At 68.6% G+C, this 114313-nt stretch carries 104 protein-coding genes, 1 pseudogene and 1 riboswitch (1 of these 106 cut by a window edge); of the genes and pseudogenes, 66 read left to right on the top strand and 39 right to left on the bottom strand.

Features of this window, described 5'->3' with window-relative positions; all coding sequences use genetic code 11:
• On the top strand, window positions 1-209 hold the 3' portion of the coding sequence (locus tag ACWDV4_RS08365; protein ID WP_449975850.1) for a hypothetical protein. Its footprint begins 163 nt before the window's first position; 209 of the gene's 372 nt are visible here — the last part of the coding sequence; its start codon lies off the left edge, out of view; it ends in the stop codon at window positions 207-209.
• On the opposite strand, the gene ACWDV4_RS08360 is transcribed toward ACWDV4_RS08365, so the two are convergent.
• The gene (locus ACWDV4_RS08360) at window positions 181-1407 is read right to left on the bottom strand and encodes a benzoate/H(+) symporter BenE family transporter (RefSeq protein WP_449975849.1); all 1227 of its coding nucleotides are present in this window, start codon (window positions 1405-1407) and stop codon (window positions 181-183) included. The genes ACWDV4_RS08365 and ACWDV4_RS08360 overlap by 29 nt on opposite strands.
• Window positions 1408-1580: 173 nt before the next feature.
• Here ACWDV4_RS08360 and ACWDV4_RS08355 point away from each other — a divergent pair, with 173 nt between their 5' ends.
• The gene (locus ACWDV4_RS08355; RefSeq protein WP_449975848.1) at window positions 1581-2186 is read left to right on the top strand and encodes a helix-turn-helix domain-containing protein; all 606 of its coding nucleotides are present in this window, start codon (window positions 1581-1583) and stop codon (window positions 2184-2186) included.
• 52 nt (window positions 2187-2238) lie between these two features.
• Here ACWDV4_RS08355 and ACWDV4_RS08350 read toward each other — a convergent pair whose 3' ends face one another.
• Window positions 2239-3171: an SCO2521 family protein gene (locus ACWDV4_RS08350; protein WP_449975847.1), complete on the bottom strand. Its 933-nt coding sequence runs from the start codon at window positions 3169-3171 to the stop codon at window positions 2239-2241.
• A gap of 348 nt (window positions 3172-3519) precedes the next feature.
• Here ACWDV4_RS08350 and ACWDV4_RS08345 point away from each other — a divergent pair, with 348 nt between their 5' ends.
• A complete protein-coding gene (locus ACWDV4_RS08345) occupies window positions 3520-7875 on the top strand; it encodes a HEAT repeat domain-containing protein (RefSeq protein ID WP_449975846.1) in 4356 nt (1451 codons plus the stop codon).
• 76 nt (window positions 7876-7951) lie between these two features.
• Here ACWDV4_RS08345 and ACWDV4_RS08340 read toward each other — a convergent pair whose 3' ends face one another.
• From ACWDV4_RS08340 to ACWDV4_RS08325, 4 genes are all read right to left on the bottom strand, one after another.
• Complete coding sequence (locus tag ACWDV4_RS08340; protein ID WP_449975845.1) at window positions 7952-8899, bottom strand: SCO2522 family protein; 948 nt, start codon at window positions 8897-8899, stop codon at window positions 7952-7954.
• 11 nt (window positions 8900-8910) lie between these two features.
• Window positions 8911-9828: an SCO2523 family variant P-loop protein gene (locus ACWDV4_RS08335; RefSeq protein ID WP_449975844.1), complete on the bottom strand. Its 918-nt coding sequence runs from the start codon at window positions 9826-9828 to the stop codon at window positions 8911-8913.
• 1 nt (window position 9829) lies between these two features.
• Window positions 9830-11668, bottom strand: coding sequence for an SCO2524 family protein (locus tag ACWDV4_RS08330; protein WP_449975843.1), 1839 nt, complete (start codon window positions 11666-11668; stop codon window positions 9830-9832).
• Between the two features lie 184 nt (window positions 11669-11852).
• Window positions 11853-12920 carry a LuxR C-terminal-related transcriptional regulator gene (locus tag ACWDV4_RS08325; protein WP_449975842.1) on the bottom strand — a complete coding sequence of 356 codons (1068 nt, stop codon included), beginning with the start codon at window positions 12918-12920 and terminating at the stop codon, window positions 11853-11855.
• A 62-nt stretch (window positions 12921-12982) separates the two neighbouring features.
• On the opposite strand from ACWDV4_RS08325, the gene ACWDV4_RS08320 reads away from it, so the two are divergent.
• From ACWDV4_RS08320 to ACWDV4_RS08305, 4 genes are all read left to right on the top strand, one after another.
• The gene (locus tag ACWDV4_RS08320; RefSeq protein WP_449975841.1) at window positions 12983-13705 is read left to right on the top strand and encodes a PP2C family protein-serine/threonine phosphatase; all 723 of its coding nucleotides are present in this window, start codon (window positions 12983-12985) and stop codon (window positions 13703-13705) included.
• A gap of 252 nt (window positions 13706-13957) precedes the next feature.
• On the top strand, window positions 13958-14929 hold the full coding sequence (locus ACWDV4_RS08315; protein WP_449975839.1) for a Bug family tripartite tricarboxylate transporter substrate binding protein: 972 nt from the start codon (window positions 13958-13960) through the stop codon (window positions 14927-14929).
• A complete protein-coding gene (locus ACWDV4_RS08310) occupies window positions 14930-15574 on the top strand; it encodes a tripartite tricarboxylate transporter TctB family protein (RefSeq protein ID WP_449975838.1) in 645 nt (214 codons plus the stop codon).
• Window positions 15571-17100, top strand: coding sequence for a tripartite tricarboxylate transporter permease (locus tag ACWDV4_RS08305; RefSeq protein WP_449975837.1), 1530 nt, complete (start codon window positions 15571-15573; stop codon window positions 17098-17100). Before ACWDV4_RS08310 ends, ACWDV4_RS08305 begins: the two co-directional genes overlap by 4 nt.
• Before the next feature lie 22 nt (window positions 17101-17122).
• On the opposite strand, the gene ACWDV4_RS08300 is transcribed toward ACWDV4_RS08305, so the two are convergent.
• Both ACWDV4_RS08300 and ACWDV4_RS08295 read right to left on the bottom strand, forming a co-directional pair.
• The gene (locus ACWDV4_RS08300) at window positions 17123-17800 is read right to left on the bottom strand and encodes a response regulator (protein WP_449975835.1); all 678 of its coding nucleotides are present in this window, start codon (window positions 17798-17800) and stop codon (window positions 17123-17125) included.
• The gene (locus ACWDV4_RS08295; RefSeq protein ID WP_449975833.1) at window positions 17797-19353 is read right to left on the bottom strand and encodes an ATP-binding protein; all 1557 of its coding nucleotides are present in this window, start codon (window positions 19351-19353) and stop codon (window positions 17797-17799) included. Before ACWDV4_RS08295 ends, ACWDV4_RS08300 begins: the two co-directional genes overlap by 4 nt.
• Window positions 19354-19556: 203 nt before the next feature.
• On the opposite strand from ACWDV4_RS08295, the gene ACWDV4_RS08290 reads away from it, so the two are divergent.
• Together ACWDV4_RS08290 and ACWDV4_RS08285 are read left to right on the top strand one after the other, a co-directional pair.
• On the top strand, window positions 19557-20537 hold the full coding sequence (locus ACWDV4_RS08290) for a tripartite tricarboxylate transporter substrate binding protein (RefSeq protein WP_449975832.1): 981 nt from the start codon (window positions 19557-19559) through the stop codon (window positions 20535-20537).
• A gap of 64 nt (window positions 20538-20601) precedes the next feature.
• Window positions 20602-21792 carry a GNAT family N-acetyltransferase gene (locus ACWDV4_RS08285; protein WP_449975831.1) on the top strand — a complete coding sequence of 397 codons (1191 nt, stop codon included), beginning with the start codon at window positions 20602-20604 and terminating at the stop codon, window positions 21790-21792.
• A 136-nt stretch (window positions 21793-21928) separates the two neighbouring features.
• Here ACWDV4_RS08285 and ACWDV4_RS08280 read toward each other — a convergent pair whose 3' ends face one another.
• Window positions 21929-23722, bottom strand: coding sequence for an acyltransferase family protein (locus ACWDV4_RS08280; RefSeq protein WP_449975829.1), 1794 nt, complete (start codon window positions 23720-23722; stop codon window positions 21929-21931).
• A gap of 100 nt (window positions 23723-23822) precedes the next feature.
• Window positions 23823-25913, bottom strand: coding sequence for a SpoIIE family protein phosphatase (locus ACWDV4_RS08275; protein WP_449975828.1), 2091 nt, complete (start codon window positions 25911-25913; stop codon window positions 23823-23825).
• A gap of 178 nt (window positions 25914-26091) precedes the next feature.
• On the opposite strand from ACWDV4_RS08275, the gene ACWDV4_RS08270 reads away from it, so the two are divergent.
• A complete protein-coding gene (locus tag ACWDV4_RS08270) occupies window positions 26092-30465 on the top strand; it encodes a HAMP domain-containing protein (RefSeq protein WP_449975827.1) in 4374 nt (1457 codons plus the stop codon).
• A 90-nt stretch (window positions 30466-30555) separates the two neighbouring features.
• Window positions 30556-31110 carry a response regulator gene (locus tag ACWDV4_RS08265; protein ID WP_449975825.1) on the top strand — a complete coding sequence of 185 codons (555 nt, stop codon included), beginning with the start codon at window positions 30556-30558 and terminating at the stop codon, window positions 31108-31110.
• A 65-nt stretch (window positions 31111-31175) separates the two neighbouring features.
• On the opposite strand, the gene ACWDV4_RS08260 is transcribed toward ACWDV4_RS08265, so the two are convergent.
• Window positions 31176-31685: a GbsR/MarR family transcriptional regulator gene (locus ACWDV4_RS08260; RefSeq protein ID WP_449975823.1), complete on the bottom strand. Its 510-nt coding sequence runs from the start codon at window positions 31683-31685 to the stop codon at window positions 31176-31178.
• A gap of 91 nt (window positions 31686-31776) precedes the next feature.
• On the opposite strand from ACWDV4_RS08260, the gene ACWDV4_RS08255 reads away from it, so the two are divergent.
• Window positions 31777-32694, top strand: coding sequence for an ABC transporter ATP-binding protein (locus tag ACWDV4_RS08255; protein WP_449975822.1), 918 nt, complete (start codon window positions 31777-31779; stop codon window positions 32692-32694).
• On the top strand, window positions 32691-34295 hold the full coding sequence (locus ACWDV4_RS08250) for an ABC transporter permease (protein ID WP_449975821.1): 1605 nt from the start codon (window positions 32691-32693) through the stop codon (window positions 34293-34295). The genes ACWDV4_RS08255 and ACWDV4_RS08250 overlap by 4 nt, the downstream gene beginning before the upstream one ends.
• Before the next feature lie 78 nt (window positions 34296-34373).
• On the opposite strand, the gene ACWDV4_RS08245 is transcribed toward ACWDV4_RS08250, so the two are convergent.
• A complete protein-coding gene (locus ACWDV4_RS08245) occupies window positions 34374-34709 on the bottom strand; it encodes an STAS domain-containing protein (RefSeq protein ID WP_184534696.1) in 336 nt (111 codons plus the stop codon).
• A 125-nt stretch (window positions 34710-34834) separates the two neighbouring features.
• On the opposite strand from ACWDV4_RS08245, the gene hemL reads away from it, so the two are divergent.
• The 8 genes from hemL to mqnP all read left to right on the top strand — a co-directional run bounded on the left by hemL (window position 34835) and on the right by mqnP (window position 43546).
• Entirely contained in the window at window positions 34835-36169 is a 1335-nt protein-coding gene (gene hemL / locus ACWDV4_RS08240) for a glutamate-1-semialdehyde 2,1-aminomutase (protein ID WP_449975819.1), read from the top strand.
• A gap of 67 nt (window positions 36170-36236) precedes the next feature.
• On the top strand, window positions 36237-36884 hold the full coding sequence (locus ACWDV4_RS08235; protein WP_449975817.1) for a histidine phosphatase family protein: 648 nt from the start codon (window positions 36237-36239) through the stop codon (window positions 36882-36884).
• Between the two features lies 1 nt (window position 36885).
• Window positions 36886-37467 carry a TlpA disulfide reductase family protein gene (locus ACWDV4_RS08230; protein ID WP_449975815.1) on the top strand — a complete coding sequence of 194 codons (582 nt, stop codon included), beginning with the start codon at window positions 36886-36888 and terminating at the stop codon, window positions 37465-37467.
• Entirely contained in the window at window positions 37467-38321 is an 855-nt protein-coding gene (locus ACWDV4_RS08225) for a cytochrome c biogenesis CcdA family protein (RefSeq protein ID WP_449975814.1), read from the top strand. The genes ACWDV4_RS08230 and ACWDV4_RS08225 overlap by 1 nt, the downstream gene beginning before the upstream one ends.
• Window positions 38321-40003, top strand: coding sequence for a cytochrome c biogenesis protein ResB (resB, locus tag ACWDV4_RS08220; RefSeq protein WP_449975812.1), 1683 nt, complete (start codon window positions 38321-38323; stop codon window positions 40001-40003). Before ACWDV4_RS08225 ends, resB begins: the two co-directional genes overlap by 1 nt.
• A 20-nt stretch (window positions 40004-40023) precedes the next feature.
• Complete coding sequence (gene ccsB, locus ACWDV4_RS08215; RefSeq protein ID WP_449975922.1) at window positions 40024-41055, top strand: c-type cytochrome biogenesis protein CcsB; 1032 nt, start codon at window positions 40024-40026, stop codon at window positions 41053-41055.
• Window positions 41056-41177: 122 nt separating this feature from the next.
• Window positions 41178-42638: a menaquinone biosynthesis decarboxylase gene (locus ACWDV4_RS08210; RefSeq protein WP_449975811.1), complete on the top strand. Its 1461-nt coding sequence runs from the start codon at window positions 41178-41180 to the stop codon at window positions 42636-42638.
• Window positions 42638-43546 carry a menaquinone biosynthesis prenyltransferase MqnP gene (mqnP, locus tag ACWDV4_RS08205; RefSeq protein ID WP_449975809.1) on the top strand — a complete coding sequence of 303 codons (909 nt, stop codon included), beginning with the start codon at window positions 42638-42640 and terminating at the stop codon, window positions 43544-43546. The genes ACWDV4_RS08210 and mqnP overlap by 1 nt, the downstream gene beginning before the upstream one ends.
• A gap of 171 nt (window positions 43547-43717) precedes the next feature.
• On the opposite strand, the gene ACWDV4_RS08200 is transcribed toward mqnP, so the two are convergent.
• The gene (locus ACWDV4_RS08200; RefSeq protein WP_449975808.1) at window positions 43718-44218 is read right to left on the bottom strand and encodes a winged helix-turn-helix transcriptional regulator; all 501 of its coding nucleotides are present in this window, start codon (window positions 44216-44218) and stop codon (window positions 43718-43720) included.
• A gap of 72 nt (window positions 44219-44290) precedes the next feature.
• Here ACWDV4_RS08200 and ACWDV4_RS08195 point away from each other — a divergent pair, with 72 nt between their 5' ends.
• Both ACWDV4_RS08195 and ACWDV4_RS08190 read left to right on the top strand, forming a co-directional pair.
• Window positions 44291-44878: a dihydrofolate reductase family protein gene (locus ACWDV4_RS08195; protein ID WP_449975807.1), complete on the top strand. Its 588-nt coding sequence runs from the start codon at window positions 44291-44293 to the stop codon at window positions 44876-44878.
• On the top strand, window positions 44872-45690 hold the full coding sequence (locus ACWDV4_RS08190; protein ID WP_449975806.1) for an MBL fold metallo-hydrolase: 819 nt from the start codon (window positions 44872-44874) through the stop codon (window positions 45688-45690). Before ACWDV4_RS08195 ends, ACWDV4_RS08190 begins: the two co-directional genes overlap by 7 nt.
• Window positions 45691-45748: 58 nt before the next feature.
• On the opposite strand, the gene ACWDV4_RS08185 is transcribed toward ACWDV4_RS08190, so the two are convergent.
• Complete coding sequence (locus ACWDV4_RS08185; protein WP_449975804.1) at window positions 45749-46723, bottom strand: terpene synthase family protein; 975 nt, start codon at window positions 46721-46723, stop codon at window positions 45749-45751.
• Window positions 46724-46815: 92 nt separating this feature from the next.
• Here ACWDV4_RS08185 and ACWDV4_RS08180 point away from each other — a divergent pair, with 92 nt between their 5' ends.
• A complete protein-coding gene (locus ACWDV4_RS08180; protein WP_449975802.1) occupies window positions 46816-47469 on the top strand; it encodes a UbiX family flavin prenyltransferase in 654 nt (217 codons plus the stop codon).
• 24 nt (window positions 47470-47493) lie between these two features.
• Here the strand turns inward: ACWDV4_RS08180 and ACWDV4_RS08175 are convergent, their stop codons facing one another.
• Window positions 47494-47811: a BldC family transcriptional regulator gene (locus ACWDV4_RS08175; RefSeq protein ID WP_449975801.1), complete on the bottom strand. Its 318-nt coding sequence runs from the start codon at window positions 47809-47811 to the stop codon at window positions 47494-47496.
• 249 nt (window positions 47812-48060) lie between these two features.
• On the opposite strand from ACWDV4_RS08175, the gene ACWDV4_RS08170 reads away from it, so the two are divergent.
• Both ACWDV4_RS08170 and ACWDV4_RS08165 read left to right on the top strand, forming a co-directional pair.
• A complete protein-coding gene (locus ACWDV4_RS08170; protein WP_449975799.1) occupies window positions 48061-48513 on the top strand; it encodes an Lrp/AsnC family transcriptional regulator in 453 nt (150 codons plus the stop codon).
• A 129-nt stretch (window positions 48514-48642) separates the two neighbouring features.
• Complete coding sequence (locus ACWDV4_RS08165; protein WP_449975797.1) at window positions 48643-49734, top strand: PLP-dependent cysteine synthase family protein; 1092 nt, start codon at window positions 48643-48645, stop codon at window positions 49732-49734.
• 71 nt (window positions 49735-49805) lie between these two features.
• Here the strand turns inward: ACWDV4_RS08165 and ACWDV4_RS08160 are convergent, their stop codons facing one another.
• The 3 genes from ACWDV4_RS08160 to ACWDV4_RS08150 form a co-directional block, all read right to left on the bottom strand.
• A complete protein-coding gene (locus ACWDV4_RS08160) occupies window positions 49806-50441 on the bottom strand; it encodes a putative glycolipid-binding domain-containing protein (RefSeq protein WP_449975795.1) in 636 nt (211 codons plus the stop codon).
• Between the two features lie 140 nt (window positions 50442-50581).
• On the bottom strand, window positions 50582-52411 hold the full coding sequence (locus tag ACWDV4_RS08155; RefSeq protein WP_449975794.1) for a DEAD/DEAH box helicase: 1830 nt from the start codon (window positions 52409-52411) through the stop codon (window positions 50582-50584).
• Between the two features lie 218 nt (window positions 52412-52629).
• A complete protein-coding gene (locus tag ACWDV4_RS08150; protein ID WP_449975792.1) occupies window positions 52630-52920 on the bottom strand; it encodes a hypothetical protein in 291 nt (96 codons plus the stop codon).
• A gap of 7 nt (window positions 52921-52927) precedes the next feature.
• Between ACWDV4_RS08150 and ACWDV4_RS08145 the strand changes: the two genes are divergently transcribed.
• The 3 genes from ACWDV4_RS08145 (at window position 52928) to ACWDV4_RS08135 (ending at window position 53591) form a co-directional block, all read left to right on the top strand.
• The gene (locus ACWDV4_RS08145) at window positions 52928-53149 is read left to right on the top strand and encodes a hypothetical protein (RefSeq protein WP_449975791.1); all 222 of its coding nucleotides are present in this window, start codon (window positions 52928-52930) and stop codon (window positions 53147-53149) included.
• Window positions 53150-53240: 91 nt separating this feature from the next.
• Complete coding sequence (locus ACWDV4_RS08140; RefSeq protein WP_449975790.1) at window positions 53241-53420, top strand: hypothetical protein; 180 nt, start codon at window positions 53241-53243, stop codon at window positions 53418-53420.
• 6 nt (window positions 53421-53426) lie between these two features.
• On the top strand, window positions 53427-53591 hold the full coding sequence (locus tag ACWDV4_RS08135) for a hypothetical protein (RefSeq protein ID WP_449975789.1): 165 nt from the start codon (window positions 53427-53429) through the stop codon (window positions 53589-53591).
• A gap of 1086 nt (window positions 53592-54677) precedes the next feature.
• Here the strand turns inward: ACWDV4_RS08135 and ACWDV4_RS08130 are convergent.
• The gene (locus ACWDV4_RS08130) at window positions 54678-56084 is read right to left on the bottom strand and encodes a C40 family peptidase (protein WP_449975788.1); all 1407 of its coding nucleotides are present in this window, start codon (window positions 56082-56084) and stop codon (window positions 54678-54680) included.
• A 311-nt stretch (window positions 56085-56395) separates the two neighbouring features.
• On the opposite strand from ACWDV4_RS08130, the gene mqnE reads away from it, so the two are divergent.
• The 3 genes and pseudogenes from mqnE to ACWDV4_RS08115 form a co-directional block, all read left to right on the top strand.
• Window positions 56396-57565: an aminofutalosine synthase MqnE gene (gene mqnE / locus ACWDV4_RS08125; RefSeq protein WP_449975786.1), complete on the top strand. Its 1170-nt coding sequence runs from the start codon at window positions 56396-56398 to the stop codon at window positions 57563-57565.
• 70 nt (window positions 57566-57635) lie between these two features.
• Window positions 57636-58061 (top strand): hypothetical protein, encoded by a 426-nt coding sequence (locus ACWDV4_RS08120; protein ID WP_449975785.1) that lies wholly within the window; start codon window positions 57636-57638, stop codon window positions 58059-58061.
• Between the two features lie 16 nt (window positions 58062-58077).
• A pseudogene (locus tag ACWDV4_RS08115) lies at window positions 58078-58356 on the top strand (DUF4229 domain-containing protein); the annotation flags it as partial.
• Between the two features lie 108 nt (window positions 58357-58464).
• Here ACWDV4_RS08115 and ACWDV4_RS08110 read toward each other — a convergent pair.
• Together ACWDV4_RS08110 and ACWDV4_RS08105 are read right to left on the bottom strand one after the other, a co-directional pair.
• On the bottom strand, window positions 58465-59211 hold the full coding sequence (locus tag ACWDV4_RS08110) for an ABC transporter ATP-binding protein (RefSeq protein ID WP_449975783.1): 747 nt from the start codon (window positions 59209-59211) through the stop codon (window positions 58465-58467).
• Between the two features lie 2 nt (window positions 59212-59213).
• Window positions 59214-62051, bottom strand: coding sequence for an FtsX-like permease family protein (locus ACWDV4_RS08105; RefSeq protein ID WP_449975782.1), 2838 nt, complete (start codon window positions 62049-62051; stop codon window positions 59214-59216).
• A gap of 76 nt (window positions 62052-62127) precedes the next feature.
• Here ACWDV4_RS08105 and ACWDV4_RS08100 point away from each other — a divergent pair, with 76 nt between their 5' ends.
• On the top strand, window positions 62128-62757 hold the full coding sequence (locus tag ACWDV4_RS08100; protein WP_449975780.1) for a helix-turn-helix transcriptional regulator: 630 nt from the start codon (window positions 62128-62130) through the stop codon (window positions 62755-62757).
• 101 nt (window positions 62758-62858) lie between these two features.
• Window positions 62859-63242, top strand: coding sequence for a hypothetical protein (locus ACWDV4_RS08095; RefSeq protein WP_449975778.1), 384 nt, complete (start codon window positions 62859-62861; stop codon window positions 63240-63242).
• Between the two features lie 110 nt (window positions 63243-63352).
• Here the strand turns inward: ACWDV4_RS08095 and ACWDV4_RS08090 are convergent, their stop codons facing one another.
• A complete protein-coding gene (locus ACWDV4_RS08090; protein ID WP_449975777.1) occupies window positions 63353-64726 on the bottom strand; it encodes a C39 family peptidase in 1374 nt (457 codons plus the stop codon).
• Window positions 64727-64965: 239 nt separating this feature from the next.
• On the opposite strand from ACWDV4_RS08090, the gene ACWDV4_RS08085 reads away from it, so the two are divergent.
• Window positions 64966-66858 carry a M14 family zinc carboxypeptidase gene (locus ACWDV4_RS08085; protein ID WP_449975775.1) on the top strand — a complete coding sequence of 631 codons (1893 nt, stop codon included), beginning with the start codon at window positions 64966-64968 and terminating at the stop codon, window positions 66856-66858.
• A gap of 64 nt (window positions 66859-66922) precedes the next feature.
• On the opposite strand, the gene ACWDV4_RS08080 is transcribed toward ACWDV4_RS08085, so the two are convergent.
• A complete protein-coding gene (locus ACWDV4_RS08080; RefSeq protein WP_449975774.1) occupies window positions 66923-67651 on the bottom strand; it encodes a FadR/GntR family transcriptional regulator in 729 nt (242 codons plus the stop codon).
• A 219-nt stretch (window positions 67652-67870) separates the two neighbouring features.
• On the opposite strand from ACWDV4_RS08080, the gene ACWDV4_RS08075 reads away from it, so the two are divergent.
• From ACWDV4_RS08075 to ACWDV4_RS08025, 11 genes are all read left to right on the top strand, one after another.
• Window positions 67871-69118 (top strand): ABC transporter substrate-binding protein, encoded by a 1248-nt coding sequence (locus tag ACWDV4_RS08075; protein WP_449975773.1) that lies wholly within the window; start codon window positions 67871-67873, stop codon window positions 69116-69118.
• A 72-nt stretch (window positions 69119-69190) separates the two neighbouring features.
• Window positions 69191-70135 carry a carbohydrate ABC transporter permease gene (locus tag ACWDV4_RS08070; RefSeq protein ID WP_449975772.1) on the top strand — a complete coding sequence of 315 codons (945 nt, stop codon included), beginning with the start codon at window positions 69191-69193 and terminating at the stop codon, window positions 70133-70135.
• Window positions 70135-70950, top strand: a complete 816-nt coding sequence (locus ACWDV4_RS08065; RefSeq protein ID WP_449975770.1) for a carbohydrate ABC transporter permease — start codon at window positions 70135-70137, stop codon at window positions 70948-70950. The genes ACWDV4_RS08070 and ACWDV4_RS08065 overlap by 1 nt, the downstream gene beginning before the upstream one ends.
• A 7-nt stretch (window positions 70951-70957) precedes the next feature.
• Window positions 70958-72106 (top strand): galactonate dehydratase, encoded by a 1149-nt coding sequence (dgoD, locus tag ACWDV4_RS08060; protein ID WP_449975769.1) that lies wholly within the window; start codon window positions 70958-70960, stop codon window positions 72104-72106.
• A 20-nt stretch (window positions 72107-72126) separates the two neighbouring features.
• Complete coding sequence (locus tag ACWDV4_RS08055; RefSeq protein ID WP_449975767.1) at window positions 72127-72762, top strand: bifunctional 4-hydroxy-2-oxoglutarate aldolase/2-dehydro-3-deoxy-phosphogluconate aldolase; 636 nt, start codon at window positions 72127-72129, stop codon at window positions 72760-72762.
• On the top strand, window positions 72759-73715 hold the full coding sequence (locus ACWDV4_RS08050) for a sugar kinase (protein ID WP_449975766.1): 957 nt from the start codon (window positions 72759-72761) through the stop codon (window positions 73713-73715). The genes ACWDV4_RS08055 and ACWDV4_RS08050 overlap by 4 nt, the downstream gene beginning before the upstream one ends.
• A 41-nt stretch (window positions 73716-73756) precedes the next feature.
• Entirely contained in the window at window positions 73757-74986 is a 1230-nt protein-coding gene (gene manD / locus ACWDV4_RS08045; RefSeq protein WP_449975764.1) for a D-mannonate dehydratase ManD, read from the top strand.
• Complete coding sequence (locus tag ACWDV4_RS08040; RefSeq protein ID WP_449975763.1) at window positions 74976-75539, top strand: gluconokinase; 564 nt, start codon at window positions 74976-74978, stop codon at window positions 75537-75539. The genes manD and ACWDV4_RS08040 overlap by 11 nt, the downstream gene beginning before the upstream one ends.
• A gap of 71 nt (window positions 75540-75610) precedes the next feature.
• Window positions 75611-75718: riboswitch (cobalamin riboswitch) on the top strand.
• 115 nt (window positions 75719-75833) lie between these two features.
• The gene (locus tag ACWDV4_RS08035; RefSeq protein WP_449975762.1) at window positions 75834-76763 is read left to right on the top strand and encodes an ABC transporter substrate-binding protein; all 930 of its coding nucleotides are present in this window, start codon (window positions 75834-75836) and stop codon (window positions 76761-76763) included.
• Window positions 76764-76801: 38 nt separating this feature from the next.
• Window positions 76802-77893 (top strand): FecCD family ABC transporter permease, encoded by a 1092-nt coding sequence (locus ACWDV4_RS08030; RefSeq protein WP_449975920.1) that lies wholly within the window; start codon window positions 76802-76804, stop codon window positions 77891-77893.
• Window positions 77894-77952: 59 nt separating this feature from the next.
• Window positions 77953-78732 (top strand): ABC transporter ATP-binding protein, encoded by a 780-nt coding sequence (locus tag ACWDV4_RS08025; protein ID WP_449975919.1) that lies wholly within the window; start codon window positions 77953-77955, stop codon window positions 78730-78732.
• A gap of 45 nt (window positions 78733-78777) precedes the next feature.
• Here ACWDV4_RS08025 and ACWDV4_RS08020 read toward each other — a convergent pair whose 3' ends face one another.
• The 9 genes from ACWDV4_RS08020 to ACWDV4_RS07980 all read right to left on the bottom strand — a co-directional run bounded on the left by ACWDV4_RS08020 (window position 78778) and on the right by ACWDV4_RS07980 (window position 86541).
• On the bottom strand, window positions 78778-79407 hold the full coding sequence (locus ACWDV4_RS08020) for a response regulator (protein WP_449975761.1): 630 nt from the start codon (window positions 79405-79407) through the stop codon (window positions 78778-78780).
• Window positions 79404-80765, bottom strand: coding sequence for a sensor histidine kinase (locus tag ACWDV4_RS08015; protein WP_449975760.1), 1362 nt, complete (start codon window positions 80763-80765; stop codon window positions 79404-79406). Before ACWDV4_RS08015 ends, ACWDV4_RS08020 begins: the two co-directional genes overlap by 4 nt.
• 3 nt (window positions 80766-80768) lie before the next feature.
• Window positions 80769-81503: an ABC transporter permease gene (locus ACWDV4_RS08010; RefSeq protein WP_449975759.1), complete on the bottom strand. Its 735-nt coding sequence runs from the start codon at window positions 81501-81503 to the stop codon at window positions 80769-80771.
• Window positions 81504-81513: 10 nt separating this feature from the next.
• Window positions 81514-82422 carry an ABC transporter ATP-binding protein gene (locus ACWDV4_RS08005; RefSeq protein ID WP_449975758.1) on the bottom strand — a complete coding sequence of 303 codons (909 nt, stop codon included), beginning with the start codon at window positions 82420-82422 and terminating at the stop codon, window positions 81514-81516.
• A gap of 104 nt (window positions 82423-82526) precedes the next feature.
• Entirely contained in the window at window positions 82527-83264 is a 738-nt protein-coding gene (locus ACWDV4_RS08000) for an ABC transporter permease (RefSeq protein WP_449975757.1), read from the bottom strand.
• Between the two features lie 14 nt (window positions 83265-83278).
• The gene (locus ACWDV4_RS07995) at window positions 83279-84166 is read right to left on the bottom strand and encodes an ABC transporter ATP-binding protein (RefSeq protein WP_449975756.1); all 888 of its coding nucleotides are present in this window, start codon (window positions 84164-84166) and stop codon (window positions 83279-83281) included.
• Window positions 84147-84485: a transcriptional regulator gene (locus ACWDV4_RS07990; protein WP_449975755.1), complete on the bottom strand. Its 339-nt coding sequence runs from the start codon at window positions 84483-84485 to the stop codon at window positions 84147-84149. Before ACWDV4_RS07990 ends, ACWDV4_RS07995 begins: the two co-directional genes overlap by 20 nt.
• Complete coding sequence (locus ACWDV4_RS07985) at window positions 84482-85117, bottom strand: transporter (protein ID WP_449975753.1); 636 nt, start codon at window positions 85115-85117, stop codon at window positions 84482-84484. The genes ACWDV4_RS07990 and ACWDV4_RS07985 overlap by 4 nt, the downstream gene beginning before the upstream one ends.
• A gap of 116 nt (window positions 85118-85233) precedes the next feature.
• Window positions 85234-86541 carry a serine hydrolase domain-containing protein gene (locus ACWDV4_RS07980; RefSeq protein WP_449975751.1) on the bottom strand — a complete coding sequence of 436 codons (1308 nt, stop codon included), beginning with the start codon at window positions 86539-86541 and terminating at the stop codon, window positions 85234-85236.
• Between the two features lie 244 nt (window positions 86542-86785).
• Here ACWDV4_RS07980 and ACWDV4_RS07975 point away from each other — a divergent pair, with 244 nt between their 5' ends.
• The 4 genes from ACWDV4_RS07975 (at window position 86786) to ACWDV4_RS07960 (ending at window position 91737) form a co-directional block, all read left to right on the top strand.
• On the top strand, window positions 86786-87400 hold the full coding sequence (locus tag ACWDV4_RS07975; protein WP_449975749.1) for an RNA polymerase sigma factor: 615 nt from the start codon (window positions 86786-86788) through the stop codon (window positions 87398-87400).
• Window positions 87393-88316: a CU044_5270 family protein gene (locus ACWDV4_RS07970; RefSeq protein WP_449975748.1), complete on the top strand. Its 924-nt coding sequence runs from the start codon at window positions 87393-87395 to the stop codon at window positions 88314-88316. Before ACWDV4_RS07975 ends, ACWDV4_RS07970 begins: the two co-directional genes overlap by 8 nt.
• 191 nt (window positions 88317-88507) lie before the next feature.
• The gene (pta, locus tag ACWDV4_RS07965; protein ID WP_449975746.1) at window positions 88508-90577 is read left to right on the top strand and encodes a phosphate acetyltransferase; all 2070 of its coding nucleotides are present in this window, start codon (window positions 88508-88510) and stop codon (window positions 90575-90577) included.
• Window positions 90574-91737, top strand: a complete 1164-nt coding sequence (locus tag ACWDV4_RS07960; RefSeq protein ID WP_449975744.1) for an acetate/propionate family kinase — start codon at window positions 90574-90576, stop codon at window positions 91735-91737. Before pta ends, ACWDV4_RS07960 begins: the two co-directional genes overlap by 4 nt.
• Window positions 91738-91903: 166 nt before the next feature.
• On the opposite strand, the gene ACWDV4_RS07955 is transcribed toward ACWDV4_RS07960, so the two are convergent.
• Window positions 91904-92497: a hypothetical protein gene (locus ACWDV4_RS07955; protein ID WP_449975743.1), complete on the bottom strand. Its 594-nt coding sequence runs from the start codon at window positions 92495-92497 to the stop codon at window positions 91904-91906.
• Window positions 92498-92599: 102 nt separating this feature from the next.
• On the opposite strand from ACWDV4_RS07955, the gene ACWDV4_RS07950 reads away from it, so the two are divergent.
• Complete coding sequence (locus ACWDV4_RS07950) at window positions 92600-92773, top strand: hypothetical protein (RefSeq protein ID WP_449975741.1); 174 nt, start codon at window positions 92600-92602, stop codon at window positions 92771-92773.
• Between the two features lie 149 nt (window positions 92774-92922).
• Here ACWDV4_RS07950 and ACWDV4_RS07945 read toward each other — a convergent pair whose 3' ends face one another.
• From ACWDV4_RS07945 to ACWDV4_RS07935, 3 genes are all read right to left on the bottom strand, one after another.
• On the bottom strand, window positions 92923-93831 hold the full coding sequence (locus ACWDV4_RS07945) for a hypothetical protein (protein WP_449975739.1): 909 nt from the start codon (window positions 93829-93831) through the stop codon (window positions 92923-92925).
• Entirely contained in the window at window positions 93795-94844 is a 1050-nt protein-coding gene (locus ACWDV4_RS07940) for a hypothetical protein (protein WP_449975737.1), read from the bottom strand. Before ACWDV4_RS07940 ends, ACWDV4_RS07945 begins: the two co-directional genes overlap by 37 nt.
• 303 nt (window positions 94845-95147) lie before the next feature.
• The gene (locus ACWDV4_RS07935) at window positions 95148-95351 is read right to left on the bottom strand and encodes a DUF397 domain-containing protein (protein ID WP_449975735.1); all 204 of its coding nucleotides are present in this window, start codon (window positions 95349-95351) and stop codon (window positions 95148-95150) included.
• Between the two features lie 476 nt (window positions 95352-95827).
• Between ACWDV4_RS07935 and ACWDV4_RS07930 the strand changes: the two genes are divergently transcribed.
• From ACWDV4_RS07930 to ACWDV4_RS07880, 11 genes are all read left to right on the top strand, one after another.
• On the top strand, window positions 95828-96709 hold the full coding sequence (locus ACWDV4_RS07930) for a helix-turn-helix domain-containing protein (protein WP_449975733.1): 882 nt from the start codon (window positions 95828-95830) through the stop codon (window positions 96707-96709).
• Window positions 96706-96906 carry a DUF397 domain-containing protein gene (locus ACWDV4_RS07925; RefSeq protein ID WP_449975732.1) on the top strand — a complete coding sequence of 67 codons (201 nt, stop codon included), beginning with the start codon at window positions 96706-96708 and terminating at the stop codon, window positions 96904-96906. The genes ACWDV4_RS07930 and ACWDV4_RS07925 overlap by 4 nt, the downstream gene beginning before the upstream one ends.
• 321 nt (window positions 96907-97227) lie before the next feature.
• Window positions 97228-97515 carry a DivIVA domain-containing protein gene (locus tag ACWDV4_RS07920; RefSeq protein ID WP_449975731.1) on the top strand — a complete coding sequence of 96 codons (288 nt, stop codon included), beginning with the start codon at window positions 97228-97230 and terminating at the stop codon, window positions 97513-97515.
• Entirely contained in the window at window positions 97512-97769 is a 258-nt protein-coding gene (locus ACWDV4_RS07915; RefSeq protein WP_449975730.1) for a hypothetical protein, read from the top strand. The genes ACWDV4_RS07920 and ACWDV4_RS07915 overlap by 4 nt, the downstream gene beginning before the upstream one ends.
• Complete coding sequence (locus ACWDV4_RS07910) at window positions 97766-99856, top strand: hypothetical protein (RefSeq protein ID WP_449975729.1); 2091 nt, start codon at window positions 97766-97768, stop codon at window positions 99854-99856. Before ACWDV4_RS07915 ends, ACWDV4_RS07910 begins: the two co-directional genes overlap by 4 nt.
• Window positions 99857-99881: 25 nt before the next feature.
• Window positions 99882-100523 carry a response regulator transcription factor gene (locus ACWDV4_RS07905; RefSeq protein WP_449975727.1) on the top strand — a complete coding sequence of 214 codons (642 nt, stop codon included), beginning with the start codon at window positions 99882-99884 and terminating at the stop codon, window positions 100521-100523.
• 137 nt (window positions 100524-100660) lie between these two features.
• The gene (locus tag ACWDV4_RS07900; protein ID WP_449975725.1) at window positions 100661-101569 is read left to right on the top strand and encodes an ABC transporter ATP-binding protein; all 909 of its coding nucleotides are present in this window, start codon (window positions 100661-100663) and stop codon (window positions 101567-101569) included.
• A gap of 54 nt (window positions 101570-101623) precedes the next feature.
• Window positions 101624-102370, top strand: a complete 747-nt coding sequence (locus ACWDV4_RS07895; protein ID WP_449975724.1) for an ABC transporter permease — start codon at window positions 101624-101626, stop codon at window positions 102368-102370.
• A 71-nt stretch (window positions 102371-102441) separates the two neighbouring features.
• Entirely contained in the window at window positions 102442-103665 is a 1224-nt protein-coding gene (locus tag ACWDV4_RS07890; RefSeq protein ID WP_449975723.1) for a sensor histidine kinase, read from the top strand.
• Between the two features lie 78 nt (window positions 103666-103743).
• A complete protein-coding gene (locus ACWDV4_RS07885) occupies window positions 103744-104805 on the top strand; it encodes a WD40/YVTN/BNR-like repeat-containing protein (RefSeq protein ID WP_449975722.1) in 1062 nt (353 codons plus the stop codon).
• Window positions 104806-104839: 34 nt separating this feature from the next.
• Window positions 104840-106405 carry an FG-GAP-like repeat-containing protein gene (locus tag ACWDV4_RS07880; protein WP_449975721.1) on the top strand — a complete coding sequence of 522 codons (1566 nt, stop codon included), beginning with the start codon at window positions 104840-104842 and terminating at the stop codon, window positions 106403-106405.
• Between the two features lie 76 nt (window positions 106406-106481).
• Here the strand turns inward: ACWDV4_RS07880 and ACWDV4_RS07875 are convergent, their stop codons facing one another.
• A complete protein-coding gene (locus ACWDV4_RS07875; RefSeq protein ID WP_449975720.1) occupies window positions 106482-108611 on the bottom strand; it encodes a HelD family protein in 2130 nt (709 codons plus the stop codon).
• 234 nt (window positions 108612-108845) lie between these two features.
• On the opposite strand from ACWDV4_RS07875, the gene ACWDV4_RS07870 reads away from it, so the two are divergent.
• Window positions 108846-109694, top strand: coding sequence for a menaquinone biosynthetic enzyme MqnA/MqnD family protein (locus tag ACWDV4_RS07870; RefSeq protein WP_449975718.1), 849 nt, complete (start codon window positions 108846-108848; stop codon window positions 109692-109694).
• 22 nt (window positions 109695-109716) lie between these two features.
• Here the strand turns inward: ACWDV4_RS07870 and ACWDV4_RS07865 are convergent, their stop codons facing one another.
• On the bottom strand, window positions 109717-110694 hold the full coding sequence (locus ACWDV4_RS07865) for a hypothetical protein (protein WP_449975717.1): 978 nt from the start codon (window positions 110692-110694) through the stop codon (window positions 109717-109719).
• Window positions 110695-110750: 56 nt separating this feature from the next.
• Entirely contained in the window at window positions 110751-111671 is a 921-nt protein-coding gene (locus ACWDV4_RS07860) for a serine hydrolase (protein WP_449975716.1), read from the bottom strand.
• Window positions 111672-112140: 469 nt separating this feature from the next.
• On the opposite strand from ACWDV4_RS07860, the gene paaA reads away from it, so the two are divergent.
• From paaA to paaC, 3 genes are read left to right on the top strand one after another with little or no spacing between them, the layout of a single operon-like run.
• Window positions 112141-113223 carry a 1,2-phenylacetyl-CoA epoxidase subunit PaaA gene (gene paaA, locus ACWDV4_RS07855; RefSeq protein WP_449975715.1) on the top strand — a complete coding sequence of 361 codons (1083 nt, stop codon included), beginning with the start codon at window positions 112141-112143 and terminating at the stop codon, window positions 113221-113223.
• Window positions 113220-113507, top strand: coding sequence for a 1,2-phenylacetyl-CoA epoxidase subunit PaaB (paaB, locus tag ACWDV4_RS07850; protein WP_184534634.1), 288 nt, complete (start codon window positions 113220-113222; stop codon window positions 113505-113507). Before paaA ends, paaB begins: the two co-directional genes overlap by 4 nt.
• Window positions 113504-114289, top strand: a complete 786-nt coding sequence (gene paaC, locus ACWDV4_RS07845) for a 1,2-phenylacetyl-CoA epoxidase subunit PaaC (protein WP_449975714.1) — start codon at window positions 113504-113506, stop codon at window positions 114287-114289. Before paaB ends, paaC begins: the two co-directional genes overlap by 4 nt.
• The last annotated feature ends 24 nt before the right edge of the window (window positions 114290-114313 follow it).

Here is a 114313-nt window from a genome sequence, read left to right as displayed (position 1 = left end):
GTCTCGACGATCTGATCCGGGCCGGGGCCGAGGAACCGGAGGTGCCGGCCGACACGGCCGCACGACTGCTCCGGGAGGGCTTCCTCAAGGTCGACGCCCGTCGGCCGCTCGACGGTGCGGTGTATGTCGAGGCGGACCAGATCGGCGCGGTGGGTGCCAGCGAGGTACGCCTGAACGTGCTCACCGCTGAACTCGTACCGGAGGAGTGACCGGAGCCGTCGCTCCCTCCTCCTTCGTTGGCTCGGAGGCCGTTGCCTTGCGGCGGCGGTGTACGAGCAGCAGCAAGCCGCCGGCCAGCAGGCCCCAGAAGGCGGCACCCACGCCCAGCAGGGTCACCCCGGAGGCGGTCACCAGGAAGGTGACGATCGCCGCCTCTCGGCCGGACGGCTCCTCGACCGCGGTGGTGACCGCTCCGGCGAGTGCGCCGAGCAGGGCGAGCCCGGCCACCGCCTCGATCAGCACCGGGGGCGAGAGCAGGACGAGTGCGGTCGCCAGACCGGCCCCGAGACCGAGGACGATCATTCCCGCCCCCGCCGTGACCGAGGCGACCCAGCGCCGCCCGGGATCGGGGTCGGCGTCCGGGCTGGCGGCGAGGGCGGCGGTGATCGCGGCCAGGTTGATCATGTGCCCGCCGAAGGGCGCGGCGACGGCACTGGCCAGACCGGTGCGGAGCAGGATGCCTCGTAGTGGCGGCCGATAGCCGTACTCGGCCAGCACTGCCATCCCCGGCACGTTCTGCGAGGCCATGGTGACCAGGAACAGTGGCAGGGCGAGCCCGATCAACGCCGCGGTGTTCCAGTCGGGGGTCTGAAGCTCGACCACCGGCCGGAGGTCGACGCCGGCCAGCCCGTCCGCCGGACTGGTCACGGCGATCCCCACTATCGCCACCACCAGTGCGGCCGGCACCGCCCACCGTCGGGCGAGACGGCTCAACAGCAGCCAGGTGGCGACCGCCGGTCCGGCCAGCAACGGGACCTCGACGAGGGCGCGTACCGGTGCGAGGCACAGGTCGAACAGGACACCGGCGAGCATGGCCGCCGCGAGCGGTTTCGGGATCGCCGTGATCCAGCGACCGAGGGGCGGAAACAGGCCAGCCGCGATGATCAGCAGTGCGGCGACGAGGAACGCGCCGATCGCCGTACCGAAGCCGCCGGGTAGCGGTCCGGTGGCGACCAGCAGCGCCGCGCCCGGGGTCGACCACACGATGCTGATCGGCATCCGGTGGCGTAGCGAGAGCCAGATCGCGGTCAGGCCCATGACCACGCAGAGCGCGAGCAGACCGGAGGCGGCCTGCCGCTCGGTGGCCCCAACGGCACGTAGTCCGGCGAGCACGATCGTGAACGAACTGGCGAAGCCGACCAGCGCGGTCACTATTCCGGCCAGGATGGGTTGCGTCAGCCGGGTCATCAGGTCCCTCTCGGCAGGCGGTCCGTACGGCGACGGTCGGTGGGGTACTGGTCCGCGCGAAGGCGGTCGTTTCCACGCGCGGAAGGCGGTCGTTTCCGCGCGAAGGCTGTTGTTTCCGTGAGAAAGGCTGGCGTTCCGTAAACGGAACGATCCAATGCTGCACCATAGCCCTCATGGATTCGGGTGCACCAGACCACCATCGGGCGGTACCAGCTGACCGGACGGCCCCACCCCGGCGGCCCGCCCTGGATGCCGGTGCTGGCGACATCGGCGTACGGCTTCGCCGCCTACGCCAGGAGCGGGGCATTTCCCTGTCCGAACTGGCCCGCCGGGCCGGAGTCGGCAAGGCGACGCTCTCCGGTCTGGAGAACGGCACCCGGAACCCGACCCTGGAAACGCTTCAGGCGGTGACCGCCGAACTCGGTGTGCCGCTGGCCGCCGTACTGGCCCAGCCGCCGGAGGGGGAACCGGCCGTACTGCGCGGAGCCGCCGTCGAAGTCACCCTGCTGGAGATCTTCGACGATCCGGCGGTCACCGCCGAGCTGTACCGGATGTGGGTCCCGCCCGGACCGGTGCAGACCTCGCCCGCGCACCAGACGGGGGTGACCGAGCACATCACCGTCTTCGCGGGAGTGCTACAGGCCGGTCCGGTGGACGCGCCACTGTTGGCCGGTCCCGGGGAGTACATCCGCTGGCAGTCCGATGTCCCACATATCTACCGGGCGTACGGCGACGAGGAGGTCGTGGCCAGCCTGCTCATCCGGTACCCGCGTGGGTAGGCCGGCCGGCGGTGGTCGTACCTGCGTCGGCCGGCGTGGGGGCGTCCGGTTCTCAGCTCGCCGACGCCTCCAGCAGGGCGATGGTGCTCAGGGTGACCTGGTCCCGGATGCGGTCGACCGAGGACTGCCACTGCCGGGTGAAGCCGGGACGTCGTTCCAGGGCCTGCCAGACCGGTAGGACCGCTTCGTCCAGGCGGGCGGCGGGCATCCAGAGGTGCAGTAGGCAGTCGATCGCCGGTCGGAGTCGGTCGATCTTCTGCGCCCGGGTGCCGGGGCTGGTGAGGCTGGCCTCGATGAGAGACAGCAGTGTGGTCAGGAGCCAGTCGTGCAGGGCAAGGTCCTCGCAGAGGGCGACGACCGCGTGTACGTCGTCGTGCCCGACGGTCAGTTCCAGGGTGCGTAGGGTGGCGGACTCGACCCGGAACGTTCCCCGTGGTTCGGCGCTCGGATCCTCGGCCGGTATGACCGCCCAGCGCAGTCGGGTCCGCCGGGTCCGGAACGGTGGCCGTCGGTCCAGGCGTGACGACAGCTGTACGGCGTCCATGGTGCGGGCGCTCACTGCCCCGATGTCCAGCACCTGCGGCTGGTAGACGGTGCCCAGGAAGCCCCCGCAGACGTCTCGGGCGTCGACCTTGCCGATCGTCTCGACGTGACCGGGGCGGGACAGATAGTGCGACCAGACCAGTCGGCGGTTTGCGGCGGCCCGACCGACCCGGGTGTAGGTGGAGCCCTGCACCACGTGGCCACCGGTGACGGCAGCGTGCGACACGACGGTGCCGACCCCTCGGGACCGACTGCCGGATCGGGTCGGCAGTTGGCAGTCGATGCCGGTCAGCTGATCGGCGGAGACGGCATAGGAGATCGGCCGTTCCGACCGGCGGACCCGCTCGCCGACGAGCCGGTCGAGGAGCTGGGCGGTGTGCTCCAGGGAGAGCGAGGTCGAGTTCTGGAGAAGCCCGGTGTGGACCTCACCCAAGGTCAGCATGGAACCTCCGCAATGTCATGCCCGGCCACTGACGACCGTGCCGCACGACGGGCGGCGGCACCGATCGGCTGATTGCCATCCATCATATTTCCCGGCGCACCACTGGTCGGCCGACTGTCCGCGTCCGTGGCCACAAAATCGTTTGCCCGACTCATTGTGACTTATGTCGATATTTGGCGGTAGTGGCTGCCCGGGCCAGGTCGGTCAGCTCTGGGGAATACAAAATTCGCCGTCCCGGATGTTCGACAGCGGTTTCTAGCCGGCTGCCAACTCTCGTCGAGAAAACATTTTCTTGCGTCCTATTGGTACGGTTGCGCCACGTGCCGCTCACGCCGCGAGGGAGCCGCCGTGACCAAGGTCTACGTTTCAGCCACCTTCCGGGACCTGCAGGATTGCCGTGCTGCGGTCCAGCTCGCCCTGCGCCGGCTGCGGGTCGAGGACATGGCGATGGAGTCCTACGTTGCCGAGGATCGGCGGCCACTGGAGAAATGCTTGGCCGACGTCGCTGAATGCGAGGTTTACGTCGGGATATTCGCCTGGCGCTACGGTTTCGTGCCCGCCGGCTACGACAAGTCGATCACCGAGTTGGAATACCGGGAAGCCATGGCGACCGGTAAGCCCTGCCTGATATTCCTGCTCGACGAGGACGCGCCGTGGCCCCGTACCTCGATCGACCGGGGCGCGGACGCCGACAAGATCGAGGCGTTACGCGCCGAGTTGGCGGCCCGGCACACCTGCAGCATCTTCACCAACCCGCCCGAGCTGGCCGCTCTGGTGACCGCCGCGGTGGCCAACTGCCTGGCCGAGTTCGGTGTGCCGGCGCATGGCGCGCACGCGTTGAGCGAAGACACGGTCCGACGTTACTTCGATCGGCTGCGTCAGCACTACGGCGTACTCGACCTGGACGCGCTGACTCCGGCACAGACCGAGGACTACCTGCGGATCCAGTTGACCAGCGTCTTCGTGGAGCAGTCCGTACGCGAGGATCCACCCCCGGCCGAACTGCCCCGCGAGTGGCTGCAACGGATGCAGGCCGAGCGGCACATCGGCACCGAGGACGTGCCCGAGGAGGTGGACCCGGCCGAACTGGTGCACCTGCACGAGGCGTACCGGGCGAAACCGTTGCGGCGACTGTTCGACGTGCTTGGCGCACCCGATCAGCGCACGGTCGTACTGCTCGGTGACCCCGGCGCGGGAAAGTCCACAGTGGCGCGATACCTCGCGCTTTCGCTGGCCGAGAGTCGGACCGACGAGCGGCTGGCCGTACTCGCCAACCACCTGCCGTTGCTCATCGAACTCCGCTCGTTCGTGACCCTGGTCGCCGAGGGGCGGTGCCAGAGTTTCCTCGACTACCTCGACCATCGCGCCGCCGTCGATGGGCTCGGCATCGACCGTGCCGCCCTTCAGCAGCACCTCAGCCGGGGTCATCGGGTGGTGGCCATCTTCGACGGACTCGACGAGGTCTTCGACCGCCGTCGGCGGGAGGAGGTGGCCAGCCAGATCGCCAGCTTTGCGGCCGACCATCCCCAGGCGCGGGTGATCGTGACCTCCCGGATCATCGGCTACTCCCGGCGGATCCTCACCGATGTCGGGTTCACCCACTTCACCCTCCAGGATCTTGACGACCGGCAGATCGACGAGTTCCTCGCCATCTGGTACCGGTTGGCCATCCACGACCGGCCGGAGGACGCGCGCGCTCGCCGGGCCCGACTGCTCGACGCGATGCGGCACTCGCACGCGATCCGGGAACTGGCCGGCAGCCCGCTGCTGCTCACCATCCTGGCCATCATCGGCAAACACCAGACGTTGCCCCGGGAACGCTGGCGGCTCTACGACCACGCGGCAACCGTGCTGGTCGAGCAGTGGGACGTCAACCGTCACCTGCACAACCGATCCATGGTCCTGGGCTTTATCGACGCTGAGGACAAGAAGGAGCTGCTCCGTCGGCTCGCCTATCGGATGCAGGCGGCGGAGCGGGGGCTGGCGGTCAACTACATCGCCGCCGAGCAACTGAGTGAGGTCTTCGAGCGATACCTGATCGAGCGATACCAGCGCGATCCGGCGACCGCCCGGTTGGCTGCCCGCCAGATGATCGCCCAGTTTCGGGAGCGGAACTTCATCCTCAGCCGGTACGGCCCCCGGCTGTACGGCTTCGTGCACCGTACCTTCCTGGAGTTCTTCTGCGCCGATGCGCTGCTGGTCCGGTTCCAGCACGACCAGGAACTCACCTTCGACGAGCTGAAGGACCTGTTCCGTCAGCACTGGGCGGACCTCTCCTGGCGGGAGGTGTTGCGGCTGCTCGCCGGGGCGGTGCACGAGAAGCACAGCGCCCAGCTGATCCAGCTACTGGCCCAGGAGGTAAACCAACCCTGGCCGCCAGCCGGGTTCGCGCCGCCGCCGTGGAACCTCGCCCTCGCCGCGCAGTGCCTCGCCGAGGTCCGCAATCTCTACTCCGACGTCGCCGCACCGGCCGAGGCGTTACTCCGGAAGATCATTCTGCTGCTGGAGCACTGCGTCGCCATCGACGACCGGGAGACCGCCGGGCTGATCGAGGAGGAGATCCTGCCGGCGGCCAAGGCGATCGGCCCCAACTGGCCCGGGCGGGAGGTCTATCTGTCCTGGTACCGCCGCCGAGGCGTACGGGTGGTCTGGAGTTCGGTCTCGGCCCACGCGGCCCGGCTCGCCGCCATGCTCTCCACCCCCGCCGAACGCATCGACGACCTCTTCGACCAGGTGCTCGGCGCAATGGACGAAAGCCCGGCGTCGTACGCCTCGGTCGCCGGGCTGGCCGAGGTGGCGCAGTTGGCCAACGCCGCTGTGGACAGCCCGGCCCATCAGGCCGCCGCCGCGCGAGCCCAGACCAGTCTGGTGAAGCGCGCTCGCGACGACGGTCATGCCAGCGTCCGACTGGCTGCGGTGCAGGCCATCGGTGAGCGGTTCGGCACCGACCAGCGGGCGTTGGAGCTGCTGGTCGAGCGGGCCAGGGCGGACGGCTACGCCGGGGTACGGCTGGCCGCGGTGCAGGCCCTCGGTGAGCGCTTCCACGGTCAGCCCGGCGTGCGGGAGCTGCTGCGGGAACGGGCATCGGCCGACGAGCGGCCCAGTGTGCGCCGAGCTGCGGTCCAGGCGCTCGGCGACTACTACGGCGGCACCGTCGAGTTGCGGGCCGAGCTGCTGGAGTGCCTGCGGGGCGACCGGGATGCCGAGGTGGTCCAGACCGCCGCGCTGGTACTGATGGAGCGCTTCGGCGCGACCCGGCCGGTCCGCGAGATCCTGATGACGCGGGCCAACGAGGACCGGGATCCGGTGCTGCGGCGCACCACGGTCCGGGTGCTCGGCGAGCGACTGAACGCCGACCCGCAGGTCCGCACACTGCTGCTGGAGCGGGTGGGCACCGACCGGGAGGCCGGGGTGCTCTGGGCGGCCGGGCAGGCCCTGGTGCAACGTTCCGGCAGCGACACCCGGCTCTGCGATTTGTTGGGCGAACGGGTCCGTACCGACGCCGACGAGGCGATCCGCCGGGCTGCGCTGCGGCTGCTGGTGGAGTGCTTCCGGCAGCACCAGTCGCTGGGGGAGCTGCTGGTCACGTGCGCCCGTCGAGACCGGGACGCCGACGTACGCCTGCTGGCGGGCCGGGCCTTGGCCGACCGGCTCGGGGTCGACCCGGTGGTGGCACCCACATTGGGTGAAATGGCGCGCGGGGACGGCGATTCCCGGGTCCGGCTGGTGGCCGTCCAGTCCCTGGTCGATCGGGTCGGAATGGATCCGACCGTGTCTGACCTGCTCGCCGGACTGGCCCGGGACGATGAGAACGCGGCGGTACGACTCGCGTCGGTTTCCGCGCTGGCCGACCTGGTGGGTAGCGACGCCCGGGTGCGACTGCTGTTGATCGAATGCGCCCGCGACGAGAACGACCCGGAGGTACGACTCGCCGCGACGCGCGCCATCGCCCGGGAGGCGCAGGCACACGCGGACGTCTACGGCGTACTGGTGGACCGGGCCCGCCGGGATCCGGACGCGGCGGTGTTCACCGAGGCGGTGACGGCCATGCTGCATTCGGGCGGCCGGGACACCCGCGCTTTCCGGCTCCTGCACAAGCGGGTGCGGGACGACAGCAACGCCCGGATCCGGCTGGCCGCCGTGCAACTGCTGGTGGAGCGCTTTGGTGCCGAGCCGGAGGTGCGCGGGATCCTGCTCGACCGGGTCCGCAGCGACCGGGATGCGGACCTGGTCCAAGCGGCGGCGGTGGCGCTCGCCAAGCACCTCGGGACTGACGGGGAACAGTGTGAGGTGCTGGTCAAGCGGGCGAACAGCGACGATGCCCTGATCCGGGTGGCGGCCGTGCGGACCTTGGGCGAGCATTTCGGGGCGGACGGAGTGGTGCGTGAGCTGCTGATCGAGAAAGCCCGGCACGATTCCGACCTGGAGGTACGCCGGGAGGCGCTCCGGGTGCTGGGCGAACACCTCGCCGAGCTACCCGAGGTGCGGGAGCTCTTCGTCGAGCGGGTGAGCGACCACGACTGGTCGGTACGCGCAGCGGCGGTGAAGGTGTTGGGGAAACGGTTCGGCATCGACCAGCAGATCCGGGCGCTTCTGATCGACCTGGCCCGGGACGATCCGGATCCTGGCTTCCGCCGGCTGGCCGGGCAGGCGCTGACCTGGCTGCCCGGGGCCGACCCGGATCACCTGCCGGACCTGGCGTGACCGCCAGCTCGTATCACCTGCCGGACTTGGCGTGACCCGCCAGGCATGCCCCGCCCGGCGGTCCCGGGCGGCGGCACTACTCCCCGATGAACGCGTATTCGACTCGCTCGATCAGATCCTTGGGCAGGTCGACGCGTTCGGCGCGGCTGCGGGTGTGGATCTGGTCCAGTACGGCGAGGCTGACCGAGACCTGGCTGAGGATCGTCCGTACGGCGTGCTCGATCGGCAGGAAGCGGGACCCGAGGACGGAGAAGGTCCGGTACGCGCTGAATGGTGCGGCGTGCGGGTTGAGCTTGACGACGGCCGGCAGTTCGTCCCAGTCGTCCGGCCAGTCGTCGAGTTGGTAGGGGTTGGTGACGCCTTCCCCCTCGTAGCGCAGCAGGCCCAGCCGCATGAGTTGCCAGACGGCCGCCAGGAAGGGGCAGGACCAGCGTCGATCGCCGTTCTCGTCGTAGTCCCACAGCTCGACGTCGAGGAAGATCGAGTGCCGGTTGGCGGCGTTCTGGACGGGGGGCATCCAGCCCAGGTTTCCGCTCATCGCCTGCGCCGGCCCCTGGACCGGCGACCGTTTCCCGTTACACAGCCAACCGGTCTCGGTGGTCGGTGGTCGGTCGCCGGTGGTCTGCGGCACGGGGTCGGAGACGAGCTGCGTCAGCACCAGGTCGGCGAGGGGTACGTCATCGGCGCGGGCACAGCCCGATTCGCGGGCGAAGTAGTCGATGACCAGGCCGGTGCCTCGGGTGGCCTCCTCCAGTTGCCGGACCACCTCACGCGGGGTGCTGAACCGGGTGAAGTAGTCGTCGATGAGGAAACAGGTGCTGATCCGGGCCCGGCCGGCTGGCGTACGGGCGACGCAGGCCTGTTTGGCGGCGGCCACCCAGGGCGCGATCCGGTTGAAGTGTCGCCGGAGCTGTTCCACGCCGCCGGCGAACTCCTCGATGTATAGATGACCGAGTTCCAGCGAGACATGTGACAGCGGGACCGACTCGATGCTGCGTCTGGCCGCGGTCTCTTCGAAAGCCACATCCGGTGTCGTCAAAGCGTCTCCCAGGCTGAGTCGTCCACGATCCGTTTAGCCAGGGTGTCGAACGCCTCGACGGTTTCGCGGTTGGCGATCCGGCGGGCCCACACGTCGTTGTCGGAGATCAGTTGCTCGCGCCACTGCAGCACCGGGTCGAGTGGCACGGACCCGATCAGCATGGTCCGGCCGACCCGGTTGTTGCTGGCCAGTTCCAGCAGGTCCCGGTTGCATTCGCGCAGCCAGGCCACTTGCGCTGGTTGGAGTCCTTCGAGTTCGGGAGAGTCGGGGTCGACCACGGCGGTGCGCACGAAGCGCAGGGTTTCGACGAGGTCGTCGTGGTTGTGCCCGTTCCGGACGCCGGTATCCAGAATGCCCCGAGAGCCGTAGACCAGGCCGGAGGCGGCGAGCACGTGTTGCCGGGTCCACCGGTGGAATACCAGCCACCGGGACCGGACCGAGCGCAGCTCGGGCATGGCGGTGGCGGCGAGCACCATCTCGGTGGCGTACGACCGGCCGGCGCTCAGGTCGATCAGGCTGAGGTCGAACTCCTCCTCCATGCGGAGGAAGAGCCGGCTGCAGCGTTCGATGCGTTCCCGGGTCGTGGGGAACTCCCCGCCCCCGCTGTCGCCGGGGAGCAGGACCAGCCGGCCCGCGCCGGGCGGCCGGTTGCGCAGACTCGTCCGGTCTGACTCGGACCAGACGTCGAACCGGGTCGGCTCGATCAGTGCACCATCCAAATAGGAGTGCAGGCCGCCCCGGGTGGTGCCGTGTACCGCCGACTCGATGTTGAAGATGGCACCCGAGGTGGGGGAGCCGAAGTCGAAGTCGAGATAGCAGACGTCCGCCCCTTGCAACGCGCTGCGGTAGAGGACGTTGCTACTGGTGACCGAGCGGCCGGTGCCGCCCTTGTCGGACACCGCGAAAATCAACATGTCAGCCCGCCTCCGCGACGTCGCGGCGAGCCGCGGCGAACTCGTCGAGTACCCGTAGCACTTCGGTGGCGAGTGCCGCAGCGGTCGCCGGCCGGTCCTGGAGGATCTCTCGGGCCCGCCGAAGGTTTACCCGGACGATGTGCAGGGTCTGCTGGATCTTTGGGCCGGCTTCTGCGGCGCCGCTGAGCAGTTCGATGTCGTAGAGGTGTTCGGCCTCGTTGAGCAGGTCCCGGGCGAAGACCGCCAACCGGTCACTGCGCAGGGGCGGCCGGCTGAGGATGTTGGCGGTGGTGACGAGCCCTTGCACCACCCGTTCGGTGTGGTACCAGGAGGGTTCGTCGTAGTTGACCGGTAACTGTTGGAAGACCTTGGCCGGCTGGTCCCACAGACTGCGTGCGGCCCCTCGGTCGAGTCGCCGGTCGAGCAGGTGGTCCCAGGTCCGGTCGGCCAGTTCCAGCAGCCGGGCCCGCTGGTCGGCCTCGCTCAACAGCCCGGCGATCACGGAGGAACGCTGCAACAGCAGGGCGGAGAACTCGCTGACCACCCAACGTAGCTGGGGGCCGCCGAGTTGCTCGCTGCCGACCAACGACAGGCGTACCCCCGGTGAGTGGAGGGATACCGCCGCGTCCTGGTCGAGTGCCCGTCGGGTGATGCGGGACCGATTGGCCAGCTCTTCGAGGACCAGACCCACCCGGCCCAGCTCGGCATCCGAGCCGCGCTCGCGGACCAGGCCCTTGACGGCCAACGAGGTCACCAGCAGCGTGTAGTAGTCGGAGGACTCTTCGTCAGTGGTGCGCCAGGGGATGTCTTCCAGCGGCCACCGATGGCCGTCACCGAATGTGGCCACCGCCGCCCAGTAGGTGCGGGTCAGTTCCCAGCGCAACTGTAGGGCTCGGGACAGTCGCTGCTGCTCGTCGTTGAGCAGACCAAGGATTCGCGTCCGTTCGGAGAGCAGGTCCTCGATGGCGTCCAGGGCGATGACCGTGAAGTAGAGGTAGGGCGCTTCCAGCGCCACACCCCTGGGTTGATCTCCCACCGGTTCCTCGGTCTTGATCGTCGGAGCGTCCTTGACGACGCCCCAGGACCAGCCACACTCGAAGAGTCGGTTGGGGCTCTCCAGGTCAGCGACCTGACCAGAACCGATCAGAATCTCTCGGAAGCTCGCCATCGTCTGGCGTAGCTCGCGGCGGAGCTGGGCGACGATCTGCCGTTGTGGCAGGCCGCCCTGGTTGACCATCCGGCAGAGGGCCTGGCCTTCCGGGGAGTCCACGTCGAAGACGTTGACCGAGAAGCTGCGGAGCAGTCCGACCATGGCGGCGCTCAGCCGAACGCTGGCCATGGCCTCCAGGGTTTCGATCTCCCGCAGGATCTCGTCCCGGCTGACGGATTGGCGGAAGACGCGGAGGAAACCGATCGTGGACAGGGACAGCGTCACCGACATGGCGTACGAGTCGACGATGTCCAGTTGTAGCTGCTCCGGTTTGGCCTCGGGCGCGCCGCCTATGTCGAAATAGGTGCTGCCTGAGAAAACGGGCGTACCGGACCCGTCGGTATACCTGGTGTAGTAGTCCCGAAGTACCTGCATGAGCACCCGGGGAATCTGCGTGGCATTGCCAAGGGGGCGCAATGCCTTGATCATGTCGTCGGCGGTCTCATCCGGACGGTCGATCTTGAATGTGCCGACCTTTGTCGCGGGGAGCAGGATGCAGAGCAGCTGTTCGGCATCGCTGATCGAATTCGCGCCGTCGCGCCCGCCCCACACCCACTCGCCGTCCCGCCAGGACGACCGTACGGCCGCGCTCCAAACCTCCAGAAGTTGCTGCCGAGGCTGGATCCTCATCCCAGTGCACCACCATCCGCCAATGCGCCGCCCGTACGGTCGGCGGCAATCGTGTTATGGGGCTCGGGACGCCGGAGGCTCCCGGAAGCAAGTAGATGATAGGGAAGTGCCCGGCAAGATTCCGACAACGCGAGGCTAGCGAGATCGAAAATTCCCAGCCGTACAGTCAATGATGGACTACGCGTCAAGCGCGGGGAAATGCCGAGTTCGTCGGTGGTGCCGCCCCGGCGTGTCGATGGCGTACGGCCCAGAGGGCCGCCTCGGTCCGCGAAGCCGAACCGGTCTTACGCAGCAAATTCGACACGTGCACGGTCACCGTTCGGACCGAGATCCCCAATGATCGGGCAACCTGCTTGTTGGACATTCCGGCGGCCAGGCAGGCGAGCACGTCGGCTTCCCGTCCGGTGAGTTCCGCCCCAGCGAGTTCCGTCCGGTTGAACTCCGTCTGGGCGAGCCCCGCCCCGGTGGGTTCCATCCCGGCGGGCTCGCGGATCAACGCCTGCGGGCCGCCACCACCCCGGGCCACCAGAAGCTCGGTGAGCCGGTACGGGTTACCCCCGGTCCGTTCCCAGGCAGCCTCGACGACCGCCGCCGGTACGGCGTGTCCGGGATAGGCCTTGGTCAGAATGTCGGCCACCTCGGACCGGCCCAGGGTGTCAAGGTGCTGGCGGACCGCGCCGGCCGTTCCGGCGAGCCGGGCCATCGTACGGGCGGTGAGGGCGGGGGAGACGGCCACTTCCGGCGGCTGGCTGGTGACGATGAGCAGGATCGGGAAGTCCGGCACGGTGGCGAGTTCGCCGATCAGGTTGAGGCTGGCCGGGTCGAGGGCGTGCAGATCCTCGACGACCAGTACCGCCGGCCCCGCGCCGACCAGCTCCCGGACCGTACGCACCGCGAGCCGGAGCAGTGCCTCCGGGGCGTACCGCTCGCGGGGCGGGTCGGGGTGCTGGGCCAGCCAGGCCAGCGCGTCGACCGGTAACGGCAGGGCGGTGGTGTCCCGTCCGGTCAGCACGGCGGCCAGCCAGTCGTAGGGGGCCGGACTGTGCAGCCGGGCCGCACCGGAGAGCACCGTACGTGGACAGGGCTCGAACGCGTCGAGTGCCGTGGCGGTCAGCAGGCTCTTTCCGACGCCGGCCGGACCGGTGATCACCGCCGTCCGCCCCGCCGGCCGGGTCGCCGTCGCCAACCCGGACCAGGTGTCGACGAGCTCGGCCAGTTCGCCCGCGCGACCGACCATGGGGACCGGCATCATGCCCTAACCCTACGTAGTAGTGCGTAGAGACGTGGCGACGGTCTTCTTGGCATGCTGCTTACATGACCTTGATCCTGCGTACGGCGATGGTCAGCGACCCCGGGCTGGTCCGCGACAACAACGAGGACGCCGCCTATGCCGGCGAGCGACTGGTGGCGGTCGCCGATGGCATCGGCGGACTACCCGCCGGCGAGGTCGCCAGCGCGCTCGTCATTCGAGAGTTGACCCCGCTGGACCGGCCGCTCACGGCCGAGGAGACGGCGGGGGCGGTGGTGTCCCGGGCGATCGGCGCGGCCAACCATCGAATCCGGGAGACGGCCGATGCGGACCCGGCCAACGACGGCATGGGCACCACGGTGACCGCAGCCTTGTTGGCTGGTGCGGAACTCACCCTTGCGCACGTCGGTGACTCGCGAGGCTATCTGCTGCGGCGGACCGGCCTGCGGCAGCTGACCCGGGATGACACGCTGGTCCAAGCGCTGGTCGATCAGGGGGTGCTGAGCCCGGAGGAGGCTCGCCGGCATCCGCAGCGTTCCCTGGTGACCCGGGCACTTCAGGGCCAGGACGTCGCCCCGACGATCATGGTGCTGGCCGTCGAAGCGGGTGATCGGCTGCTGCTGTGTAGCGACGGACTCTCCGACGTCGTCGACGACCATGTCCTCGCCCAGGTGTTGGGCAGCGCGACTGACCTGCGGGAACGGGCGGAATACCTGGTCAAGCTGGCGCATCAGGGGGGTGCGCCGGACAACGTCACCATCGTGCTGGCCGACGTACTTGCCGGGTAGGCGGCACGGCGCGGCACCCGGGGCGCGACGAGGGCGGGCCGCGACCACAACGACCAAAACGAACTCCACGACCGCAAGGGTGACCCGGGGCGGCCGGCCGGACAGCATCGACGAAACGCAGCCGAAACACGGCGGCAAGACGCAGCCGAAGTACGGCGGCAATAGTCGATCCCGGTCAGTGGAGATGAGATGACAGACCTTCGGGGTGCTCCCGCAGTGCGCCGCCGTACCCTTCTGGCAGCCTGCCTTCCGGTGTTGGTCCTCGCAGGAGCGGGGTGCAACAAGGCCAGCGACGCGGGTGACGGCGGAGCGACCAAGTATCCAACCCGGACCGTGCAGCTGATGGCCCCGGCCGCACCGGGTGGCGGCTGGGACATCACCGCTCGCTCGATGCAGAAGGCCATCACCGACGGCAAGCTGATCGACAAGTCGGTCGAGGTCTACAACGTGCCCGGGGCTGCCGGCACGCTCGGCCTGTCGCAGTTGGTGACCAAGAACCGGGGCGACGCGCACCAGCTGATGGTCATGGGCCTGGTCATGGTCGGCGGCGTGGTGACGAACAAGTCCCCGGTGGGACTCAACCAGGTCACCCCGATCGCGACGCTCACCGCCGAGCAGGAGGTGATCGTGGTTCCGGCATCGTCCAAGTACACGACGCTCAAGCAGCTGATGGACGACGCGAAGACCAACCCCTCCTCGATCAACTGGGGTGGCGGTTCCGCCGGTGGCACCGACCAGATCCTGGTCGGCCTGCTCGCCAAGGCCGCCGGAGCGGACCCGAAGGCGATGAAGTACGTGGCCTACTCCGGGGGCGGCGAGTCCAAGGCCGCCCTGCTCGCCGGTGACCTGACCGCCGCCGTCTCCGGCGCGAGCGAGTTCAAGGACCTGGTCGCGGCCGGCAAGGTCCGCGCGCTGGCGGTCTCCGGCAGCGCGGGTGTGGACGTGGGCGCCGGCAAGCCGGCACCCACGATCAAGGAATCCGGGTACGACGTGGAGCTGATGAACTGGCGCGGTGTGGTGGCCCCGCCGGGAATCAAGGACGGCGAACGGGCCGCGCTGATCGCCATGATGGACAAGCTGCACGCCTCCGAGCAGTGGAAGAAGACCCTCACCGAGCAGAAGTGGGACGACTTCTACCGCAGCGGTGACGAGGCGGCGGCGTACTTCGCCAGTGAGAGCGCCCGGATCACCGCCGTACTCACCGAGATCGGGTTGGCCAGCTAGATGACGCCACCCACCACTGCGGCACCGGGAACGGAGCGGGCCGCCGCCCGTTCCCGGCGGCCGCTGGGACCCCTGGTGCTGGGCGCTGTGATGCTGGCGACGGGGGCCTTTCTGTTCTGGTACGCGTACCACGCGGCCGGCGGTGACTTCGCTCCCGCCGGGCCGTGGCTGGCCCCCGTCGTGGTCTCCGGTGGCTGGCTGCTCCTGGCTCTGTGGTACCTGATCCAACAATTCGTGTCGCCGGACCACGCCACCCCACCAGCCGATTCGGCCACCGTCGAAGACTCGGTGCCGAACGCGGCGGCGGACGCTGACGATTCGGCGCCGGCAGCGACTACGAGTGACGACCCGGCATCGGAGGCGACGGCGGACGCTGATGATTCGTCCGACCCGTCGGAACCGGAGCGTATCCAGTGGCTCCAGCCCGTCCTGCTGGCCGTCGCACTCTGCGGTTACGTCTTCGCGCTGGAGCCGGTCGGATTCGTGCTCGCCTCAGCGGTGTTCTTCGTGGCGACCGCCCGAATCCTGGGTAGCCGGCAGCTGCTTCGGGACGTCGTGATCGGCGTACCGCTCGCGCTGGTTATCTACCTCGCCTTCACCTACCTTCTCGCCATCCAGTTGCCCAGCGGAGTCCTGCCGTTATGACCGATCTGTTGGCGGGATTCGGGACCGTACTGAGCCCGCAATACCTGCTCTACGCGGCGATTGGCGTCACCCTCGGCACGTTCGTCGGGGTGCTCCCCGGCATCGGGCCGGCGCTGACCATCGCCCTGCTGCTTCCGGTGACGTTCAGCCTGGACGACCCGATCGGCACCTTCATCATGTTCGCCGGCATCTACTACGGGGCGATGTACGGCGGATCCACCACCTCCATCCTGCTCAACACCCCGGGCGAGTCCGCCTCGGTGGCCACCGCGATCGAGGGCTACCAGATGGCGCGGCGAGGCCGCGCCAGGGCCGCCCTCGCCACTGCGGCGATCGGCTCCTTCGTCGCCGGCACGATCTCGACGTTGCTGCTGACCCTGTTCGCGAAACCCTTTGCCGAGCTGGCCGTCAACTTCCGGGCGGCGGACTACTTCGCCCTGGCACTGCTGGCCATGGTCGCGGTCACCGCGTTGGTCGGCCGATCCCTCGTACGCGGGTTGATGTCGCTCAGCCTCGGCCTCTTCCTCGGTCTGGTCGGCCTGGACGGGCTGACCGGGCAGGCCCGGTTCACCTTCGGCAGCCTGCAACTGCTCGAAGGCGTCGACGTCGTGGTGATCATCGTCGGCCTGTTCGCCATCGGGGAGACGCTCTACGTCGCCAGCCGGCTGCGGCACCTGCCCGAGCACGTGACGCCGCTCGAACCGGTCGGCGGAGCCCGGTGGATGAGCCGGCAGGACTGGGCTCGGTCCTGGCGGCCGTGGCTGCGCGGCACCGCCCTCGGATTCCCCTTCGGCGCACTGCCCTCCGGCGGAGCCGATGTGCCGACCTTCCTGTCGTACACCTTCGAGAAGCGTCGCTCCAAGCACAAGGAGCAGTTCGGCAAGGGGGCGATCGAAGGAGTCGCCGGGCCGGAGGCGGCCAACAACGCGGCCTTCTCCGGCGTACTGGTGCCGCTGTTGACCCTGGGTATCCCCACCTCGGCGACCGCAGCGGTGATGCTGGCCGCGTTCCAGATCTTCAACCTGCAACCGGGGCCGCAGCTGTTCGAGAAGTCACCGGAGCTGGTGTGGGCGCTGATCGCCTCGCTCTACGTCGGCAACGTCCTGCTGCTGGCGTTGAACCTGCCGTTGATCCGGGTCTGGGTGAAGGTGCTCCAGATTCCCCGGCCAGTCCTGTACGCGGGCATCCTGGTCTTCGCCACGCTCGGCGTGTACGTCGCCTCGAACAGCGTGGTCCAGGTGCTGATCGCGTACGGCATCGGGGTGATCGGGTTCTTCATGCGGCACTTCGACTTCCCGATCGCGCCGGTGATCCTGGGCGCCATCCTCGGCCCGATGATGGAGTTGCAGTTCCGGCGGACCCTGGTGCTCGCCAACAACGACCTGACCGTGTTCGTCAGTCGACCGTTGACCGCAGTGCTGCTCGGGCTGGTGGTGCTCGCCGTGCTGGTGCCGTACCTGCCACGGATCGTGGCCAAGCTACGGGGCCGGTCGGCACAGCGGCTGGTCTTCGGCGAGGACGACTGACGATCCCCGCCGGTCCAGTTCGTCAGCCGGCTCCGCCGGTCCATCGGAACCGCCGTTCCGGTCGACCGGCGGAGCCGTACCGCAGGGTGACCTTCGCCTTGCCCGCACCGACGAAATGTTCCAGGTAGCGGCGAGTGCTCACCCGGGACAGCCCGACCCGATCGGCACACTCACTCGCCGACAGGTCCCCGTCCGCGTCACGCAGTGCCCGGGACACCAACTCCGCCGTTGGCTGCGTCAACCCCTTCGGCAGGTCGATCGGGCCGGGTCGCATCGCCATCAGCAGCCGGTCCACCTCGTCCTGCGCCACCTCGCCGGAGCCGGACAGCCGGTGGTGGGCCTCCGCATACCGTTCCAGCCGATCCCGCAGCACGTCGAAGGTGAACGGCTTGATCAGGTAATGCACGACGCCGTGCCGCAGGGCGGTACGGATCGTGTCCACGTCCCGGGCGGCGGTGACCACCAGGGCATCCACCCCGGCCGCGTCCTCCCGGAGCCGGCGCAACACCTCCAGCCCGGAGAAGTCCGGCAGGTAGATGTCGAGTATCAGCAGGTCGGGACAGCTCTGTTCGATCTCGGCAAGTGCCTGGGCCCCGGTGTGTGCCACCCCAGCGACAGTGAACCCCGGCACCCGGGCCACAAATCCACTGTGCACCTTGGCGACCATGAAGTCGTCGTCGACGACCAACACCCGGATCACGATGCCGCTCCGACCACTAGCGGAAGGCGGGCGTGGAACGCCGACCCGGAGACCTCGATGCTGCCGCCCCGATGCAGACAGATCAGCCGAGTCAGGGCCAGCCCGAGCCCATGATGGCCCAACGCCTCCTCCTTGGTGCTGTAGCCCTGCCGGAAGACCTCCTCGACCAACTCCGGGGGCACCCCGGGGCCCGAGTCGGTGACCGTCACCCGCACCGCGTCGCCGGTCGTACGGACGCTCACCGTCACCTCGCCGCCGGAACTGATCGCGTCCAGCGCGTTGTCGACCAGGTTTCCCACCACGGTGACCAGGTCACCGGCCATCCGGTCGTCGACCGGGGGCAGATCCGAGTCCGGCGAGACGTGCAACTGGGCTCCCTGTTCAGCGGCGAGACTGGCCTTGGCGATCAGCAGCGCGGCGAGCGCCGGATCTCGGATCAGCGTGGTCACATCACGGTTGAGCGCCTCATGCACCTGACTGGCCCGGGTGATGTAGCGCACCACCTCGTCGTGTTCGCCCAACTCCACCAGACCGGCGATGATGTGCAGCCGGTTGGAGAATTCATGCGCTTGGGCACGCAGTGTGTCGGTGGTGTGCCGGCTGACGTCGAGTTCCCGGCGTAGCGCGGTCAGCTCGGTCCGGTCCCGCAGGGTGGTCACCGAGCCCACCTGGCGACCCCGCACCATCACCGGCTGGCGGTTGAGCACCAGCACCCGGTCGTCGCTGAGCACGATCTGGTCCACCCCGGTGACCCGGCCGGTCAGTACGTCCCGCAGGCGCGGTTCCATCGGGTGACTGTGCAGGGATTGGCCGACCGGTGATTCTGGGAGCCCGAGCAGTCGTACCGCCTCGTCGTTGACCAGGGTGACCCGATCGGCGACGTCCGTACCCACGACGCCCTCCTTGATGCCCTGCAACATCGCCTCCCGGTGCTCGACGAGTCCGGCGATCTCCCCCGGCTCCAGCCCCAGCGTCTGCAACTTGACCCGACGGGCCAGCAGCAGCGAGCCGGCCACCCCGAGCGCCCCGCCGAGCAGCAGGTAGGTGAGCAGGTTGGGGAACGCGGTGGCCAACTGCTCGGGCAGGGTCGGATAGGTGCGGCCTACCACGATCAGGCCGAGGAAGCGGCCGTCCCGCTCGTCCAGTACCGGCACGTGTGCGACCAGCGCCGGGCTGCCGTCGTCGACCACCCCGACCCAGGAGCGGCCGGAGAGCCCGTCGCTGGCCCCGAGGACGGCCGGCGCGCCCGCGTCCGGCCCGGTGAGCAGCTTGCCCGTCGCGTCGGTGATCAGCACGTACGACGCACCGGAGACCGCGCGAGCACTCTCCGCCACCGTGGCCAGCGCCTCTCGGTCGCCCGGTTCGCCGATGCCCAACCGTACGGTCCGGTTGATGGCGGCATTCTCGCCGACTGACCGGAGGCGCGCGCCTTCCTCGCGACGAAACTCCACATCGGACTCGGTGATCGATACCGCCGCCACGACACTCACCACCAACAGCACGATGCCGAGCTGGAACAGCAAAAACTGCCCAGCCAAGGACAACCGCTGCATCCCACCCTCCCCTCTCCGGTGAAAGGAAGGGCCCCTTCTTATCGCTTTTTGCATAGGAAGGGGCCCTTCCTAACACCACAAGCAGGAAAGTGCGTTGAGCGGGGCAGCGCAACCATCACGCCGTAACTATCGGGGACGGACTCGTGACAACGGGCCGTTGGGCGAGCAGGATCTGCACGTACCGGATTCTCGAAGGAGCCGTGATGGGCCAGCTGATCCGCGTGCTGGCGGCCGGCCTCGTGGTCCTGCTCGCCGGCGGGGCCTGCGTGCCCGGCTCGGACCCGGATACCCGAACCGAATTGCGGATCATGGTGCCCAATCCGCCGGGCAGCGGTTACGACGTCACCGCGCGCACCATGGCAAAGGCCCTGGCAGATGGTGGCATCACCCGGAACGTGGAGGTGTTCAACCTGCCCGGCGGTGGTGGCGTGGTCGGGTTACGGCGGCTGGGCTACGAGCGGGGCAACGGCCAGTTGCTGATGTTGATGGGGCTGGGCGTGGTCGGTAGCCAGCACACCGGTAACGCACCGGTCACCCTGCAGGACACCACACCGATCGCCCGCCTGATCGAGGAGCCGGCCATCATCGTGGTCACCCGGGACTCGCCGTACCGGGAACTGGCCGACCTGGTCACCGCGTGGCGGGCCCAGCCCGCCGCCGTACCGGTGGGTGGCGGCTCCACGGCCGGCGGGCCCGACCACCTCGCGCCGATGCTGCTCGCCGAGGCCGTCGGCATCCGACCACGCCAGGTCGCCTACCACCGGTACGACGGGGGTGGCGACCTGCTCGCGGCGATCCTCGGCAAGCAGGTCGCCTTCGGGGTCTCCGGGGTCAGCGAGTACGCCGACCAGATCGCCTCCGGGCAGCTTCGGGTGCTCGCGGTCACCAGCGAACGCCGGATCCCCGGCATCCACGCCCCCACCCTGCGGGAGAACGGTGTCAACGTGGTGTTCGCCAACTGGCGGGGTGTCGTCGCCCCGCCGGGCCTCGCCGAGCGGGACGTCACGGCGATGCGGGCAGCCGTGTCCCGACTACGTGGCAGCGCATCGTGGCAGGCGGCCCTGGCCCGGTACGGCTGGACCGACGCCTATCTCGACGGCGAGGAGTTCGGCGCGTTCCTGTGTGCCGAGAACGACCGACTGGCCCGGGTACTGGGGGAACTCGGTCTGGTCGGCGCGGCATGACCGGGCTGGATGGGGGCGGAGTAATCCGGTTGAAGATCGTTACCGACCGCGCTGGGATGAGCGGATGGACATCCGACGGGTCACCGGCGAAGAACGGCTCACCACCTCCCTGCCCCTCCAGGCGTACGCCTTCGAGCAGTCCCCGAGTGGCCCTGACCGGGCGGAGGAGTTCCGCCGTTATCTGCCGTACGTCGACGGGAACGTCACGCTCGTCGCGGCGGACGGGGATCGGGCCGTGGCCACCGCGTCGGCCATCCCGATGCGACAGAACCTGCGAGGCTCGGTCCAGCCCATGGCCGGCGTCGCCGGGGTCGCCACCCACCCGTTGAGCCGTCGTCAGGGCCACGTCCGGGCACTGCTGCACCGACTGCTCGGTGAGATGCGGGACGCTGGCCATTCGATCAGCGCGCTCTACCCGTTCCGCGCCTCCTTCTACGAGCGGTTCGGCTATGTCGGGCTGCCAGCGGCCCGGACCGTCACCTTCGCTCCGGCCAACCTCGGGTCGCTGCTGCGGGTTCAGCTGCCCGGTGAGGTCACCCTGCACCGGATCAAGGAGGGCTACGACAGCTATCGCGACCTGACCCACCGGCTGTTGGCTGACCGGCACGGGTTCGCCGTTGCGCCGGAGTTCCGTGCGGTACGTCAGCGTGACGACGACAAGGACTGGTTGGCCGTCGCCGAGGTCGACGGTGCGGTTGTCGGGGCGGTGCACTACCGGATCGACGACTTCGGCGGGAAGATGAGCGCGGGCGACCTGCTCACCACCGGGCCGCTGGGTCGCGCGTTGCTGCTGCGGTTCTTCGCCCACCACGTCGACCAGGTCGCGGAGATCAGCGTACGGGTGGCGGCCGACGAGACCCCCGAGCTGTGGGCCACCGACTTCGCCGTCCACGTCCAGAGTCGGGTGGTCTATCCGACCGGTGGCGCACCGATGGCCCGGGTGCTGTCGCTGGAGGCGTTGGCCGGACTGGCGGTCGGTTCCGGCCGGCTGACCGTCGAGGTCGTTGACGATCGGTTCATCGGCGGCAGCTATCTCCTGGATGGCACCGATGGGAAGCTGGAGGTCGTACGCGGGTCGGAGTCGTTGCTGCCCAGCGCGACGTTGACCGGTGCGGGGCTCTCCGGGCTGGTCTACGGCGTCCTCGATCCCGCCGACGTGGCCATCCGAGGCTTCGGCACCCTGGACCGGGACGCCGAAGCGGAGCTACGGACCCTGTTTCCGCGCTGTACGCCGTACCTGTTCGCCGAATTCTGATCGGTGGCGGCCGGCCACCCCATGTCGGCCACCCCATGTCGGCCACCCCACGCCGGGCCACCATGCCAGCCAGCGAGGCAGCCACCATGCCGGCCTGCGGCCAGCCAGCCAGCGGGCAGGCTGGTCAGGAGGCTGCTCAGGAGGCGCAGACGAAGCGACCGTCGGCCCAGATTGTGGACGCCCGACCGGCCGAACTGGTGGCGACCAGGTCGACGAAGGTCGCCTGGGTCACGTCGACGTCGATCTCCTCGGCGAGGTCACCTCGGCCACGGGCGCTCGACTCGTAGACCGTGACCCCATCGGTACGGACGGCGAAGGTCACCTGGACGCCGTCGTTGTCGGTGTCGACCACCTCAACGATGGCCCGGAGGCGTTCACAGCCCGGTGGGGGATGCACCCGGAGTCGGCTGGGGGCCTGAGTGACGACCCCGCGTGGGCGGGCATCGTCCACGTTCGTCGGTGTCGGCGGCAGCGGGATCGACTGGGCCGCCGGCTCGGGTGCGGACGGGTCCTCCAGCACCAGCAGCAAATCAGATAGATAGTGCATGGTCTCGTGTCGGGGCTGCCGGTCCTGGCTCTGGGTCGGCGTACCCGGTAGGACGTTGAGCGCGGTGAAGGCCAGGCAGACGGCGAGGGTTGCCACGGTCGCGACCATCCCCCGGTGCCAACGGCTACCCGGGATGATCCGGCGCGGGACAGGGCCGGCCAGCGCGCTGCTGGCGACCGAAGTTGTCGCCGGGGCGGCAGCGGGCGTCGTCACCAGGTCGGCAGCGGACGGTGCCGCCCCGGGCCGAGCGGCGCGCTGCGGCGCGGTGCCGGTACGCGGGATCAGGGCGGGCGACCGGCGGGCGGCGAGATCCTCGACCCAACCGAGCAGGACCACCGCCACCGCCGTGATCAGCCACACTGCGGTCAACCGGAGTACGACGTTGCCGGCCCAGCCGGAGAACGCGATCGAGCTGAGTCCGATGGCGGCGAGCAGTCCGGCCGGCATGTGCCACAGGTAGATGGTGACCGCTCGGGCGTTCAGCAGGTCGATGGCCCGGTTCAGCGGCCGGAGTTGGGTCAGCCAGTCGAGTCGGGGCTGGAACCGCAGCACCGTGGCGACGAAGGCGATCGACCAGAGGGTGTTGCCACCGGGGATGCGGTTGAGGTCGAAACTGCCGCTCGACCAGGCGGCGACGAGCACCCAGGTGGCACCCGCGAGTGCGATCGTGGCGACCGCGATGGCGTACCGGCGGGCCGGTAGTCGTTTGAGTAGCCCGTCGTGGTGGGCGAAGCCGAGCAGCCAGCAGGCCACGTAGGTGCCGACGTTGGTGGCCTGCTCGTTGAAGTAGCCGCCGATCTGCACTACGCCGAAGAGGGACGCCACGGGTACGGCGACCGCTACCGCGATGGTGCGCCATGGCCAGCGGCGGAAGGCAGCCAGCAGGGCCGGCGAGAGCAGCACCAGCCACAGGTACGTGACGATGTACCAGAGCACCGCGTTGAACGCCCAGGCCCAGGATTGGCTCCCGGTCGGCGGCGTACGCGCCGGGAAGATCCACCAGAGCAGCTCGCCCCAGCCGAGCTGGGCAGCTGGCGCGGCCCCCCACCCGGTGAACAGCATGAGCGGTACGGCCACCGCCGCGAACGCCCACAGCGGCGGCAGCAGTCGGCGGAGCCGACGGGTGATCGCCTTCGGTCCACTGCGGTCCAGCGAGCTGGCCATCAGGGAGCCGGCCAGGGCGAACATCAGCCCCATCGCGGGAAAGAGGACGGTGAGCCAGACCCAGCCGAAGACGTGGTACACGACCACTCGTACCAGTGCGGCTGCGCGCCACAGGTCCAGGTAGCGGTCCCGGGTTCGCGGGCCGGGGCGCGGGCGGAGGTCCTGGCCCGCGCTCGGTGCCGCGCTGGTGGCGCGACGCCCGAGGAGCATGCGGACCATGGGCAGGACCTTTCCCCCAGATAAGGCCGACACCCTCGTCCGTAAGGCGTTTCAGGTCGCCGTACCGGACATGTCCATTCGACGATACGTCGATGTCGACTCAGCTGATCATGTCATTTCGCAGCACCAGAATAGCGATATCGTCGCGCGGCGACTCGGCGGAGAAGCCGATCGCGGTGGAACGGAGCCGAGCAGCCATCACCTCGGCCGAATATCCAGCCAGCGGCACGGTGGCGTCGCGGAGCCGATCGGTACCGAACAGTTCCCGCCCGCGCCGCCGCTCGGTCACGCCGTCGGTGTAGAAGACCAGCGCGTCACCCGGGCCGAGCAACACGTCCGTAGCGGGGGTGGCGATGGTGTCCAGCAGCCCCAGCGCGGTGCCGCCGGTCCCGACGAAGGACGCCTGACCGTTGCCCCGGACCAGCACCGGCCGGTCGTGGCCGGCGAGGTGCAGCGACACGTCGAGCTGTCCGTCCGGACCTCGTCCCACGGCGGCCAGCGCCAGCGTGCAGTAGCGGCCGGCGCCACGTTCGAGCAGTGTCTCGTTGAGCCGGGAGAGCGCCTCCGGTAGCGGCTTACCGTCCCTGATCAGCACCCGGATCACGTCGCGGACCAGCCCGGTGACGGTGGCAGCCTGCACTCCCTTGCCGGAGACGTCACCGACGGCCACCAGCCATCGGCCGTCCGGCAACGGCAGTACGTCGTAGAAGTCGCCACCCACCTCGGCGTCGTCACCGGTGGGCACGTATTCGGCGGCGAACCCGATACCGTCCACCACCGGCAGTACCGGCGGCAGGAGGGACTGTTGCAGGGTCTGTGCGATCCGCCGCCGCTCCGCGTGGATCCGCGCGTTCTCGATCGCCAGCGCCGCCCGGCGGGCCACGTCCTCCAGCACGCCGATTTCGTCGGGATCGTGCCGATGGCGTTGGTGGCGACCGACCGTCAGCGTGCCGAGCCGCTGCCCCCGCGCCACCAGCGGCAGCGCGATGCCGTCCATCGGCCCGCCGATCGGCACCTGGGAGCCGATCCGGGAGGCTTCCCGAATTCGGGCCTGCACCGAATCAGGGCCGCTCTCGTCGAGCACCTCGTGCAGTTGCGGCAACATCGACTCGTCGGCGTGGCTCGCTGCCGCGAGTTGGAGTCGCCCCCACTCGTCGGTGATGTGTACCGCAGACCACTGACCGAGGCGGGGCACCACGAGCTGCGGGATCAACGCCATGGTCAATTTGACGTCGAGGGACTGGGCGAGCAGTTCGCTCGCCTCGGCGAGGAAGGTCAACCAGGTCTGGCGGCGTACGTCCGCCCGGCGAAGCCGGTCGTTCTCCAGGTGCAGGGAGAGCCGTTCCGCCATCAGGGCGGCCAGCGGTCGGGCGTACGCCGAGGGGGCCGCGTCGAGTTCCAGTTCCCCGGAGTAGGGCCGGTTGACCGCCAGCGGCACCCGGACCAGGGCGTCACCGGGCCGGGGCTGGCGGCCGTAGCGGGCGAGGAGTTGCTCGCCCGCCCCGTCACCCCGATCAAGGCGTACGGACCCGCCGGCCGCCCCGAGCATCTCGCCGATCCGGGCCAGCAGGTTGCCGGCGAACTCCGGCAGGGGATCGTCGGATGAGGGATCCGGTGCCGTCTGCATCAACGCGCTCAGTGCCCCGGCGCTTGGTGCGGCCTGCTCCGGAGCTGGGCTGGACGCACCGGTCAGTGGCCCAGTGGCGACGGTTGTCGGATCTGACTGACCGGGATCTGCCCCGGGAGCGGGGTGCTTGCGATCGAGCCGGAACCAGACACCCTTGCCGGTCGGCTGGTGGCTGGTGCCCCAGCGGCTGGCGAAGTGGTCGACAAGCAACAGGCCACGACCTCGCTCCGAGACTTCGGCGATGTCGGTGGCGTCGATCCGAGGCCGGGCGATCACGTCGTTGATCCGCCCGGGGGCGAAGTCCGATACCGTCACCGTCAAGCCGTGTCCGTCCGCAACGACCTCAATGTCCAGTTCAGTGCCGGCGTGCTCGACCGCGTTCGTGGACAGCTCGGTGGTCAGCAGCAGCGCTTCGTCGAGCAGTTCGTCGAGATCCGCCTCCGCCAGCACCGACCGGACGATGGCCCGGGCAGTGGCGGGGGTACGCCGGTCGGCGGGGAGCCGTACCCGGCGAACGTGCTCGTCTGCACCGCTGGTGAATGCGGGCCCCGCCTCCGCTGACACCCTTCGTATCCTCCACCCAGCCGGCCATAGTTCCAAGCCAGGCCCCAATCAGGCCTCGGTAGCGCAGGTCAGCACCGGTCGATTCCGGCGGGCAGGGGCACAATGATGGGGATGCCGATCGTTCCCGGAGCCTGGTCGGTGTCGCGTACTGCCATCTCCCCGAGCTGAGCGAGGAATGATGACCACGGCGAAATGGAACTCTGCCGCGGACCACACCGGCGCCGAGGACACGGTCCTGCTCGGCGAGCTCGCCGAGGCCCTGCGGCGGGTCCGGCGCGGCGACCTCAAGGTACGACTGCCGCGCCGCTCCGGTGCCGCAGGCGAGGTCGCCGACGCCTTCAACGAGGTTGTCTCGCTCCAGGAGCGGCAGCATCTCGACCTGCGCCGGATTAGCCGCCTCGTCGGCCGGGATGGCCGGCTCGACGAGCGTCTTGACGAGGAGGGCCTGGACGGATCCTGGGTTGCGTCCCAGCAGGCGATCAACTCGCTCATCGACGATCTGGGGCGGCCCACCACGGAGATCGGCCGGGTCATTGTGGCTGTGGCGAACGGGGACCTGTCCCAGCACATGGCGCTGGAGATCGACGGCCGGCCGCTACAGGGTGAGTACCTGCGGATCGGTCGGACCGTCAACACCATGGTCGATCAGCTGTCGTCCTTCTCGAACGAGGTGACCCGGGTGGCCCGGGAGGTGGGCACCGAGGGTGAACTGGGTGGTCAGGCGGACGTACGGGGCGTCGCCGGCACCTGGAAGGACCTCACCGACTCGGTCAACACCATGGCGTCGAACCTGACCTACCAGGTGCGGTCGATCTCACAGGTGGCCACAGCGGTAGCCAAGGGAGATTTGTCGCAGAAGATCACCGTCTCGGCCAAGGGTGAGGTTGCCGAGCTGGCACACACCTTCAATTCGCTCACCGACACGCTGCGGCTCTTCGCTGAGCAGGTGACCCGGGTGGCCCGGGAGGTCGGCACCGAGGGCAAGCTGGGCGGCCAGGCCGAGGTGCCGAATGTGGCCGGCACCTGGAAGGACCTCACCGACAGCGTCAACTCGATGGCGTCGAACCTGACCTCGCAGGTGCGCAACATCGCCCAGGTGTCCACGGCGGTGGCCCGGGGCGACCTGAGCCAGAAGATCACGGTGGCGGCGCAGGGCGAGATCCTCGAACTGAAGGACACCGTCAACACGATGGTGGATCAGTTGTCGTCGTTTGCCGATGAGGTGACCCGGGTGGCCCGGGAGGTGGGTACCGAGGGCAAGCTGGGTGGCCAGGCCCAGGTACGCGGAGTCTCCGGGACCTGGCGGGATCTGACCGAGAACGTCAACCAGCTCGCCGGCAACCTGACCTCGCAGGTGCGCAACATCGCCCAGGTGTCGACGGCGGTCGCGAAGGGTGACCTGAGCCAGAAGATCACCGTCGACGCTCGGGGGGAGATCCTCGAACTGAAGGACACCGTCAACACGATGGTGGATCAGTTGTCGTCGTTTGCCGATGAGGTGACCCGGGTGGCCCGGGAGGTGGGTACCGAGGGCAAGTTGGGCGGTCAGGCGCAGGTGAAGGGGGTTTCCGGCACCTGGCGGGATTTGACGGACAACGTGAACTCGATGGCGTCGAACCTGACGTCGCAGGTACGGAACATCGCCTCGGTCACCACGGCAGTGGCGAAGGGTGACCTGAGCCAGAAGATCACCGTCGACGCCCAGGGCGAGTTCCTGGAGTTGAAGTCGACGGTGAACACGATGGTGGATCAGTTGTCGTCGTTTGCCGATGAGGTGACCCGGGTGGCCCGGGAGGTGGGCATCGAGGGCAAGCTGGGTGGCCAGGCCCAGGTACGCGGGGTCGCCGGGACCTGGCGGGATTTGACCGACAACGTGAACTCGATGGCCTCCAACCTCACCGCCCAGGTGCGCAACATCGCCCAGGTGTCGACCGCGGTGGCCCGGGGTGACCTGAGCCAGAAGATCACCGTTGACGCCCGGGGCGAGATCCTGGAGTTGAAGTCGACGGTGAACACGATGGTGGATCAGTTGTCGTCGTTCGCTGACGAGGTGACCCGGGTGGCCCGGGAGGTGGGTACCGAGGGCAAGCTGGGTGGCCAGGCGCAGGTGAAGGGGGTTTCCGGCACCTGGCGGGATTTGACGGACAACGTGAACTCGATGGCGTCGAACCTGACGTCGCAGGTACGGAACATCGCCTCGGTCACCACGGCAGTGGCGAAGGGCGACCTGAGCCAGAAGATCACCGTCGACGCCCAGGGCGAGATCCTGGAGTTGAAGTCGACGGTGAACACGATGGTGGATCAGCTGTCGTCGTTTGCCGACGAGGTGACCCGGGTGGCCCGGGAGGTGGGTACCGAGGGCAAGCTCGGCGGCCAGGCCCAGGTGAAGGGCGTCTCCGGCACCTGGCGGGACCTGACCGAGAACGTCAACCAGCTCGCCTCCACCCTCACCACCCAGCTACGGGCCATCGCCCGGGTCTCCACCGCCGTCGCCAAGGGCGACCTGACCCAGCGGGTCGCGGTCAAGGCACAGGGCGAGATCGCCGAGCTGAAGGACAACATCAACCAGATGATCGTCACCCTGCGGGAGACGACGAAGAAGAACGCGGAGCAGGGCTGGCTGGACTCCAACCTGGCCCGGATCGGCGGTCTGCTCCAGGGGCAGCGGGACCTCGTCGAGGTCTGCCGGATGATCATGATGGAGGTCACGCCGCTGGTGGACGCGCAGCTCGGCGCGTTCTTCGTGGCCGACCATGACGAGGCAGTGCTCCGGCTGCGGCTGATCGCGTCGTACGGCTATGTGGCCCGCCACCAGGAGGTCATCTTCGGGCCGGGTGAGGGATTGGTCGGTCAGGCCGCACTCTCCCGGCGGACCATCCGGGTCGGTGCCGTGCCGGACGGCAAGCTCACCATCCGCTCCGGCATCGCCGAAACGCCCCCGGCCGACCTGGTGGTGTTGCCGGTGCTCTTCGAGGGCGAACTGCTCGGCATCATCGAGTTCGCCAGCATCGCCGCCTTCTCCGAACTGCACCTGGCCTTCCTCGAACGGCTGGTCGGCACCATCGGCGTCGCCGTCAACACCATCCAGGCCAACCGGCGTACGGAGGAACTGCTCGCCCAGTCGCAGCGCCTCGCCCACGAGCTGCAGGAGCAGTCGGCGGAGTTGCAGCGCACCAACGCCGAGTTGGAAGACAAGGCGAAGCTGCTGTCGGAGCAGAAGGGCAACATCGAGACCAAGAACAAGGAAATCGAGATGGCCCGGATCGGGCTGGAGGAGAAGGCGCACCAGCTCACCCGGGCGTCGGCGTACAAGTCGGAGTTCCTGGCCAACATGAGCCACGAACTGCGTACGCCGCTGAACTCGTTGCTGCTGCTTGCCCGGTTGCTGGCGGACAACTCCGAGGAGAACCTGACCGTCAAGCAGATCGAGTTCGCCAGGACGATCCACAGCGCCGGGTCGGACCTGCTCCGGCTGATCGACGACATCCTCGACCTGTCGAAGATCGAGGCGGGACGGATGGACGTCGAGCCGACCGAGGTGCGGTTCTCCGAGATCCGCGGCTATGTCGAGCAGGCATTTGCCCCGCAGGCCGAAGAGAAGAAACTGGACTTCCAGGTACGGATCTCCAAGGAACTGCCGCCGGCCGTCATCACCGACGCCCAGCGCCTGCAACAGATCCTGCGGAACCTGCTCTCCAACGCCATGAAGTTCACCGACAACGGTGCGGTGACGCTACGGATCGCACCGGCACCGGACAACGCCTTCTTCGACGTACCGGCGTTGGCCACCGCCCGGCAGGTGGTGGCGTTCACCGTCATCGACACCGGGATCGGTATCCCCGACGAGAAGCTGTCGCTGATCTTCGAGGCGTTCCAGCAGGCCGATGGCACCACCAGCCGGCGGTACGGCGGCACCGGTCTCGGGCTGTCGATCAGCCGGGACCTGGCCCGCCTGATCGGCGGCACGATAACCGTGTCGTCGGCTCCCGGGCAGGGGTCGACCTTCACCCTGTTCATTCCGGACGTGTTGGCTCCGGACACGGTGGTGGCGCCGATGCCGCTGCCTGCGGCACCCATGCCGGCCCGGGCTGGGCTCCCGGCACTGCTGCTCCCAGCCACCGACCAGGGACCGGTTGTCACCACGCCCGCCACCCAGCAGCTCGACGGAGCCACGGTCCTGATCATCGATGACGATGTTCGGAACGTCTTCGCGCTGACCAGTGCGCTGGAGTTGCACGGCATGACGGTGCTCTACTCGGACAACGGCGCGGATGGAGTTCGGCTACTTGCCGAGCACCCAGAGGTGGACATCGTGCTGATGGATGCGATGATGCCTGATCAGGACGGTTACGAGACGACACGAGCGATTCGTCGCAATCACCGGTTCACTGATCTGCCGGTGGTGTTCCTCACCGCCAAGGCGATGCCGGGCGATCGGGAGTCGGCGTTGACCGCCGGTGCCAGCGACTACATCACCAAGCCGGTGGATCTGGATGAGTTGATCGAGCTGATGGCCTCCTGGGTCAATGGCGAAGGGCGGGAGGTCGGATGATCAACGAGCGAAGCGGGGCGGCGACATGAGCGAGCGAATCGGCTGGCTCAGGTTGAGGCATGACGGCGACGAGCGAAGCGAGGCGGTGACATGAGCGAGATGGCCAAGGCGCTGCTGGTGGACGATCGGCGGGAGAACCTGCTGGCGCTGGAGGCGATCCTCCAGGGGCTGCCGGTGCAGTCGGTCGCGGTGGAGAGTGGCGAGGCGGCGCTCAAGCAGCTGCTGGTGGACGACTTCGCGGTCATCCTGCTGGACGCACAGATGCCGGACATGGACGGCTTCGAGACCGCCAGCCACATCAAACGGCGGGAACGGACCCGACATGTCCCGATCATCTTTCTTACTGCGGCGGACCGGGATGCCCAGCTTGCGTTGCGGGGCTACGCGGTCGGCGCGGTGGACTATCTGACCAAGCCCTTTGACCCGTGGGTGCTGCGGGCCAAGGTGTCGGTATTCGTCGACTTGTGGGCCAAGACCCGCCAGCTTGCCGCCCATGCCCAGGCGGTACGCGAGCGCGAGGCGCAGTGGCGGGCGTTGACCGAGTCGATCGACGAGGCGGCCGCGTTGCTGCGCTCGGACGCCCCGGACGCCCGGGACCGGGCGGTGGAACTGTTGGAACAGGCGCGTTGGGGATCGACCGCCTGATCGGGCCTGAGTAGCTCGTGGTGGCCAGGCTTGTGTCGGCCGCCTTGATGAGAGGTGGTCGCCGATCACTCGCCAGGTGAGGGCGACCGGCTTGCCGCCCGGTGGGCTCGCCATCGCTCGTTGATCGAGTCGACCTCGTCCTGCGCGAAGATGAGGTAATCCCGCATCTCCGCGAGTCGTTCTCCAGACGGTGTCTCGTCTCCGCCCACGGCCTTGGCCCCTTCGCTGGTCAGATCGGCCATCACTGTGAGGGCTGACCGTTTGACGACGGCAGCCTCGAACCAGGGGTCGTCGGGCATGCGGTAGTGGTCTCGTCGGGATCGGGGCACCGGTTCCCGGACCAGCAATCCACGGTGGGTCAGGTAGCGCACCGCGCCGGAGATCGCCGCCGGGCTGACCCCCAGGCGCTCGCCGATCTCGGCAGCGGTCAGCGCCTCCTCGTCGGCGGACATCACGGCGAAGAGCACCCGTGCGGCCATCCGCGGGAAACCCCAGTTGGCGAAGAGCATCGCCATTCGTTCGACGAACCGGTCGACTGCCTCGTCGTCGCGGCGCGGTGGGCTCGGATCAGACATGCGTGTCTCCTCGAATCAGCTCGGCCTGACCCTGATCTTCGCAGATATCAGACGCTTCACAAATTTGTGAAGCAAGCGTAGCTTTCGATATATGGAAAACTCTATTGATGTAGAGGGGCTGATCAAGACCTTCGGGTCGACCCGCGCCCTCGACGGACTCGACCTGAGCGTCCGTACCGGCGAGGTGCACGGGTTCCTCGGCCCCAACGGCGCGGGCAAATCGACCACGATCCGGGTGCTGCTCGGCCTGCTCCGCGCGGACGGCGGCACGGTGCGACTGCTCGGCGGCGACCCGTGGCGGGACGCCGTCACCCTGCACCGTCGCCTCGCGTACGTACCCGGTGATGTCACCCTCTGGCCCAACCTCTCCGGCGGCGAGGTGATCGACCTGCTCGGTCGGCTGCGCGGTGGCCTCGACCAGCGGCGTCGAGCGGAGCTGCTGGACGCGTTCGAGCTGGACCCGCGCAAGAAGGGGCGGGCCTACTCCAAGGGCAACCGGCAGAAGGTCGGCCTGGTCGCCGCCCTCGCCTCCAACGTCGAACTGCTCATCCTGGACGAGCCGACCTCCGGCCTCGACCCACTGATGGAGGAGGTCTTCCAGCGCTTCATCGCCGAGGATGCCCGCAACGGCCGTACGGTGCTGCTGTGCAGCCACATCCTGGCCGAGGTGGAGGCGCTCTGCGACCGGGTCACCATCATCCGGGACGGCCGTAACGTCGAGACCGGCACGCTGACCGAGTTACGGCACCTGCACCGTACGTCGATCGACGCCGAACTCGTCGGCCCGCCGAACGGGCTGGCGGAACTGCCCGGCGTGCACGGCGTACGCATCGACGGCAACCGGGTCCGGTTCACCGTCGACGGCGACGCGCTCGACGTCGCGCTGCGTCAGCTCACCACGATCGGCGTACGCGGTCTGGTCAGCCAGCCGCCGACGCTGGAGGAACTCTTCCTGCGGCACTACGAGGCGCAGTCGGATGGTGCCCCGCACGCGGCGGTGACCCGATGACCGGGACCACCGGCACCGGCCAACTCGTCCGGCTGATCCTGCGCCGTGACCGGTGGCTCCTGCTGCTCTGGATCCTGATCCTGGCCGTCCTACCGATGAGCTACTCGTCGGCCATCGCCGAGCTGTATCCCACTGAGGCGGCGCGACAGGCGTACGCGTCCGGACTGGCCCGCAACCCGTCCATCGTGTCGCTGCTCGGTCCGGCCTTCGGAGCCAGCCTCGGCGCGCTCACCGCGCAGCGGTCCAGCATGATCATGTTGGTTGCCGGACTGATCAGCCTGCTCACCGTCATCCGGCACACCCGCACCGAGGAGGAGACCGGTCGGCGGGAACTGCTCGGCTCGACCGTCCTCGGGCGGCATGCGGGGCTCACCGCCGCGTTGATCGCCACCTTCGCCGCCGACGTCGTGTTGGGCGGGGTCATCACGCTCGGTCTGGTCAGCCAGGGTCTGCCCGCCGTCGGTGCGGTGGCGTTCGGGCTCGCGGTGACCACCACCGGCTGGGTGTTCGCGGCGGTCGGCGGTGTCGTCGCCCAGTTGACCGAGGGGTCGGGTGCCGCTCGGGCCATCGGCCTGGGCACCCTCGGGCTGGCGCTGCTACTGCGGATGGCTGGCGACGCGACTGGCTCGGGCGGCGATTTGTCCTGGTTGAGCTGGCTGTCGCCGCTCGGTTGGGGGCAGCGGGTGCAGGCGTTCGCCGACGAACGCTGGTGGGTATTCGCCCTTCTCGTCAGCCTCGTCGCCGTACTGATCGCTGCGGCGTATCCGCTGTCGGCCCGCCGTGACGTCGCTGCCGGCATCCTGCCGCCCCGGTTGGGGCCGCCGCTGGCCGCCCCCACGTTGCGTAGCCCGCTGGCCCTGGCCTGGCGGCTGCATCGGGGACTGCTCCTCGGCTGGACTGTCGGCTTGGTGGCGCTCGGTGCGGTGGTGGGCAGCTCCGCCGACGCGATCGAGGAAGCGATACGGGACAGCGCGCAGGTCGGTGACATCATCGTCCGACTGGGCGGGACCAGCGCCTTCACCGACGCGTACCTCGCCGGCACCATGGGGCTGGTCGCGCTGGTCGCCGCCGGCTACGGCATCCAGGCCGCGTTGCGGATGCGTGCCGAGGAGACCGCCCTACGCAGTGAGCCGGTCTTGGGTGCGTCGGTCGGCCGGCTCCGGTGGATGGCCAGCCACCTCATCTTCGCCCTGCTCGGCCCGGCGGTCGCGCTCGTGGTCGCTGGCTTGACCAGCGGGCTCATCTACGGGCAGGCCAGCGGAGACATCGCCGGTCAGGTGCCCCGGGTGCTGGCCGCCGCCGCGGTGCAGTTGCCCGCGGTCTGGGTGCTGGCCGCCGTCACCGTGCTGCTCTTCGGGCTGCTGCCGAGGCTGGTCATGGTGAGTTGGGCAGTGCTGGGGGTCTGCGTGCTCCTCGGCCAGGTGGGCGCGATCATGCAACTCGACCAGTGGGCGCTTGACGTCTCACCATTCACCCACATCCCCCGGATTCCCGGTGGGGAGCTGACCGTCACGCCGCTGCTCTGGTTGACCGGCATCGCCGTTCTGCTGGCCGGTCTCGGCCTGCTCGGCTTCCGGCGTCGGGACGTACCGGTGGTCTGAAGAACCTGGGCGGCCGGAGTCGGACGCGGTGCGGTCCGGCTTCGGCCGCCGGCCGAGTCAACCGGTCCGCCGGTCGAGTCAACCCGTGGACTGCTCGTTACGGATCATCAGCGCCGAGCGCAGCCCGGTGATGTCGAGCACCCGTAACAGGAACCCGCCGACATTGGTCAGGATCAGCAGGCTCTGGGCGTGACTGGCCTTGCGGCTGAGCACGACCAGGGTGCCCAGCCCCTGCGAATCGCAGAAGGTGACCCCGGCCAGGTCCAGCACGATACGCGGGGGCGGCTCGGCCAGTACCTCGTTGACGGCGCTGGAGAGCCGGGTGGCGGTAAGCATGTCGATCTCGCCGACGAGGTTGAGAGTCACCTCATCGGCGGCCCGCTGCACCGTGATGGACAGCTCCGCACGCTCCACGCCCGTCAGCCTATCGCGATCTATGCACTCCGGCGCGCCGAGGCGGGTGCCGAGGGTGAGCCGAACAACCCCTGGCCAGGGGTGGCTGCCGCGCAGCGCAGCGGCGCTGACACAATGGCGGCACCGTGACCACTACACACTCCGCCGGCCCGGAGCGTTACCCAGCCGAAGCGCCGGCCTCCGAAGCTCTGTTCGACCGGGCCCGCGCCATCGTGCCGGGCGGGGTCAACTCACCCGTACGCGCCTTTGGCGCAGTCGGCGGCACGCCCCGGTTCATGGTGCGTGGTGCCGGCCCGTGGCTCTTCGATGCCGACGGTCGGCGCTACGTCGACCTGGTCTGCTCGTGGGGCCCACTGATCCTCGGCCACGCCCATCCGGAGGTCGTCGCCGCCGTCCAGGCCGCCGCCGCCGATGGCACCAGCTTCGGCACTCCCACCCCAGGTGAGGTGGAGCTGGCCACCGAGATCGTCGACCGGACCCCGGTCGAGCAGGTCCGGCTGGTCAACTCCGGCACCGAGGCCACCATGTCGGCGATCCGGTTGGCCCGTGGGTTCACCGGCCGCTCCAAGATCGTCAAGTTCGCCGGGTGCTACCACGGACACGTCGACGCGCTGCTCGCTGCCGCCGGCTCCGGGGTCGCCACCCTCGGTCTGCCTGATTCGCCCGGGGTCACCGGCGCGGCAGCCAGCGAGACCATCGTGCTGCCGTACAACGACGTAGCCGCCGTCGAGGCCGCCTTCGCCGCCGAGGGCGAGCACATCGCCGCGATCATCACCGAGGCCGCCGCCGGCAACATGGGCGTGGTGGCCCCCCGCGACGGCTTCAACCAGCGCCTGGCCAGCATCGCCCACGCCTACGGTGCGCTGCTCGTCGTCGACGAGGTGATGACCGGCTTCCGGGTCTCCCGGGGCGGCTGGGCCGGAGTCGATCCGGTCGACGCCGACCTCTACACCTTCGGCAAGGTGATGGGCGGCGGGCTGCCGGCCGCGGCGTTCGGTGGTCGCGCCGAGATCATGGCCCGACTGGCCCCCGCCGGCCCGGTCTACCAGGCGGGCACGCTCTCCGGAAACCCACTGGCCTGCGCCGCCGGGCTGGCCACGCTCCGGCTCGCCGACGCCGCGCTCTACCAGAAGCTCGACGCCACCGCCGCCACCGTGGGCAAGCTCGCCAGCGACGCGCTGGCCGCCGCCGGGGTGCCGCACCGGCTCTCGTACGCGGGAAGCATGTTCTCGGTCTTCTTCACCAACGCCGACGTGCGGGACTACGACGGTGCGCGGACCCAGAACGTGGCCGCCTTCAAGGCGTTCTTCCACGCGATGCTGGCCGGCGGGGTCTACCTGCCGCCGAGCGCGTTCGAGTCGTGGTTCGTGTCGACGGCGCTGGACGACGCCGCGCTGGAGCAGCTCGCCTCGGCGCTGCCCGCAGCAGCAGCCGCCGCCGCAGCGGGCAACGAGAGGTAGTAGTACGGGTGGGTGCTGGGATCAGGCTGACCGACGGTCGCCGGGCCGGTGGTGGGAGGCCGACACGATGAGCAACACGGTGGTGCACGTACTGCGGCACGGCGAGGTGTACAACCCGGACAAGATCCTGTACGGCCGACTGCCCGGGTTCCGCCTTTCCGAGCTGGGCATCCAGATGGCCAAGGCGGCGGCCCAGGCGCTCGCCGACCGGGACATCGTGCACGTGGTGGCCAGCCCGCTGGAGCGTGCCCAGCAGACGGCCGAGCCGATCGCCGCGCAGTTCAGCCTCCCGACCGGAGTCGACGAGCGGCTGATCGAGAGCGCCAACTGGTTCGAGGGCAAGCGGGTGTCGCCAGGCGACGGATCGTTCCGCGACCCCCGCAACTGGTGGGTGCTGCGCGACCCGGTCACCCCGTCCTGGGGCGAGGCGTACCAGGTGATCGCCGAGCGGATGTTCGCCGCGTTGCAGGCCGCCCGGGTGGCCGCCGAGGGGCACGAGGCGGTCTGCGTGTCGCACCAGCTGCCGATCTGGACGCTGCGCCGGCACGTCGAACGCAAGCGACTCTGGCACGACCCGCGCCGCCGGGAGTGTGGCCTGGCCAGCCTGACCTCGTTCCACTTCGAAGGTGCCAAGATCGTCGGGATCGGCTACTCCGAGCCGGCCGCACACCTGATCGCCACCTCGCCGACCGCGCGGACGGCCAAGGGGGCATGAGATGAGACGCCCGGCCCGCACCTGGCTCGGCACGCTACTCGCGGCCAGCACCCTGGTGGCGATGGCCGGCTGCTCCGACGGTGCTCGGGAAGACACCTGCGACACCACGACGGCCAACGTGATCGAGTGCGCCCCGGAGCAGCGAGGTGACCCGATCAAGGCCGCCGGGGAGTTGCTCGACGGCAGCCGCTACGACCTCAACCAGGATCGGGGCCAGGTCGTCGTGGTCAACTTCTGGGGCTCCTGGTGCGCACCCTGTGTGGCCGAGGCCAAGGACCTGGAGGCGACCTACCAGGCGACCAAGGCCGACGGGGTCCGGTTCATCGGCGTCAACGTCCAGGACATGCGGGACAAGGCGATGGCCTTCGAGCGCGGTCGGGTGACGTACCCGAGCCTGTTCGACCCGGCCAGCCGGTTGGCTCTGGCCTTCGACCCGCCACCGAACGTCACCCCGGCGACGATCATCCTCGACCGGGAGGGGCGGATCGCGGTGGTGCTGCGTAAGCCGGTCCGGCAGGACGGGCTGCAACCCCTGGTCGAACGGGTCGCCGCCGAGCAAGCCCCGGTAGCCGGGCCGCGCTGATGGGCGCGACCTTCGAGGAGTTGGCCCGTAACGGCCCACTACTGCTGGCGGTCGGCGGGGCGATGCTCGCCGGTCTGGTGAGCTTCCTGTCTCCCTGCATCCTGCCGCTGGTGCCCGGCTACCTGTCGTACGTCACCGGCCTGGCCGGCAGCGACCTCGACGCGGCAAGCACCCGCCCTGGCGTTAGGAAGGGCCCCCTTTTATCGGATTCGGTAGAGGAAGGGCCCCCTCCTAACACCTCAGGCGTCGCGACCGTCACCCGCAGCGCCCGCGCGATCAAAGGCCGGGTCCTGGCCGGGACACTGCTGTTCATCGGCGGCTTCACCGTCGTGTTCACCACCACCGCCGTCCTGGCTGCCGGCATCGGCCGGGTGTTCCTGGAGCACAAGCGGACCGTGGAGATCGTTGTCGGGGTCCTGATCATCCTGCTCGGGTTGGCCTTCCTCGGGCTGGTTCCCGGCATGCAGCGCGAGCTGCGCATCCACCGGCTGCCCGCCGCCGGCCTGCTCGGCGCCCCGGTCTTCGGAGCGGTCTTCGCGCTCTCCTGGATCCCCTGCGTCGGCCCGACCCTGACGGCGGTGCTCGGACTCGCCGCCACCAGCGGAAAGACCGACCGGGCTGTGGTACTCGCCGTGGCGTACTGCCTCGGTCTCGGGCTGCCCTTCGTTATCTTCGGACTGGGCTTCCGGCGACTACTCGGACTGTTCAAGGCGATCCGGCGCAACAGCCGGTGGGTCACCCGGGCCGGCGGCGCACTGCTGATCCTCGTCGGGCTCGCCCTGGTCACCGGTGCCTGGTTGGACTTCGTCATCTGGCTACAGACCAGATTCGGCGTCGGAGAGGTAAGCATCTGATGACTGCCGTCGCGGACCGGGCTGCGGATCCGAAACCGTCGCCCTCTCGCCGGCCGAACCGGCTACTGGCCCTGCTGCGCAACTCGTGGCGGCAGCTCACCAGCATGCGTACCGCGCTGGTGCTGCTCTTCCTGCTCGCCGTCGCCGCCATCCCCGGCTCGGTGTTGCCGCAGCGGGGCGTCAACCGGGAAAGCGTCGACGCCTACTTCGTCGAGCACCCGAAACTCGCCCCGGTGCTGGACCGGATCGGGGCGTTCGAGGTGTACGCCTCGATCTGGTTCTCCGCGATCTACCTGCTGCTGTTCACCTCGCTGGTCGGCTGCATCCTGCCCCGGTTGCGTGACCACATCCGGGCCATCCGGACCGCACCGCCCGCCGCGCCCAAGCGGCTGGACCGGCTACCGCAGCACACCGTTCTGACCACTGAAGACAACGCCAGCGACGCACGCACCGCGCAGGCCGGTACCGCCGAGGCGATCGCCGCCATCCTGCGCAAACGACGCTGGCGGGTGGTGGTACGAGACGACACGGTCTCCGCCGAGAAGGGACACCTCAAGGAGACCGGCAACCTGCTCTTCCACCTGTCGTTGGTGGTCGTCCTGGTCGGGGTGGGTTACGGATCCTGGTACGGCTGGCATGGCAACCGGCTCCTCGTCGCCGGCCCGGACAAGACCTTCTGCAACACCCTTCAGCAGTACGCGGAGACCGGGCTCGGACCGCAAGTGGATGCGGCGGACCTGCCCCCGTTCTGCCTGGAGTTGACCGACTTCCAGGCGACGTTCCTGGAGAGCGGGCAGCCGGAGTCCTACCAGGCGACGGTGAACGTGGACGAGGGCGGGGCGACCCGCCGCGAGACCTTCTCGGTGAACTCGCCGCTGCGCCTCGACGGTGCCAACGCCTACCTGTTGGGCCACGGCTACGCCCCGATCATTCGGTATACCGACCGGAACGGGCAGTCCCAGACCCATATCGATCCGTTCCTCAACATCGACGGGAACATGACCAGCGAAGGGGTGGCCGCCTTCCCGGACGTCAACCTGACGCCGACGGGCGAGCGGAACCTCGATTTGCAGGTCGCCTTCGAGGGGCTGTACCTGCCGACCGCGCCGGACTCTGCGCCGTTCACCCGTTCACAGCATCCGGCCGAGCGTTCGCCCGCGCTGATGCTGTTCGCCTACCGGGGCAACCTGGGCATGGAGGCGGGTATCCCCAACTCGGTCTTCAAGCTGGACCAGCGGCAGGTACGGACCGGCAAGCTCAAGCAGGTGGGCGAGGCCAAGCTGCTGCGGGTCGGCGAGAAGTGGACGCTCGACGACGGTACGACCGTCGAGTTCCTGGGCACCCGACAGTTCGTGACGATCTCCATACGGCACGACCCGGGCGAGATGATCGTGCTGGTGAGTTCCGGGCTGATGCTCGTCGGTCTGATGCTGTCGCTCACCGGTCGACGGCGGCGGGTCTGGTTCCGGGTGACGCCAACTGCCGCAATGGCCGGTTTGCCCCCGGACGGGGGACCGAAGGTCCCGATCTCGGCCCCCACGGACGGAACCACGACGAGCGGTAGTAGCTTGATTGAGGCAGGTGGGCTGCCGCGCACCGACTACTCCGGTTTCGCCGAGGAGTTCGAGCAACTCGTCGCTGAGGTGGAACGCGGTGTCCGGGTACGAGAAGGGACCGAGTGATGGCGGCACTCTCCGACCAGATGGCGGCACTCTCCGACCAGTTGTTGGTGGTCGCGATCATGGCTTATCTGATTGCCATGATCTGCCATGCCGCCGAGTACGCCTTCGGCACCCGTAGCGTCCTGGGTCGGGCCGCTATCCGGCCGGCCCGGGAACTGGTCGGGGTCGGTGCCCGTACTGCCGGCGGTGCCGTGACGGCCGGCGACGGTGGCCCGAAGACCGCCGACGGTGTCGTGAAGAGCACCGACGAACCGGCCACCGGTACGGATTCCCCACCGACGAAGAAGGGCCGGGACGTACTCCTGGGCCGGGCAGCGGTAGTGATCACCGCAGTCGCGGCCGTGGTGCACCTGGCGGTGCTCATCACCCGGGGGATCGCCGCGGACCGGATGCCCTGGGGCAACATGTACGAGTTCGTGCTGACCGGCACCTTCGTCGGTGTGGTCGCGTGGCTGTTCATGCTGTACCGCTATCCGACGATCCGGCATCTGGGGCTGTTCGTCGCGTTGGTCATGGTCCTGCTGCTCGGCCTGGCCGGCCTGGTGCTCTACACCCCGGTCGTGCCGCTGGTCCCGGCGCTCAACTCGTACTGGTTCATCATCCACATCTCGACCATCACGATCTCGTCCGGGCTCTTCGTGTTGGGTGCCGTACCGGCCACGATGTATTTGATCCGGTCCGGCTACGAACAGGGCAAGCGCAGCTTCCCGTACACCCTCGGGCGTCGGGTGCCGGCGGCCGCGGAGTTGGAGCGACTGACCTTCCGGCTGCACGCCTTCTCGTTCCCGATCTGGACCTTCGCGGTGATTGCCGGGGCCATCTGGGCAGAGGCGGCCTGGGGTCGCTACTGGGGTTGGGACCCGAAGGAGGTCTGGGCCTTCATCTCCTGGGTGGTCTACGCCGGCTACCTGCACGCTCGGGCCACGCCGAGCGTCAAGCGGTCGGTGGCGACCTGGATCGCGATCATCGGCTTCCTGACCATGCTGGTCAACCTCTTCGGCGTGAACTTCTTCGCCAGCGACAGCCTGCACTCCTACGCCAGCGTCGAGTAGCCGCAGCTGACACCTGACGACCGGCCCTTGGCGCATAGCCAGCGTGACGTAACGCACGTGGTGCCGCCAACATCACCCACCCGGCCGGCTGGGCCGCCTTTCGGGTGGGGGAGACTGGCAGCATGGCGGCACGTGGCTTTCCGTACACCGATCTGAAGGACTTCCTCGCGGCGCTGGAGCGTGCGGGCGAACTGCGGCGCGTCAGCGTGCCGGTCGACCCGACGTTGGAGATCAGTGAGATCGTCACCCGTACGGTCCGGGCGGACGGGCCAGCATTGCTCTTCGAGCGGCCCACCCGGGGCGAGATGCCGGTGGCGATCAACCTGTTCGGCACCGAGAAGCGGATGGCGATGGCCCTCGGGGTCGAGTCGCTGGACGAGATCGGCGCGCGGATCGGCAACATGCTCAAGCCGGAGCTGCCGGTGGGGCTCTCCGGGATGATGGACGGCCTTGGCAAGGTCAAGCAGCTCACGTCGATGCCGCCGAAGAAGGTCAAGACCGCGCCCTGCCAGCAGGTGGTCTACCGGGGCGACGAGGTGGACCTGAACCGGCTGCCCGGGCTCCAGGTCTGGCCCGGTGACGGCGGGATCTTCCACAACTTCGGGCTGACCCATACGAAGCACCCGGAGACCGGCAAGCGCAACCTGGGGCTCTACCGGTTGCAGCAGCACTCGCACAACACCCTCGGGATGCACTGGCAGATCCACAAGAACTCCACCGCGCACCACGCGGTCGCCGAACGGCTCGGCCAGCGCCTGCCGGTGGCGATCGCGATCGGCTGCGACCCGGCGGTCACCTACGCGGCGAGCGCGCCACTACCGGCCGACATCGACGAATACCTTTTCGCTGGGTTCCTGGCCGGCGAACGGGTGGAGCTGGTCGACTGCCTGACCGTGCCGTTGCAGGTGCCGGCGAACGCGCAGATCGTGCTGGAGGGCTACCTGGAACCGGGCGAGCGGATGCCGGAGGGACCCTTCGGCGACCACACCGGCTTCTACACCCCGGTCGAGCCGTTCCCGGTGCTGCACATCGAATGCATGACCATGCAGCGTGACCCGGTCTACCACTCGATCGTCACCTCGCAGCCGCCGCAGGAGGACCACGGCCTGGGCAAGGCCACCGAGCGGATCTTCGCGCCGCTGCTGCGCTTCCTGATCCCCGACATCGTCGACTACGACCTGCCGGCGGCCGGGGTCTTCCACAACTGCGCGATCGTCTCGATCCGTAAGCGCTACCCGAAGCACGCGCAGAAGGTGATGAACGCGATCTGGGGCGCGCACATGATGTCGCTGACCAAGCTGATCGTGATCGTCGACGAGGACTGCGACGTGCACGACTACAACGAGGTGGCCTTCCGCGCCTTCGGCAACGTCGACTACAGCCGGGACATCCTGGTCACCGAAGGGCCGGTCGACCACCTGGATCACGCGTCGTACCAGCAGTTCTGGGGCGGCAAGCTGGGGGTGGACGCGACCCGCAAACTGCCCACCGAGGGCTACACCCGGGGCTGGCCGGAGGAGATGAAGATGTCGCCGGAGGTCACCAGCCTGGTGGACAAGCGCTGGAAGGAGTACGGGATCTGATGGTCGCGGTCGAGCCGGAACAGCAGTCGGGCCGGGTGAAGGCGTTCCTGCGTCTGGTCGCCATCGAGCACTCGGTGTTCGCGCTGCCGTTCGCCTACCTGTCGGCGTTGACCGCGATGCAGGTGAACGGTGGGCGGGTGCGCTGGCTCGACCTGCTGCTCATCACCGTCGCGATGGTCGGTGCGCGTACCTTCGCCATGGCGGCGAACCGGATCATCGACCGCGAGATCGACGCGCGCAATCCGCGTACGGCCAACCGGGAGTTGGTCACCGGGGCGGTGAGTGTCCGTACCGCCTGGACTGGCGCGGGCGTCGCGTTGGTGGTCTTCCTCGGCGCGGCGGCGCTGCTCAACCCGCTCTGCCTGGTGCTCGCCCCGCTGGCGGTGGTGCCGCTGGTGCTCTACCCGTACGGCAAGCGGTTCACCAACTGGCCACACGCGATCCTGGGGGTGGCGCAGGCGGTCGGTCCGGTCGGCGCGTGGCTGGCGGTCACCGGCACGCTCGCCGGTTCCGGCCCGGCCTGGCTGCTGGGTGTGGCGGTCGGGCTGTGGATCGGCGGTTTCGACCTGATCTACGCCTGTCAGGATGTCGAGGTCGACCGGAAGATCGGGGTGCACAGTGTCCCGGCCCGGTACGGCTTGCGCTTCGCCCTGCACGCCTCGACCGTGGCGCACGTGGTGACCTTCGCCCTGTTCATCTGGTTCGGTCAGCTGGTCGGTTACGGCTGGCCGTGGTGGATCGGCCTGGTGCTGACCGCGGTCGCCTTCGGTTACCAGCACGTGGTGGTGAGTCCGACCGACCTGTCCCGGGTCAACCGGGCGTTCTTCACCGCCAACGGGTTCGTCGGCATCGCGCTGTTCGTCTTCGCCCTGCTCGACCTGGTGTTCCGGCTGGGCTTGCGCGCCTGACTGCTGGGCCACTCCGTGCCCCCCCACCGTGTCGGCGCGGCCGCACCGTCCGGGGTGCATAGCGATCGGGACGGTGGTGCTGACCGATGCCCGGCCTTGGTTGCCAAAGTCCGGGTGCCGCTGGCCATTCCCGTCTTGGTGCTCGCCTAGTCCCTAGTCGTGGCGTTCCTGTTAGTCGTGGCGTTCCTGCTCGGCGGCGTAGGCGGCGTAGGCGGTGTTCAGGCGTTCGAGGGGCCCCGGGCCATCGTGGGGCTTCGGCGGGGTGTCGAGGTGGCGCACTCGGAGTTCGTCCATGAGTTCCTCGATGAACGCCGGGCCCGCGTCGCGCATGATCCGCTGCCGGATCTGGAGTTCCTCGGTGCCCGGGCGCCAGTCGAGGCCCCAGTTGCCGAGCGCGTAGAGGACCGGAAGGGTTTGGATGCCGGCCTCCGTGAGGCTGTAACGGGCGCGCTGTCCTCGCGCTGCCGTGCCGCGGGTGAGGATCCCCGCCTCGACGAGTCGCACGAGGCGGTCGGCGAGGATGTTCGAGGCGATGCCCTCGATCGACCCGGTGAGCAGCGCCCGGAAATAGCGGCGGTCGCCGAAGATGACGTCGCGGAGCACGAGCAACGCCCAGCGGTCTCCGAGCACCTCGACGGCCGCGTTGATCGGACACCCGGACCGTGGCTCCACGACTCCTCCTTGACAGGCACTTGGCCCTCAATATAGTGATTGCAAATCGCAACCACTAGGGGAGGAGGGGGTGTGGGCCGTTTCCTGTACTGGATGAACGTGTCCCTCGACCTGCGGATCGAGCAGGTTCCCGGGGATAACGGCGCCGGTGAGTGGCTGCGCATCGACGAGGAACTGCACTGGGAGTTCAACGCGCGGGCGCGAGCGCTCGCGGGCATGGTCCAGGGCCGGATCATCTACGAGACGATGGAGGAGTACTGGCCACGGGCGCGCGAGGACGCGTCGCTGCCGGACTTCATGCGTGAGTACGGCGAGATCTGGACCTCCGCGCCCAAGGTGCTCGTCTCCCGCACCCGCCACAGCGCCGAACACGGCACCCGGATCATCGGCGGGGACGACGCGATCGAGCAACTGGCCGCCCTCAGGGCTGAGACCGATGGCACCGTCGGTGTGGGCGGCGCGGCGCTCGCCACGCAGTTGCTCCGGGCGGGGCTTCTCGACGAACTGCTGCTCTTCACCCACCCGGCGATCCTCGGCTTCGGCCGGCCGCTCTTCGATGACTGGGACCTACCGATCGAGCTCGACCTGCTCGAACAGCGATCGTTCAAGCAGGGCGTCACGATGCATCACTACGCCATCCGGGAGGCGAGCTCGTGCTGAGGCCGGTCGCGGACGGCGTGCTGGTTCACGAAAGCGAATTCCTCCAGAGCAACACCATCGTCGTGCAGGGCCGCGCCGGCGTGCTGCTCATCGATCCCGGGTTGCAGAACCACGAACTGGCCTGCCTCGCGAACGACCTTTCCGCATCGGGCCGGACCGTCGTGGCCGGCTTTTCGACGCATCCGGATTGGGACCACCTGCTCTGGCACACGCAACTCGGCGGAGCGCCCCGTTACGGCACGGCCCGCTGCGCGGCCACTGTCCAGGAACAGCTGTCTGATCCGGACACCAAGGCCCAGATCGCCGAACACCTGGCCGAGACGGAAATCGCCGGGCAGGTCCCGTTGGACCTGTACGGCCTTATCGCCGCCCTGCCCGCCGGGACGGCGCGGATTCCCTGGGACGGCCCCGGAGTCCGGATCACCGAGCATCAGGCACATGCGCCGGGCCACGCGGCGCTGCTCGTCGAGGAGCGCGGAGTTCTCATTGCCGGCGACATGCTCTCCGACGTCCTGGTCCCGATGCTCGACCTGGACAGTGCCGCCGACCCGATCGAGGACTACCTCGCGGCGTTGCGGCTGCTGGAGAGCGTGGCGGCCGATGTCGACGTTGTGATCCCAGGCCACGGGTCGGTCGGCGGAGCCGGTCAGGTGCACGAGCGGATCGAGCGGGACCGGGCGTACGTGCTGGCCTTGCGGGATGGCCGCGAGCCCGGTGACTCGCGGATCGGCCCCTCGGCCCAGCCCGGCTGGGAATGGGTGAGCGATGTGCACCACGGGCAGGTCCAGGCCCTGGCCGAGCGGAGCCGCTGACAGCGAGTGGGGTTCGGCCGGCGTACGGGATCAGGTGCCGGGCTGGCGTACCGGGGGATCAGGTACCGGGGCTGGCGTACCGGGGACTCTCCAGCGACCAGTCGATCGTGCCGCGGATCGAACCGGCCACCGAGTCGAGGTAGTGGCGCAACGGCCGGTCGATCTTCGGGCCGAAGGGGGGTACGGCTGCCTGCAGCTTGGTGAACCGGTCCATGGTCTGCTGCCATCGACGGACCACCATCGAGGAGGCCACCTCGACCGGTACCTGACTCTCGCGGGCGACCGCCAGCACCAGGTTGTGTCCGCCCGAGGTGACCGTGTCCCGGTCCACCGACAACAGGTCGTTGAACCAGGAGAGCAGGTCGTTGCCGGTGGCGGTGATTTCCATGATCAGCGGATGTTGATGGATTGTCGCTGGTAGCGGGGTGCCGGTGGTGAATTCGACCAGGGTGTACGACACGTACGCCGCGGACGTCGCCCGACGCAGGTGGATGTACTCGGTCACGGTCGGGCGTCGGTTCTTCGCCTTGTTGTCCGCCTCCACGAGGATTCCGTCGAGGTGGTGCCGGACCGCGTCGAGAAAACGTGACCGCCACGCGGGCCCCATCCGTTCCCGCGGTGTCCGCCACGCCCGTACCAACATCTGGCGCAGTAACCCGCTGAACGCCGGGTACTGGCGGCGTGGGCCATGCCGCAACATGTGCAGAACCCCGGTGCACAGCCCCCGTACGTCCGGCGCGGTCTCCCCGGGCGGACCGTCGCAGGCGTCGTCGAGCAGGAAGAACCAGGTGAAAAGCGCGGCGATGGTACGAAGATCGGCCGGCGTGGCCTCCGGGTAGAGGCGGCTCGCATAGTGTGCGAAGTTGGCGCGCCGGAGCCGGTCGAGGCGGAGGTCGAGGTCCGGGTTACCGGTCAGCTCGTCGAAGCTGCCCAGCCAGTCGTCGAGCCAGCCCTGTACGGCTGCGGCGTGGGGCGAGATGCGCGACGGTATCGGGCAGTGCGATCGCACCGCCATCAGCCCGGCACGGTCCACGCCGATCGCCTCCACCGGGGAGTTGCAAGGGAAGTTGACAGTATCCCAGGGGCGGCTGGGCGATCACCCCTGGGACAGGGGAAGCTTGGAGCATGCGAAGGCCGTGGGTGGTCGGGGTTTCCGGCGCGTCAGGTACGCCGTACGCGGCGGCAACGATCAATGCGCTGCTCGACGCGGGTGAGGCGGTCGATCTGGTGGTGTCCCGGGCGGCCCGGCTGACGATCCTGGACGAGACGGGCGGGATGTTCCGTGACGGGCACTGGAAGGACGACCTAACCGCCTGGCTGGGGCGGGATCTCGGCGACGCCGACGTGACGTACTGGCCGGCCGGTGATCTGGCCGCCGGGCCGAGCAGCGGATCGTATCCGGTCAAGGGGATGGCGGTCGTGCCGGCGAGTACGGCGGCCTGCGCCGGTATCGCCATCGGCCTGTCCAAGGATCTGTTGCAGCGCGCGGCCGAGGTCAACCTGAAGGAACGTCGCCCGGTGGTGGTGGTGCCAAGGGAGACCCCGGTGACCCGCAGCCACCTGGAACACCTGCTCACTCTGCACGATGCGGGAGCGGTCGTCCTGCCCGCCAGCCCCGGCTTCTACGGTGCGGGGGCCAGCGCCTCGGCTCAACAGTTGGTCGACTTCGTCGCGGGTAAGGTGCTCGACGCGCTCGGCGTACCTCATTCGCTCTTTCGTCGCTGGTCGGGCGCGTTGGGCGCGGCCCGCGAGTCTGGTGCGGTCCGCGCCCGGCCGTGATTGCTGGCCGTACTGCGGTTGGGATCAGTACATTCCGGCAGGGCTGGCGGTGCCGGCACCGGGCGTGTAGCCAGGGCCGGCTGGCGTGGCCGGACCGGGACCGGCCGGGGTGGCCGGACTGGTGCCGGTAGGACGTTGGACGGCGCTCTCATCGATCTCGTCGAGCATGCCCTCGCCTTCCAGCAGGGCGCGTACCTCTGACTCGCGGAACCGACGGTGGCCACCGGGAGTGCGGATACTGCCGATACGACCGGCGGCGGCCCACCGTGTCACGGTCTTCGGGTCGACCCGGAACAGGGCAGCAACTTCGCCCGGTGTCAGTAGACGATCTCCAGTGTCCACAGCCCCCTCCTCGCGTCGCCGAAGCCTCCGGACTGGTAGGTAGGAACCGTCCCCCGGACAGGTGGCTGCCAGAGACCTCGTAAGGGACGTATGGCAATTACAGCATCGTGAGAGTGGCGTGTCCGGCAAACGCGAAAACGCACTTTTTGGGAGGTTGGGCTGCTACGATTTGCGTTATTTAATCTCTTTGTCGCTCATCAAGGTTACCGCCCGCAGGACGGCTCACCCGCCCGGTTAGGGTCACACTCCGTGGATGCCATCGATCTGAGGCTGGTGGAGTTGCTGCGTGGCAACGCCCGGCTCTCCTACGCCGAGCTGGCCCGACAGGTCAGCCTCTCCGCCCCGGCCGTACACGAGCGGGTCGGCAAATTGGAAGCCGGCGGCGTGATCCGTGGCTATCGGGCCGACGTGGAGCCAGAAGCGGTCGGACTGGGCGTGACCGCCCTGATCGGCATCGTCCAGGACTCCGGTGGCGACACCGACGACGTACTCGAAACCATCCGAGCCATGCCCGAGATCGAGTCCTGCTACTTCATGGCCGGCGTGGAATCCTTCCTACTCAAGGCCAGGGTCGGCACCATCGCCGAGTTGGAACTGCTGATCGTACGGCTGAACCGGACCGCCGGCGTGGCGTCGACGCGTACCACGATCGCGCTTTCCACCAAGTGGGAGAACCGGCCACAGCCCATCACCCCCACCTGACCCAGAGCCGGTACGCGCGGCAGGGTTGTTGCCCGACGCGTTCCGCTGGGTTGGCGGGGTCGGTATAAGCGGGTCGCCGGCCAGCGGCCGGGCTGCTGTGGCGGCGCGGAAACTTGTTACGGTCGCGACATGAAACCTCTGGACCGGTGTAACGATGCTGACCGCGCCTGGACGATCGATGCGATCGCCCAGGTGGAGGCGGACGCCAACCGGTCGGCCGACACCCACCTGCTGCCCTTCCCCCTGCCCCGCGACTGGGGAGTCGACCTCTACCTCAAGGACGAGTCGGTGCACCCGACCGGCTCCCTCAAGCACCGCCTGGCCCGGTCCCTGTTCCTGTACGGCCTCTGCAACGGCTGGATCGGCCCCCGAACCACGATCGTGGAGGCGTCGTCCGGGTCCACAGCGGTATCCGAGGCGTACTTCGCCCGGATGCTCGGGCTCCCGTTCATCGCCGTCATGCCCGCCTCCACATCCGGGGAGAAGATCGCCCTGATCGAGTTCCAGGGCGGCCAGTGCCACCTGGTCGACGACCCCGCCAAGGTCGTGATCGAGGCCCGCTGGCTTGCCGAGGACCGGGGTGGGCACTTCATGGACCAGTTCACCTACGCCGAGCGGGCCACCGACTGGCGGGGCAACAACAACATCGCCGAGTCGATCTACACGCAGATGGCGCTCGAACGGCACCCCATCCCGTCCTGGATCGTGGTCGGCGCGGGTACCGGCGGCACCAGCGCCACCATCGGCCGGTACGCCCGTTACCAGCGGCTGCCGACGAAGCTGTGCGTGGTCGACCCGGAGAACTCGGCCTTCTATCCGGCCTGGCGGGACGGCGACTGGTCCATGTCGACCGGCCAGGGCTCGCGGATCGAGGGCATTGGCCGGCCCACGGTCGAACCGTCCTTCCAGCCGGCCGTGGTGGACCGGATGTACCAGGTCCCGGATGCGGCGTCCCTGGCCGCCATGCGGGCGGCCTCCGCCGTACTGGGCCGACGGGTGGGGGGTTCGACCGGCACCAACCTGTGGGGTGCCTTCGGCATCATCGCCCAGATGCGGGCCGCCGGGGAGACCGGCTCGGTGGTGACCCTGCTCTGCGACGGCGGCGAGCGCTACACCGACACCTACTACTCCGACGGGTGGGTAGCCGCTCAAAGCCTCGACCTGGCCCCACACCTGGCCACCGTCGAGCGGTTCCTGGCCACCGGCACCTGGCCATACTGAGATGTTAGGAAGGGCCCCTTCCTATCGCTTTTTGTATAGGAAGGGGCCCTTCCTAACATCAAAGCGGGGGGCTAGCGTGCTGGCGGCTCGCGGCGCTCGGCCAGCCCGGGATAGTGCTCGACGTAGCCGTTGGCATCGAGTTGCAGGTCTGCGGTGAAGCCCTCGCTGGCGAACCGTACGCGGCCCGATCCGAGGGCTGTGTAGACCTGCTCGGCCGGGATCACCACCAGGCTCGGCACCTGCACCCAGACGACGGTGAGCCGGTACGACGTACCCGGCTCGGCGTCGAGCAGGCCGAGTCGGCGTACCGGCAGGGTGTTGAACAGCGGGGCATTGCCAAGGTCGACGTCGATCGCGTTACCGAGTTGGTCGGGGTCCTCGGTGCCCGGCAGCCCGGCGTCCGGGCGTCCGATCGCGCGGAGCGCGGCGGCCAGGTCGCCCTGTTCTGCGGTGTTTGCCCGCCACCGGCCGGCGGCTCGCTCCAGCCGGAGCGTACGCAGCCAGCCGGCGCCCTCGACGCTCACCTCCAGCCGGGCGGCCCCCCAGGTCTCGTCGGTGATCACCTCGTACCGGCAGGTGTAGGGCAGTGGTTCGACGGACAACCCCACGCCCCGAGCGCTGAGGCCGCGCCGGTCATCGAACAATGCCTGGTCGCTGCCGGCGGTGTCGATCCGGGACCAGAAGACTGACTTCGGCATGGTCGGCATGAGCGGAGGTTACCCTCCGTGCGCCTCGCTGGTTTGCCATCTGTACGACGAAGCGCCGTTGCCGGAGATCGGCGGACCATTCCGCTCTCGCTCCGCCGGCAACGGCGCTCGTGTGGTGCTAGGGATCAGTGGGCTAAAAATCAGTGGGTACGCGTCGGGCGGCGCCCGGAGAATCGCCGATCGCCGGTGGTGGCCCGCTCGTCACGGGGCCGGTCGGCCCAGGAACGATCATCGCGTGGGCGCTCGTCCCGGTGGCCGCCCTGAGCACGACCCTCGTGCCGGTACCCGCCCTGGCGATCTCCCGAGTGCCAGCCACCGCCCGACCGGCTGCCTCGCCGCTCGCCGGAGTTTCCGTCACCGAACCGGCGCTCACCCCGGTCGGCCCGGTCCCGGTCACCGGACTGGCGTTCCCCCTGCGGCCGGTCACCGAAGCGGCGTTCCCCCTGCGGCCGGTCTTCGAAGCGACGCTCGCCACGCGGGCGGTCGCCGAAGCGGCGTTCCCCCTGCGGCCGGTCGCCGAACTGACGTTCCCCCTGCGGCCGGTCGCCGAAGCGACGCTCACCCCGGGGGCGGTCCTCGAAGCGACGGTCACCGCCGGGCCGGTCGCCGAAGCGACGCTCGCCACGCGGGCGGTCGCCGTACCGGCGCTCCCCACGGCGCGGCGGTGCCGGTTCGTCGACCACCGGGATGCCGCTGGGTTCCTGGGCCCCGGTCAGCTCGGTCAGGGCGGCGTCACCAGACCGGACCCGGGTCTGCGCCGGCTCGACACCGGCCTTCTCCAGCATCGCCAGCGTCGTACGGCGCTGCTTGGGCAGAACCAGGGTGGCTACCGCGCCGGACTCCCCAGCCCGGGCGGTACGACCCGCGCGGTGCAGGTAGTCCTTCGGGTCCTTCGGCGGGTCGACGTGCACCACGAGGGACACCCCGTCGACGTGAATGCCCCGGGCGGCCACGTCCGTGGCGACCAGGACGTTCATCCGACCCTCTTTGAACTCGGCGAGGGTACGGGTGCGTACCCGCTGGGTCTTGCCGCCGTGCAACGCGCCGGCGCGTACGCCGACCGCCGCGAACTGTTCGACCAGCCGGTCGACGCCCATCTGGGTGCGGGCGAACATCATGGTGCGGCCCTGCCGGGCGGCGATGGACGCGGCCACCGCGAACTTGTCGTGCGGCGGGATCAGCAGCAGGTGGTGGTCCATGGTGGACACCGCAGCGGTCGGCGGGGCGGTCGAGTGGGTGACCGGATCGGTCATGAACCGCTTGACCAGCGTGTCCACGTCGCCGTCGAGGGTTGCCGAGAAGAGCAGCCGCTGCGCGTTTGCCGGGGTCTTGGCCAGCAATTCGGTGACGTCGGGCAGGAAGCCCATGTCGGCCATCTGGTCGGCCTCGTCCAGGACGGTGACCTCGATGTCGTCGAGGTGACACACGCCCCGCGAGATCAGGTCACCGAGCCGACCCGGGGTGGCCACGATGATCTCGACACCGCGACGCAGCGAGTCGATCTGCCGGTCGTACGGCACGCCGCCGACCGCCGTCTTGAGGAACACGCCGACCGACTTGCCCAGCGGCATGAGGGCGTCGTTGACCTGCATGGCGAGTTCCCGCGTCGGCACCAGGACGAGGGCCCGAGGGTGCAGCGACCGGGCGCGTTCGCCTGCGGCCATCCGAGCGAGTACGGGCAGCCCGAAGGCCAGGGTCTTGCCGGAGCCGGTCTGGCCACGGCCGAGTACGTCCCGCCCGGCCAGCGCATCGGGCACGGTGGCCTGCTGGATCGGGAACGGGGTGGTGATGCCTTCTCGGTTGAGCGCCCGGACGAGTTCCTTGGGCAGGCCGAGGGAGGTGAAGTCGGGGGCCGCGACATCGGGGGTCGCGACGTCGGGGGTCGCAGCGGGGGTGGTGGTCGACTCGGTAGCGTCGGCCGGGGTGTCGAGGACGGACGGGAACGTGCTGGGATCAGCGAAGGGCGTCAAGAAAAACCTCTCAAGTGGGGCGCATCTTCGCGATGGCCGCCACGGCACGCAACTCCGCCGGTGATTCGCCCGCAAGATCGCCCAAGGGCGTGTGGTGGGCACGCCAGGTTAGTGATTACCGCCAGTGTACGGGTGTCCGGCGCAGTCGCCACGCGCACGACACTCCCAGTGGGCAGGCTCACCCTTGACAGTGTCGTGCGCAACAGCCGTGGCTACCCTCAGCTGCCCAAGATTCCGTTGAAGACGCTGCTGATGGCGTCGCCAGCCGTGATGGCGAGAACCAAGCCGATTATGACGACGACACCGAGGCCCACCAGCAGCATGATCATCACCTTGGCGTTGCTGCCCACCGAGTCCGGTGTGTCGGCCCATCCTTGCGCCAGGATGTGACCGGTCAGCGAGCCTGAGGTCTCCGACGGATCCCGGAAGGGGAGGGCCATCGTCATCTCGGCGGGACCGGGGCCGTCCGGACTTCCGTACACCCGCCCCGGTGTTGCTTGACGGGGCACCACCGGAGTGTCGTTCCGCGGCGCGGAGGCCTGGGGGTACGGCATCGGCGGCAGTGGGATCGTCGATGAGGACGGGACTGGCGACGACGGGCTGGACGACGACGGGCTGGACGACGGCGGGATAGCCGACGGAGCTGGCGAAGGTGGCACCGACGAAGGCGGCGCTGCTGAGGATGTCCGGCCAGCCGGGAGGCTACCGCCGGGCGTGGTGATCGGCGGCAAGGTGTAGCCGGCCGGACCCGCGACCGACGGGGCAGCAGTCGCCGATGGGACAGCGGCCACCGACGGTGCGGCCATTGCCAGCGGTGCGGTTATTGCCGATGGTGCGGCCATTGCCGATGGTGCGGCCATTGCCGGCGGTGGCGGGAAGGGCGGCACCGGCATCGGGCCGGGCGGTGCCGGGGCTGGCGGTGCCGGTGGGTACGGCGGTGCCGGTGGCGGGGTGGGCGGCGTGGGCGTCGGCGGCGGGGTTGGCGCTGGTGCGGGTGGCGGTGGCGTAGGACCCGGTGGCGTCGGTCCTGGTGGTGGCGGCCCCGGCGGTGACGGACTGGGCGGTGACGGACTGGGCGGCACCGGCTTCGGTGGTGCCGGGAATGGTGCGGGAGTCGGTCCGGGACCGGGCGGGCTGGGCGGTTCCGGGGTTGGCGGCTGGGCTGGGTCCGGGGGCTTGACCGGGTCCGGGGGCCTGACCGGGTCAGGCGGCTCGACCGGATTCGGCTGCTGGGTCGGCGCAGGAAGCTGCACCGGGCTGGCCGTACCAGCCCGGTAGACCTTGGCGCTGCCAGCCGCGGCGGGCGCGGCGGTGCCGTCCTGGTACGCGGTAACGGGCGGCAACTTCGGCATGGACACGGCTGCCCGAGCCGGGATGGATTCGGCCGGGGGGGCGCTGCGCTGGGCGGGTATCACGAGCGGGGCAGCGGCGCTCGGGGCGAGGCCAGGAGAACCGGCCGGCGGGAAAGCCTCCGGCAACGTGTACGTGGGCACCGAGCTACTGGCTGCGGAGGCAGTGGCTGCGGAGGCGGCGGTGGCGGTGGCTGGCACGGAGGCGGTGGCCAAGACCGGCACCGAAGCTGAGGCAGACACCGAGGCTGAGGCTGAGGCAGGCACCGACACTGACGCTAGGGCTGGTACCGGGGCCGGGGCCGGGGCTGGCGACTCTTGTGGCGACTTTGCCGCCTCGTCAGCCGGCATCGAAACGGCGGCAGCGCCGAGATCACCGGCTCGGTACGTCGTACCAGGGGTCACCTCGGCGCGTACCTGCTCGACGTCCTTGGTGCTGGACGAAGCGCGTACCGCCACACTGGCCCGTCCCCGTACGGCTGCCGCCTCGGCCGCGGAGGCTCCGGTCGGTGTGGCCTCCGTGGTGGCGCTTGCCTGTGCCGGCGCAGAGGTTTCCTGGTGTGTGGCCGGCGACTCGGGGCGAGCCGGCCACAGTGCCCCGGCCGGTGGGGCGGGCGGCGGCTCGTACGCCTCGGGCTGGTCCGCCTCGGGATCGTCAGGCAGCGTGGTACCGACCGGTGGCGGTGGCGGCAACGGGGTCAGTTCGGCTGACTCCTCGCTCAGTTCCGCAGCGCTCTCGGGCACTGGACCGGGCGGCGGGGCGGGGGTCGATTCGTACGGTGAACCCTGTCTTTCGTCCATTGCTGCCTCCCGCGCCCAGGCTCGCGCCCGGACCCCCGACGTCGGTCCGGTAGTACTTCGGACTCACGGTGCCATACTCGCGCCCGAGCGCACAGCCGGAGTCGGTACTTGGCGCGTCAGCTGCCGCTCGACTCCGGACCGGCCGAGCCGCCGGTCGGGGTCGGCCCAGCCGAACCGCCGGTCGGCTCCGGGCTGGCGGTCGGTTCAGCCGATGGGGTGGTCGAAGGCGACGTCGTGGCCGGCGGGGTCGTCGGTGGTGTCGTGGGAGGGTTCGACGGGCTGTTGGTGGGGGTCGGCGACGGGCTGGTCGGCGGCTTGGTGGGCGTCGGGGATGGGCCGGTGGTGGGGGGCTTCGTCGGGGTGGGGGACGGACTGGTCGGTGCCGGTACGGCGTCGATCACCCGGGTTGCGGCATAGAGACGCGACCAGGGGACGACCGACCGCTTCACCACGTCGCCAGCGGTGGGGGCGTGCACCATCTTGCCGTCACCGATGTACATGCCGACGTGGTGGACGCTGGTCCAGCTGCTCGTCGAGGCGAAGAACAGCAGGTCACCTGGGAGTAGGTTGTGCCGGGCGACCGGCCGGTTGCGGGTGGCGTAGTACTGGTCCTTGGCCACTCGGGGCAGAGCCCGGTAGTTGGCCTTCGGCGATCGGTAGGCCGCCCACATCAGCCCGGAGCAGTCGAACCGGTTGGGTCCCTCCGCACCCCACAGGTAGGGGTCGCCGAGCTGGGCGAGCGCATAGCTGACGGCGGCCAGCGCGCGGGGGTTGGCGCGCATGCCGTTGACGTCGGTGTCCTTCAGGTATTGCTCGCCGATTCGCTGCTCGGCGGCCTCCTGCTCCCGCTCCAGCGCCTCGATCTGCACGAGGTTGTCCTGCCGGAGCTTGCGGAGCGCAGCCTCCAACCTCTGGTATTCGGCCTCGTTCTTGGTGAACTCCTGGTCGGCGTCCGTGACTGTGGCCTGTGCCGCCATGACCTTCTGACTGGCGGCCTGCTGGGCGTCCCGGGCCCGGCCCAGCTCTCGTACCGGCGCGCTGGTGTCGCCGATGCTGTGCTGCCCCTTCTGCAACCGGTTGAGCGCGCCGAGCCCGTGTAGGTCGCGATCGACCGTGCCGGGTGGCAGGGCGGCGGCCTTCTTCAGCGCCTCGGCGGCTGCGGCATCGGCGACCACCTGCGCCTTGGCCAGGGTCTCGTTCGCCATCCGCAGCTCGTGCTCGGCGGTGGCGAGCCCCACGCGGGCGTTGTCGCGAGACTGGCGCAGAGTGAGCAGATTTTCACCCAGGGTGGCGACCTGGGTTTGCTGGAGGTAGATCTGCGTGGCGAGGGGGCCACTGCCCAGGGTCAGCCCGGTCCCGGGCGTGGAGCCGCCGATCGGGGCACCAGGGAGTTGGACCGGACCGCCCATGGGCAGCGGGCGGGCGCCGCTGTCGGGGACGGTGTTGGGCAGCGCTGGCTCGGCGTACACCGGTGCGGCGAAGGCGAAGGCCACCGCCGCGCCGAGCACGATGGACCAGGCCATAGGTCGGAGAACCGGAGAAATCGTCTCGCTCGATCGGGCCTGCCGCCTGCGCCTGCTGCTCTTGGCCATCCTGCTCCCCGTCCGGCGATGGAAGAGCCGCGCGGCTGGCGCGGCGGGGGTGGTCTGACACCGAGTGTGTCTCGTGTCCTAGTTCGTCTTACCGCAATGCTTCGCCGTTGTCGATTGCCTATCGGGTAACGAGACACTGAGAATCTGGTGAAGTACGTCGCTGCCCGGCGGCCGGGCGTCCGGTCGGTCACCGATGCCACGTACGCTCGGTCGTGGACCGCTGGTGGAAGGGACGGGTTGGCATGGACGCCGGACGCAAGCGTGAGCTGGAAGAGAAGGTATACGCCGGGGAGCGGCTGAGCCGCCAGGACGGCGAGGACCTCTACGCCAGTGACGACCTGGCGTGGCTGGGGCGACTGGCCCACCACCGCCGTACGGAGATGAACGGCGACCGGGTGATGTTCAACGTCAACCGGCACCTCAACCTGACCAACGTGTGCAGTGCCTCCTGCGCGTACTGCTCCTTCCAGCGCAAGCCGGGCGAGAAGGACGCGTACACCATGCGGATCGAGGAGGCCGTCCGCAAGGCCAAGGAGATGCAGGACGAGCAGCTCACCGAGTTGCACATCGTCAACGGCCTGCACCCGACCCTGCCCTGGCGCTACTACCCGAAGGTGCTGCGCGAGCTGAAGGCGGCACTGCCGAACGTCAACCTGAAGGCGTTCACCGCGACCGAGGTGCAGTGGTTCGAGAAGATCAGCGGCCTGTCCGCCGACGAGATCCTCGACGAGCTGATCGACGCCGGGCTGGAGTCGCTGACCGGCGGCGGCGCGGAGATCTTCGACTGGGAGGTACGCCAGCACATCGTCGACCACGCCTGCCACTGGGAGGACTGGTCGCGGATCCACAAGCTGGCCCACTCGAAGGGCCTGCGGACGCCCTCGACCATGCTCTACGGCCACATCGAGGAGCCCCGGCACCGGGTGGACCACGTGCTGCGGCTGCGCGAGTTGCAGGACGAGACCGGCGGCTTCACGGTCTTCATCCCGCTGCGCTACCAGCACGACTTCGTCGACTCGGCGGACGGCAAGATCCGTAACCGGATCCAGGAGCGGACCACGATGGCCTCGCCGGCCGAGTCGTTGAAGACGTTCGCCGTCTCCCGGCTGATGCTCGACAACATTCCGCACGTCAAGTGCTTCTGGGTGATGCACGGTCTGTCGTTGGCCCAGACGTCGCTCAACTTCGGCGTGGACGACCTGGACGGCTCGGTCGTCGAATACAAGATCACCCATGACGCTGACTCGTACGGCACCCCGAACACCATGCACCGCGAGGACCTGCTGAACCTGATCTGGGACGCCGGCTTCCGCCCCGTCGAACGGGACACCCGTTACAACGTGGTACGTGAATACGACGGCCCGCCGTCGCTGGCGGAGCGTCGGTCCGAGCCGCAGCAGGTCTGGGCCTGACCGCCGCCGACTCACCACCGGTATGGGCGGCCGAGGCCGTCCGGGCCAGCTCACGTACCCTCGACTGGTTATGAGCGAGCAGCAGAGCAGCGGCTTTCCCCGGCGGGACGACGACGGACGCATCACGTACCTCACCGACCTGCTCGGGATCATCCTGGCCGGCCTGGTCATCGGTGTGTTGATCCTGGTGCTCTTCGACTGGGTCGTGGTGCTGCTCGGGTTGGACACGTTCGGTCGGGCCAACGGCTGGCTGGCGGTGATCCTCCCGGCGTGGCTCTTCGTCGAGGAGTTCCGCGTCTGGGAGCGGGGGCCGGCCCGGATCGCGGCGGCCCTGGTGGCGGCGATCGTCGGCATCGCCGCCGGGCTGCTCGTCGCCGGGTTGGTCGGCGCCCTGCCGTCGCTGGCTTCCGGTGCGCTCGCGGCGGCGGTCTTCTCGCTGTCGTACGCGTTGGTCTGGTTCGTGGGCGTCCGGTGGCTGAGCCGCCGGATCGGCTGATCGGAAGGAAAGAGCGATGGGTGCCGCGGCGAAGTACACGCTGGGCCGGATTGGCCTGTTCGTGGTGATCGTGCTGGCACTCCTGCCGGTGGAGATCAACCTCTTCCTGAAGCTGATCCTGGCCTTGGCCTTCTCCGCCGCGTTGTCGTTCTTCCTGCTGCGCGGCTGGCGTGACGAGATGGCCCAGGAGATGGCCGACGCGGCCGACCGGCGCAAGGTCGAGAAGGAGCGGTTGCGTAGCGCCCTGGCCGGTGACGACGCCGGTGACGCCGCCGTCGACCAGGCCGGCCAGGCGAAGCAGCCCACTGCCGACCGGGCGCAGGCCGACCAACTCAAGACCGACCAGCCCAAGGCCGACCAGCCCAAGCAGGCGAAGCGGTCCAAGAAGGGGCCGGGCGGGAAGTCAGAGTCGTAGTCGCGAGGCGCGGTCCAGCGTCACCGCCGGATCCTCACCCCCGGTCAGGTCGAGATCGTCGACGATCTTGCCGTCGCCGAGTCGGATGAGCCGATCGCAGCGGGCCGCGATGTGCTGCTCATGGGTGGCGAGCAGAATGGTCATCCCATGCTCGTCGCGTAGCCGGAGCAGCAGGTCGAGGATCTGGCCGCTGGTGGTGGAGTCGAGGTTGCCGGTGGGCTCGTCGGCGAGTAGCAGCCGGGGTGTGCCCATCAGCGCCCGAGCTATCGCCACCCGCTGTTGCTGTCCGCCGGAGAGCTGTGCGGGCAGGGCTCGTTCCCGTCCGGCGAGTCCCACCTCGTCGAGCAGTTCCCGGGCCCGTACGACGGGGTTGGTCCGGTTTCGATAGGGCAGCACCGGCGCGACGACATTGTCCAGTACGGTCAGCGCCGGCAGCAGGTGGTAGCGCTGGAAGACGAAACCGATGCCCCGCCGGTAGCTGGCCAGACAGCCCCGGCGCAGCGACGTTATCTCCGTGCCGCCCACCGTGATCGTGCCGCCGTCGGCCTGCTCGATCGCGCCCACCAGATGTAGCAGAGTCGATTTTCCCGATCCACTCCGGCCGGTGACCGCCACCACCGAACCGGCTTCGATCTCCAGGGTCACTTCGTCGACGGCGGTGATCTGGTCAGTACCGGAGCGGAACTTCTTGACCAGACCGGCGACCCGGACGCTGGCCCCCGTATGGGACGTCATCGTCACTCCTCTGCCAGTAGTCGTGCGGTGGGTAGCCGGCGTAACAGAGCGGCCGGGACGAGGGCGGCCAAGCCGGTGAGCAGGACCCCGGTGAGTGCTGTGCCGACTGCCACCAGAACCAGGACGCCGGGAAGGTCGCCGACCAGCCAGGCCGCGCCGGCCAGTCCGACCGCGGCCCCGGTGACCGCGCCGAGCATTCCGAGGGCGAGTCCCTCGTAGGTGACCAGGCGGCTCAGGGCAGCATTGGTCCAGCCGACGGCCTGTAGGGTGGCCAACTCGGCGGCCCGGTCCCGGATATTCAGATAGAGCACGTCGGCCACGGCGGCGGCACCGAGCAGTACGGTGGCGACGGCGGCGACAGTGTCCGCACCGCGCACGCTCAGCGAGACCACGTCACCGAGCAGACTGCCGACGATGGCGCCCCGGAAGGCGTACGCGGCGGCGGTCACCAGGGTCAGCGCGGCGATCCCGATGCCGAGCGCGCTCGCCCCGAGCAGGGTGCGGCCGGGGGTGCGGGTCAGGTTGACCAGGGCCAGCCCGAGTACGGTGCGGGGCCGCCGGCTGCGCCGGGGTGGGGCGACGGCAGGGCGCAGGGCGGCCGCCGGGTGCGCACGGCTGGCCCGTACCGCCGGGACCGTGCCCGCCGTCAGGGCCAGCAACAACGCCACCGGTACGGCGAGCGCCGCGCGCTGCCAGCCGATGCCGATGCCGAGCGCGGCGGAGACCGGGATCGCCAGAGCGAGGGAGAGCACCCCGGCGGCCAGGCCGAGGGTCGCCACCTCGCCGAGGATCAGCGCCCCGATCCGGCGCGCCGGCCAGCCGAGGCAGGCGAGGATCGCCAGTTCGGACCGGCGGTCCCGGACCGCGGCGGAGACGGCGTTGGCCAGGAACAACGCACAGACCACCAGCACCAGCAGGAACAACACCACGCTTTTGCGATCGACCGACCGGATGATGGTCGAGGCGACGCCCAGCGCAGACCAGTTCTCGGTCAGCCGTAGCTGTGGTCGGCCGAACTTGCCGGCGGCGAGTTCGACGGTCTGCGGTGCGGGCGAGGAGCCGAGGGTGATGTCGACGTCCAGGCCGGTGGTGGTGGCGATCCGCTCGGCGATCAGGCGCACCCGCTCGGCCGAGCGCTCGGTATATCCGGCCACGTCGGATACCCGTACCCGGATGGCGCTGATCGGGGCCTTGAGTTGTGGACTTCCACCGCCCTCCAGGAGCTTCGGGACCGAGGCGAGGGTGGTGAGCAGCAGCGGCGGTGGCGAGAGGTATCCGCCCGGGTTGCCGCTCGGCGCCAGCGGCTGGTCGCCGAGCGCGGTCCGACTGGGTGCGTCGGCACCCTGGGCCGTCGGCGGCTCGTACGTCTCCAGCGGCACCCGGGAGAGGTCGCTGAATCCGGTGAGCTTCTCCGGATCGAACATCCCCACCGGTTCTATGTGCCGGTATGGCGTGGTCATGGATACCTTGGCCAGTGACAGGTCGGTCAGCGGCCGGAAGTTGAGGTCGTCGGCGAGCCAGGGCCGGGGCAGTGAGCTGCCAATCTGCCGTACGTCGGTGAACACTGCCGTTGGCGGGAAGGCGCGGGCCCGGAGTGTGCCGTCGGGCAGTACGTCGTATCCTGTCGGGCCGGCCTGGACCAGTTCGTTCAAGCCACCGGGCACGCCACTGTCGTTCTTCAGCGTGTTGCTGACCTCGGTCCGGTAGCTCGCGGCCAGGTCACTCTGGCTCGCGCCGGCCGGAACGCCGGTGGCCCTGCCCAACGTCTTATCCAGTTTGAGCGGATCCAGCCCGGCCACTTGCGCCGTCGGCAGCCGGGTGTAGTTGGCGTGCAGTGCGCCGTCGACGTACGGACGGCTGGTGGCCAGCACCGGGAACGCCCGGTTCACCGTATTGGACACCTTGAAGTCCTGGGGGACGTCGTCGACCGTGAGGGGGCGCCCGTCAGTGACGGCGCTGGCCAGTCCGACCAGCCGCTCCTCGGCGCCTGGGTCGACGGCGGCCAGCAGCAGCGGCACGCTCATCCGTAGCGGTATCGTCAGCCGATCTGTCGGCGTCGGCGGTGCCTCCGCCGGTCCACGTGGGCCGCCCTGCTCGAAGCGACCATCCGGCAGCAGCCGTGCCATGGTGAGCGACCAGAACTCCCGTTCGGAGGTGTTGGAGATCCTTCCCGCTCCGGAGAGGGACCGTATCGGCTCGCAGATCGTCGCGGTGCCACCGTCCGGCAGCACCTCCCGAATCGGTGGTCCGCACACCTCCGACTCCGGGTACAACTGGCCGTCGCTGTAGCGAAGCTGTTTCCTGCCGCTGGTGAAGAGTTCGTCGAGGATCGGGTAGATCAGCGGATTCCTGGTGACGTAGACATAGTTGGGCTTTGTCGTGGTGGCGGTGGAGAGCCCTCGTTCGGCCAGGAACTTCGAGTCGATCCGGATCACCTGGCGGTCCAGTGACCGGTCGACCGCGTCGGTCAGGTCGAGGGGGATCGGCATGCCGTAGGTGGTGTAGCCCAACATCGCGATCGGTGCGGCGACGTCCACGCCACCGAGCGCCTTCACCTGGTCGTACTGTTGCGTGGTTATGCCGCCGAAGAGGCCGGAGAGATAGTTGGGCTGGACCAGTCGGCGTTCGGCCTCCAGCGGGGTGCGGGCCCCTTTCGGACGGACCAGGATGTCGTACGCCGCCCGGGTGTTCCGTTCGACGGCACCGGTCACTTCGAGTCGGGACGCGGTGGTGGTGCCGGTCAGTACGACGAAGCCGGTGGTCGCCACCAGCACGCCTGCCAGCAGCGCCACCGACCGGCCAGCACGGCCGCGAAGTTGTTGCCAGATGAAGCCGAACATGTCGCGCCTCCCCGTGTGCTGACTCACACTGTGCGCGATACATTGTCACAATGCAAGACCTCGGACAGGAGACGACATGGCGATCCAGCACGCGGTCCTGGCACTGCTCGCCAGCGGGCCAAGCTATGGCTATGAGCTCAAGGGGTCGTTCGAGGCGGCGGTCGGTCCACAGTGGGGGCCGCTGAACATCGGGCACCTCTACCAGATTCTCGACCGACTGTCCCGAGACGGACTGGTGGTTGCCGAACGACAGTCGCAGCCGGTGAAACCAGACCGGGTGGTCTACGAGATCACCCCGGCTGGCCAGCAGGAACTCGACGCCTGGCTGTCCGCGCCGAGCCCGCGCAGCGGCGGATTCCGGGACGACTTCTTCCTCAAGGTCACCGCCGCCGCCCGGTCCGGCTCACCCGACGTGGTACGCACCGTGCTCGGCAATCAGCGCGGCCACCTGCTTCGCGAGTTGCGTAACCTCGACGGGCTGCGCCGCCAGGCGGATGATCCGGTGGTGGGTCTGCTGCTCTCGGCGGCCAGCCGACACGTCGAGGCCGACCTCGCGTTCGTTGAGGACGCCGAGGCTGCGCTGCTCGGCGACGATGGTCGGACCCTGGCCGCCTTGGTTGAGGCCCGTCATGCCGAACGGTCGGCGGATGGCGCTCCCCCTGCCGACGTGCCGATCAGAAGCGCGGGCGGCAGCCGACACGGTTAGGCCGGAACCGAGCGGGAACTACCGTGTGCCCCGCCTCGACGCGAACACGCGCAGAAGCAGGCGCGGGCGAAGGTCGGTTGAGGCTTTGGGAGGTGACTGCGGTGGCGGGAGAGGACGATCCGGAAAAGATCGACGAAAGTGATCCGTTGTACTCGGGAGCGATTACCTGGCGGGTTGGCGAACTGGGCGGTGGAACCCAGGAAGTAGAGGTCAGCGTCGTGGTCGGGGAGGGCACCGAACCGCCACCGCCGGAGGAATATGTTGCCGTCTGCCTGGATTACTACCACGACCCCAGCCTCCCCGGTGCGATGGCGAGCGGGGTACGGGCGAACGGCGTCTGGGTGGGGCCGTCGCACGGCAATCACTACGACGGTGCGTTGGGCGAGGCCTCAGCGCATGAGCACCCCGGTGCGCGGGTCGCGATCGATCTTCCCGGTGACTGGTACCAACTACCGGGCGAGCCGTACCCCCGTCACCTTTACTAGCTAAGTGGCCGACCAGTCGTTGGAACACCGCGTACGTCGAACGAGTCGGATGACGTACGCGGTGTTCCAGCCGAGCGGTACCCGGTTACCAGTCGAGCGGTAGCCGACAGTTACCAGTTGGTGGAGCCGGCGACCTTCGGCCAGGGCTTCCACTCCGGCTTGATCAGGTACGCGACGCCGCCCGGGCCACCGGAGACGCCACCGCTGGCGTTGTAGCGCTTGGTCCGCAGCCAGATCTGCTCGAACTGCTCCCGCTTGTAGACGTTGCGCACCACGTCGTTCGAGGACGAGGCGGGGTCGTTGACGATGACGTCACCGTCGGCGGTGAAGCCGACCACCACGAACAGGTGGCCCGCCGTACCGTAGTTGGCACCGTCCAGCTCGCTGGCCAGGAAGGACTGGCTGGTGATGACCGGGATGCCAGCCTTGATGAAGCGTTCCACCTCGTCCAGCGAGTGCAGCCGGGTCACCTTGGCTTCCAGACCGGGGAACGAGGCGGCGTACGCGGTGTTGAAGGGCCAGTTGCCGGCACCCTCGTACGCGTAGTCGTAGACCATCCGGGCGGCGTGGTTGACCGTGTGGTCCGGGTACTCCGGGTTCACCCACGAGGTGTCCTCGGCCGACGGCTTGCGCCCCCAGTACTCGACGACCATCTCGGTGGAGGTGGGCGAGCACCAGGCCTGGCCGCCGCCGTCGTACTCGGGGTAGTGGCCCTTGTGGATGTTCTGTGAGTAGGTCGGCACGGCCAGCTCCCGGCCCCAGGCGATGCCGCCGGCGCTCGGGGTGACGGTGAACCGGTCCGGGACGTACGAGCTCATCGCACCGAGCATCGTGACCCGGGGGGCGCGCAACTGGTCGGGAGCGCGGTAGAGCGTCAGCTTGAGCTGGTACGCCTGGAGCATCACGCCGTTGGCCACGTCGTCGATGGAGAAGGTGTCGGTCCAGATCGACGACCACGGGTCGCCCTGCCGGTTGACGGTGGTACGCCGGATGTCCTGGTCGCCCGAGGCCCAGCGGCCCATGACGTACCAGGGGGTCTGGTTTCCGGTGTTGTAGGTGCCCTGCATCTCGATCTGGATCCAGGTGCCGGCGGGGGTATCGGCGTTCCAGGAGGCGATCAGTTCGCTGGCGTCGAAGCCGACCTGGGTCACCGGGGAGGTCCAGGTGCTGTACGACCAGGTCTTGGTGAGGCCGGTGTGCGGGTCGGTGTAGTCGGTGGTGCCGACCGGCTTCGCCATGGTGATGCCGGTACGGGCACCGGGCAGGGCGATGGTGCCGGCGTGGGTGCCGCGACGCCAGTCCGCGTAACTGTTCCAGTCCTGGTAGGTGATCTGCTCGTCGTGGGTGATCGGCGCACCGCTGGTGGCACCGGCTCCGGCGGTGCCGAGGGCACCGGGGACGGCGTGTGCTGGTGCGGTGGTGCCGAACAGGGCGAGCGCGGTGACGCCGGCGAGGGCGACCGCGTGCAAACGGGGTCTGGCCATATGGCTACTCCGAGGGGGTTCGGGGGTTTACTGCCGCCACTATCCCGCCCGCAAGGAAGTTTCGCCAGATGTCTATTGGAAGAAGAATCCTGCCGAATGCCGTGATTCGGCGAAGCGGGAGTCGGTTTGGGAAGCATGATCCACACAAAGAAAGAAAGTGATAGATATTGATATGACCATGGATCGATGGTGCAGTTGTTCATCGACAGCGGGCTCCTCCACACCCCCAGGAGGTACGTATGCGCCTACGCGCACCCAGCACCCGATCCACGTCGCCGCGCCGGAGCACCATCCTCGCGGCAGCTCTCGCGATCGGGCTGATCGCCACCGTGACCGGCCCGGTCTCCGCCGACCCGGTTCCCAGCACCCCCGAATCCGCATCGGCGAGCGCCGCCGCCACCCAGTACCGGGTGCTCGGGCCACGTACCCTGGCCGACCGCAACGCGGTCGCCCAGACCGGCGCGGCCATCGACTACAGCGAACACGGCGTGCTGGTCGTCTCCGCCACCGCGACCGAGGCCAAGGCGATCGCGGCGCTCGGCTTCCAGCTGGAGGCCGTACCGGCCCCGTCGACCGGGGACATCGGCACCAACGGGTTCCCGTCCGCCGACTCCAACTACCACGACTACGCCGAGATGACCGCCGTCATCAACCAGGTGGTCTCCGACCACCCGACGATCGCCCGCAAGAGCAGCATCGGCAGCTCGTACGAGGGTCGGGACCTGCCGGTCATCAAGATCTCCGACAACGTCGCCACCGACGAGGACGAGCCGGAGATCCTGTTCAACTCCCAGCAGCACGCCCGCGAGCACCTGACCGTCGAAATGGCGATCTACCTGCTCAACCTCTTCACCGACAACTACGGCACCGACTCGCGGATCACCAACATCGTCAACACCCGCGAGATCTGGATCGTGCCGACCGTCAACCCGGACGGCAGCGAGTACGACATCGCCACCGGCTCCTACCGGTCCTGGCGCAAGAACCGGCAGCCCAACAGCGGCTCGTCGTACGTCGGCACCGACCTGAACCGCAACTGGTCCTACCAGTGGGGCTGCTGCGGTGGCTCGTCCGGCTCCACCTCGTCGGAGACCTACCGTGGCCCGTCCGCCTTCTCCTCCCCGGAAACCGCGGCGCTGCGGAACTTCGTCAACGGCCGAGTCGTCGGTGGCGTCCAGCAGATCAAGGCCAACATCGACTTCCACACCTACTCGGAACTGATCCTCTGGCCGTTCGGCTACACCACGGCGAACACCGCGCCCGGCCTGAACACCGACCAGGAGGCGACCTTCCGCACCCTCGGCCAGCAGATGGCGGCCACCAACAACTACACCCCGGAACAGTCCAGTGACCTCTACATCACCGACGGTGACAGTATCGACTGGATGTGGGGCCAGCACCAGATCTTCGCGTACACCTTCGAGATGTACCCCGGATCGGCCCTCGGCGGCGGCTTCTACCCGCCCGACGAGGTGATCCCCGCGCAGACCTCCCGCAACCGGGAAGCCGTCCTGCTGCTCAGCGAGTACGCCGACTGCCCGTACCGGGTCATCGGTAAGCAGGCCGAGTACTGCGGCGACGGTGGCGGCGGTGGCACCACCGTCTGGTCCGACACCTTCGAGACGGCGACCGGCTGGACCACCAACCCGTCCGGCACCGACACTGCCACCTCCGGGGCGTGGGAACGGGGCGCTGCCCAGGCGACCACCTCCAGCGGGGCCAAGCAACTCGCCCCGTACGCCGGTAGCAACGACCTGGTCACCGGTCGGCTGGCCGGCACCGCCGCCGGTGACTATGACATTGACGGCGGCGTGACCAGTACGCGTTCACCGGCGGTGACCCTGCCGGCCAGCGGTACGTTGACGCTCTCCCTGGCCTGGTATCTCGCGCACGGCTCGAACTCGTCGTCCGCGGACTACTTCCGGGTCAGTGTGGTGCACAGTGGTGGCACCACCGCCCTGCTCACCCAGAACGGGGCGGCCAGCAACCGTAACGGCACCTGGGCGACGGCCAACCTCGACCTGTCGGCGTACGCCGGGCAGTCGGTCCGCATCCTCATCGAGGCGGCCGACGCCAGCGGCGCCAGCCTCGTCGAGGCCGGCGTGGACAACGTCACCATCACCGCCGCCTGATGATAGGAAGGGCCCCTTCCTATCGCATTTTGTATAGGAAGGGGCCCTTCCTAACCGGCCAGCCTCACCGCAGATGCGATTCCTGGACGGGCTCATTGGTCTGTTCCCACATGGACTTCATCTCGTCGAAGGCCTGCTCCATGATCTGCACCATCGCGTCCTTCGCGCGCTCACCATCACGTCGTTGGATCGCCTGCGCCACGTCGGCATGAAGTTGGAGTGCCTGCTCGTCGGGATAGTGTGGCATGAGGTCGTAGTGGTGCCGGCCGGCAAGCACCTCTGCCACCAGTTCCTGCAGCTTGACGAACATCTCGTTGCCGGAGGCGAGCAGGACCCGGCGATGGAACTCGATGTCCAGTCGGAGGAACTCGGGCTCGTTACCGGCCTTGCCGGCCGCCCACATCTTCGCGGCGAGCCCGACGAGATCGCTCGCCTCGTCGGGGCTCGCCCGTTCGGCCGCGAACCAGGCGGCCTGCGGCTCGACCGCGGTACGCAGTTCGGTGATCGAGCGGAGCTGGGTCATCCGGCCGGTGGAGGTGAGTCGCCAGCGGATCACCTGGGGGTCGAACACGTTCCATGCGGTTGCGGGTCGGATCAGGATGCCGACCCGGCGTCGTGTCTCGACGAGGCCCATGGCGGCCAGTACTCGCAGGACCTCGCGGACGACGGATCGGGACACTGTGTACTGCTCGGCAAGGTCGTCGATGTAGAGAACCGACCCGGGTGCCAGTTGGCCCGCGCAGATGGCCGTGCCGACGTGGTGGAGCACGCGGGCGTGCAGGCCGGGCTCCACAGGACCGAGTCGATGGCTTTCATCGACTAATGACGATTTTGTCACCAACAAAGCATACCAGTTGTGATCTAACTCTTGATACATCTGGTTTATCGCCCTAACATCCCCGCATTAAAGCGGATGTAAAGCATCTGCGGCGGGCGCTCCAACGGCGGGGCGACCGAGGAAGGGGAGAAGGACGTGTTGCGACGACAGTCCGTTATCGGAACCTCACTGCTTATGGTCGCTGCCCTTGGCCTGGCAGCCTGCGGGGACGGCGGCGACGGTGCCGGGTCGAAGACGCTGCGGGTGACCTTTGCCAACCACGTGTGGACGGAGAACATCAAGCAGGCGCTGCCCGAGTTCGAGAAGCAGACCGGCCTGACAGTCCAGATCACCCAACTCGGTGAGGACCAGCTCTCGGACCAGTACAACGTCAAGCTCAACGCCGGATCCAGCGATCTCGACGTGATGATGTACCGCCCCCTCCAGGAGGGCAGGCTGTTCGCGAAGAACAAGTACCTCACCGACCTGTCCGACCGGGTCGAGGCGAACAAGGAGTGGGACTTCAGCGACTTCCAGGCTGGCCCAGTGCAGGCCACCACGTACGAGAACAAGGTGGTGGGCGTCCCGATCATCACCGAGCAGGAGGTCCTCTACTACCGCAAGGACCTGCTGGCGAAGGCGGGCCTGACCGCCCCGCCGAAGACCCTCGACGAACTCAAGTCGGCGGCGACGGCGATCGAGGCGGCCAACCCGGGTGTCGCGGGCTTCGTGGCCCGGACCGGAAAGTCGGCGGCAGTCACCCAGTTCTCCAGCTTCCTCTACAGCTTCGGCGGCGACTTCGTCGACGGCAGCGGCAAGGCCGCCGTCAACAGCGAACAGGCCAAGCAGGCGTACGCCTTCTACGGCGGGTTGCTCAAGGATCAGGGCCCCGAGAACGTCAGCACCGACATGAGCTGGTCCGAGGCGATGGCGATCTTCACCCAGGGCAAGGCCGCGTTCTACACCGAGGCCAACTCGCTCTACAAGAACGCCACCGACCCGGCCAAGTCGAAGGTCTCCGACACGGTGGGGTTCGCCCCGTTCCCGGCTGGCCCGGCCGGCTCGAAGCCGTACAACATCCCGTCGTGGGCGCTGGGCATCAACGACGCCTCGAAGAACAAGGACAACGCCTGGAAGTTCATCGAGTGGGCCACCAGCAAGGAGCAGACGCTGGCACAGCAGAAGTCCGGCGTTCCGGGTGGCCGTACCTCGGTGTGGGCGAATCCGGAGGGCACCGCGACCTACCCGAAGGACCTCGCTGACGCCATCGCGGTCAGCACCGCGACCGGCGTCGGCCATGACCGGCCGTTGGTCGTCAAGGTGCCAGAGGCTCGGGAGATCGTCGGTCAGCCGATCGTCGACGCGATCACCGGCAAGGACGTGTCCGCCTCGGCGGACAAGGCCAATGCGGCCTTCCAGAAGTTGCTGGACGACGAGAAGTAAGCCGATGAGCGCCGGTGGCGGAGTGACGCCGCCACCGGCCCAGTACAGGGCCCGCCGAACCCGGAGATCCTCATGGCAGCAGCCACCACAGTCACCAAGACGTCCGACAAGCCCGCCACCTTCTCCGACGCGTCCGCCTGGTCGCGTTGGGCCAACGAACACCGCAAATGGCTTTTCGCCGCGCCGGCCATGGCCTTCGTCGCCGTGCTGATCGTCTTTCCGCTGGCCTGGACCACCTACCTCAGCCTCACCGACGCCGAGGGGTCGGTGCGGGCGGAGTCCGAGTTCGTCGGCATCCAGAACTACCTTGACGTGCTCTCCGACACCGACCGATTCTGGCCCGCCGTGCTGCGGACGGTCGCGTTCACCGGGGTCGCCCTCTTCTTCGAGGTCGTCCTCGGCATGATCATCGCGCTGCTGTTGTGGCGGCCGTTCAAGGGGGAGAAGTGGGTTCGGGTGGCGATCCTCATGCCGCTGGTGGCCACCCCGGTCGCGGTCGGCATGATGTGGCGGCTCATCTTCGACCCCAACATCGGTATGGCGAACCAGATGCTCGGCTGGATCGGGATCGGACCTCAGCCCTGGCTCGCCGGACAACACACCGCGTTGCCGACGACGATATTCATCGACATCTGGCAGTGGACGCCGATGGTCGTACTGATCCTGCTCGCCGGTCTGACCTCGTTGTCCGATGAGCCGGACGAGGCGGCGCGCATCGACGGCGCCAACGCCTGGCAGCGGTTCTGGCGGGTCACCCTGCCGTTGATGAAGTCCACCGTGATCGTCGCGATCCTGCTCCGCGGTATCGACGCGCTGAAGACGTTCGACATCCTGTACGCGACCAAGGGTCGGGGCGGTGGCTCGTTCCACGAGGTCGAGACGTTGAACGTCTACGCCTACGGCCTCAGCTTCGACTACAACGAGTACGGCATCTCTTCGACGGTCCTCATCATCTTCTTCCTGATCATCATCGGTCTGATGTGGGTACTGACCTCCCGCAGGAAGGGCGCGCGCTGATGAAGACCCGAACCTCCTACAAGGCCCTGCGTGTGGTCACTCTGACCCTTGTGGTGATCTCGCTGCTCGCACCGCTGGCCTGGATGGTCGCCGCCTCGTTCAAGACCAACGTCGACATCCACGACACCAGCAAGGCGTTGGTGTTCACGCCCACGCTGGAGAACTACAAGACCGTTCTGCAACAGGCGAACTATTTCCAGTTCATTGTCAACAGCCTCTGGGTCGCCTTCGCCGCCACCCTGTTCTCCCTCATCCTGGGTGTGCCGGCGGCGTACTCCATGAGTCGCTTCAACATGAAGAAGTCCGCGCTCGTGGTGCTGATGGCACGGGTGATCCCGGGCGTCTCCCTGCTGGTGCCCTGGTACTACGTCTTCTCCAACCTGCGCATGGTCGGCGGCTTCACCGTGCTGATCCTCAGCCACATGTTCGTGTCGCTGCCGCTGATCGTGTACATCATGATGGGCTTCTTCGACAGTCTGCCCGCTGAACTCGAAGAATCAGCCCTGGTCGACGGACTGACCCACATCGGCGCGTTCCGTCGCATCACGCTGCCGCTCTCCGCACCCGGTATCGCCACCGCCGGCATCCTGTCGTTCATCTTCTCCTGGAACAACTTCATGTTCGCCCTGGTGTTGTCCGGTGCCGACACCAAGACGCTGCCCGTCGCGATCTTCGACTTCGTCGGCTACGCCAGCATCGACTGGGGTGGACTCATGGCCGCCACGACCGTGGTCACCCTTCCGATCATGGTGATCGCCCTGTTCGTGCAGAAGTACGTCGTTTCCGGCCTCACCGCCGGCGCAACGAAGGGCTGAGGTCACCATGACGAAGATCGCAAGAGTCGAGACCTTCCTCGTTCCGCCCCGGTGGCTCTTCGTCCGGGTCGAGACCGAGTGCGGGATCGTCGGCTGGGGCGAGGCGACCTGCGAGGGCCGCTCCGAGACCGTCCGTACCGCGGTGGAACAGCTCAGCGAACTCCTGATCGGACAGGACGCGCTGCGTATCGAGGACCACTGGCAGGTGATGACCAAGGGAGCGTTCTACCGGGGTGGGCCGATTCTGGCCAGCGCGGTGTCCGGGGTCGACCAGGCGCTCTGGGACATCGCTGGCAAACGGTACGGCGCACCGGTGCATCAGTTGCTCGGTGGACCGGTCCGGGACCGCATCCGGATGTACGGCTGGGTCGGCGGCGACGAGCCGGCCGAGGTCAAGGACCAGATCAGCGCACAGCTGGAAACCGGGCTGACCGCGGTCAAGATGAACGCCTCCGGACGGATGAGCCCGGTGGCGTCGGTCGCCGAACTCGACGAGGTCGTACGGCGAATGGCCGCCGCCCGCGAGGTCCTCGGCGACCACCGCGACGTCGCCGTCGATTTTCACGGCCGGTTCACCCTGGCCAACGCCCGCCGGGTCGCCCCGCTACTCGAGCCCTACCGTCCCTTCTTCCTGGAGGAGCCGGTGGTCCCGGAGAACTCCCACCTGATCGGCGAGTTCGTCCGCTCCACCAGTACGCCGGTCTCCACAGGCGAACGGCTGTACAGCCGCCAGGAGTTCCTGCCCGTCCTCCAGGCCGGCATCGCGGTCGCCCAGCCGGACCTTTCCCACGCCGGCGGCATCACCGAGGTACGCAAGATCGCCGCACTCGCCGAGGTGTATGACGTACAACTCGCCCCGCACTGTCCACTCGGTCCGCTCGCCCTGGCGGCCTGCCTGCAGGTCGGCTTCGCCACGCCCAACTACCTGATCCAGGAACAGAGCATCGGCATCCACTACAACGTCGGAGCCGAGGTGCTCGACTACGTGCTGGACCGGACCCCGTTCCGCTTCGTGTCCGGGCACATCGAGCGGCTCACGGGCCCGGGGCTCGGCATCGAGATCGACGAACACGCCGTACGGGCGGCGGACAAGCGCGGCCACGCCTGGCGCAGTCCGATGTGGCGGCACGCTGACGGCTCCTACGCGGAATGGTGAGCAACGGAATGGTGAGCAACATGACCCTCGATCTCACAGCCGAGCTGAGGACCACCCGACTGCTGGCGGTCATCCGGGGAACCGACACCGCCGCGACGGTCGCCACCGGACTGGCGTTGCTGGCGGAGGGGGTGCGCATCGTCGAGGTCGCCCTCACCACCCCCGGGGCCCCGCTGGCCATCGAAACCCTTCGCGGGCAGGCACCGGCGGGTGCCCTGGTCGGCGCGGGCACCGTACTGACCACCGCCGACGTCGCCGATGTCGCGGCGGCGGGTGCCCAGTTCATCGTCACCCCCGCCCTCGCCGAATCCATTCCCGAGGCGGTCGGTCGGGGACTTCCGGTGTCCGCCGGCGCGCTGACACCGACCGAGGCGTACCGCGCGATCGAGTTGGGGGCGTCCGCGGTCAAGCTCTTTCCGGCGTCGGTGGGCGGACCCGCGTACCTCAAGGCGGTGCGCGAACCTTTCCCGAACATCCCGTTCGTCGCGGTCGGTGGCGTCGGCCTGGCCGAGATGTCCGCCTACCTGAACGTCGGTGCCATCGCCGTCGGCGTCGGTGGCCCACTGGTCGGCGACGCCGCCTCCGGTGGCAGCCTGGCTGACCTGCGTACGCGGGCCCGGGCGTACCTGGCCGCCGCCGAGGGGCACCGGACGTGACGGCCGTACCCGACCTGCTCACCCTGGGCGAGGCCATGGTGTCCTTCCGGTCGGCTGGTCCGCTGGCCGCAGGTGGAGCCCTGAGCATGCACCTGGCCGGCGCGGAGTCCAACGTCGCAATCGGAGTGGCCCGGCTGGGTCACCGGTCCGCCTGGGTCGGTCGCGTGAGCACTGACGAACTGGGCGAGTTCGTGCTCCGGCAACTACGTTCCGAGGGTGTTGGCGTCGGCGACGTACGCCGGGACGCCGAGCGGCCGACCGGTCTCATGTTCCTGGAGCAGCGGACCGTCGACCTGACCCGGGTGCAGTACCACCGGGCCGGGTCCGCCGGGTCGGCACTGCACACCGACGATCTCCGTGAACCACTGGCCGTCGGTGCCCGCATCCTGCACGTCACCGGCATCACCCCGGCCCTGTCCGACAGCGCCAACTCGGCGATGCACTGGGCGGTGGAGACCGCCACCGCCGCCGGGACGCTGGTCTCGCTCGACGTCAACTACCGGGCCCGGCTCTGGTCGCGTGAGCAGGCCCGGGCGGCGCTGACCCCGTTGGCCTCCCACGCCTCGATCGTCATCGCCTCCGCCGATGAACTCGATCTCGTTGGCGAGCCCGGCGCGGACGAGTCCACGGTCGCCGCGAGCCTGCTCGACCAGGGTGCCGAGGCGGTCGTCGTCAAGCTCGGCTCGGCCGGTGCCCGGGCACACACCCCCGATGGCGTACGGCACGCCCCGGCGCTGCCCGTGACGGCGGTCGACACGGTCGGCGCTGGCGACGCGTTCACCGCCGGCTATCTCTCCGGCCGGCTCGACGGCCTCGACGTCGCCGGCTGTCTGCATCGTGGGGTCACGCTCGGCGCTTTCGCGGTCTCCGGCCACGGCGACTGGGAAGGGCTGCCGCGTCGCGACGAACTGTCCCTTCTCGATGGCCACGAGACCGGAACCACCCTTCGCTAGACCACCCGAACCCTGCGGGTAAGAACAGAGAAAGGCATGCCGTGAAGATCATCGGTGCGGACGTCGTCGTCACCAGTCCCGATCGCAACTTCGTCACCCTGAAGCTCACCACGGACGAGGGCATCATCGGCCTGGGTGACGGCACCCTGAACGGACGCGAACTGGCCGTCGTCTCCTATCTGCGTGATCACGTCGCCCCCCTGCTGATCGACCGGGACCCGCACCGCATCGAGGACACCTGGCAGTTCCTGTACCGATCGGCGTACTGGCGACGCGGGCCGGTCACCATGGCCGCCATCGCCGCCGTGGACGTGGCCCTGTGGGACATCAAAGCCAAGGTCGCCGGCATGCCCCTCTACCAACTGCTCGGTGGTGCCTCCCGTACCGGCATCATGGCCTATGGGCACGCCTCCGGGCGGGACATCCCGGAGCTGTTCGACTCCATCCGCCGACACCTCGACCTCGGCTACCGGTCGATCCGCATTCAGACCTCGGTGCCGGGCATCAACGCCGTCTACGGCGTCGCCGCAAACCCCAGCATCGACGGCAAGCGGTACGACTACGAGCCGGCGCAGCGGATTCCGTTGCCCGCCGAGGAGGACTGGGACACCCGCGCCTACCTGCGCCACCTGCCCACCGTCTTCGAGGCGGTACGCAACGAGTTCGGTCCCGAACTGCCGCTGCTGCACGACGGCCACCACCGGATGACCCCCATCCAGGCCGCGAAACTCGGCAAGGCGCTCGAACCGTACGACCTGTTCTGGCTGGAGGACTGCACCCCGGCGGAGAACCAGGAGGCGCTGCGGCTGGTCCGCCAGCACACCACCACCCCGCTGGCCATCGGTGAGGTCTTCAACACTGTCTGGGACTACCAGACGCTGATCCGGGAACAGCTGATCGACTACGTCCGGTCGGCCGTCACCCACACTGGTGGGATCACCGCCATGCGGAAACTTCTCGACTTCGCGGCGCAGTACCAGATCAAGTCCGGCATCCACGGGCCGACCGACATCTCCCCGGTCGGGATGGCGGCGGCCCTGCACCTGGACCTGGCGATCCACAACTTCGGCATCCAGGAATACATGCAGCACGGACCCCTGACCAACGAGGTCTTCCGGCAGTCGTTCACGTTCAGCGACGGCTACCTGCACCCCGGCGACGAGCCGGGACTCGGTGTCGAGCTTGACGAGGAGGCCGCGGCGAGGTTCCCCTACCTGCCGGCCTACCTGCCGTTCAACCGGTTGAAGGACGGGACCGTCCATGACTGGTGACGGGCACTCGTCCGGTGCCTGCGAAGATCCACAACCTACCCGGCACGTGGTCGTGATGGGTGTCTCCGGGGCGGGGAAGACGACCGTGGCCAAAGGCATCAGCGCCCTGGCCAACCTGCGGTTCGCGGAGGCAGACGAGTTCCATTCCGAGGTCAACGTGGCCAGGATGCGCGCCGGTGTACCCCTTGGCGACGCCGACCGTTGGCCCTGGCTGCGTGACCTGGCCGCCTGGATGGCCGCTCGATCCGCAGAGGGGGTGTCCACGGTGCTGGCCTGCTCGGCGCTGAGACGGTCGTACCGTGACGTGCTGCGGCAGGGGCCACCGAGTATCGACTTCGTGCATCTCGCCGGGCATGCCGAAGTCATCCGGGGTCGGATGTCCCAGCGGTCCGAGCACTACATGCCGGCCAGCCTGCTGGACTCCCAGATCGCGACCCTCGAACCCCTACACCCAGACGAGAACGGCCTGGAACTCGACGTTTCCCTGCCGCCGGACGCATTGATCTCGGCGGCCGTCAGCCGACTCGGCCTCTGCCCGGCCGAGACGAGATGACGGCCAGGCACCAGCCGGTGCCAGCCGCTGCCGTTGGTGCGCTACGGTGCTAGCGACCAACCTGCAGCGAAGCCGGTGCGAATCCGGCGCTGTCCCGCAACTGTGATACCCCGTACCTCCGGCCCTGGCCGGGGATCTTCGGCCCGCCGCCGGGCGTGCCGAGGCAGGGGTGAGCCAGGTCGCCTGCGGTGTGGTCGCGACCAACGTTCTCGAGGAAGAGCGTCTCGCAGGCGGGCCTCGGGCACACCCGGTCCCTGTCGGCGAAGCAACGAATCCTCGACCGACAGGAGGACCATGAAGAGGCGTACGTCATTGGTTTTCGCCGCCGCGTTCGCGGCGGTCGTGGCGCTCGGCGGGTGTGCCGACAGCGCGAAGGACCAGCCATCGGGTGGGGCCAACGCTGCCGCCGGGTTCCCGGTGACCGTCGGTACGGTCACCCTCGACCAGCGACCCGAGAAGATCGTCTCCCTCTCGCCGGCCACCACCGAGATGCTCTTCGCGATCGGGGCGGGCAAGCAGGTGGTGGCCGTGGACGACCAGTCCAACTACCCGCCAGAAGCGCCCAAGAGCGACTTGTCCGGCTTCACCCCGAACGCCGAGGCGATCGCCGCGAAGAACCCCGACCTGGTGGTGATCTCCAATGATCTCAACAAGATCGTCGATCAGCTCACCAAACTGAAGATCCCGGTCTACCTGGCTTCGGCGGCGCAGCAGTTGGACGACACGTACGCCCAGCTCGCCGACCTGGGCAAGCTCACCGGGCATGCCGACGAGGCGACCGCGCTCAGCCAGCGGATGAAGGACGACATCGCCAAGCTGACCAAGGATCTGCCGCAGCGGGCCGAGAAGCTCACCTACTACTTCGAACTCGGCCCGGAGTACTACTCGCTGACCAGCAAGACCTACGTTGGCGCGATCTTCGCCCAGTTCGGGCTGGAGAACATCGCCGATGCGTCGGACGCCAACGGCAGCCACGGTGGCTATCCGCAGCTCTCCCAGGAAGTGATCGTCAAGGCCGACCCGGACTTTATCTTCCTGTCTGACACCAAGTGCTGCCAGCAGAGCCCGGAGACGGTCAAGGCCCGCAGCGGCTGGGCCGGTATCACCGCCGTGAAGAACAACCAGGTGATCCCGCTGGACGACGACGTCGCGTCGCGCTGGGGGCCGCGTGTGGTCGATCTGGTACGCGCCATCGCTGACGCGGTGGCCAAGGTGCCGGCGTGACGTTGCGCCGAGTTCGTGGTTTGGAAGGGGCCCTTCCTATACAAAAAACGGTAAGAAGGGGCCCTTCCTTACACCCAAGCCGGGGGGTGCGGGCGGCGGGATTGCGGCCGGGGTGGCTGGTTGGCGGGATTGTTGCCGTCTTCGTCGCCCTGGTTGTCGGGGTGGCGCTCGGGCCGGTCAGCCTGCCGCCGGGCAGCGTTGCTATCGAACTGCTCAACCTGCTGCCCGGGGTGCAGTTCGACAGTGGCCTGACCGAGCGCGAGATTGCGATCGTCACCGAGCTGCGGCTGCCCCGGGTGGTGCTCGGGCTGCTCGTCGGCGGGATGCTCGCCCTGGCCGGCGGCTGCTACCAGGGAGTTTTTCGTAACCCGCTGGCCGATCCGCACCTGCTCGGGGTGGCGGCCGGTGCCGGGCTGGCGGTCACCGCCGTGATCGCCCTCGGGGCGGGCGGTGGCGAGATCGGTGGGCTGCCGATCACCGCCCCGCTGGCCGCGTTCGTCGGCGCGATGGGGGCGGTGCTGATGACGTACGGGCTGGGTGCGGCGGGCGGCCGGGACCGCTCCCCGAGCACGCTGATCCTCGCCGGGGTGGCGGTCTCCGCCTTCCTCTCCGCCGGGCAGACCTACCTGTTGCAGCGCAACGCCGACAGCATCCAGCAGGTCTACTCGTGGCTGCTCGGCCGGCTGGCCACCGCCGGTTGGCGCGACGTGCTGGTGCTGCTGCCGTACGCGGTGATCACCGCGATCGTGGTGCTGCTGCATCGCCGGGAACTCGACACCCTGTCGGTGGGTGACGAGGAGGCGACCAGCCTCGGCCTGCACCCGCAGCGGTCCCGCTATCTGCTGATCGCCGCCGCCTCGCTCGGCACCGCCGCCGCCGTGTCGGTCTCCGGGCTGATCGGTTTCGTCGGGATCATCGTGCCGCACGCCGTACGGCTGCTCGCCGGGTCGAGCTACCGCGTCATCCTGCCGCTGTCGATGCTCTTCGGTGGGGCGTTCCTGGCCCTCACCGATGTGGTGGCCCGGACCGCCGCCGCCCCGGCGGAGATCCCGATCGGCGTGGTCACCGCCTTCTTCGGCGCGCCGTTCTTCGTGCTCGTGCTGCGTACCACGAGGCAGGCGTCGACATGAGCGAGGCAGGCGGCGTCATGAGCGAGGCAGGTGCCGACATGAGCGAGGCAGGCGTCGACATGACGGCAGGACCAGCGGTGGAGGCCGTCGACCTGCGGGTCACCCTGGACGGGGCGCGCATCCTGGACGGCGTCGACCTGACCGTCGCGGTCGGCGAGTGGGTGACCATCATCGGCCCGAACGGTGCCGGCAAGTCGACCCTGTTGCGCGCCGTCGGCGGCTTGCTGCCCGCCTCCGGCGCGGTCTCCCTCTTCGGTACGCCGAGCGCGAAGCTGCACCGCCGTCAGCGGGCCCGGGTGGTCGCCACGGTCGCCCAGTCCCCGGTCGTCCCACCCGGGATGGCGGTCTTCGACTACGTGCTGCTCGGGCGGACGCCGTACATTCCGCCGCTGGGGCGGGAGTCGGCGGCTGACCTGGCGGCGGTGCACGACGTACTGGATCGGTTGGATTTGACCCGGTTCGCTGGTCGCCCACTTGCGACACTGTCGGGCGGTGAGCGGCAGCGGGTGTTCCTGGCCCGAGCACTGGCCCAGGGGGCGACTCTGCTGCTGTTGGACGAGCCGACCAGCGCGTTGGACATCGGTAACCAGCAGGAGGTGCTGGAGCTGGTCGACCAGTTGCGCCGGGACCACGGGCTGACGGTGCTGGCCACGATGCACGAGTTGTCGATCGCCGGGGAGTACGCCGATCGGATGGTGCTGCTGGCCGGGGGCAAGGTGGTGGCGGCCGGTCCGCCGCGCGAGGTGCTCACCGAGGAGTTGCTCGCCACCCACTACCGAGCCCGGGTACGGGTGGTCGACGGTGCCCACGGTCCGCTGGTGGTGCCGGTCCGGGGCTGATGCCGAGCTGATTCCGAGTTGGCTGCCGATCGCAGCGAGCGCCCGTCAGTTCTGGAGCGTCAGGTAACCACGGGAGAAGGCAGCGGCTACGGCGGCTGCCCGATCGTTGACGCCGAGCTTCGCGTACGCGTGCAGCAGGTGCGTCTTGACCGTCGCTTCGCTGATGAAGAGCTGCCGCGCCGCCTCGCGGTTGGTCATGCCTCGGGCGATCAGTTCCAGGACCTCCAGTTCACGTTGTGACAGCGGCTCGGCAGCGGGCTGACGCATCTGCCGCATGAGCCGGGTCGCCACAGCGGGGGAGAGCACCGCCTGTCCCTGGGCGGCGGCCTCCACCGCCCGGAACAGTTCTTCCCTCGGCGCGTCCTTCAGCAGGTAACCGGTGGCCCCGGCCTCGATGGCGGGGAGCACGTCGCTGTCGGTGTCGTACGTGGTGAGCACCAGCACGCGGGCCGGCACCCCGCGTTTTGCCAGTTCCTTGATGGCGGTGACGCCGTCGGTCCTCGGCATCCGCAGGTCCATCAGGATCACGTCGGGTTGGAGCTGTTCCCCGACGGCGATGGCCTCCGCGCCGTCACCGGCCTCGCCGAGTACGTCGAAGCGCGGGTCCGCACTGAACATGCCACGTAACCCGTCCCGTACCACCGGGTGGTCGTCGACGATCAGGAGTGAGATCACTGGGTGCCTCCGCGCGGTATCGCCGGTACGGTCGCCGAGATCGCCGTCCCGCCACCCGGCTCCGATTCGATCTCCAGCCGGCCGGCGAGGCGCTGCACTCGTTGCCGCATTCCGGCGAGCCCGAACCCGCCGTTTGGGGAGTCGTTGCTGCGCTTGGCGGTCGGCTCGAAGCCGACCCCGTCGTCCCGTACGTCGAGGGTCACCAAATCCTCCATGTACGACAGGGTCAGGCCCACCCGGTTGGCCTGCGCGTGCTTGGCCACGTTGGCGAGTGCCTCCTGCGCCGCCCGTAGCAACGTCACCTCAACGTCGGCGTGCATGGGTCGAGGGTCGCCGGTGGTGGTCAGCGCCGCGTCGATGTGGTGTACCTCCGACCAGCGTCGGGTCACGTCGCTGATCGCCTCCGGGAGTCGGGCCTCGGCAAGCACCTCCGGCTGCACCGCGTGCACGGTCCGGCGGGCCTCGGCGAGACTGTCGCGGGCCAGGTTCATCGCGTTCGTGACGTGCCGCTGCCAACTCGCCGGCTGCGCTGCCGGCCTGCCAGTCGTCCGGTCGGTCGTCTGCACGGCCAACCTGCTGGTCGCCCCTGCGGCCGTCCATGCGGCAGGCTGGTTGGCTGTCTGCTCGGCGGCTTGGAGTTGGGTGAGGATGCCGGCGAGGCCCTGGGCCAGGGTGTCGTGGATCTCCCGCGCCATCCGCTGCCGCTCGTCCAGCACCCCGGCCTCGCGCGCTTGAACGAGCAGTTGGGCGTGTAGTCCGGCGTTCTCCTCCAGCGCCGCCTCCAGCTTGACGTTGGCTTCGTGCAGCTCGACGAGTGCCTGTCTCTGTTGGTGGTTGCGTTGGTAGCCCAGGTCTGCGAAGTGGAAGAACGATGCGGCCAGCACCATGGTGACCAGGGAGATGGTCGCCCAGTTAGTCCAGCCGTCGGCCCTGATGTCCGCCACACCACCCGTGTACGACATGCCCATGATCAGCGAAGTGGCGGCAACGCCGACGTACCGCCAGTGATGGTGCAGAAACAGGAACGCGTGGACGTAGCCGATGAAGGTGAAGATGCCGTACGCGGGCGCGAGCGCCACCAGCGTGGCCCCCAGCACCATCAGCCCCACGTAGGACAGGCCCATCAGCGGGATGTTCTGGTGCCACTGCGAGTGGGCGTGGAACCAGGCGACCCAGATCGTGGTCACGAGCGTGAGGCCGAGCACCACCGGGAGGTGGGTTTGCCCGTCCCAGATGGGTTGCAGCAGCGTGACGACGGTGCTGGCCACCATGAGGACGTACGGGAGAACCTTGATGACCGCGAACTCCCGGCGCTCATAGCGGTCGAACTTCTCGCGCAGCTCGGCCTCGATGCTCACGACCTACTCCCAGCGGAAGTATCGCGCGGCCAGCCCGCCGGCCACGATCGTCCACCCCAGCATGACGGCCACGTGCAGCAGCTGTGGCCCTTGGCCAGCGGTGGCGTCCTGCAATGATTGCACGCCCGCACCGAGTGGAGTGAAGTCGCTGATCGTGCGCAGGACGTCGGGCATCGCGTCGCGAGGCAGCCAGAGGCCGGCGAAGAAGACGATCGGAAAGAACAGCAGGGTGCCGATCGCACCAGCGCTCTTGCCGGTCGGTGCGAGCGAGGCGACGAGCAGCCCGATCGCGAACATCGCCAGCGCGGTCAGCACATAGCTGACCAGGTAGGCCGGGATCTGCCGGGGGAGGCTCACGTCGAACGCCAGCCAACCGATGGCCAGCAGCACCGCCATCGTCACCAGGGACATGATCGTGGACATCAGCAGTTGTGCGCCGAGCAGCACCGCAGGCTTGACCGGGGTGGTCCGCATCCGGCGCAGCATGCCCTTTTCGCGGTAGGTGGCGGACAACTGGGACAGGCTGTTGAGCGCGAACATGGCGACGCCCATCGCGACGATGATCGGCACGTACAGGCTGATCACCCGTACCCCGGTCTCGTCGGGTTCGCGGAACGAGGGAATCGCACCGAAAATGGCCAGCAGGATCGGCGGGAACGCGAGCGTGAAGAAGACGAGGATCGGCTCCCGGAAGAACAGTTTGGTCTCGGTGACGGTGAGCCGGGACAGAGTGGACATGCGGGTCTCCTCAGGCGTCGATGCGGCGGCCGGTGAGCGCGACGAACGCGTCTTCCAGCGAGGTCTGTTCGACCCGCAGGTCGGCGGCGGTGATCTGGTTACGGGCGAGCACGGTGGTCACGGCGAGCAGCAGGTTTTCCGTACCGGTCACCACGAGTTGGCTGCCGGCCTGCTCGACCGAGGTGACCTCGGGCAGCGCGGTCAGTACCGCCGGGTTCAGCGGTACGGAAGGCCGGAACCGGATGCGCTGCTGGTTGTCGACCCGCGAGACCAGCCCGGCCGGGGTGTCGAGGGCGACGAGACGGCCGGAGTTGATCAAAGCTAGCCGGTCGCAGAGCCGCTCCGCCTCCTCCATGAAGTGCGTGACCAGCAGGATCGTCACGCCCCGGTCGCGGACGCCCTCGATGAGGTCCCACGTGTCCCGCCGCGCCTGCGGGTCGAGGCCGGTGGTGAGCTCGTCGAGCACCGCCACCCTCGGGTTGCCGACCAGCGCGAGCGCGATCGACAGCCGCTGCTTCTGTCCGCCGGACAACCTCCGGAACTGGGTGTCGAGCTTGTCGGTGAGGTTCAGGGTCTCGATCAGCTCGCGCCAGTCGGCCGGCTTCCGATAGAAGGAGCTGTACAGCTCCATCGCCTCGCCGACCTTGAGTTTTTCCGGCAGATTGCTGGCCTGGAGTTGCGCGCCGAGTAGCTGCCGCAGCTCACCGGTGTCGCGTTGCGGGTCGATGTCGCAGACCCGAATGTTCCCGCCGTCCGGGGTGCGTAGTCCCTCGATGCACTCGACGGTCGTGGTCTTGCCGGCCCCGTTGGGGCCGAGGATGCCGAAGATCTCGCCCGGCTCGACAGCGAAACTGACCCCGTCCACCACCGTGTGGTCGCCGTAGCGCTTGACGAGGCTTTCTACCTCGATGATTGCCATGACTGAAGCGTGCCGTCGGGCAGGGCGCGCCGAATCGACTGCACAGTTAGGACTGATGTGGAACGCGGTGGGTGCTCCCCGTAGCCAACTGGTTGATGCGTACGTCAGCTGAAGCGGCGGCCCTCGTCGCGGCGGTACGCCCAAACCGCCAGCGCGGCCAGTACGACGATCCAGCCGACCAGGGCGATCAGCGAGACCGGGTTGGGGCTGAAGTCGCCGACGGCGGTCCACATCAGCTCCACCGCACCTCGGGTGGGCAGGTAGGGCGCGATGATCTCGATGAAGCCGGGTGCGTTGCCGGGGGCGGAGAGTAGCCCACCGCCGAAGGCCAGCGGGAAGAAGAGCACCTGGGCGACGGCGAGCGCCGCCTTGCTGGGCAGGGCGTAGCCGATGGCGAGCCCCATCAGGGTGAACGGGATCGAGATGAGCACCACCGAGCCCAGCCCGGCCAGGAGGCCGCCCCAGGTGATCGTCGCTTCGGTCCCCACCGCCGCGATGATCACCACCGGGATGATCGGCAGGATCAGCATCAACAGGCCGGCGAGGATGCGGCCGGCGAAGCGTGGGAACGCCCCCGCCGGCAGGGTCCGGGTGTACGGATCCCAGGGCTGGGCGCGGTCCTCGGACACGCCGATGCCGTACTGGAAGAGGTTGCTGGTCATGACCGCGAAGGTCACCATCGACGCGGTGGCGTAGGTGGCGGCGACCGGGTCGTCCCCGGCGAACGGCACCACGAAGAACAGCATGGAGACGGCGGGGAAGAAGGCGCTGCCGATCACCGCGATGGGGATGCGGATGGTCTCCAGGAGTTGGTATCTGGTGTGGACGAGGGTGAGGTGCACGTCGGGTCTCCCGGTCAGGCGGCGATTGGCTGGTCGGTGCGCGCGGTGATGGTCAGGAACGCCTCCTCCAGGGAGGTGGGCCGGATCTCCAGGTTGGCGAAGTCGACGCCGGCGGTGACCAGTTCGCGAACCAGCTGGTCGGCGTCGGTGGTCAGCAGGTGGGTACGACCGTCGGTGCGCTCGATGCTGACCACACCGGCCAGTCGGGGCAGTTCGACGGTGGTGTCCAGGCTGACCCGGCGAGCCCCGACGACGCCCCGGATCGCGTCGACGGTGTCGTCGGCCAGCACCCGGCCCTGCCCGATCACCACGACCCGTTGGGCGAGCGCCTCGATCTCCTCCAGGTAGTGGCTAGTGAGCAGTACCGTTCCGCCCTCGGCGTGGAAGCTGCGGATGCCGTCCCAGAGGGTGTGCCGGGCCTCCACGTCCAGGCCGGTGGTCGGTTCGTCGAGGAAGACCAGCTGGGGACGGCCGACGAAGGCGAGGGCGACGGCGAGCCGCCGCTTCTGCCCGCCGGACATGCCACCGGTCTGCCGTTTGGCGAGATCGGCGAGGCCGAACCGGTCGAGGAGTTCGGCCCGGGGCACCGGGGCGGGGTAGTGGGCGGAGACGAAGTCGACCACCTCACCGACCCGCAGGGTCGGCGGCAGGCCGGTCTCCTGCGGGGTGACCCCGATCCGCTGGCGGCGGGCCGGGTCCCGGGGATCGCCGCCGAAGAGTTCGACTCGGCCGGAGGTGGCCCGGCGGATGCCGACGAGCAGGCTCATCAGGGTGCTCTTGCCGGCTCCGTTGGGGCCGAGCAGCCCCACGAGTTCGCCGCTGCTGACGTCGAGATCGACGTGGTCCAGGGCCAGGACGTCGCCGAACCGGCGGGTGACCTGGTCAGCGCGGGCGAGGATCATCTTGCTCCTTGGCGTCGGGAAGGGCGAGCAGGGCGCGTACCGCTGCGGTGTATTCCTCGAAGGCCAGCCGACCGCGCCGGCTGAGGGCGACGAGGGTCGCCGGCGTACGACCGTGGTGGGTCTTGGTGATGTCGACGTAGCCGGCGTCTTCGAGCTTGCGCAGGTGTACGGAGAGGTTGCCGGCGGTCATCTGGAGGATGTCCTGGAGCCGGGGGAAGGTGATCTGGTCGTCTTCGGCGAGGGTCGCCAGGGTGGCGACGACCCGGAGCCGGGCCTGGGCGTGGATGACCGGGTCGAGTTCGGGTGGGGGTGCGCTCATGACTTCCGCCGAATTGCGGCGACCGTGCCGGCGAGCAGCAGGCTGCCCCCGCCGCCGAGCGCGATGATCAGGGCGTGCCAGCCCGGCCCGGCGATCAACCCGGCGACGTTGAGCACGATGATCCAGACACCGAGCCAGAACAGGTTGCGGTCGAGCCAGATCGCGCCACCGGCCATGAGCAGTACGCCGACGAGGCCGACCGCGCTGGCCGCCCAGAGCAGCCCTTGTAGGTCGTCGGGGAGCAGGGGGCTGATCTTGCTGTTGACGGCGAAGAGGCTGACGTTGCCGAAGAACCAGGCCAGGCCGTACCACGTGCCACGTTGGGAGGAGGCCCCGACGACCTGCCCGTACGCCTTTGCCCCGGCTCCGCCGGTGATGATGCCGGCGGCGGCCAACAGTACGAAGAGGACGGTCAGCGGCAGCCACTCGGGCAGGTCGACGAAGACCCGACCATCGGGGCCGAAGCGGAGGAAGAACAGCCCGAAGCCGACCAGCCACGCCACGCCCCACGGCCAGTGGAACAGGCGCGGGTCGGGGTTGAGTCGTCGGGACACCTCGGCCTGCTGCTCGGTGATCAGACGTAGTGCCTCGGCCGGGTCGGCGAGCGGGGTGTCGTCATCGCTGTGGCTCACGTAAAGAACTTTAAAACACAAAGTCCATGACGCGGCAAACGGGGGTCGGCGACGCCGACCCCCGGATTACCGCCCGCTGCCTCTTCTGGCAGCTCAGCTGTGCTTTCTTTGGCTGCTCAGCCCTGCTTGTGGGGCTGGCCTGACTGCGATATCGAGGCCAGCACCGGAGCGCCGGGAGCCGGGGTCATCGGCAGCGGACCAGCCGTCGTGCCCCGAAGGCTCGGGCTGTCACCCGTGCCACCGTTCGGGCCACACAACGCCGTGACGGCGAAGTCGAACATCGCGGCACTGATCGGATCAGGCTCGCCGGGAATCCAGTAGTGGGTCAGGTTCGCCGCGAACGTGACCTGCCGGCGGCCGTCCGACGAGTGCAGCGAGAGCATGCTGTGGCCGAACACCATCCCGTCGTGACCCCACACCGTGCCGCAGGGCAGGGACAACCCCACCAGGCCCAGGCCGTAGCCGCCGCTCGCCGGGATGGCGCGCATCTGCGCCAACTCCGCCGGACGCAGCAGTCGGCCGCCCAGCAACGCCCGGAAGAAGTGGTTCACGTTGGCCGGGGTCGAGATCAGCGCGCCGGCCGTACTCCCCCAGGACATGTTGTAGACGCTGAAGTCCCGCAGCTCACCTTCGTACCAGGGAACGTAGCCCTTGGCGTGCGGACCGATGATCCGGGTGTGGGTGCCGGGGAAGTACGTCTGCCACAGGCCCAGCGGCTGGATGATCCGACGGTAGATCTCGAACTGGGCGGAGCGTCCGGTGACCTCCTCCAGGATCAACCCGGCCAGGATGTAGTTGGTGTTCGAGTAGGCGAAGCTTGCGCCAGGGGTGTTGGTCGGCGGCATGTCGAGCCCGATCCGGGCCAACTCGCGGGGATCGAACGTGGCGTTGGCGTGCCGTACCACGTCCTCGGGGGTGGCGAAGAGGACCCGGTCGTAGGTGCCGATGCCGCTGGTGTGGTTGAGCAGCATCCGCACGGTCACCCCGTCGACCGCGAACTCGGGCAGGTACGTCCCGACCGGCGCGTCGAGCGCGACCCGTCCCTCCCCGACAAGCTGGAGTACGACGGTCGCCACGAACGTCTTGGTGATGCTGCCGATCCGATGCTGGAGTTCGGGGCGCATCGGCCTGCCGGTGTCGAGGTCGGCGGTGCCGCTCGCGCCCCGCCAGCTGGCTCGGTCGTCGCGTACCTCGGCGAACGCCCCCACCATGCCGGCGTCGGTGACCCGGTTGAGGGCGGCTTGTAGCTCGCTGCCGGGCAACCCGCCGTGCTGCCCCTGAGCCGGAACCGGGGTACTCGTGGCGGGGTCGGTGGCGGCTGACGTTGCGGTGGCGGCGGCCGGCGTTGCTGCGGTGGTGAGCATGGCCACCGCGAGCACAGCGGCCCCAGCGGCTCGGGTCACCTTCCCTGGTAATCCCTGCACAGTGCCTCCCCTATGGAGAATTTCGATGCGGGCTGCTGTCTCGACCCATTTGACCAAAAGCGCGCAAACTCTCCCAGCCGCGTAGATATGACGTGTCGTATCTTGGCATCTTCGTTCGGGCCGGGCGGCTTGCGCCTCCGCTCGGCACTCGACTTTCACCGGGCGCCAGTGCCCGTGCGTGAACCGTTTTGCTGGGGCCTGCGGATAACAGGGTGATGATTCCTGGCTCCGCGAAAGGTCGTGCATGAATCGTTCCAGACAAGTCGAGGCTGCCGACGTCGGCACACTGACGGACGCGGCCATCATCGAGCGGTCCGTTCGGGATCCCGAGAGATTTGCAGTGATCTTTGACCGGCACGCACCGTACATTCATCGCTATCTGGCGAGACGACTCGGCTCCGGGATCGCAGACGATCTGGTCGCCGAGACGTTCTTAGCGGCGTTCCGTCGTCGGAAGCGATTCGACACCACCTATTCGGATGCCCGGCCGTGGCTTTACGGAATCGCCACCAACCTCGTCAGCCAGCGCCGGCGCGAGGAGGAACGCGAATACCGGCTGCGGCAGGCGTACGTCCCGACGGCGAGCGAAGCCTCGCACGCCGACCGGGTCGCCACCGTGGTCACCGCGCAGTCGCTGCGCCAGACGTTGTTCGACGCCCTGGCCAAGCTTTCCGACGGCGATCGTGACGTGCTGTTGCTGATCGCCTGGGAGGAACTGACCTACGACCAGGTAGCGGCGGCATTGGCGATCCCGGTCGGCACCGTGCGCTCACGACTCAACCGCGCCCGCAAGCTGCTCCGCGAGACCTTGAGCAGCGATCCCACCAACGCAATCGAGGAGACCCTGAGCAATGGATGATCTGCGACTGCTCCGGGAAGTCGGCCAGGAGACCCCGCCGGCAACCCCCGCACAGTTGGCCTCGGCCCGTAGCCAGCTGTTGGCCGCAGCGACCGCCGCGTCCCCGGCACCCGGGACTGTCGGGCGTGCGAACCGCTGGAACTGGCGGTTCATGTTCGGCGGGTTGGCGGCCGCAGGCGTCGCGGCGGCGGTTGCCGGGGTGGTCGTGCTCGCCCCCGGTGCGCCCGACGGCGGTAGCACCCCGGATGCCCCGGTGGCCCAAGCCGATCCCGCATGGGTGCTGATGAGCGCGGCGACCACAGCGCGCCAGTTGCCCGACATCACCCCCCAGCCCCACCAGTTCGTCTATCGGCGGAGCCAGGACGGCCCGGAGATCTACGAGAGTTGGCTGTCGGTGGACGGGACTCGGGACGGTCTGGTGAAGAAGACGTCCGGCGGCGGCAGCGAACAGTCGGTCATTCCGGGTTGCCGGAACGGGCGGGCCGCCGTGGTGAAGGGGGGTCAGGTGATCGTGGGGCGGACCGAGCCCTGCACCCCGGACCCCGCGTACCACCCCGACCTGCCCACCGACGCCGCCGCCATGAAGGCGTACCTGCTCAAGAACGCGAGTGGCGAGGGCGAGGCGAACTCCATCGCCAAGGACGTGGCCAGCCTCGCCGCAGACTATCTACGTCCGCAGTCGCGCGCGGCGCTGTACGAAGCCGCGGCGACGGTGCCGGGTCTGCGAGTGGTCAAGGACGCCACGGACAGCATGGGCCGGTCCGGTATCGGCATTGCCTGGCCCACCAAGACGGCGGACGGCGGGAAGGAAATGGTCATGGTCTTCGACGCCAAGACCTATGCCTTCCTCGGCTTCGCAAAAACGTCCGCTGAGTTGGCCCTCACCGTCGTCGACAGGGTTGGCCAGACCGGCTGACCTTCCGTACCACCCGGGCGGGCTGCCCCAGAGGGGCGGCCCGCCCGGTCCTTCAGCAGAGCAGGAAGATTGCCCGCTCGGGCCGCCAGCGCCGGTTTGGCGTGGTCAACCCCGGTGACACGGGCCGACCGCCCCGGAAGTAAGGCCGTCCGACCTGGGCGGACTCCCCGAAGATCTTCTACGGTGGGTGCGTGGCGCGCAGTGTGTACCTGACCAGCGTGGGATCCGGCGGTGGAAAATCGACCATCGCCCTCGGGCTCGCGGAGTTACTGTCCCGACAGGTCGAGCGGATCGGCGCGTTCCGGCCGCTGGTCAGCGGAACCGGCCCCGACCCGATACTCGCCCTGCTCAGCGAGCGCTACCGGATCGACCTGCCGCTGACTGACCTGAGCGGCACCAGCTACGCGGAGGCGACCGCGCTGGTCGCCGACGGGCGGCGCGAGGAACTCATCGGCAGCATCGTCGAGCGGTATCGGGAGGTCGAACGGCGCTGCCCCGCAGTGGTCGTGGTGGGCAGCGACTTCGCCGACGGCGGCGACGCGGCCGGCCCCCGTGAGCTGGCCTTCAACGCCCGGCTGGCCACCGAGTTCGGCAGCGTGGTGGTGCCCGTCATCGACGGCTTCGGGCAGGATCCGGCCGCGATCGCGGCGGCGGCGCGTGGGGCGTACCACGATTTGGCGGACCTCGGGGCGACGGTGCTGGCGGTGATCGCCAACCGGGTGTCCGGCCCGATGACGCTGCCCGAGCTGCCCGTGCCCACGTACGCCATCCCGGAGGTGCCGACCGTGTCGGCGCCGACGGTGGCCGAGGTGGCGGCGGCCCTCGGCGGCACCCTGCTCGCCGGTGACGACGACGCCCTCAGCCGCGACGTGCTCGACTACGTGGTCGGGGCGGCACAGTTGCCGACGTTGCTGGACCACCTCACCGAGGGCGCGCTGGTGATCATGCCGGGCGACCGGGACGACCTCCTGGTCGGCACGAGCGCGGCGCACGTGGCCGGGCAGGTCTCGGTGGCCGGAATGGTGCTCACCCTCGGCGAGCAGCCGGACCCACGGGCGATGCGGCTGGTCGAGGCGCTGAAGCCCGGGCTCGCCGTGATCTCGGTAGCCAGCGACAGCTACGACACGGTCGCCGCCTCCAGCCGCATCGAGGGGCGGCTCAGTGCGGCCAACCCGCGCAAGGTGGAGGCCGCGCTCGGCGCGTTCGAACGCTGCGTCGACACCGACGACCTGGCCCGCCGGCTGCGGGTCAGCCGCTCCGAGCGGGTCACCCCGATGATGTTCGAGTACGACCTGATCGACCGCGCCCGGACCCGGCGTCGGCACCTGGTGCTGCCCGAGGGGGCGGAGGAACGGATCCTGCGGGCGACGGAGATCCTGCTGCGCCGGGGCGTCGCCGACATCACCCTGCTCGGCCGCCCCGACGACATCACCCGGCGTACCCGTGAACTGGGCATCGACATCGGCGGCGCGCAGGTCGTCGACCCCGCCGCCAGCGAGTGGCGCGACGAGTTCGCCGCCGTGTACGCCGAGCTGCGCGCGCACCGGGGCGTCACCGCCGAGCTGGCCTACGACATCGTCGCGCAGCCCAACTATTTCGGCACGCTGATGGTGCAGACGGGCCGCGCCGACGGAATGGTCTCCGGTGCCACCCACACCACCGCCGCCACCATTCGCCCCGCCTTCGAGGTCATCCGGACCGTGCCGGGCGTCTCGGTCTCCTCCAGCGTCTTCTTCATGCTGCTCGCCGACCGGGTGCTGGTCTACGGCGACTGCGCCGTCAACCCCGACCCGGACGCCGCGCAGCTCGCCGACATCGCCATCTCGTCGGCGGACACCGCCGCCCGGTTCGGCATCGAACCGAGGGTCGCCATGCTTTCCTACTCCACCGGCAGCTCGGGCGCGGGCGTTGATGTGGAGAAGGTCGCGGCGGCCACCAAGCTGGTCCGGGAGCGCCGGCCCGACCTGCTCGTCGAGGGGCCCATCCAGTACGACGCGGCCATCGACCCGGCGGTGGCGGCCACGAAGCTGCCCGGCAGCGAGGTCGCCGGCCGGGCCACGGTCTTCATCTTCCCGGACCTGAACACCGGCAACAACACGTACAAGGCGGTGCAGCGTTCCGCCGGGGCAGTGGCCGTCGGCCCGGTCATGCAGGGCCTACGCCGGCCGGTGAACGACCTGTCCCGGGGTGCCACCGTGCCGGACATCGTCAACACCGTGGCGATCACCGCCATCCAGGCCGCTGTCGAGGAGTCGTCATGATCGCGCCGCCCGTCGGTGCCGCCGCCCCGCAGGATGCACCCGCCGGCCGGGTCCTCGTCCTCAACTGCGGGTCGTCGTCGGTGAAGTTCCGGCTCTTCGACGGCGAGCGGGTAGTCGACAAGGGCACTGTGGAGCGGATCGGGGAGGCCGGCGGCGGACCGGTCGACCACGAGACGGCCGTCCGGGGCATCCTCGACGGGCTCGACCTGCACGGACTGACCGCCGTCGGGCATCGGGTGGTGCACGGCGGGATGCGGTTCGGCGAGCCGGTGCTGATCGACGACAAGGTGCTGACCGCCATCCGCGACCTGATCCCGCTTGCGCCGCTGCACAACCCGGCCAACCTGACCGGCATCGAGGTCGCCCGGGCGGCACTGCCGGACGTACCGCACGTCGCCGTCTTCGACACCGCGTTCCACACCACGCTGCCCGAGACCGCCGCGACCTACGCGATCGACCGGGACACCGCCGAGCGTTACGGCATCCGGCGGTACGGATTCCACGGCACCTCACACGCGTACGTGTCGAGGCGTACCGCCGAACTGCTCGGCCGCCCGTGCGCGGAGGTGAACACGATCACCCTGCACCTCGGCAACGGGGCGAGCGCCTGCGCGGTGGCCGGTGGCCGGAGCGTCGCCACCTCGATGGGGATGTCCCCGCTGGAGGGCCTGGTGATGGGCACCCGCAGCGGCGACCTGGACCCGACCGTCATCTTCCACCTGCGCCGCGAGGGCGGACTCTCGGTCGACGAGATCGACGACCTGCTCAACCACCGCAGCGGGCTGCTCGGCCTGGCTGGCGTCAACGACATGCGCGAGGTGCTCGCCCGCCGGGCCGGCGGCGACGCGGCGGCGACCCTCGCCTTCGACGTCTACTGCCGGCGGATCACCGGCTACGTCGGGGCGTACTACGCCCTGCTCGGTCGGGTGGACGCGATCACCTTCACCGCCGGTGTCGGCGAGCACGCCGCGCCGATACGCGCCGCAGCCCTGGCCGGGCTGGACCGCCTCGGCATCGCCGTGGACCCGCAGCGCAACGCCGGCACCGGCGACCGGGTCATCTCGCCGCCAGACTCGGAGGTGACCGTCTGCGTGATCGGCACCGACGAGGAACGCGAGATCGCCCTTCAAACCCGCACGGTGGCCGACACGGCTGGCTGACCAGGGGCGTGGGGGGCGGCGCGTTCACAAACCTTGGGCTCGAATGTCGAGCTTCCCAACCTGGCCAGACAACTAAACCCTTATAACCCACAAAGTACGTGAATCAGACGTCCCTAAGTGGGGTTTCGTGTTCGCGGCCACCCCGCCCCTGGTTGGCGACGGGGAGTCAGGGCGTAGGCATGAGGCCGATGGCGGCCAGCAGAGTTGGGATGGCCAGCAGGATCACGCCCAGCACCACGGGTGCCCCGAGCACACCGAGGACGGCGACGCCTTTCCGAAGCCCGAAGCGCCGCGAGTAGGAGATCGTCAGGACGCCGTAACCAATTGCAAGCACCAGGAAGAAGAGCACGTAACCGATTCCGGCGATGTCGATCTGGTTGGCGGTACCCGCCAGGCCCGAGACCATGCCGACGGCTTGCGCCACGCTGCCGACGGCGTACACGCCCAGCAAAGTAAACGCTCCCCACAACAACACGCCCAGAAGTGCTGGAGAAAGAACCCTCGGGCGTTTGGCGACCGACAACAGTGCCACCGCCGCTCCCACCATCTTCAGCCCGGCGACAAGCCAGTTCATTACGGCGATCGCGGAAGCGTACTCGGTATAGGGGCCGTCGTCGAAGCGGTCGGTCATTTCGAAGACGACGTTGACGACTGCGAACCCGATGCAACAAAGGGCCATCAGACGAGCGATGACGACGACACCGGTGCCGGGCCGTGCAGGGGCTAGGGGACGATCGCTGGCGAGAGCCGTGGAAGTCATGGCGCCACCCAACACGAATCCTGCAGCCGACTCCTCCCTCCCGCGAGGGAGATCGACATCGCGGGTTAGCGCCGGAGAGGGAGTCTCGGGAACGGGCGGAACGTGAGCGCGCTACGCCATATCGGCGTCACGACGAACATCTGTAGCCACGTCATGCCGGCCGAACTGGCGCTGTCTCGCCAGCGGCGCGGTGACCACCGGAGCGGGGCGCGGGTGCTCGGCCCGGGCGACGTTCTCCATGCCATGCTTCGAGACAAGACCGCCTATCAGCCCTGATCAGTTCACGTTACCCGGAACCCCAGCGGCCGATGCCACGCGTCGAGAGCAGACCCCATCGCTAAGCCAGGCGCTGCTGCACCCTCTAAAGAGCAACTGGACGGGGGAGTCGCCATCCGGAGAACTGCTCCCCAAGGGGGTGACCAGCCCTACTCGGCTGCGTAGGCCCGCAACAATTCAGCGGTGTACGCCGTGGCCAGTGCCTGCACGAAATCACTGGGAAGCGCGCCCCTGAGCGCGTCAACGGCCAAGGCAACGCCAGGGGAACGTGGCCGGCTGAACAGTTCGTTCAGGTGCTCCACACCCTCCCGCACACTGACACCGGCCATCTCATCAGCGGCGATCTCCCGCAGCCGCCGGCCGACCTGATCGGCCGGTTCAGCCTGCATCAGGCGAATGACGTCGCTCGCGTCCTTTGCCTTGAGCCGGTCCCTGCGGCCACGGGCGGCATCGTCGAACCGCTGCCGTAGCTTGTGCGCCTTGGCCACGAACAGCGCCGCTGCTCCAGCCACCGGGACCATCACCGCACGGTCGTCAACCTCCGGCTCCAAACTGGAGATCAACACGTCACTCTGGTCTGCTACCGCTGCTTCCAACCCGGGTGTCCTGCGTGCAGCGTTCCTGCCGTGATCAGGAAGGTGCGCCGAGCGGCGCCCCTGACCGGCTAGTGCCTCGGGTACAAGCAGGTCGACCGGAACCTCCACGGTCCTGCCCTCGACTACTGTCGAAGTGGACCAGATTCCGGGCTCATCGGTTAGGTAGAACCCAGCAGCCCGCATGGCGCCAATGATTTCTGGCTCAGCCCCAAGGACCCGAGGGTCCAGTGCCAGGTCTGCATCGGTGGTGAACGGGGCGACGCTCGCATCCAACTCGGCACCACCCGTGCGGACGTAGATTGCCTGAGCCCCTGCCAAGATGATTGCCTTGCGATGGTCCGCCAGAGCATCGAGGGCATCAAGTAGTACTCGTCGTGCTGCTACGTACAGCGGAGCGGTCGCGGGGCCAGTCATGCGCACGGATTTTATACATCGGACACCGGTAAACCTGGTAAACGCCACTCACGCTCGTGCCCGCGCATCCAGTCCAGCACAGCCTCGCCCTCAGCCGGCAGTCGGCCGTTGCCCCCCAAGCAATCCAGCACCAACTGACTCAATGCGACATGTCGCATGCCCTGGACATCTCGGGTGCGCTCGACTTGGTAGGGGTCGTCCTCTGCACGTAACAACACAACATCTGCCCCGCGCTGCGCTGGAAGTAGATGAGCTAACCGACGCGCCTCGTCTGGGTCACGGACATAGAGGACCAGCTGTGTTGGCGCAACGACCGGAGCGATCTCCGCTGCGGCGAACGAACCCGTGACCACCATATCCAGCCTGTTTCCCGTGATTTTTCGATACAGGGTCTCCGCACCCATCGGCGAGATGAACAACCCGGTGGCGTTGTTGAGGAACAGGTTGTAACGCTCAGCTGCAGCCAGGAGCAGCGCCGGCCAGTCGACATCCATGACCATTCCACGCCGGCTTCGCTCGATCATTGCTTGGTCATCAAGAGATTCCAGCAGCTTGGAGACGTAGCCTGCGGTCAGGCCGCTCACGTTGGCGAGGTCCGTCAACCGATATGGCGGAGCGAAGTCGACAAGCAACCGAACCAACCGACGCGCCTTGGCCCCGTGCAACCGAGCCGGCGGTTTGGGGGACGGGTTGGGATCCCGATCAGCTCCCTGCAATCTGATGTAGACAGCTGGACGATCAATCCGAAAACGGATGTTGCCGGTCAAATCAAGATAGGACCAATCGGACTCCTCTAGGAGGGCTCGCGTCCGGGGACTCAGCCAGGGCGCAACCACCAAGACCGATGCGCCGCGCATCAACCGGCGTACAGGTCCAGACAGGCTCTCGCGCATCTTGGTGATGTTCCGAGGTGTGATCGAACTTCTCGCCTCGACCAGGATCAGCCCGTAGCCACTGTTCTGCTCTCGGAGCTGCCACAGTGCTTCGGGAGCCTCGAACGGCCCCTGCCCGTCCAGAACCGCGTCGCTTAGCTCGAAGTGCGGAGGCAGTAGCTCGCGCAACGCCAACCTCGCCTGTGTGAGAACCTCGGCCTCTGACCCCATCAACATGGTAAAAAGTTTCCCACGTGGCCGAGTTTCTTGTTCCCAGAAACTCGGCTTGTCAGGAAAATTTATGGCGCACCGGGGTAGTTTTATGCGCCAGGAAACTCGACTGAACCGACGGAGAGCCCTTGGGTGAGCCCCTCTGGCCGTGGGCCCTTGGGGAGGTCTGCCAGCGCCATTTGGCGTGGTTGGCGCTGGGCGAGTATGGCGACCGCCCCCCCGGCGCAGGTGGCCAGGGGCGGTCGGGTGGCGGGGGCGGAGTCAGTGGGCGTGACGGATCGTCTTGGTGGCGGTGACGAAGGTGGCCCAGGCGGTGGGGGTGAAGGTGAGGGCCGGGCCGGTCTGGTCTTTGCTGTCGCGTACGGCGACGATGCTGGTGAGGTTGTCGGCGACCTCGACGCACGCGCCGTTGTTGCTGCCGCTGCGGGTGCTCTTGCGCCAGTGTGCGCCGGACAGGTTAGCCATGGTGCACTTCCGCGATGATTTTGCTGACCATGCCCTTCGATTGTTGCGCGGTGCGTCTTGTGGCTCGTTCGATGCTACGCACTTTCAGGGGGGCGGCGGGGCTTGGCAAAGTCGGGACTGTGTCCGGTTTGCGGGATTGGGGCAGTGCGCCTTGCCCCCTCGGTCTTGGTGATCATGACGCTATGGACCTAACCCGTCGGTTTTAACGTCCATAGGGTCATGATCGCCTGGTCGGGGCGGAGTGAGTTCGTCGATATCCGGGCCGCAGCGTCAGTGTCGATGGTTTGTGAATAGGTGTTGCTGTCGGGGCTACAGCAAGTGTTCACAAACCCTGAGTTGGGGGCGGGGGTAAGTGGGTGCTGGTCTGAACATGACTTATCCGGCTGTTCCTGGTAGCAGTCCGTGTCGGTAACCTGTGCATGCGTCTGGAACATTGCCGATGTTGGAGCGAGGGTGGAAAGGTAAGGAGACCGCTCTTGTCGATCAGTCCGCTCGTTCGTCGTCGTAGGTTGGCCCGAGAGCTGCGCGAACTGCGCGAGGGTGCTGGGCTCACCGCAGAGGAGTTGGCCCGCAGGATCGGGATGTCGCGGCCGAAGCTGTCCCGCTTCGAGACTGCGGATCGAGTGCCCTCGGTGTCGGACGTCAACGCGATCCTCAGCGAGTTCGGCATCGACGGCGAACGCTGGCACGAGCTGGTGCAGATGGCCAAGGATGCTGGCGAACGTGGTTGGTGGGAGTCGTACGGCGCGGACATGGGCGAACGTCAGGCCATCTACGCAAACCTGGAGCACGGCGCGGTCAGCGTGCGGGAGTATCAGCTCTTCGTGGTCCCAGGTCTGTTGCAGACCCCGGAGTACACCCGGGCTCGGGCGGTCGCATCCAAACAGGCTCGGTTGCCGAACACGAACTTGGAGCGGTCCGTCGACGCCAAAATGATGCGGCAACGAATGCTGGCCCGGCCGGGTGGACCGCGCTATGAGGCAGTGATTGAAGAGGTGGCGGTGTGTCGTCCAGCCGTGCCGCCCGCAGTGATGCGTGAGCAATTGTTGCACCTGGCGACGCTGGCGGAGAGTTCGGACGGGATGACCGTGCGGGTCCTGCCGCAGCGAGCTGAATTGCGCGACTTCTGGTTGCCGCGCAGCCCGTTCAGCCTCTACCGCTTCCACGGTGGTGATCCGGATGCGGTCGCTGTCGACACTGAGAGTGTGGATTTGGTCTATACCGAGACCGGCGATGTCGCGCCGTACGCGGACCTCTACGACCGCATTTGGGAGGCCGCCCTCTCCGGCCCGGAAAGCGCGGCACTGCTTCGGCGTGAAGCAGACAGGATCGCCCAGCGAGGAGAATCAACACCATGAACAACTACCTGCCCTCAGACTGGCGGAAGTCCAAGCGGTCCAACGCCAATGACAACTGCGTGGAGGTGAACGTGCAGCCGGCTGGTGTGGGTATTCGTGACAGTAAGGCCGGCGCTGGCGGTCCTCACCTCGACTTCCCCCGGTCGGCGTTCGCCGCCTTCATCAGGGAGGTCCAGACAGGCGGGCTCGTGCCTTAGCGCAAGCTCTCGGCGACAGAAGGCGGTGCCCGATCGGGTGCCGCCTTCCTGCGTTTCAGGGATACGCGAAGTCGATCACGCTCGGTGCTTGCGCAACCCCACAGCGCGATGTAAAGCTGGCACGGTCTCGCTCGTGGAACATTCCACAATCCTGAGATGCGCTATGTGAGGCATATTTCTGATCTTGGCCTCGCATCCGCAGAGAGGTGGTAGCGCATGCGTGCTGTCGTTCGTCGTCTTTTGGGGACACGTGACGCCGGGAACGGTCGACACCGGTCCAGGCCGCCGGAAACTGAGCGACCGCATTCTGGGCGGTCGCAGGTGGACCGGGCGGGGACCGGGCCGGGGGTGCGAACGGCGTACCGGTCGGAGGTGCGTACCCCGATGCCACCCTGGCAGGTACGCGAGACCCGGTTCAGTCGACGCGGTCGGCGCGGGGTGGATGCTGTCGAGGTCGGTGACTTCCTCGAACGGGTCGCCGACGACCTGGCCCTGCTCTACGACGAGGTGGCCCGGAGTTGGGAGGAGACGCGCCAGATCAAGGATGCGCTCCGGGACTGGCAGTCCCGACAGGCCCGAAGCATGCATGACCTGGTGGGTGACCGATGATCGGGCGACCGAGGTACGTCGCGCACGTGCCGTTCACGGCGGTAGACCTGGAAGCGGCGAAGCACTTCGCTCGGGCACTGGCCCGATCGGTGACGTTCCTGCCGGACGTGGACCAGGGCAACGCTTCGCTGTCCGAAGAGGACGACGCGGCCGTACAGTATCGGCTCTTCTGCGACCGGAAGCTCGACGACGGGCGACGCTGCATGCTGGGGGCCGACCACGACGTGCCGTGTACGGCGGGGCGGCGACGGTGACCGACCCTCGCGTGCTCGACCCGATGGTGGTCGACTGTCCCGACTGCGACGGGATGACATTCCGGCTGGTGCCCTGCCGCTGCCGTACAGACCAAAGCGCGGCGGATCAAACCCGAGCCGGCGAGCCCTATCCGGACTGTCGGCTCTGTGCCGGGGCGGGCAGCGTGGCCACCGGTTGTAATCGGTGCGGGCAGACCGGTCGACGGCGAGCGCAACTCGTGCTCACCATGGCCAACCTCGACACCGGGGCGGTCGCCTCACACAACGTGGTGCCCGGCGGGTACGAGCCGACGCCCGACCCGGACAGCGGCTGGTGGATCGAGCTGACCCCGCTGGTGAGCGAGCTGGCCGACACCGTCGGCGTCACCGCCTGGCGGAGCGTGCTGACCGGGGCGGTCGAACCTGTCGTCCGGTTACCGAGACAGTGGCGACCACACCTGCCCGCCGCACGGCGGCACGCGCTGGAGGCGAAGGCGCTCGCCGCCCACAGCTACTACCCGTGGCGGGTCTACCTCGGACACAGCGACGTTGCCGCAGCCACCGCTATCGTCCCGCCCGACCTCGACCGTGGGCTCGACCGGCTGTGTGTCATCGCCGGGCTGCTCTGTCTCGACCTGGTGGTGGAAGCCCGCCGGACCAGCGACGGCGGGCTGCGCTGGAGCATCGGCTATCGGGCGGCCGACGCCGAGGTGCCGGCCCAGCCGGGTGGCGAGGCGGCCGACCTGCGCGAGGCGGTGGCGGTCACCACCGTACGACGGGCGTTGGACGGCGTGGTCACCTCCCGGCGGCCCGCGCCCGCATCGGCGTACCTGGTCCAGCCAGCCGCCGTGCCGACTCCCCGGCGGCCGGCGACCGAGCTTGACCAGCTCGAACGCCGGATCGTCGCCGACTGTGCCCGGCCGAGCCGACGCGGCGACGATGTGGCCGGCGCGCAGGCGATCTGGCGGGACGGGCGCTGGTGGTACGCCGTGCTCCGGATGGTCGGGACCACCGAGACCCTGGTTGAACGGGAAAGCGGGCAAACGGTACGCCGGATCAGCCCGGTGCTGCGGCGTGATCCGGAACCGCCCGCCCCGAGCTGGCAGGGGGAGCCGATCACCGAACTGCCCTGCCCGGACTGTGATCCGGCCAGTGGCGTGCAGGTCTGCCACTGTGCGATTGCCGGGCAGCGGCCCGAGTCGGGCTGCCCGTTCTGCGACGGCACCGGCCAGCACCGCTCGGTGCTGCCCTGCCCGACCTGCGCGGGCACCCACCGAATCCACTCCGGACTGGTCGTCACCATCACCGACCTGCGCGGACGGGCGGTGCACCTGAACTGGCGGGCCGGCGATCCCGTCGACGTCGAATGGTTGACCCTGCACCCCGATGGTCGGCCGGTGGTCCGGCTTCCCGCGCGCCACCAGCTTGCCACCTGGGCCGACACATTCCGGGTACGCCCCGAGGACCTCACCGAACTCGACGGCGGCCACCCGATCGATCAGGACCTGCTCGACGGGATCGTCATCCTGCCGGACTCCGACGCCGACGTGTTCGCCCAGCACCTCCGGGCGGCCGGGCCCTGGTGGCCGTCGGCTCGACTGTTGGTGCTCGCCGCCCGACCGGCCGCACCGCCGCTGGCCGACCTGATCCGGCTCGCCCTGGGGCTGGGGCTGAACGCCATCATCACCGTCGAAAACCACCGGTACGCCGAGGGCAACCCGCTTCGGGTGCACGGCGAATGGTGGAGCATCGAACTCGGCACCCCCGGCCGTACCGAGTCGCCGATGCATCCGACCCTGGAAGCGGCGATCGCGTACTGCCTCGAATACCTCGACATCGCGGTGTTGGAGGCGGTGCCGACCGACCCGGGGGAGCCGCTTGTCGTCCCGCAGTCAGCCGCCGCCAGCCCGGTCGCATCCGACCCGACGGTCGATCCCGCATCGGCGATCCGATGGCTGGGCGAACAGCATCCGGGGCAGCCGGTCACCGTGCAACTCGACCGGCACGAGTGTCGGGTGTTCGTACCCGATGGAAGCCGGACCGGGCAGGTGATCGTCGCCGCCGACCTTGCTGCGGCGCTGGACGCGCTCGGGCTCGACAGTTCATGATCAGCATCCCCGTATCGTGGTGGCCATGACCGATGCCCCGGCCGGAGGCGCTCCCGTCGAGCCCGTGAAGATTTTGCTGGCCGAGGACCAGGGAATGATGCGTGGTGCGCTCGCCCTGCTGCTCGACCTCGAAGATGACATGACGGTCGTGGCCCAGGTTGCCGAGGGCGACCAGATCGTGCCGGTCGCGTTGGAGGTCCGGCCCGACGTCGCGGTCCTGGACATCGAGCTTCCCCACCGCAGCGGCCTGGATGCCGCTGCCGACCTGCGTACTCAACTGCCCACCTGCAAGGTGCTCATCATTACGACGTTCAGCCGTCCCGGCTATCTGCGTCGGGCAATGGAAGTCGGGGCGAGGGGTTTCCTGTCCAAGGACGGACCGGTCGATCAGTTGGCCGCGTCGATCCGCCGGGTGCTTAATGGTGAGTCGGTAATTGATCCCACGCTGGCGGCTGCCGCGCTGAGCGCCGGACCGAGCCCGCTGACCGCCCGGGAACGGGAGGTACTGGCGGCCGGACTGGGCGGCGCGACGGTGGCGGACATCGCGGCGAAGCTGTGGCTGTCGGAGAACACCGTACGTAACTACCTGTCGTCGGCGATCGGCAAGACCGGAGCAAGAAACCGTACGGAGGCCGCCCGGATCGCCGACGAACGCGGCTGGCTCTGAGTTCTTCGTTTGGCTCTGAGTCCTTTGTTTGGCTCTGAGTCCTTTGTTCGGGCGCTGGCGGCAATGACATTTGTCCTGCCGGAGTCCGGATATTTTCGTCTACAAGGCACCTGAGCTGCGCTCATATCGTTCTTGGCATGACGAAGACACACGACGCGGCACCGATGGTGAACTTCGCCGGCGCGGTCCGGACCTTCGGCGACGTACGGGCGGTCGCCGGGCTCGACCTCACCATCGGGCGGGGCGAGCGGGTCGCCCTGCTCGGGCGCAACGGCGCGGGCAAGTCGACCTCGATCAGTCTGCTGCTGGGCCTGGACGAGCCGACCGCCGGCCAGGTGCGACTCTTCGGGGAAACCCCGCAGCGGGCGGTACGCGCCGGACGGGTCGGTGCGATGCTCCAGGACAGCAAGCCCGTACCCCGGGTCACGGTGCGCGAGCTGGTGACCTTCGTGGCCAGCAGCTACCCGAAGCCGATGCCGGTCGACGAGGCCCTGGCCCTGGCCGGGCTCACCGACCTCGCCGGCCGCCGGGTGGACCGACTCTCCGGCGGTCAGGCGCAGCGGGTCTCCTTCGCCGTCGCCCTCGTCGGCGACCCGGACCTGCTGGTCCTCGACGAGCCGACCGCCGCGCTCGACGTGGCGGCCCGGCGCGCGTTCTGGGAGTCGATGCAGGCGTTCACCCAGCGGGGCAAGACCGTCCTCTTCTCCACGCACTACCTGGAGGAGGCGGACCAGAATGCCGACCGAGTCGTGGTCATCGACCGGGGACGGGTCGTTGCCGACGGCAGCAACACCGAGATCAAGCAGGCCGTCGGGGCGAGTCTCGTCTCCTTCGACCTTCAGGGTCGCCCGGCGCCCGCCGGCCTGGAGTCGCTGCCCGGGGTGCTCTCGGTGGCCCAGCGCGATGGTCGGGTGCTCCTGCGGACCTCCGACTCCGACGCGACCGTGCATGCCCTCGCGCTGCTCGGACCGGTACGGGGCCTCGAAGTGACCTCCGCCGGACTGGAGGACGCCTTCCTGACCCTCACCGCCACCCCGCCTTCCTGACGCTCGTCTCGTTCCTCACTTCTTCTTCGTACCAACCCTGAAAGCAGGCTCGTGATGCTCGGCCAGATCACCCCGGTCTACCAGTACGTCAAGCTGGAAGTCCGTCGTACCTTCCGGGACACCGGGTTCGTCATCTTCGGCATCGGCACCCCCGTGCTGATGTACCTGATGTTCACCAACGTCGGCGGCAAGGCCGACGGCTCCTCCGGCTGGGCAGTCACCGCGATGGTGGGCCTAGCCGCGTACGGTGCGCTGAGCGCCGGACTGACCGCCGGCACGGCGGTGGCCGAGGACAAGGCCGTCGGTTGGCTACGTCAACTGCGGATCACCCCGTTGACCTCGGCCCAGGCGGTCGTCGGGCGGGCCGTGACCGGTTCGCTGATGGTGCTGCCGGCGATCGTGGTGGTGCTGCTCACCGGGGCGATCGTCAACGGCGTACGCCTCGGGCTTGGCCAGTGGGTGATGCTGACTCTGCTGCTGTGGATCGGCTCGGTGCCGTTCACCATGCTCGGCCTGGCCAACGGGTACGCCCTCTCCGCCCAGACCACCAACGTGACCAACATCGTGACCAACCTGTTCCTGGCCTTCCTCGGTGGTCTGTGGTTCCCGGTGTCGGAGTTCCCCGACTGGCTGGCCGCCATTGCCCGGTGGACTCCGGGGCACCGCTTCGGGGAGCTGGGCTGGGACACCGTGCAGGGTGCCGCAGTGGGGCTCGACACCGTACTCGTCCTGGTCGGCTGGCTGGTGGTGTTCGGCGCGTACGCCGGCTACGCGTACCGTCGGGCCGGCCGTCGCGCCTGACCGGCGGTTGCGCCTGACCGGGCGAGTTGAGTCGAGGCAGAAGAAACAGGATCGAGTCGAGCGGGATGGGCATGAAGAAGCGCTGGTGGCCGAATCCGAACATCAACGCAAACGTCGGCGAGCTGCCGGAGCTGACCAGCGGGGCCGCCTTCCTGCCGTGGCTGATGCTGACCGCCGGTTCCGTCGCCGACCTGATCCGAGGCGAAGTGTCCCCGCCCTGGCTGGGCGGTGCCGGCCTACTGGCCTTCGTCACCCTCTATGTCGTGGTGGCGTACCGGGCGTTTGATCCTCGCCGCAGCGCCAACCGGACCACGCTGATACTGCTCGCCGCGCAGGCTGCCGTCACCTACCCGCTTGCCCTGGCGTACGGCGGCAGCTGGATCCAGCTGTTCATGCCGTTGGCGCTGGCCTGTGGTGCCGTACTCCGAGGTCAGCACCTCATCATGGCGCTGATCGTCCTGGGTGGCTCGGCGGGAGTGATCTCCGGGGAGCGGGACCACGACCCGTTGGCCGCGATGATCAACGGGTACGGCACCTTCATCTCCGGCCTGGTGACAGCAGCCATCATCAGTCTCGCCGCGACTACGGCGGAGCTGCGCCGGACCCGGGAGGAACTGGCCCGGTCCGCAGTGGACCAGGAACGCCTTCGCTTCGCCCGCGACCTGCACGACCTGCTCGGACACAGCATGTCAGTCATCGTGGTGAAGGCCGAAGCGGTACGCCGACTGATGGACCGTAACCCGGCGCAGGCGCTCGCCCAGGCGTCCGACATCGAGACCGTCGGTCGGCAGGCGCTGACCGAGATCCGGGAAGCCGTCTCGGGGTATCGCGAAAGCAACCTGGCCGCCGAACTGGACCGCGCCCGGTCGGCGCTGACCACGGCAGGGGTCACGCAGGACGTTCAGCTCACCGGCCCACCGCTCGCCCCGGATGCCGAGACCGTGCTCAGTTGGGTGGTACGCGAGGCCACGACGAACATCATCCGGCACAGCGACGCCACCCAGGTCGAGATCGTCCTGACGCACGACCCCGAGCGAATCCGACTGGAGATCACGGACAACGGCACCACCTCACCGTCGCCCTCGCCCACCGCCTCGCCCTCCCCCACCACCTCGCCCTCGTCCTCGTCCTCACCCTCGTCCTCGTCCCGCCCGACGGGCCAGCCTGCCGAGGGCTCCGGCAACGGGCTGAAAGGCTTGGGGGAACGGCTTGCCGAGGCGGGCGGAACGCTGGTGGCCCAGGCCGGGCCGCACGGCGGTTTCCAGGTGCTAGCCGAACTGCCTAAACCTCTGTGATGGGTGCTGCCACCGGACAGTGTCGGCGGCGACTCGCAGTATTTCCAAGAACGCCGATGTCCGGTATGTTCCGGGGCCATGCGGCTACGTGTGCTCTCAGCTCTCGCCCTCTCCGTCGCGGTGCTGGCCACCACCTCCGGCTTCACCTGGCGACCCGATCCGAGCTGGCAGCTGTCCGAGACCGGCTCGACCGCCCGGCTACGCGGGCTCGCCCCGGTCAGCGCACGGGTGGCCTGGGCCAGCGGCAGTGGCGGCACCGTGCTGCGTACCGTCGATGGTGGTCGGAGTTGGCAGCAGGTCGGCCCCGCAGGAGTGTCAGCCCTGCAGTTCCGCGACATCGAGGCGTTCGACGCCGACCATGCCGTGATCCTCTCCATCGGTGCGGGCGGCGAATCGCGGATCTACCGAACCTCCGACGGTGGGCAGAACTGGACCGAGACGTTCCGCAACGACGACGAACGCGCCTTCTACGACTGCATGGCCTTCTTCGACCGGCGGCACGGCCTGGCCCTCTCCGACCCGGTCGACGGCAAGTTCCGGATCCTGTCCACCTCGGACGGCGGGCAGTCCTGGGCAGTGCTGCCGTCGACGGGCATGCCGGCGGCACTGGAGGGCGAGTTCGCCTTCGCGGCCAGCGGCACCTGCCTGATCACCGCCGACCGTGGCCCCGACGTGGCCTGGTTCGCCACCGGAGGTGGCAGCGAGTCACGGGTGTTCCGTACCGACGACCGGGGGCGTACCTGGCGGGTGACGGACACGCCGGTGCCGAGCGGCCCGTCGGCCGGCATCTACACGTTGGCGTTCCGCGACCCCCGGCACGGCATCGCGCTGGGCGGCGACTACGCGACGCCGACCAGCGCCCCGGACGGCGCGGCGGTGAGCCGGGACGGTGGCCGCAGCTGGACGTTGGCCGGTCGGCAGCCCGGCGAGTACCGGTCCGGGGCGGCCTGGGTCACCCGGGGCGGTGGGCAGACGGCGCTGACCGTCGGCCCGACCGGCAGCGACGTCAGCTACGACGGTGGGCGTAACTGGCAGCGGTTCGACACCGGCAGCTTCGACTCGGTGGAATGCGTGGCCGACGGCACCTGCTGGGCCTCCGGCGAGGGCGGCCGGATCGCGATGTTGCGCCAGGCATCATGATCTATGCTTGTCGCCCTGTTCCTGGGAGGGATCAATGGGCGTCTGGCCACGTAACCGCACCCTCGTTTCTGCCATTGCAGTTTCCGTCCTGGCACTGTCGGTCGTGCCCGTATCTGCTGCAGCTGCGACGGTGCCACCAACTTCGAGGCCGTTCGATTTCGACGGTGACGGGCGGGACGAGCTCGTCGTTGCTGGCTCCGTCGCTGTCAGACCCGGCCTCGCCGGCAAGGCCGTCATCGTCGACTATTCCAGTCGGTTGCCTCATGGCTATCTGATAACTCCGGTCTATGCCTCGACCTCGGCCGGCTTTGGGGACACGCTGGCAGCCGGGGACCTTAACGGCGACGGTTACGGCGATCTCGTGGTGGCGCATCTCGGCGAGTACGCGGTGCCGGAGGATTCGAGTACCGCGTGCGCTGGCGGAATCTGGATCTACTATGGCGGTCCGCAGGGCCTCGATTCGACCGATCCCCAGCACCTGACCCAGGACACGCCAGGCGTACCCGGAACATCAACGGGCTATGCGTTCTTTGGCAGCAGCCTTGCGGTTGGGGATCTCAACGGTGACGGGTTCGCCGACCTGGCGGTCGGCACGCCCGGCGAAGCGGTCGATGGGAAGGCATCTGCGGGAACGGTGACGGTGTTTGCTGGCAGTGCCGCTGGCGTGACCATCGACGGCGTACGGCAGTTGACCCAGGACAGCCCGGGTATGCCGGACGTGGTGGAAGCACACGACACATTCGGAAGTGGACTGGCAATCGGTGACGTGACCGGAGACGGATATCCAGACCTGGCCATCGGTGCTGCCGGCGAAGGTTACTACCCAGGGGGTCACGGAAACGGTTTGGTCACGCTGCTGCCCGGCGGCCCGGCGGGGCCAACGACCACCGGGTCCACCACCCTTTCCGGCGGGCTCGACATCAACGCCGCGACCCTCGGCGAGGTTATCAAGATCGCCGACATCAACCGGGATGGCTACGGCGATCTGATTGGCGCCATTCCCCGCTCCGTCAACGGCGCGGTGATCTATATGCCGGGCACCGAAGCTGGTCTGACCAAGGAGGGTGTTCGACGCCTTGAGCCCAGGAAGGAGTATTTCGGAGAGCGGGGCGGAGACCACTTCGGCCATTCGATTTCCACCGGCGACGTTACCGGTGACGGCTACGTAGACGTGTTGGTCGGCGCGTTTCAGGAGGACATCGGCTCCGCCGAGAACGCGGGCGCGGTGTACCTGTTGGTCGGTGGCCCGGACGGCCTGAGCTGGAGCCGGCGGGTCGTCTACCACCAGGGGCAGGTAGTGGGACGGAACAAGGGGGGAGAGGTTGCCGAGACGAACGACTGGCTCGGTGATTCAGTTGCCGTTCTGAACCTCGACGGCGTCGGCCCGCTCGACATCGTGGTCAGCGCCTCGAATGAGGGCAGCAATTTAGAGGCCGGGGCGCTGATGCGATTGAGCGTGTGGCTGCCGGTGCCACGTCGAGGAACGCCGTTGCCCGAGGTCCGTTATGGTCCTCTGCTGACGGACGCGATCTTCTATTGTGCTGACCTTGCCCACTCGGGTGCGCTTGTCGGCAGCATGGGCCGGAACCTGCTCAACTGAGGTCGCCCGCGACGCTGAGGCGTTAGGAAGGGCCCCTTCTTATGCAAAATGCGATAAGAAGGGGCCCTTCCTAACATCAAAGCGGGGTGGGGAGGGGGGCGGCGTGTACGACGGCGAGCCGGGAGACGGCCCGGGTCAGCACCACGTAGAGGCGGTGCAGGCCGCGCGGCTCGGCGGCCACGATCTGCGCCGGCTCGACGACGATGACGTGGTCGTACTCCAGGCCCTTGACCAGGGTGGCCGGGACGACGGTGACCCGTGCGGTGGAGTCGACATCCTCGGCGGTGGACACCTCGATCCCGGCGTCGGCTAGGACCGTGTGCAACCGCTCGACTGACGCGTCGGCGGCGATCACCGCCACCGAGCCGTCATACGCCAGCGCGGCCCGCACCTCGGCCGCCGTCGCATCGTCCACCCCGGAAGGCTCGGCCACGGTACGGATGTCGAGCGCCCCATCACGCCGCAGCGACTCGGCCGGCGGTACGTCCACCGCCAGCGCCGGCAGCAGCCGGTTGGCGAATGCCACCACCGCTGCGGGCACCCGGAACCCGACGGTCAGCGGGACCACGGCCGCGTCCGGCTTGCCGAGGTGGGTCAGGGACACCCGCCAGTCGGTGGCGGCCCACGGGGCGGTGCCCTGGGCGAGGTCCCCCAGCAGGGTGATCGACCCGTGCTCGCTGCGCCGGGCCACCGCCCGGCACTGCATCGGGGACAGGTCCTGCGCCTCGTCCACCACCACGTGTCCGAAGCTGCTCGTACGTTCGATCAGCCCGACTGCCTCGTCGATCAGTACGGCGTCGGCGGCGCTCCATTTCGCGGCCTTGGCCGACCGGGGCGGCTTGGACCAGACCAGTAGTGCCTGCTCCTCGGCGGTGAGCAGGTCATCGGCGGCGCTGGCCAGCGCAGCGGCGTCGGAGAAGAGGGTGAACAGCAGCCCGTCCGGGGTGACCGCCGGCCAGACCGCGTCCAGGAATTCGGCGACCGGTTTCGCCTTGCCCATTCTGCGTAGCCACGCGTCGCTGGGCGAGTCTCCCCGTCGGGCCTCGGACTGCCGTTGCAGCAGGCCCACCACCCGGGCGCGGACCCGCTCGCGGCCGGTGCCGTAGGGCAGCCCTTCGCGGCGGGCCTCGTCGACCACCCGACGCAGCGCGTCCGCCCCGATCCGCCAACGGTAGGAACCGTCGGATACGACGATCGGCTCTTCGGGCTTGCGGACGTACCCGGATAGGGCCCGGCGGAGCACGTCGGCCATCCGGGCGTCGTGCTTGACCACGGCGGCGGCCGGGTCGTCGGTGGCGCGGACCGGGAGCCGCGCGACCAGGTCCTCGACGGTGGCCTGGGCGACCTCCACCTCGCCGAGCGCGGGCAGCACCGCCGAGATGTACGACAGGAACGCCCGGTTGGGCCCGACGACGAGTACGCCGGAGCGGCGTAGCCGTTCCCGGTGCAGGTAGAGCAGGTACGCGGCCCGGTGCAGGCCGACGGCGGTCTTCCCGGTGCCGGGGGCACCCTGTACGCAGATCGAGTCGGCGAGGTCGGCGCGGACGAGTTCGTCCTGCTCGGGCTGGATGGTGGCGACGATGTCACGCATCGGCCCGACGCGGGGGCGCTCGATTTCGGCGGTGAGGATGCGGGAGGCGGTGCCCAGTTCCTCGCCCCGGTCCAGGTGCTCGTCTTCGAAGCTGGTCAGTACGCCCGCGCCGAAGCCGAACCGGCGTCGGGTCGCCACGCCCTGCGGGTCGCGCACGCTGGCTCGGTAGAACGATCGGGAGACCGGGGCCCGCCAGTCCAGCACCAGCGGCTCGCCCACCTCGTCGGTGATGTGCCGCCGCCCGATGTGGTACGACCGGCCCGCATGATCGCCGTGATCAATGGCGGCCTCGGGAGTGTCTGCGGCAGCACCTTCAGGGGCGCTATCGATGGCGGGGCCGAAGTCGAGTTTGCCGAAGAAGAGCGGGGTGTTCGGATCGTCGGCGAGTTCGGCGACCCGACGGGACAGGGTGCGCCCGAGCATCTCCGCGGCGTACGGGTCGCCGGCCACCTGGGCACCGGAGCTGAACAGCGCCTCGGCGCGTTCCCGCATCCGGTGCAGAGCAGCCCGGGAAAGATCAAGATGGGCCCGTTCGGCGGCCAGTTGACTGTCGAGATCGTCTGCGGCAGGAGGGTCGGAGGCAGGGGTGTCGGATCGTTGGGCGGACAGGGTCATGCGACGACCTTTCGGTGCGTTCGTATTGATCGCTTGACCTGGGCCGCCCGGCTGCTCCGTCGACGCGGTGCCGGCTGTGCCCAATAGAGGGAGGCGCTTGCCTCGCGCGGCCGTCGATCCTACGCCGCGACGTGTCCGGGAGCGAAGGATTTAGGGGCATCGTGGGATGCGGGTTACGCCACTGTCCGCCCGGCTGGCTGAGCGGTGTCCGGAAGGGCCGGATACGGTCGACTCATGACGGACTCTCGGCGACCCCGGGTAGGGCACATCCAGTTTCTCAACTGTCTGCCGATCTACTGGGGGTTGATGCGCTCCGGCGCGTTGATCGACGTCGACCTGCACAAGGACAGCCCGGAACGGCTCAGCGCGGATCTGGTCGCCGGGAATCTGGACATCGGGCCCATTTCGCACGTCGAATATCTGCGGCACGCCGACGAGCTGCTGCTCCTGCCGGACCTGGCGGTGGGCAGCGACGGTCCGGTGCTCTCGGTCAACGTGGTCTCCACCCGACCGCTGACTGAACTCGGCGGTGCCAAGGTGGCGCTCGGCTCGACCTCCCGTACCGGGGTGCTGCTCGCCCAGATGCTGCTGGCCGAGCGGTACGGCGTGGACCCCGAATACTTCAGCTGCCCGCCCGACCTGACCCAGATGCTGCTGGAGGCGGATGCCGGGGTGCTGATCGGCGATGTGGCGCTGCGCGCGCTCTACGAGGCGCCGGGTCGTGGACTGGAGGTCACCGACCTCGGGCAGGCCTGGCGGGAGTGGACCGGGCTGCCCATGGTCTTCGCCGTCTGGGCGGTACGCAGGGACTTCGCCGCCGCCCACCCGGGCCTGGTCAAGGAGGTACACGAGGCGTTCCTGCGCTCCCGGGACCTCTGCGTCGCCGAGCTGGACGAGGTGGCCGAGGCCGCCGCCCGATGGGAGTCGTTCGACGCGGCCACCCTGGCGAACTACTTCCGGGTGTTGGACTTCTCGCTCGGTGACCGTCAGGTGGCGGGCCTACGGGAGTTCGCCCGGCGGGCTGCCGCACGGGGTGCCGTACCGGAGTTGCCCGCCGACGGTCCGGCCTTCTTCACCGGCTAGCGAGCGGGCAAGTCCGGCCGGGTCAGACGCCGGCGCTGGCGCTGGCGCTCGCGGAGGCAGTAGCGCTGGCGGCGGCCCTGAGCTGCTTGGCGACGCCCTGGCAGATCGTGGCGCCGTGCTCGTATCCCTTGCTGGCCGGGTAGCGGGCCATTACCCCCATCGTCCAGCCGTCGCCGATCGCCAGGCAATTTATGTGCCAGGTGCCCTCGTCGTCACGGACCACCCAGCCGTTCTTGATGGCGATTTCCTCGCGTTCGGCGGCGGGGAAGGCCTTACGGATGCCGAAGTCGCCGACGCCTCGGACCTCGCGCATCTCGTTCAGTAACCACTTGGTCCAGTTGGGGCCAGCTGCCCGGCCGTCGGCGATGCAGGCACCCATTCGGGTGATGTCCCGGGGGGAGAGCCGGGTGATGCTCCAGTTGTTTTGATGGGTGCTGCTGTCGGTCAGCTTGCAGATGCTGATCAGGCGTTTCACCGTGGCGGAGCCACCGACCTGGTTCCAGAGGGCGGAGGCGGCATCGTTGTCACTGTCCCGGACCATGATGGTCACCTGGTTGAGGCGGGCCTTGGTCGGCTCCTGGCCCTTCTCGTCCAGCCGGCGCAGGTAGTCGGCCGCGATCCATGCCTTGATGAGCGAGGCAGTGGTGCTGGTCTGCGCCATGTTGTCGGAGCCCCAGATCTCCCCCGAGCGGGTGTCCTGCATGGCCCAGGAGTACCAGCCGGTGGTGTCGATCTCGACAGGCCCCGCCTTGATGGGCAGCGGCGGCGGGGGTGGGGGCGTCGTGGGGGTGGGGGTTGGCCGTGCACCAGGATCGGAACCCTCTTGGCTCTGGCTGGTCGACTCGCCCCAGGTGGCGGCGGCGGAGATCGCGAACGGTGATCCGGGTAGCAACCGCAGTGCACCCACCACGAACACCACCAGTACGCCAGTGATGATGGCGAGGCGCAGCGGTGTCGCGTCACCACTGCGGGGCCGAGCCTTCCGAGGGTTGACTGCCATTAGTCCTTTCCAATTGGTAGGGGCGCGTTCAGCGCCATTCAATTGGTTGGGGGAGCTTAAACGCCAGTGTTGGGGCGGGCGGTGACCAGTTGACTGGCCACGCTCGCGCAGGCCTGCGCACCGTAGTCGAGGCCGTTCGCTGTCGGATAGCGCATCAGTACGGACAGCACCCAGTCGTCGGCGATGGCGAGGCACGTGACGTGCCACGACTGATCAGCGCCGATCGCCGTCCAACCGTTCTTGATACTGATCCGGGTCCCGGACGTGATCTCCTCCGGCAGGCCGTCGATGATGCCCCAGCGGCCGCCACCCCGTCGAGCCTCTTGGTCGGCTGGCGCGGTGGTGCCGCGTACCTTGCTCATTTCGTTCAGCACCCATTCGGTCCACTTCGGACCGGCTGCTGTCCCGTTCCTGACGCACTCTCCCAGGCGTACCGCGTCCCGGGCGGAGATCTGAGTGTAACTCCACCAGATAGTGGTCCCTCGGGGCGCGATTGCCTTGGTCTCGGTCAGACCGCACATTTTGATCATGCGAGTGATGATCTTATCTTTTCCGCCGCCGTTGTACAGCGCGTTGGTCGCGTCGTCGTCGCTGTCCCGGATCGCGGCACTGGCCCACTTCAACAGCTGCGGTGTGGGCGACCGGTCACCCAGGACCCGCAACACGTCGGAGACGATCCAGATCTTGATCATCGACTCGGTCGAACTGGTGGCGGTCAGGTTCTGGGAACCGGAGATCGTGCCTGTCTGTCGTTCGAGCAGTGCCCAGGACAGGAAGCCGTCCGTGTCGACCGACACCGTGGCCGGTGCCAGCGTAGGCGGGGCCGGGGTCGCCGCCGACGGAGCTGGCGTCTGGCCCGTGCCGACGGTTCCCCCGTCGTCGCGGCTGGTCAGCTCGGCGTACGCGGTGGGGATCAGCACCGCACCCCCGAGGACGACTGCCGCGAGCGTGAGCGCCAACGTGAGACGGGAACGCATGGTCGGGGAACTCCACGGGTTGGGGCCGAGTGGCCGGGGTGTGCGGCGGTGTCGGGGTGGCCTCCGGGCAGGTTTGGGGGGCTTGGGCACGCGCCATGGACCTCCCGCGAGGTTCTCGCGAGTGGTTGAGGCAGTTGGTTGTATGGATGCTTCAGGAGGGGCGCACCCGCAGGACTGGGGTTCGTCGTTGCGTGATTGCCCTGGTCAGGAGCTGGTCGAAGTTTACGTCCCTGATTGCGACACGCCAGAGCGCAACGGGCCCAGGTTTCCGGGGACGCGTATCTCCTGATCACTCCTGAGGCTGCTGGGGCCGGCGATGTGCGCCGATGTGACCAGCGTCATTGGTCGATTTAGGACTGGTTTGCGGGGTCGGCGACGACGTCGCTGCGCTGAGTGGTCACCTGGTTGCTGAGCGTCTCTTTTGTGACACATCTTGGCTTCGCGGTATGAGAGCTGTAACACTTGTTACGTGTACGGCAACGACTTCCCCAGCGTTGACGAGGGATCGGCCAGCGGCCTGCTCGATCAGGTGGAGGCGGCAGAGGCGGACCTGCGGGTTGCCGCTGCCCGTGGACTACCGGCCAACGGTGCGCCCAGTGTCGGCACCGATCTTCAGGCGTACTTCGACGCTGTCATCGCAGCGGATCAGAAGGTTGAGCCGCGCGACTGGATGCCGGATTCATACCGAAAAACCCTGATTCGGCAAATTGCGCAGCATGCTCACTCCGAGATCATCGGCATGCAGCCGGAAGGCAACTGGATCAGCCGAGCACCATCGCTCAAGCGCAAGGCGATCCTGCTCGCCAAGGTCCAGGACGAGGCCGGACACGGCCTCTATCTCTACGCCGCGGCGGAGACCCTCGGCGTGACCCGGGAAGAACTGGTCGACCTGCTCCTCGAAGGCCGGCAGAAATACAGCTCGATCTTCAATTACCCGACGCTGACCTGGGCGGACGTCGGTGCGATCGGCTGGCTCGTGGACGGGGCGGCGATCGTCAACCAGGTGCCGCTGTGCCGCTGCTCGTACGGACCCTACGCCCGCGCCATGATCAGAGTCTGCAAGGAGGAGTCGTTCCATCAGCGACAGGGCTACGAAATTCTGTACGTCCTGTCCCACGGCACCCCAGCCCAGAAGGCCATGGCCCAGGACGCGCTCGACCGCTGGTGGTATCCGTCGCTGGCCATGTTCGGCCCGCCGGACGCCGACTCGACCCACTCCGCCCAGTCAATGGCCTGGAAGATCAAGCGGTTCTCCAACGACGAACTGCGGCAGCGGTTCGTCGACATGTGCGTGCAGCAGGCCGAGGTCCTCGGCCTTCGGCTGCCCGACCCCGACCTGCGGTGGAACGAGCAGCGGCAGGCCTACGACTTCACCCAGCCGGACTACGCCGAGCTGATGCGGGTCATCTCCGGAGACGGACCGTGCAACCGGCAGCGGATGGAGCACCGCCGCCGGGCGCACGCCGAAGGCGCATGGGTACGCGAGGCCGCCGCCGCGTACGCCGCCAAGCAGGCGGCCAAGCAGGCAGACCGAGTCGAGGTGGCAGCGTGAGTGAGCAGGTCTCCCCGTTGTGGGAGGTTTTCGTCCGGGCCCGGCGCGGGCTGGCCCACAGCCATGTCGGCAGCCTGCACGCCCCGGACGCGACACTGGCGCTACGCAACGCCCGTGACCTCTACACCCGCCGCCAGGAGGGGGTGTCGATCTGGGTGGTGCCGGCCAGCCAGATCACCGCCTCCAGTCCGGACGAGAAGGACGCCTTCTTCGACCCGGCGGCGGACAAGGTCTATCGCCACCCCACCTTCTACGAGGTGCCCGACGGAGCGGCCCACCTGTGAAGAAGGACCTGACCGAACTTCTGTTCCGGCTCGGCGACGACGCGCTGATCGCCGCCCAGCGGCTGGGTGAGTGGGTGTCCGTCGCACCCGAGATGGAAGAGGACATCGCGCTGGCCAACATCGCCCTCGACCAGGTCGGTGCGGCTCGGCTGCTGTTGTCGTACGCCGGGGAGCTGATGACCGAGGCGGGCGAGTCACCGGCGACGGCCGGCGACGGCGAGGTCACCGAGGACACCTTGGCCTACCTGCGTGACGACCGGGAGTTCCGCAACTGCCTGCTGGTGGAGCTGCCCAACGGCGACTTCGCGGTCACCATTGCCAAGCTGTTCTTCCTGTCGGCCTACCAGCGGCTGCGCTACGACCAGCTGGTCGCCGCCAGCGACGAGCGGCTCGCCGGCATCGCCGCCAAAGCCCGCAAGGAGTCGGCCTACCATCTCGACCACGGTATGCAGTGGGTGATCCGCCTGGGCGACGGTACGGCGGAATCGCATCGGCGGATGCAGGCGGCGGTCGACGAGATCTGGCCGTACACCCATGAGCTCTTCCAGACCGACGACCTGACCCGTCGGCTCGATGAGGCCGGACTCGATGCCGCGCCGGCCGCCCTGCGGGACGCCTGGTTGGCGATCGTGGAGCCGGTCCTGGCGCAGGCGACCCTGGACCGACCCGCCGACGGTTGGGCTCCGGCCGGCGGCCGGGCGGGACTGCACACCGAACACCTCTCCTATCTGCTGGCCGAGATGCAGGTCCTGCACCGGGCCCACCCCGGCGCTAGATGGTGAGCGCGAGGAGTGAGCGGAGCGAGC

The organism is Micromonospora sp. NPDC003197, from assembly GCF_053590565.1.
The sequence above is the reverse complement of the archived record's forward strand: the minus strand, read 5'-3'. Positions and strand labels throughout refer to the sequence as shown.

Excerpts from the sequence above, each read along its gene's own strand:
- ACWDV4_RS08360 (WP_449975849.1), bottom strand. The coding sequence starts at position 1,407 with ATGACCCGGCTGACGCAACCCATCCTGGCCGGAATAGTGACCGCGCTG.
- ACWDV4_RS08355 (WP_449975848.1), top strand. The coding sequence starts at position 1,581 with ATGGATTCGGGTGCACCAGACCACCATCGGGCGGTACCAGCTGACCGG.
- ACWDV4_RS08350 (WP_449975847.1), bottom strand. The coding sequence starts at position 3,171 with ATGCTGACCTTGGGTGAGGTCCACACCGGGCTTCTCCAGAACTCGACC.
- ACWDV4_RS08335 (WP_449975844.1), bottom strand. The coding sequence starts at position 9,828 with ATGTTGATTTTCGCGGTGTCCGACAAGGGCGGCACCGGCCGCTCGGTC.
- ACWDV4_RS08330 (WP_449975843.1), bottom strand. The coding sequence starts at position 11,668 with ATGAGGATCCAGCCTCGGCAGCAACTTCTGGAGGTTTGGAGCGCGGCC.
- ACWDV4_RS08325 (WP_449975842.1), bottom strand. The coding sequence starts at position 12,920 with ATGATGCCGGTCCCCATGGTCGGTCGCGCGGGCGAACTGGCCGAGCTC.
- ACWDV4_RS08320 (WP_449975841.1), top strand. The coding sequence starts at position 12,983 with ATGACCTTGATCCTGCGTACGGCGATGGTCAGCGACCCCGGGCTGGTC.
- ACWDV4_RS08310 (WP_449975838.1), top strand. The coding sequence starts at position 14,930 with ATGACGCCACCCACCACTGCGGCACCGGGAACGGAGCGGGCCGCCGCC.
- ACWDV4_RS08305 (WP_449975837.1), top strand. The coding sequence starts at position 15,571 with ATGACCGATCTGTTGGCGGGATTCGGGACCGTACTGAGCCCGCAATAC.
- ACWDV4_RS08295 (WP_449975833.1), bottom strand. The coding sequence starts at position 19,353 with ATGCAGCGGTTGTCCTTGGCTGGGCAGTTTTTGCTGTTCCAGCTCGGC.
- ACWDV4_RS08290 (WP_449975832.1), top strand. The coding sequence starts at position 19,557 with ATGGGCCAGCTGATCCGCGTGCTGGCGGCCGGCCTCGTGGTCCTGCTC.
- ACWDV4_RS08285 (WP_449975831.1), top strand. The coding sequence starts at position 20,602 with ATGGACATCCGACGGGTCACCGGCGAAGAACGGCTCACCACCTCCCTG.
- ACWDV4_RS08280 (WP_449975829.1), bottom strand. The coding sequence starts at position 23,722 with ATGGTCCGCATGCTCCTCGGGCGTCGCGCCACCAGCGCGGCACCGAGC.
- ACWDV4_RS08270 (WP_449975827.1), top strand. The coding sequence starts at position 26,092 with ATGACCACGGCGAAATGGAACTCTGCCGCGGACCACACCGGCGCCGAG.
- ACWDV4_RS08265 (WP_449975825.1), top strand. The coding sequence starts at position 30,556 with ATGAGCGAGATGGCCAAGGCGCTGCTGGTGGACGATCGGCGGGAGAAC.
- ACWDV4_RS08260 (WP_449975823.1), bottom strand. The coding sequence starts at position 31,685 with ATGTCTGATCCGAGCCCACCGCGCCGCGACGACGAGGCAGTCGACCGG.
- ACWDV4_RS08255 (WP_449975822.1), top strand. The coding sequence starts at position 31,777 with ATGGAAAACTCTATTGATGTAGAGGGGCTGATCAAGACCTTCGGGTCG.
- ACWDV4_RS08250 (WP_449975821.1), top strand. The coding sequence starts at position 32,691 with ATGACCGGGACCACCGGCACCGGCCAACTCGTCCGGCTGATCCTGCGC.
- ACWDV4_RS08235 (WP_449975817.1), top strand. The coding sequence starts at position 36,237 with ATGAGCAACACGGTGGTGCACGTACTGCGGCACGGCGAGGTGTACAAC.
- ACWDV4_RS08230 (WP_449975815.1), top strand. The coding sequence starts at position 36,886 with ATGAGACGCCCGGCCCGCACCTGGCTCGGCACGCTACTCGCGGCCAGC.
- ACWDV4_RS08225 (WP_449975814.1), top strand. The coding sequence starts at position 37,467 with ATGGGCGCGACCTTCGAGGAGTTGGCCCGTAACGGCCCACTACTGCTG.
- resB (WP_449975812.1), top strand. The coding sequence starts at position 38,321 with ATGACTGCCGTCGCGGACCGGGCTGCGGATCCGAAACCGTCGCCCTCT.
- ccsB (WP_449975922.1), top strand. The coding sequence starts at position 40,024 with ATGGCGGCACTCTCCGACCAGTTGTTGGTGGTCGCGATCATGGCTTAT.
- ACWDV4_RS08210 (WP_449975811.1), top strand. The coding sequence starts at position 41,178 with ATGGCGGCACGTGGCTTTCCGTACACCGATCTGAAGGACTTCCTCGCG.
- mqnP (WP_449975809.1), top strand. The coding sequence starts at position 42,638 with ATGGTCGCGGTCGAGCCGGAACAGCAGTCGGGCCGGGTGAAGGCGTTC.
- ACWDV4_RS08180 (WP_449975802.1), top strand. The coding sequence starts at position 46,816 with ATGCGAAGGCCGTGGGTGGTCGGGGTTTCCGGCGCGTCAGGTACGCCG.
- ACWDV4_RS08165 (WP_449975797.1), top strand. The coding sequence starts at position 48,643 with ATGAAACCTCTGGACCGGTGTAACGATGCTGACCGCGCCTGGACGATC.
- ACWDV4_RS08160 (WP_449975795.1), bottom strand. The coding sequence starts at position 50,441 with ATGCCGACCATGCCGAAGTCAGTCTTCTGGTCCCGGATCGACACCGCC.
- ACWDV4_RS08140 (WP_449975790.1), top strand. The coding sequence starts at position 53,241 with ATGGTGCGGCCATTGCCGATGGTGCGGCCATTGCCGGCGGTGGCGGGA.
- ACWDV4_RS08130 (WP_449975788.1), bottom strand. The coding sequence starts at position 56,084 with ATGGCCTGGTCCATCGTGCTCGGCGCGGCGGTGGCCTTCGCCTTCGCC.
- mqnE (WP_449975786.1), top strand. The coding sequence starts at position 56,396 with ATGGACGCCGGACGCAAGCGTGAGCTGGAAGAGAAGGTATACGCCGGG.
- ACWDV4_RS08120 (WP_449975785.1), top strand. The coding sequence starts at position 57,636 with ATGAGCGAGCAGCAGAGCAGCGGCTTTCCCCGGCGGGACGACGACGGA.
- ACWDV4_RS08110 (WP_449975783.1), bottom strand. The coding sequence starts at position 59,211 with ATGACGTCCCATACGGGGGCCAGCGTCCGGGTCGCCGGTCTGGTCAAG.
- ACWDV4_RS08105 (WP_449975782.1), bottom strand. The coding sequence starts at position 62,051 with ATGTTCGGCTTCATCTGGCAACAACTTCGCGGCCGTGCTGGCCGGTCG.
- ACWDV4_RS08100 (WP_449975780.1), top strand. The coding sequence starts at position 62,128 with ATGGCGATCCAGCACGCGGTCCTGGCACTGCTCGCCAGCGGGCCAAGC.
- ACWDV4_RS08090 (WP_449975777.1), bottom strand. The coding sequence starts at position 64,726 with ATGGCCAGACCCCGTTTGCACGCGGTCGCCCTCGCCGGCGTCACCGCG.
- ACWDV4_RS08085 (WP_449975775.1), top strand. The coding sequence starts at position 64,966 with ATGCGCCTACGCGCACCCAGCACCCGATCCACGTCGCCGCGCCGGAGC.
- ACWDV4_RS08075 (WP_449975773.1), top strand. The coding sequence starts at position 67,871 with ATGGTCGCTGCCCTTGGCCTGGCAGCCTGCGGGGACGGCGGCGACGGT.
- ACWDV4_RS08070 (WP_449975772.1), top strand. The coding sequence starts at position 69,191 with ATGGCAGCAGCCACCACAGTCACCAAGACGTCCGACAAGCCCGCCACC.
- ACWDV4_RS08065 (WP_449975770.1), top strand. The coding sequence starts at position 70,135 with ATGAAGACCCGAACCTCCTACAAGGCCCTGCGTGTGGTCACTCTGACC.
- dgoD (WP_449975769.1), top strand. The coding sequence starts at position 70,958 with ATGACGAAGATCGCAAGAGTCGAGACCTTCCTCGTTCCGCCCCGGTGG.
- ACWDV4_RS08055 (WP_449975767.1), top strand. The coding sequence starts at position 72,127 with ATGACCCTCGATCTCACAGCCGAGCTGAGGACCACCCGACTGCTGGCG.
- ACWDV4_RS08040 (WP_449975763.1), top strand. The coding sequence starts at position 74,976 with ATGACTGGTGACGGGCACTCGTCCGGTGCCTGCGAAGATCCACAACCT.
- ACWDV4_RS08035 (WP_449975762.1), top strand. The coding sequence starts at position 75,834 with ATGAAGAGGCGTACGTCATTGGTTTTCGCCGCCGCGTTCGCGGCGGTC.
- ACWDV4_RS08025 (WP_449975919.1), top strand. The coding sequence starts at position 77,953 with ATGACGGCAGGACCAGCGGTGGAGGCCGTCGACCTGCGGGTCACCCTG.
- ACWDV4_RS08010 (WP_449975759.1), bottom strand. The coding sequence starts at position 81,503 with ATGTCCACTCTGTCCCGGCTCACCGTCACCGAGACCAAACTGTTCTTC.
- ACWDV4_RS08005 (WP_449975758.1), bottom strand. The coding sequence starts at position 82,422 with ATGGCAATCATCGAGGTAGAAAGCCTCGTCAAGCGCTACGGCGACCAC.
- ACWDV4_RS07995 (WP_449975756.1), bottom strand. The coding sequence starts at position 84,166 with ATGATCCTCGCCCGCGCTGACCAGGTCACCCGCCGGTTCGGCGACGTC.
- ACWDV4_RS07990 (WP_449975755.1), bottom strand. The coding sequence starts at position 84,485 with ATGAGCGCACCCCCACCCGAACTCGACCCGGTCATCCACGCCCAGGCC.
- ACWDV4_RS07975 (WP_449975749.1), top strand. The coding sequence starts at position 86,786 with ATGAATCGTTCCAGACAAGTCGAGGCTGCCGACGTCGGCACACTGACG.
- ACWDV4_RS07970 (WP_449975748.1), top strand. The coding sequence starts at position 87,393 with ATGGATGATCTGCGACTGCTCCGGGAAGTCGGCCAGGAGACCCCGCCG.
- ACWDV4_RS07960 (WP_449975744.1), top strand. The coding sequence starts at position 90,574 with ATGATCGCGCCGCCCGTCGGTGCCGCCGCCCCGCAGGATGCACCCGCC.
- ACWDV4_RS07955 (WP_449975743.1), bottom strand. The coding sequence starts at position 92,497 with ATGACTTCCACGGCTCTCGCCAGCGATCGTCCCCTAGCCCCTGCACGG.
- ACWDV4_RS07935 (WP_449975735.1), bottom strand. The coding sequence starts at position 95,351 with ATGGCTAACCTGTCCGGCGCACACTGGCGCAAGAGCACCCGCAGCGGC.
- ACWDV4_RS07925 (WP_449975732.1), top strand. The coding sequence starts at position 96,706 with ATGAACAACTACCTGCCCTCAGACTGGCGGAAGTCCAAGCGGTCCAAC.
- ACWDV4_RS07915 (WP_449975730.1), top strand. The coding sequence starts at position 97,512 with ATGATCGGGCGACCGAGGTACGTCGCGCACGTGCCGTTCACGGCGGTA.
- ACWDV4_RS07905 (WP_449975727.1), top strand. The coding sequence starts at position 99,882 with ATGACCGATGCCCCGGCCGGAGGCGCTCCCGTCGAGCCCGTGAAGATT.
- ACWDV4_RS07900 (WP_449975725.1), top strand. The coding sequence starts at position 100,661 with ATGACGAAGACACACGACGCGGCACCGATGGTGAACTTCGCCGGCGCG.
- ACWDV4_RS07895 (WP_449975724.1), top strand. The coding sequence starts at position 101,624 with ATGCTCGGCCAGATCACCCCGGTCTACCAGTACGTCAAGCTGGAAGTC.
- ACWDV4_RS07890 (WP_449975723.1), top strand. The coding sequence starts at position 102,442 with ATGAAGAAGCGCTGGTGGCCGAATCCGAACATCAACGCAAACGTCGGC.
- ACWDV4_RS07885 (WP_449975722.1), top strand. The coding sequence starts at position 103,744 with ATGCGGCTACGTGTGCTCTCAGCTCTCGCCCTCTCCGTCGCGGTGCTG.
- ACWDV4_RS07880 (WP_449975721.1), top strand. The coding sequence starts at position 104,840 with ATGGGCGTCTGGCCACGTAACCGCACCCTCGTTTCTGCCATTGCAGTT.
- ACWDV4_RS07875 (WP_449975720.1), bottom strand. The coding sequence starts at position 108,611 with ATGACCCTGTCCGCCCAACGATCCGACACCCCTGCCTCCGACCCTCCT.
- ACWDV4_RS07870 (WP_449975718.1), top strand. The coding sequence starts at position 108,846 with ATGACGGACTCTCGGCGACCCCGGGTAGGGCACATCCAGTTTCTCAAC.
- ACWDV4_RS07865 (WP_449975717.1), bottom strand. The coding sequence starts at position 110,694 with ATGGCAGTCAACCCTCGGAAGGCTCGGCCCCGCAGTGGTGACGCGACA.
- ACWDV4_RS07860 (WP_449975716.1), bottom strand. The coding sequence starts at position 111,671 with ATGCGTTCCCGTCTCACGTTGGCGCTCACGCTCGCGGCAGTCGTCCTC.